The organism is Kitasatospora sp. NBC_00240 (assembly GCF_026342405.1).
In the GTDB taxonomy this organism is placed as follows: Bacteria; Actinomycetota; Actinomycetes; order Streptomycetales; family Streptomycetaceae; genus Kitasatospora.
The window spans coordinates 3,488,763-3,604,105 of sequence record NZ_JAPEMU010000001.1 but is presented as its reverse complement, the minus strand read 5'-3'; the positions used below and the strand labels follow the sequence as shown (position 1 = coordinate 3,604,105).

Sequence of the window (115,343 nt, the reverse complement as noted above, 5' to 3'; positions counted from 1 at the left end):
CACCGGGGCTCCGGCGTCGTCGTGGTCGAAGGCGATCCACCGGTCGGACCGGTCGCGGATCTCGCCGAGCAGCGCCGTGCCCGGGTCGTCCGGCTCGGGGAGGTAGGTGCGGGTCAGCCCGGACAGCGGGTCGGTGGCGCGGTAGCGGCCCTCGGTGTCCAGGACGAGCGGCCAGCGGGAGCTGCCGGAGACCGGCAGGGTGGCGACACCCGGCACGGGGTGCGGGTAGACCAGCATGCCGCCGTCCGGGCGGAGCAGCAGTACGCCCGCCGCGTCGACGACCAGGCGCTCGTCGACCGTGCAGGCCCAGGTCGGGCCCATCCACAGGCCGGACCGGTAGGCGGAGGTGTGCGAGCGCTCGAAGAACAGGGGGAGCGAGCCGGGCAGCCCCAGGTCGTTCTGCCGGAGGAACATCTGCCCGGTCGCCACGTCGACCGGGTCGCCGCAGCCCTCGACCTCGTTCGGCTTCCTGGCTTCCTTCGACGGGTTCTCCGCCGCGTCCCTGGCCGCCTGGCCGGCGTCCTTGCGGGCGGCGTTCTCGGCCGCGTCCTTGGCCGCGTTCTTCGTGGCGTTCTCGCCGACGTCCTTGGCCGCGTTCTCGGCGACGTTCTTGGACGCGTTGAGCGCGACGTCCTCCGCGACCGCGCCCGCCTCGCCGGCGCCGCCGGTGGCCACGCCGAAGGCCACGTTGGTGGTGAGCTTCCCGAAGGCCTCGAAGGGGTCGGAGCTCCAGCCGGACCCGACCACGGCCGAGAGCAGCTCCATCGGGTGGTTGGAGGCGTGCAGCAGCCCGGCGGCCGTGCTGGAGACGTGATCGGCGTACTGGGCGGGGTGGGTCAGGTTGTACGGGTCCGTCGGGTTCAGCCCGCGACCGAACTTGACGATGTCCGCCGCGCCCTTCACCAGGCCGCCGGCCAGGTGAAGCTGTCCGACCATGGCGCCCTGAAAGGTGTCGGACAGGTCGCTGCCCATCCTGGACGTGAAGCTCGGCTCGGCCGGCGCGGTGGCCGTGGCCGCGTCGACGGCCGCCTGGGCGGTGCCGGCGGCGGTGTCCCGCTGCTGGCGCGCACCGCGCAGCTTCTCCTGGGCCTGCTTGAGGCCCGCCACGCCCGGGTCCTGGAACTCGCCCGGATCCGTGGGCCGCGGGCCCGGGTCCCCACCGGCCTGGGAGGTCTTGTTCCAGTCCTTGGCGGCCTGGTTGTACCGGTCGACGTTCTTGTTGTACGAGTCTCGGGCCTGTTCGGAGGCCTTCTTCGCGGCCTTGTACAGGTCGATGGCCTGCTGGGCCTCCTGCTGCGCCCAGTCGACGGTGTGCGCGAAGCCGTCCATCGCGTCGGCCGCCCCCCGGCAGGCGTCCGCGGCGCTCAGCCAGAGCTTCGGCTGCGGGGCGAACTTCGCCCGGAAGGCGTCGCCGGCCGCGCCCTTCCAGTGGTCGGCGTCCAACCGGGACAGTCCCTGTCCGGTCTGCTCGAACGCCACCTGGAACTTCCGCAGGTGCTTGACCGACTCGCCGATTTCCTTGACGTCCCCGTGCACCAGATCCTTCGGGTCGTCGGACTCGCCCAGCTGGTACTCCCCGACCTGCGCGCCCAGCGAGTCGGCCACCGAGTCGCCGAAGGAGTCGACCGCGTGGGCCGCGCCGTGCAGCCCGACCGCGTCCAGCCCGTCGCCCAGCAGGTGCGCCCCGCCGTCGACGGCCGAGCCGACCGTGCTCTTCACCGAGTCGATGCCGTCCTCGAAGGCGTCCCCGACGCCGTCGACGAAATCCCCGAAACCCATCTCAGCCCCCGCTGTCCGGCCGCTGCTGCGGCACCACCTTCGTGCCGAACAGGTCGGTCTGCGCCTGCTCGTACTCGTCCCCGAGGCCCGCCAGGTCGGCGGCCTTGCGCCGCACGCCCATCGGGCCGTCCATCATGTCCCGGCCCTCGGCCTGCCAGGTCTCCTTCATGTGCTCGCCGGCCTTCGCGGCGGACTCCGCCGAGTAGTCGGCGTCGCGGACCTGGGTGTACGGGTTGTCGGAGAGGGTCTTGCCCCAGGACTGCGCCTCGACCTGCTCCTGGGTGAGGTCCGGGTTGCCCATCGCGGCGTTGACCACGTCCTTGAACGTGCCCGACACGTACTGCTCCTGGTCGTGGTACAGCCCGGCCGACAGGCCCAGGCGCATCGCGATCTCGTTGCCGTCCTGGACGACGGTGCGCACGCCCCAGGCCCAGCGCTCGGCGAACGCGGCGAAGGAGCCGTGCAGGCCGGCGTGCCCGATCTGCAGCCCGGAGAGCTCGATGTTGGAGAAACCGCGCCCCACCTCGGCGCTCTCGTCGATGCCGAGCGTCTTCAGCTCCGCGATCGCGCCGTTGATGCCGTCGGCGGCCAGCTTGAGGGCCTGCGGGTCCACCGCGTAGCTGTCAGCCACGGCCGTCCTCCTCGGTGAGGTCCAGGGCGGCCGCGTCCGGCACGATCCCCGCCATCGGCGGCAGGAACGCGGGGGTCGGACCCGCCACGTCCAGCACCACGCCGGTGGGCACGGGGGCGGCCGGGACGGCGACGTCCAGCAGGCGCGCGCCGTAGACGGTGACGTACGACCACTCCCGGCCGGCGCGGCCGTCCCGCTGCTCGGCGAACCGGGCCAGCGCCGCCTCGCCGGTGAAGGCGTGGAGCCAGCGGATCCCGCCGCTGTCGGCCGCCCACCAGCCGCCGTCCGCGGTGACCGGGACGAGTACGGCGCTGCGACGGAACTCCCCGATCAACGCGTCCGGGTCGTAGGCGGCCGTGCCCAGCTCGGCGGCCCTGGCCGCCAGCGCCCCGTTGTGCGGCGCCCCGCCTCCTGGCAAGGAGCGGGGCGGCCCGTCGTCCGGTGCCGCGCTCCCGGCGGGCCCGTCCTTCGACGGCCCGCCGCTCGAATCCCCGCCGCCCGATGCCCCGGCGCTCATGAATGCTCCCCCTGTGACGCAGGCATGACGGCACCGACCGTAGCCAAGCGCGGGCGGGCGCGGAACCTCGCTCGGGTAAAGAAACCGCCCGCCCGGGCAGCTCGTCGGACCGGTCCGCGACCGGGGTGGAGACCGTACCCGGGGCGGCCGGATACCCTGGGGGCGACGACCGTACCCGTACCGATGCCGCAAGGGACCCGCGACCGACGTGTTCGACACTCTTTCCGATCGCCTCGCAGCGACGTTCAAGAACCTCCGGGGCAAGGGCCGCCTCAGTGAGGCGGACATCGACGCCACCGCCCGCGAGATCCGGATCGCGCTGCTCGAAGCGGATGTCGCGCTCCCCGTGGTGCGGGCCTTCATCAAGCAGGTCAAGGACCGGGCGCTCGGCGCCGAGGTCTCGGGCGCGCTGAACCCGGCCCAGCAGATCATCAAGATCGTCAACGAGGAGCTCATCAACATCCTCGGCGGCGAGACCCGAAGGGTCCGGTACGCCAAGACCGGCCCGACGGTGATCATGCTCGCCGGTCTGCAGGGTGCCGGTAAGACCACCCTCGCCGGCAAGCTCGGCCACTGGCTGAAGTCGCAGAAGCACACCCCGCTGCTGGTCGCCTGCGACCTCCAGCGCCCCAACGCCGTGAACCAGCTGACCGTCGTCGCCGAGCGGGCCGGGGTGGCGATCTACGCCCCCGAGCCGGGCAACGGCGTCGGCGACCCGGTCAAGGTCGCCCGCGACTCGATCGAGTACGCCAAGCAGAAGCAGTACGACGTCGTCATCGTCGACACCGCCGGCCGGCTCGGCATCGACGCCGAGCTGATGCAGCAGGCCGCCGACATCCGGGCCGCGGTCGACCCGGACGAGGTCCTCTTCGTCGTCGACGCGATGATCGGCCAGGACGCGGTCACCACCGCCCAGGCCTTCCTCGACGGCGTCGACTTCACCGGTGTGGTGCTCTCCAAGCTCGACGGTGACGCCCGTGGTGGCGCCGCCCTCTCGGTGGCCCACGTCACCGGCCGCCAGATCATGTTCGCCTCGAACGGCGAGAAGGTCGACGAGTTCGACGCCTTCCACCCGGACCGGATGGCCTCGCGCATCCTCGGCATGGGCGACATGCTCTCCCTGATCGAGAAGGCCGAGCAGACCTTCTCGCAGGCCGAGGCCGAGAAGATGGCCTCCAAGCTGCAGGGCGGCGGCAAGGACTTCACGCTCGACGACTTCCTGTCGCAGCTGGAGCAGGTCCAGAAGATGGGCTCGATCTCCAAGCTGCTCGGCATGCTGCCGGGGATGGGCCAGATCCGCGAGCAGATCAACAACATCGACGACAAGGACGTCAACCGCGTCGGCGCGATCATCAAGTCGATGACCCCGGCCGAGCGGACCGACCCCAAGCTCATCAACGGCTCGCGCCGGCTGCGCATCGCCAAGGGGTCGGGCACCGGCGTCGGCGAGGTCAACAACCTGGTCGAGCGGTTCTTCGAGGCCCGCAAGATGATGTCGGCGATGGCCTCCGGCAAGGGGATGCCCGGTATGCCGGGCATCCCGGGCATGGGCGGCGGGGCGAAGAAGTCCGGCAAGAAGGCGCAGCCCGCCAAGGGCCGCAAGAAGTCCGGCAACCCGCTGAAGCGGGCCCAGGAGGAGCAGGCCGCCGCCGAGCGCCGCGCGCTCGGCCCGGGCGCCGGCCAGCAGCCCCCCGCCGAGGGCGGCGCGTTCGGGATCGGCGCGGGCAAGGGCCCGGCCGACTTCGAGCTGCCCAAGGAGTTCAAGGACCTCCTCTGAGCGTCCCGGGGCGCTGAGCCCCCGGCTGCGGCCCGCCACCCGGTAGACCCGGGCGGCGGGCCGCACCCATGACCGAGGGCGTGCCCGATGATGGTGGGGTGCGAGTGACCATCCGGGCGCCGAGGCCCGCAGACGTGGAGCAGTACGCCGACGCCGTCAGGCGGTCCGCCGAGCACATCGGCCGGTGGAATCCGGTGGAGCCGGACGGACTGCCCGAGCTGCTCGCACGCCAGGGTTCGGGCCTGCGGACCTTCCTGATCGTGGATCAGGAGACCGGTGGCCTGGTCGGGAAGTGCAACGTCGCGAACATCGTGATGGGCCGCTTCTGCAACGGCGCCCTCGGCTACGACTCGTACGAGCCCTTCGCCGGCACCGGGCGGATGACCGAGGGCATGCTGCTGGTGGTGGACCGCTGCTTCGCCGACCAGTCCACCGGCGGACTGGGCCTGCACCGGCTGGAGATCAACGTGCAGCCGGAGAACGAGCGCTCCGCCGCGATGGCCCGCCGGCTGGGCTTCCGGCACGAGGGCTTCACCCCCCGGATGCTCTACCTCGGCGGTGCCTGGCGGGACCACGAGCGGTTCGCCATGACGTCCGAGGAATGGCCGGGGCTGGCCGGGCGCTGAGCCGGGTCCGACCGGGCGCCGAGTCGCTTCGGACGGGAGCGCTGGGGGTTCGGTCGGGGACGGCTTCGGCCGGTACGGTGCGTTCGGCCTGCCGAGGCCCCGTGGGCGGGTGGTGTTCCGTCAGGCCTCCCGCGGCCCCGTGGGCGGGTGGTGTTCCGCCACGCCTCCCGTGGCCCAATGGGCACGCGGTGTTCCGTTCCGTCTTCCGTGGCCCGTTGGGGGCGCTCGCCGCTTGGCGTGCGCCCCCGAACGAGTGACCGTGCCGGGAAATCAGCGGATCCGCTCCGCGATCACGTACCGGAAGACGTTGGCCATCCGCACCGCGCCGCCCGGCAGCAGGTACGGGTGCAGCGCCTCCTCCAGCTCCTTCGCCACCAGCGAGCCGCCGGAGAACTCCACCGCGGCGTCGTACAGGCCGGTGGAGAGCAGCCCGCGGACGGCGCTGTCCAGGTCCGCGTACGCGAAGGGGCAGCTCACCCGGCCGCTGCCGGCCGGGCGCAGGCCGGCCCCGGTGAGGAGATCCTCCAGACCTCCGGGGGAGCTCAGTGCGAACGGGTCCCGCGCGGTGGTGCGCCCTGCCCGGCGGCGCGCCACGTCCAGGACGGCGGCGCTCTCGCAGCGCTCCGGCGGCCCCCAGGCCGCCAGCACCACGTGGCCGCCGGCCAGGGTGAGACCGGCCGCCTCGGCGACCAGCAGGCCCGGATCGGCGGCCCCGGGGAGCTGCTCGAAAACCGTGACCAGCGAATAGGCCGTGCGGGGGACGTCGCGGGCCGCCGTACCCGGCCGGTCGGCCGCGCCGACCCGCAGCCGACGGTCCTGCGCGAGCTGCCGGAGCTCGGCCTGCGGCTCCTGCCCGGCCACCTGCGCGCCCCGGGCGGAGGCGAGCAGCAGCGCCAGCCCCGACCGGCATCCGAGGCCGAGCACGCTGGTCGCCGGCCCGACCTCCAACCGGTCGTAGACCGCCTCGTAGAGCGGTACCAGCATCCGTTCCTGGATCTCCGCCCAGTCGCGGGCCCGCCCGGGCCCCGGCCCGTGGGCCGCTGTCCGATCCGCTGCCCGCGGGTGCTGTGCGGTCGTGCCGGTCGCCTGCGCTGAAGCCATCGCGGCCTCCCATCCGGTCCTTCGGTGTCGTGTCCGTGGCCTCCCCCAAAGTCCCGCCCCACTCAAGCGAACAGCGGCTCGGGCGCGCCGTCCAGAGGGGTGCGGGGTGGTATCCGCGCGCCGAGGGCGTGCGCCCCTCCGTCATCACGGCGTGGACGGATTCGGAAGAGGGGCCGCACTCCCCGTACGATTCGCCCCATGGCAAAGGCACCCGTTCTCACCCCCCAGGCGGACGACTTCCCGCGCTGGTACCAGGACCTCATCAACAAGGCCGAGCTGGCCGACAACGGTCCGGTGCGCGGCACCATGGTCATCCGACCGTACGGCTACGGCCTGTGGGAGCGGATGCAGCAGGAGATGGACGCCCGCATCAAGAAGGCAGGCGCCCAGAACGCCTACTTCCCGATGTTCATCCCGCAGTCCTACCTGACCAAGGAAGCCGAGCACGTCGAGGGCTTCGCGCCCGAGCTCGCGGTGGTCACCCACGGCGGCGGCAAGGAACTGGAGGAGCCGGTCGTCGTCCGGCCCACCTCCGAGACCATCATCAACGAGTACTTCTCCAAGTGGGTGCAGAGCCACCGCGACCTGCCCCTGCTGATCAACCAGTGGGCCAACGTGGTCCGCTGGGAGCTGCGTCCGCGCGTCTTCCTCCGCACCACCGAGTTCCTCTGGCAGGAGGGCCACACGGCCCACGCGACCTACGAGGACGCTCGCGCGTACGCCTCGCGCATCCACACCGAGGTCTACGCCGACTTCATGATCAACGTGCTCGGCATCGACGTGGTGCTCGGCCGCAAGACCGCGCGTGAGCGGTTCGCCGGCGCCATCAACACCCTCACCCTCGAGGGCATGATGGGCGACGGCAAGGCGCTGCAGATGGGCACCAGCCACGAGCTGGGCCAGAACTTCGCCAAGGCGTTCAACACCACGTACCAGCTCCAGGGCGCCGAGCGCGAGCACGTCTGGCAGACCTCGTGGGGCGTCTCGACCCGGATGGTCGGCGGCCTGATCATGTCGCACGGCGACGACAACGGCCTGCGTGTCCCGCCGCGCCTGGCGGCCACCCAGGTCGTCGTCCTGGCGATCAAGGGCGACGACGCGGTGCTGGCCAAGGTCCGCGAGATCGGCGCCCAGCTGGATGCCGCCGGCATCCGGGTCCTGGTCGACGACCGCACCGACACCCCGTTCGGCCGCCGCGCCGTGGACTGGGAGCTCAAGGGCGTACCGGTGCGCATCGAGGTCGGCCCGCGCGACCTGGAGGGCGGCACCGCGATGCTGGCCCGCCGGATCCCCGGCGGCAAGGAGCCGGTCTCCATCGACGCCCTGGCGTCGCTGCTGCCCGGCATCCTGGAGGAGGACCAGGCGCTGCTGCTGCGCCAGTCCCGCGAGCGCCGTGAGGCCCGTACGGTCGACGTCTCGACCATCGACGAGGCCGTCGAGGCCGCCACCACCGGCTGGGGCCGGATCTCCTGGGCCGAACTGGGCCCGGAGGGCGAGGCCAAGCTGGCCGAGCAGGGTGTCTCGGTGCGCTGCATCGTCGCCGCCGACGGCTCCGTGCCGCTGGCGGACGACCAGGAAGGCAATATCGCGATCGTCGCGCGTGCCTACTGATTCGATTTCGCCGTAGTTACCGGACGGTTTACTTCCGGCCAAGAGGGCCCGGAACGCCGTGGTGGGGGCAACTGTCTCGCCTGTTGACATGCCTACTGACCGGTCAACTGCCGGTATTAACGGAATAGCGGTACGGTGTACGGCCCGTGGCCCTGTCAACTCGACGAGGGCCTCGGGCCGCACGTCTTGGGGCGACAGCCCGCCCCCGGGCGAAAGTGACGAGCCCGCGAACTCCGACGGGCACATACTTGCAGGGGGTTGGTCTTGCGTCAGATCCATAACGCGCAATTCGCGCGCTGCCACGCATTCCTGAGAGTTTCCTGGGAATTCCCGGGGAACGGGAACATGCGGAACATCGGCTCGCACTCCATCGTTGGTCTAGCGTGAGCACGACACAGCCCCTCGTCCTCGCGGCCGAACTGGCCGCCGCCTGGAGTGACATCCAGGCCCACCACCAGGATCTCCCCGACCTGGCCTCTCCCGAGGCGCTGATCGGCGAGTCCTCCTCGGCCTGTGGCACCCGACTCGGTTTCGAGCGGCTGCTCCACGAGGCTGCCCACGGCCTGGCCGCCGCCCGGGACATCCGGGACACTTCGAGGGCCGGGCGCTACCACAACAGGCGTTTCCTGCTGTTGGCCTCCGAACTCGGCCTGGCGCACCCGGTGGAGCCGCACGCGAGTAGCGGCTTCTCCCAGGTGACCATGCTCAAGGAGACCCAGGAGCGGTACGTCGACACCATAGAGCGGCTCGACCGCGCGCTCGGCGCACACCAGGAGGCCGTGGCCGGCGACGGCGCCAACCGTGCCTTCCGTGGGCCGGCCGCACGGCACGGCTCCTCGGGGGGCGGCGTCAGGGTCAAGGCGATCTGCGGCTGCGGCCGTAACGTCCGGGTCGTGCCGTCGGTGCTCGCGCAGGCGTCGATCGTCTGTGGCGCCTGCCAGCAGCCGTTCAAGATTGCGTAGTCAGGGTCCTGGCCGGTCGGAGCCGCTTTCGGCCGGCCAGGGCTTCGTCCGTGCCGGAGTCGGTGCGGACCAGGCCCGGTAGCCTCCCGGTCGCCCGCCGACCGGGAAGCCTCTCCGAGGCCCGTCCGAGGCCCGTCCCGCGGTGGACGCGTCCAGGCCCGCCGGGATCCACCCCCGCCGGCAGGTGCTCCGGCCGGTACCGCCGATCGGCCCTCGCCCGGGTCGTGACCTTGATCGACCCGGCCCCTGGCAGGCCGACCTGCGCCGGTATGGCACAATTGACAGCTGAGTACTCGGCAGCCGAGCAGGACCCCTCTCTCCTACGGCTGGCGTGTCCCTTGAACGGCCGACCCCCGCAACCCCACGCGGAGTACGCGGCCGCTCACCCACGTCAACTCCAGGAGAATCCACTCCCGTGGCAGTCAAGATCAAGCTCAAGCGTCTCGGCAAGATTCGCGCCCCGCACTACCGCATCGTCGTCGCCGACGCCCGCACCAAGCGTGACGGTCGCGCGATCGAGGAGATCGGCATCTACCAGCCGACCTACGACCCCTCGAAGATCGAGGTCGACAGCGACCGCGCCCAGTACTGGCTGTCCGTCGGCGCCCAGCCGACCGAGCCCGTGCTCGCCATCCTCAAGCTGACCGGCGACTGGCAGAAGTTCAAGGGCCTGCCGGCCCCGGCGCCGCTCAAGGTCGCCGAGCCCAAGGTCGAGGACTTCTCGCACCTCTTCGCGAAGGCCGTCGCCGGCTTCGAGGACAGCACCACCGGTGTTGCCATCACCCCGAAGGCCAAGAAGTCGGACAAGGCCGAGGCTGACGCCGACGCCGCCGCTTCCACCGAGGCCTGATCGTGATCGAGGACGCCCTCGATCACCTGGTGAAGGGCATCGTCGAGCACCCCGACGAGGTACAGGTGCGTTCGCGCAACCTGCGTCGGGGCAACACCATCGAGGTGCGGGTGCACCCTGATGACCTCGGCAAGGTGATCGGCCGTGGCGGCCGGACCGCACGCGCTCTGCGCACCGTGGTCGGCGCGCTCGGCGGTCGCAACGTTCGCGTCGACCTGGTCGACGTGGACAGCATTCGCTGACTCTGCAGGTCTGCGGAGCAGGCAGTCTGCTTGGGGCCGGTCGGGACGCTTGTCGTCCCGACCGGCCTTCTTCTTTTTTGCCGGCCGGGTCGAGTCCCGGTACCCGGCCCGTACCGAACTCAGGAGAGCGATCACCGTGCAGCTCGTCGTCGGCAAGATCGGCCGCGCCCACGGCATCAAGGGGGACGTCAGCGTCGAGGTCCGTACCGACGAGCCGGAGCTCCGGCTCGGCCCAGGGGCCGTGGTGCTCACCGACCCGGCGTCGACCGGGCCGCTGACCGTCGAATCCGGCAAGGTGCACAGCGGCCGGCTGCTGCTGCGCTTCGCCGGGGTCAACGACCGCAACGCGGCCGAGGCGCTGCGCGGGACGGTCCTGATCTCCGAAGTCGACCCGGAGGAGCGTCCGGACGACCCGGAGGAGTTCTACGACCACCAGCTGATCGGCCTGGACGTCGTGCTGCTGGACGGCACGCCGGTCGGCGAGCTCACCGAAGTCGTCCACCTGCCGTACCAGGACCTGCTCACCGTCACGAAGGCCGACGGTACGGAGGTCCTGGTGCCCTTTGTCACCAGGATCGTGCCGACCATCGACCTGGAGAACCAGCGGGCCGTCATCGACCCGCCGCCCGGACTGATCGACGCGGTGGAGGCCGAGGTCGTGCCTGGTGAGTCCGACGGCGCCGAGTTCGGTACCGGGGACGAGACCGGCGCGGGCGACGAGGGTGACGAGGGCGACGCATGAGTCAGCCGGTCGGGACGCCCGAGCCGGTCGGCACCGCCGAGCCGGGTGAGCACGGGATGCGGATCGACGTTGTCACGATCTTCCCCGAGTACCTCGAACCGCTGAACGTCTCGCTGGTCGGCAAGGCGCGCGCCCGCGGTCAGCTGGACGTGCACGTGCACGACCTGCGCAGCTGGACCACCGATGTGCATCGCACCGTCGACGACACCCCGTACGGCGGTGGTCCCGGCATGGTGATGAAGCCGGAGCCCTGGGCGGCCGCCCTGGACGCCGTGGTGGGCCAGGGGCCTGAGGGCGCGGTGCCGACCCTGGTCGTGCCCACGCCGAGCGGGCGCCCGTTCACCCAGGAGCTGGCCCAGGAGCTCGCGGCCCGGCCCTGGCTGGCCTTCGCCCCCGCCCGCTACGAGGGCATCGACCGACGGGTGATCGAGGAAGCGGCGACCCGGATGCCGGTCGTGGAGGCCTCGATCGGTGACTACGTGCTGGCCGGCGGCGAGGTGGCCGTGTTGGTGATGGTGGAAGCCGTCGCCCGGCTGCTGCCCGGCGTCCTCGGCAACGCGGAGTCCCACCGGGACGACTCCTTCGCCCCCGGCGCGATGGCGGACCTCCTGGAGGGCCCCGTCTACACCAAGCCGGCCGAGTGGCGGGGTCGCGTCGTACCGGATGTCCTGCTCAGCGGCAATCACGGCAAGATCGCCCGGTGGCGGCGCGAGCAGGCCTTCGCCCGGACCCTGGCGAACCGTCCCGACCTGGTCGCCCGCTGGCAGCAGGGGGCTTTCGACAAGAAGGACCGGGAGGCTCTCAGCATCCTCGGGCTGGCCTGGGACGAGCGGCTCGGCCGATTTCGGTCCCTGGTCGAAGATGTGGAAGAATAGGCGGCTGTTGTCTGTCGCTGGGTTCCTCCCGTAGGAGCCATGTGGACCGGTGCCCCCGCCACGGGGGGATCACCGCCAGCCGTGCGGCCCGCAACGCACCCCATTGTGACGAACTTCCGTGGGCGGCCCGTGGCGCCTGCGATGGAGAGCAACATGAGCAACAAGCTCGCTGCTGTCGACGCGGCATCGCTGCGTACCGACATCCCCGCGTTCCGCGCCGGTGACACCCTGAAGGTTCACGTCCGGGTCATCGAGGGCAACCGCTCTCGTGTCCAGATCTTCCAGGGCGTCGTCATCCGTCGTCACGGCTCCGGCGTCGGTGAGACCTTCACCGTCCGCAAGGTGAGCTTCAACGTCGGCGTGGAGCGTACCTTCCCGGTGCACACCCCGGTCGTCGAGAAGATCGAGGTCATCACCCGCGGTGCGGTTCGCCGCGCCAAGCTGTACTACCTCCGTGACCTCCGCGGCAAGGCCGCGAAGATCAAGGAGAAGCGCGACCGCTGATCCTTCGGTCCTCCCGCTCCGGCGGAGGGGACCAGGACGCTCGACGGGGCCGACTTGCCGCAAGGTAAGCTCAGCCCCCGATGAGCACGCACGAACCATTCGCGGACCGCGACGGCAGTCCCGCACCTACGGGTGCGGACACGCCGTCGCGGTCCGCGGCTGTTTCTGCTGCGGTGAGAGCCCGTCCCGGCACCGCTGTTCGGGCCGGTTCAGGGGTCGCATCCGATCTCTCCGGGGAACCGCCTGCCGAGTCCGATGTCGAGTCCGATGTCGAGTCCGAGCGGGATTCGGCGGCCGTTCCAGGCCGTGGACCCGGGCTCCTCGCCGGTGCTGCCGGTACCGGTGCTGATGCCGACATGCCTGCGGGAACGGACCAGGGGTCGGAGGCCGACCAGGACGCGTCCGGGGTTGCCGCTGAGGACGAGGCCGAAGGCGGCGGACGGTGGGCCCGTGATCTCCTCCTCCTGGGGGGCATCTGCCTGCTGACCCTGCTGCTCGTGAACGCGTTCGTGGCCCGGCCGTTCGCCGTCCCCTCGGGGTCGATGGAGAACACGTTGATGCCGGGCGACCGGCTGGTGGCCGACAAGCTCGCCTATGCCTTCGGCGGGCATGTCCGACGCGGGGACGTCGTGGTGTTCGACGGCACGGGCTCCTTCCTCCCCGAATCCGCCGGCCCGCGCGGCGTCGGCGGCGCCCTGCGCGCGCTCGGGCAGGACCTGGGCCTCGCACCCGCCGGTGACACCGTCTACGTCAAGCGCGTGATCGGTGTCGGGGGTGACCGGGTCACCAGCCCCGGGCCGGACGGGCCGCTGACCGTGAACGGTGTTCCGCTCGACGAGTCGTCCTACCTCCGTCTCGGCGACGCCCCGTCGGCGGTGGCGTTCGACATCGTGGTGCCTGCCGGGAAGCTGTGGGTGATGGGCGACCACCGCAACGCCTCCCGCGATTCCCGCGATCACCTCGGCGAACCCGGTGGCGGCTTCGTGCCCGAGGACAAGGTGATCGGGAGGGCCGACTGGGTCGTCTTCCCGGTCGGACACTGGACCAGCCTGGACCAGCCGGCGCCGTTCGCCGCGCTAGGGGGGACAGGTGGCCATGGGGACCAGAGGTAAAGGCAGGGTCGCGGACCGCACGCCGAGCGGTACGCCGGGCCGCCGGGGTACGGGCTCCGCATCCGGCGGGTCGAGGCCGGGCCTCGGGGCCGGGGTGGGCACTGCCGACGGCATACGTGGCGCGGTCGTCGCGGGGGATCGGTCGGAGGCCGCCCCCGGCGACTCCGCTGCCGCTCCCGGCCGCGGGCGTGCGGAGCGGCGACGCAGTGCGCGGCGGGCCGCGCGTCGGCGCAGGCGGTCGGTCCTGCGCGAGTTCCCGTTGATCGTGATCGTGGCGCTGCTCGTGGCGCTGGTGATGAAGACCTTCCTGGTCCAGGTCTTCGTGATTCCGTCCGGCTCGATGGAGCAGACCATCCAGATCGGCGACCGAGTGCTGGTGGACAAGCTCACGCCGTGGTTCGGCAGCGAGCCGGCACGTGGCGATGTGGTTGTCTTCAAGGATCCCGGCGGGTGGCTGGAAGGCGATCACAAGCCTTCCACGGACGGGCCGGTCATGCGGGGGGCCAAGTCTGTTCTCACCTACGTCGGCCTGCTGCCCTCGGAGAACGAGCAGGACCTGATCAAGCGGGTGATCGGGGTCGGCGGTGACACGGTCGAGTGCTGTGACGAGCAGGGACGGGTCAGCGTCAACGGCACGCCGATCGACGAGCCGTACCTCGCGCCCGACAATCCCCCGTCGAGGCAGCCCTTCAAGGTGCAGGTGCCGCAGGGACGACTGTGGGTGATGGGGGACCACCGGGACGTCTCCGCCGACTCGCGCTTCCACATGGGCAACCCGGGCCAGGGCACCATCCCGTTGTCGGGCGTGGTGGGCAGGGCCTTCGTTATCGCCTGGCCGCTTCAGCGCTTTCATCAACTGGAGGAGCCCGCTTCACTCTCCTCGTTGCCGCGTGCCACGGCGGCACCCGGGGCCGTCCCGTACTCGATGGGTTCGAAGCCGGTTCCGACGGAACCTCCGCTCGTTATGGGTGTGTTGGGTTTCCTTCCGGTCATCGTCGGTCGCCGACGGGTGAAGTCGGGTTAGGTCTCGCCCAGGGCGGCCGCGGAGCCATGGCGCGTGGGATCACGGGCAGGATGCCTTGGAGTGATAGAGAAGTGCTGGGTTCCCCGGTACGAAGTGCCGGTTTCCCGGCGGCCGGACCGGCGTCAGGCATGCCTTTGACGGGCAGGTCTGAGGTTGGTCGAAGGCCGGATCGTGGTGAGCGTGGTGCCCGCTGTGCGGCACTGGTGAGAGCGGGCGCACGGGCGTCCGCACAGCAGGGAGGAGATGTCGTGGGGGATTTGGTGATCGGCGCCCGTTCAGGCGCCGGAGAGCCCGAGGGCGCCGGCGGCCGGACGGCCCGGTCGGCCGAGTCCGCAGAGCCTTCGGGTTCTGTCGAGGACACCGCGGCACAGTCGGCGGAGGACCAGGGCGGCGGCGCGGACGACGTGCCCGCCGCTGCCGAGGACGATGAGCGATCGGCGGAGACACCGAGCGGGGAGCGCAGGCAGCGGTCCTTCTGGAAGGAACTGCCGATCCTGATCGGGATCGCGCTGATCCTGGCATTGGTGATCAAGACGTTCTTCGTCCAGGCGTTCTCCATCCCGTCCGAGTCGATGCAGAACACTCTGCAGGTCGGCGACCGAGTGCTGGTCGACAAGCTGACCCCGTGGTTCGGGGCCGAACCCGAGCGCGGCGAGGTCGTGGTCTTCCACGACCCGGGCGGCTGGCTGAGTGACGAGCCCGCCCAGCAGAGCAACAACTCCTTCGTGAGAGGACTCCAGGACGTCCTCAGCTTTGTCGGCCTGATGCCGTCGGCGAACGAGAAGGACCTGATCAAGCGGGTCATCGCGGTCGGCGGCGACACCGTCGAGTGCGAGGGCGAAGGGCCGGTCAAGGTCAACGGGATCGCGCTCGACGAGCCCTACATCTTCCCCGGGAACACGCCGTGCGGCACCAAGCAGTTCGGTCCCGTTCACGTTCCCGACGGCCGGATCTGGGTGATGGGTGACCATCGCGCCGACTCGCTGGACTCCCGCTACCACATGGACCAGCCCGGCGGCGGCACCGTGCCCGTGGGTGATGTGGTCGGCCGTGCCTTCGTGGTCGCATGGCCGCTCGACCGCTGGGCGACGCTCCCGGTGCCGTCGACCTTCGACCAGAAGGGCCTGGCGGCCGCCGAGCCGTTCGTCCCCCCGGCGGCCGGCACGCTCGGCGCGGTGGGCCTCTGGCCGCTGGTCCGCCGGATGAGGCGGCGGATCGACTCCTGACAAGGGGCGTCACCCCCTGGGACGTTCTGAACATCCGGAGCAGCTCCTTCCGGGCAGTCGACCGGTGGGTCGGTGGATCCGGGTGATCGAGGTGATACGGGTCTTGCGCGGGCCGTGGTACCGACGAGTAATCTGCTCGGACGTGCCACGGCCCGTCGGCGTCCGCGCCACGGGGTGAGGGTTCACCCACAGGTTCCCCGGTCGGTCAGGTTGGACGGTTTCGATGAGCAGTGTCACGGAGCAGGCGGTCGATCGTCCGGTGGGCGCACCTCGGCCGCGGCGCCGGGTGGGGTCCGTTGTCCAAGGCGCGGCGATCGCGTTGGGACTGGTGCTGATGCTCGGAGGATTCGGGCTGATAGCTGCGGACTACACCCCCTACCGCATCCCCACGGCCTCGATGTCGCCGACGCTGCAGATCGGCGACACCGTCCTGGCCCGCAAGGGTGCCGGCGTCGTCGGCCGCGGTGACGTGGTGGTGTTCCGTGACGGACTCTGGGGCGGGGCGGTCATGGTCAAGCGGGTGGTCGCGATCGGCGGGGACACCGTGGCCTGCTGCGACAACGGCAACCGGCTGACGGTCAACGGCAAGGCGGTCGACGAACCGTACGTCGACGAGCAGCAGCTGCAGGGCGCGGCCTTCAGCGTCGAGGTCCCGGCGGGGAGGTTCTTCCTGCTGGGGGACAACCGCCTGGGTTCGCTGGACTCCCGGACCCACCTGGAGGTGGCGAGCGGTACCGTCCCCGCGGCCGACGTGGTCGCGAGGGTCGAGGCGACCGTCCTGCCTCTGGGCAGGGCCGGGATGTTCGGGCGTACCGTGGCCTTCGACGGCGTCGGCGGACCAGGTACGAGCGGGCGCGGCCCGCTGGAGCCGGCCGCCTACGCCACGGTGGTCGGGGCCGCGCTGATCGTGGTGACGTCGGCCGTGGGCGCGGTGGCGGGTCTCGTGCGCCGGATCCGGCGCACGAGCGCGGCCTGAGGGCAGGCCTGGCCGGCCGGCATCTCGGGGTGGCAGGAGGGACGGGCATGGCGACGCAACGGCGGAAGGCGGCGCGCGTCCTGCTGCTCGACGACCAGGACCGACTGCTGCTCTTCCGAGGGTTCGACCCGTCCGTCCCGGAGCTGACCTGGTGGGTCACCCCGGGCGGCGGCCTGGAACCGGGCGAGGGAGCGCGCGAGGCCGCGCTGCGGGAGCTGGCCGAGGAGACGGGTCTGCGCGAGGTGGCAATGGGCCCGCTGGTGGCGTACGGCACGGTGACTTTCTCCTTCCGGGGGCAGCGGTTCGAGCAGGATCAGTGCTTTCTCCTGGCCCGTACCGCGTGCACGACGGTCGACTCCTCGGGCTCCGGGGCGGAGGAGCACGCCCAGTTGCTGGAGTCACGCTGGTGGACGGTGGCGGAGCTGCGGGACACGGCGGAGACCGTCTACCCGGTCGGACTGGCGGGGTTCCTGGAGCGCCTGCTGGCGGATGGGCCGCCAGTCACTCCAGTACGGCTCTGATGACGGGTGTGGTGGTCCACAATGGGTGGACTGACGAGTTGAGGGGACGCCTGAATGAGTGCCGAGGATCTCGAAAAGTACGAGACCGAGATGGAGCTCAAGCTCTACCGGGAGTACCGGGACGTTGTCGGCCTGTTCAAGTACGTGATCGAGACCGAACGGCGTTTCTATCTCACGAACGACTACGAGCTGCAGGTCCACTCGCTCCAGGGCGAGGTGTTCTTCGAGGTGTCGATGGCCGATGCCTGGGTCTGGGACATGTACCGGCCCGCCCGATTCGTCCGCAAGGTCAGAGTGCTGACGTTCAAGGACGTCAACATCGAAGAGCTGGCGAAGAGCGATCTGGAGCTGCCCTCCGACGACTCGGGCTTCGGCAACTGACGGTGGACCGCCTGCGGGCCGATGTCCAGGGGTGATCCGATTCCTCACTCCTGTGGGTGACAAGAGTTATCCACACCCCCTGGTTGTCCACAGGAAAACCGCATCCTCTGGACCACCTCGGCCGGACCGGGCAGCCTCCGTGGCCGGAGGTGGTCATCATGCAGGACACCCAGCAGGGCACGACCGAGGGCACCCGGCGGACCAAGCCGCCGGTACGTCGGAGCACCACGCGGAGCGAGGGCAGCCGGCCGAGGCGGGCGGCCGCAGCCACCGCACGAAAGCCCGGCACCAGCGGGTCCGGGGAACCGTCGCAGGACGGGGGGCAGGGCGCGCCGCCCGATGCCCGCACGCCGGTCGCCGCCCCTCGATCGGCCGACCGCGGTGCCGAGGTGGACCGAAGTACCAACAACGGGCTGGGCCGCTACGGCGAACAGGTCGCGGCCCGCCGGCTCGTCGCGGACGGGCTGCGCATCCTCGAACGGAACTGGCGCTGCGCCGAGGGCGAGCTGGACATCGTCGCACTGGACGGCGAGACCTTGGCCGTCTGCGAGGTGAAGACCCGCTCCGAACGGAGCTTCCAGCAGCCCACCGAGGCCATCGACGGGGTCAAGGCCGACCGCTTGCGGCGGTTGGCCGAACGCTGGCTCGCCGAGCGTTGGCCCGTCCACTTCGCCGCCTTGGCGGAGGGCGTGAGCATCCCTGGCACGGGCCGTTCCCTCGCCATGGCCGCCGGGGCGCAGGGACCCGATGCGAGCCCCCTGGACGCAGGCGCTTCCGGTACGAGCCCGCCCGGTCGGGAGGAGCGCGGCGGGAACAGCCGTGCGGCGGGGGCTGCTGCCGACGCGCCGTGGCCGGCCCCGCCACCGCCCGGTGGTGTACGGATCGACCTGGTGGCTGTGATCAACCGGATCAGGGGCGCGGCCACCGTGGAACACCTCCGCGGGGTGGTGTGACATGGCCTTCGCACGCACCTGCTCGGTCGCCCTGGTCGGCGTCGACGGCGTCGTGGTCGAGGTCCAGGCCGACCTCGAACCGGGAGTTGCGGCGTTCAGTCTGGTCGGGCTGCCGGACAAGGCGCTGTCGGAGGCCCGGGACCGGGTCCGGGCCGCGGTCGTCAACAGTGGCGAGCCCTGGCCCCAGCGCAAACTGACCGTAGGCCTGAGTCCCGCCTCGGTACCCAAGAGTGGCAGCGGATTCGACCTCGCCGTCGCCTGCGCCGTGCTGGCGGCCGCGGAACGGCTCGATCCCTCCACCATCGCGGAGCTTCTGATCATCGGGGAGCTCGGCCTGGACGGCCGGGTGCGACCCGTACGAGGGGTGCTGCCGTCCGTACTCGCCGCAGCCGAGGCCGGCTACCGGCAGGTCGTGGTGGCGGAGCAGACCGCAGCCGAGGCCGCTCTCGTCCCCGGGGTCTCCGTCATCGGCGTCCGCAGCCTTCGCCAGCTGATCGCCGTCCTCACCAACGCGCCGGTACCGGAGGAGGCCGACGACACCGTGGCCGGGCGCCCCGATCCGATGCTGGCCGGGCTGATGCTGCCCGGCTCGGGGATGCGAGGGCTCGCGGGGCAGGCGAGTGCGCCGGTCGACCTCGCCGATGTCGCCGGCCAGTACGAGGCCCGTCGCGCACTGGAGATCGCGGCCGCCGGAGGCCATCACCTCTACCTCAAAGGGCCGCCGGGAGCAGGCAAGACGATGTTGGCCGAGCGATTGCCGGCCCTGCTCCCACCGCTCACGCAGTCCGAGGCGCTGGAGGTCACAGCGGTCCATTCCGTCGCCGGTCTCCTGCCACCCGGGCGCCCGCTGATCGCCGGCCCGCCGTACTGCGCCCCGCACCACTCCACCACCATGCCCGCCATCGTCGGGGGCGGCAGCGGGCTTCCCAGACCGGGCGCGGTCTCACTGGCCCATCGCGGCGTGCTCTTCCTGGACGAGGCGCCGGAATTTCCCGTCCGGGTGTTGGACGCGCTGCGCCAACCGCTGGAGTCCGGCGAGGTGGTGATCGCCAGATCGGCCGGCTCGCTTCGGTTGCCCGCCAGATTCCTGCTCTGCTTGGCCGCCAACCCCTGCCCGTGCGGCCGGCACTCCTTGCGCGGCGGCGGTTGCGAATGCACATCCGTCATGGTGAACCGCTACCAGGGCAGGTTGTCGGGCCCGCTGTTGGACCGGGTCGACCTGCAGGTACAGGTGGCCCCCGTGACCCGGGCCGAGCTGATGGAGCACGACAGTACGGCGGAGACCACCGCGACGGTCGCGGCCCGGGTGCGGGAGGCCCGGAACCGCGCGGCCGCGCGCCTGGCCGACACCCCGTGGCGGACGAACGCGGAGGTGCCGGGCCACCATCTGCGCACCCGCTGGGAACTGGCGCCGGGCGCGATGACCGAGGCCGCGAGCCAGTTGGAACGAGGTCTGCTCACCGCCCGCGGGCTGGACCGGGTGCTCCGGGTGGCCTGGACGGTGGCCGATCTCGCGGGGCGGCAGCGACCCGACCAACGTGATCTGCGCACCGCACTCGTCCTGCGCACCGGAGTCGATCACGGGCTCCCGCTCGCGGGGCGAACCGCCGGCTCACAGCGTCCGGCCGGCTCTCGGCGGGCCTGACCCGACCCAACTGCCCGCCCGGCGAAGTCCGGGGTCGAGGCCCCACCACCCCTTACTCAGCACTGACCGAAGGTCAACCATGGAGGTGACGGTGAACCGCACTACCCGGACCACCCGTCAGCACGCACCCGACGAAGCGGCATCGGCCCAGTCCACAGCTGTTCAACCGACGGCAGATCGATCCACGCCTGTTCGCCCCACCGCCGTTCAGGCCGGAGCCGCTCGGGCCGGGGCCGCTCGACCCGCGACGGACCAGCCCGGCCCCGGTCGGGCGTCGAGGGCCGGACCGGCATCGGCCGAGCCCGGGACGAAGTCCGGGCCGGAGTGCGGCGCACCCCCGCAGATCGAGCGGGAGCGGCTGGCCAGAGCGGCGCTCAGCAGACTCAGTGAGCCCGGCGACGCCGTCCTCGGCCGATGGCTGGCCCGGGCCGAGGCGGCCACGGTGGTGGCCTGCATCCGCGACAACCGGGCGCCCGACGAACCGGATCTCGACCCGGGGCGGCTGGCCTCCTACCGCGCACGGTTGACCGGGGTGGATCCGTCGGCGGACCTGGAACGGGTACGAACCCGTGGTGGCCGCTTCATCATTCCGGGGGACACGGAATGGCCCAGCCAACTGGACGATCTCGGCTCGGGGAGACCCATCGGGCTCTGGGTTATCGGCACCGGCTCACTGCGGCTGCTGGCCCTGCGTTCGGTCTCGGTGGTCGGCGCCCGCGCCTGCACCGGTTACGGCGCGCACGTGGCTGGGGAGTTGGGAGCGCAGCTCGCCGAGCGCGGGTGGGTGGTGGTGTCCGGCGCGGCGTACGGGATCGACGCCGCCGCGCATCGGGGGGCACTCGCGGTCGGAGGGCTCACCATCGGTGTGCTCGCCTGCGGGGTCGACATGTCCTACCCGCATGGGCATACGGAGCTGATCCGCCGGATCTCCGAGCAGGGGTTGCTGCTCAGCGAACTCCCGCCGGGGGAGCACCCGAACCGCTTTCGCTTCGTCCTGCGCAACCGGGTCATCGCAGCCCTGACCCGGGGCACGGTGGTGGTCGAGGCGGCCATGCGCAGCGGGGCGCTCAGCACGGCGCGGCGCGCCCGCGATCTCAACCGGCACACCATGGGTGTCGCCGGCCCCGTCACCTCCGAGCTCTCGGCCGGTGTGCATGCGCTGATCCGTAGCGGCGCCGCCACCCTGGTCACCGACGCGGCCGAGATCGGTGAGCTGATCGGGGCGATCGGTGACGACCTGGCGCCGCGCCGCGCCGGGCCGGTTCTGCCTCGGGATCTTCTGGAGCCGGCGGTCGCCAGAGTCCTCGAAGCCGTACCGGCGACCGCCGAGGGGGCACCGGTCGAGCGGCTGGCACGGGAGTCCGGGCTGCCGCCGGACGAAGTTCTGCAACGCCTCTACGAACTGGGCTCGTTGGGATTCGTCGAGCGGTCCGGGGCGCACTGGAGGCTGGTCCGCGGGAGGTGATCCGGCGGGGTTGTTCCGCCCGTCGCGAGCGTCGGGGCGCACCGCCCAGGGGTGCGGCCGGGACGCCACCGGATCGGGGGACGACCGAGTGGCGGTAGCGCATTGCAGTGAGTCGGTCACGCTACGCTCGCCATTGGCTTCCCTATCAGCACACGACTCGGCAGAATGGCGCAGACCAACGTATGCCCACACACATTCCCGGACACAGGGTGACCGGCAGCGGTCGGTCCTCGGGAGGGCCGAGGACCGAGACACGTTCCGGGGCCGACCTCCAGCCGAAGACGCTGGGCGCGATGGGGTTGGCCCGGCAGAGCGGGCGAGCCACCGCAGGCGGCACATCGGCCGAAACCGCACCGGCCGCACCGACCCTCCCGCTCGCACCACCCTCGGCCCCGGCGGCAGCGGCCCCTCCCGCCACGGCCGTCGCTCCTGCCGGCGCAGCCGCCACGGCTGACTCGGCCGGCGCCATCGAGATGGCCGTCGGCACCGCGGGCACGCTCGGCGCAGCCGGCGTCGCCGACGCTGCGCCGAGCGACAGCGCCGCGCCGGCCGACACCGCAGCGCCGACGGCGACCGACGTCCTGCCGGCCGAGGGCGGGGCGCGTACGGCAGGTCGTGCGGAGCCGCCGCGTTCGGGCCGGTCGGCGGTCAAGGCCGCGACGTCGCCGCGCACCGCACCCGGATCCGGCCGGGCCCCCGCGGCCCGGCGGGAGACGGGCGGGGTGGACCGCACCGCGCTGGACGCCCTCTGGCGCTCCTACAAGGAGACCGGCGACGCGCGTCTGCGGGAGCAGCTGATCCTTCACTACTCCCCGCTGGTCAAGTACGTGGCCGGCCGGGTGGGCGTGGGCCTGCCCGCCAACGTCGAACAGGCCGACTTCGTCTCCTCCGGAGTCTTCGGGCTGATCGACGCCATCGAGAAGTTCGACATCGACCGCGCGATCAAGTTCGAGACGTACGCCATCAGTCGTATCCGTGGCGCGATCATCGACGAGCTTCGGGCACTGGACTGGATCCCGCGATCGGTGCGGCAGAAGGCCAAAGCCGTCGAACGGACGTACGCGACGCTGGAGGCGAAGCTCCGCCGGACACCCCACGAGCCCGAGGTGGCGGCCGAGATGGGCATCGCCATCGAGGACCTGCACGCCATTTTCAGTCAGCTCTCGCTCGCCAACGTCGTCGCCCTGGACGAGCTGCTGCATCCGGCAGTGGAGGGTGGCGACCGGCTGAGCCTGGTGGACGTCCTGGAGGACCGCGGCGCCGACAACCCGGTCGCGGTCGCCGAGGACCGCGAGCTGCGACGGTTGCTGGCCAATGCGATCAACACGCTCCCGGAGCGGGAGAAGACCGTGGTGACGCTGTACTACTACGAGGGTTTGACGCTCGCGGAGATCGGCCAGGTGCTCGGCGTGACCGAGAGCAGGGTGAGCCAGATCCACACCAAGTCGGTCCTGCAGTTGAGGGCGAAGCTGTCCGACATCCGCTGAGCCCGGCTGCGTTGACGGGCGGGCCGCGACCGGCGTTTCGCCGGCCGTCGCCGCCCTGGGCGGCGCGGGTAGCGCGGCACCGTTCCGGCGGGGCGGCGGGCTCCGTACAGTGGAGCCGTGCCGAAGATCCGAGCAGCCACCTTGGCCGAGCATCGCCACCTGCAGCGGGCAGCCCTTCTCGATGCTGCCCGCAGCCTGCTCACCGAAGGTGGGATGGACGCCCTGACGTTCCCCGCACTCGCGGCGCGCACCGGGCTGGCCCGTAGTTCGGTCTACGAGTACTTCCGTTCCCGCGCCGCCGTGGTCGAGGCGCTGTGCGAGGTGGACTTCCCGCTCTGGGCGGCCGAGATCGAGGCCGGCATGGCCGGGTGCGACCACGCGGCCGACCGCATCGAGGCCTATGTCCGCGGTCAGCTCGCGCTTGCGGGGGACCCCCGGCACCGGGCGGTCGTGGCGATCTCGGCCCTGGAACTGGACGAGGCCGCGCGGGAGCGGATCCGGGCCGCGCACGGCAGACTCGTCGGGCTGGTGGTCCAGGCGCTCGACGATCTCGGGCACGACCGGCCGCGGCTGGCCGCGGCCCTGCTTCAGGGTGTGGTGGAAGCCGCGGTGAAGCGCTGCGAGCGCAGCGCCGCCTCCGGCTCGGGCGAAGAGTCGCAGGAGATCGCGGACGCTGCCGTCGCCCTGGCACTCCACGGGCTCGGGACGCGCACCGTCGCAACGGGCGAGGCCCGGCGCAGCGCCCCGGGTACCGACGCGCGCCCGGCGGCCAGCCCCAAGCCTGGCAGTTCGGAGCCCGGTAGCCCCAAGTCCGGTAGCCCCGAGTCCGGCAGCCCCGGGTCGCTCGCCTAGACAGCGGAGCCCCTGGCAGTCGCACAGGTCCGGCCCTGCTCGTACCCGGCTCGGGAAGCGCTCGCGAGTCTCGCGAGCGGGCCGGCCCCTGGGGACGGATCGCGCGCAGGCTCAGCTGTGGAGCGGGAGCAAGCGGGCCGTCCCGGTGCCGAGCAGCGCCAGCGGATCGAGGTAGCGGTCGCCACGCAGCAGACCCCAGTGGAGGCAACCTTCGGCGCAGTGTCCGAGTCCCGGGGTGAGCAGTCCGACGGGCATGCCCGCGCTCACCTGCGTACCGACCGGGAGGGTTCCGGCAACGGGCAGGTAGGTCGTACGAAGCGGCGGGGTTCCCGAGCCGGGATGGCTCACCGTGACCACGGGACGTCCCGCGACCACGCCGGAGAAGGTCACCACCCCGGGCGCCGCGGACCGTACCTCGCTGCCCGCCACGGCTGCCAGGTCGACCCCGCGATGGCCGGCCGCCCACTTGGTGGCCGGCGCGTCGAACCGGCGGAGCAGGTCGGCGGGGCCGCCCACCGGCCAGGCCCGCTCGGTGGGCAAGGGTGGCGCGGCCGCGTGAACCGGGCCCACTTCCGCGTGAGGCACTCGCGCGGGCAGCGCGTGTGCCAGCGGTCCGGGGAGCGTCAGAAGGAACACTGCCGCGAGCAGCAGGGCGAGCAGCACCGTGTGCCGGGGGCGGTCCGGCCTCGGCGGCAGGGCCGAGCCGGCGCAGCAGGACACGGGAGGGACGAGCTTCAGGTGAGGGGCCATGCGGACGAGGGTCGCGGCGACCGGCCGCGGTCACCAGCCCCCGCCGTGAACCTGTGGACAACCGGCCCCTGTGGACAACCCCGGCACCGACCCGCAACCGCCCCACGCCTACCGCCCCACTCGCCGTCCGCCCGCCTACCGGCCTGCCCAACACCGGCAGGCCGACCCACCTGCTGACCTACCCGCTCGACTCAACGACCGCCCGACCGCCGACCCGACCGCCCGACCACCGACCCGACCGCCCGACCACCGACCCGACCGCCCGACCACCGACCCGACCACCGATCACCGACCCGACCACCGATCACCGACCCGACCACCCGACCCATCGTGTCCGATCGATCCCCGTGTCCGATCAGCCGTCCGAACGGGTGAGGCGAGCCCGGCCCGGGGCCACCGAGGGTGCTCCGACAGTGCGGGATCCGCCCTGTCCCGGGGCCCGCGCAACGCTTCGAGTCGCCGCCCGCTCGGCGCTTCCCGTACACTTCACACGCGACCCGGTCTGCCGGGTCGACTTCGCACGCCCCGCCACCGGTCGAAAGCAGCGGTTTCACCGCCGCCGTCGCCAGGTGCGAGTGCCGCTCGGTCCGCCGAGCCTGACGCGGTTCCGACCGCCCAGGCCGCAGCGGCTCGGCACGTTCGGGGCGTCAGGCGTGGCGGTCACCTGGCCGTCGCGGACAAACCGAGCCCGACCCGGCAACCGCGGAAACGCCAGCGCCGGGCGTAACACCGAGGAGCACGGCCATGGCCGTCGTCACGATGCGGGAGCTGCTGGAGAGCGGCGTCCACTTCGGTCACCAGACCCGTCGTTGGAACCCGAAGATGAAGCGCTTCATCTTCACGGAGCGCAACGGCATCTACATCATCGACCTGCTGCAGTCGCTGAACTACATCGACCGCGCCTTCGAGTTCGTCAAGGAGACGGTTGCCCACGGCGGCAGCGTCCTCTTCGTCGGCACCAAGAAGCAGGCCCAGGAGGCCATCGCCGAGCAGGCCACCCGCGTGGGCATGCCCTACGTGAACCAGCGCTGGCTCGGCGGCATGCTGACCAACTTCCAGACGGTCTACAAGCGCCTTCAGCGGATGAAGGAGCTCGGCGAGATCGACTTCTCGGACGTGGCCGGCTCCGGTCTCACCAAGAAGGAGCTCCTGGTCCTCGAGCGCGAGCACACCAAGCTCGAGAAGACCCTTGGCGGTATCCGTGACATGCAGCGCGTTCCCAGCGCTGTCTGGATCGTCGACACCAAGAAGGAGCACATCGCGGTCGGCGAGGCCCGGAAGCTCAACATCCCGGTCGTCGCCATCCTCGACACCAACTGCGACCCCGACGAGGTCGACTACAAGATCCCGGGCAACGACGACGCGATCCGCTCCGTCACGCTGCTGACCCGCGTGATCGCCGACGCCGTCGCCGAGGGCCTCAAGGCCCGCGCCGGTGTTGCGAAGGGCGACGTCAAGGCCGAGCCGGGCGCCGACCAGCCGCTGGCCGACTGGGAGAAGGACCTCATCGAGGGCGAGAAGAAGGCCGAGGAGGCCCCGGCCGCCGAGGTCGCCGTCGAGGCTGAGGCTCCCGCCGCCGAGGCCGAGGCCCCCGCTGCCGAGGCCCCCGCTGCCGAGGCCCCCGCCGCCGAGGCCCCCGCCGCCGAGGCCACCGAGGCTCCGGCCGCCGAGGCCGAGCAGGCCTGACGTACCCAAGGGCGAGGGGCACCCGCCGGTACGACACCGGTAGGTGCCCCTCTCTCCCGTGCCGGGGCTGAACCACCAGCCCCGGTACAACCCCACGCAGACACGCGAGACGCGAGAAGAGATTCACACCATGGCGAACTACACCGCCGCGGACGTCAAGAAGCTCCGTGAGCTCACCGGCGCCGGCATGCTGGACTGCAAGAACGCTCTCGTCGAGGCCGACGGCGACGTCCAGAAGGCCGTCGAGCAGCTCCGCATCAAGGGTCAGAAGGGCGTCGCCAAGCGCGAGGGCCGTGACGCCTCCAACGGCGCCGTCGCCGCGCTGATCGCCGAGGGCAACAAGTCCGGCGTCCTGGTCGAGCTGAACTGCGAGACCGACTTCGTCGCCAAGGGCGGCAAGTTCGTCGAGGTCGCCAACGCGATCGCCGCACACGTCGCCGCCACCTCCCCGGCCGACATCGAGGCCGCGCTGGCCAGCGAGATCGAGGCCGGCAAGACCGTCCAGCAGTTCGTGGACGAGGCCAACGCCTCCCTGGGCGAGAAGATCGTTTTCCGCCGCTTCGCGCAGTTCGACGCTGACAGCTACGTCGCGGTCTACCTGCACAAGTCGGACCCGGACCTCCCGCCGACCATCGGTGTCCTCGTCGAGCTCGACACCGAGAACGCCGTGGTCGCCAAGGACGTCGCGCAGCACATCGCGGCTTTCGCGCCGAAGTACCTCTCCCGCGAGGACATCCCGGCCGAGGACCTCGAGAACGAGCGTCGCGTCGCCGAGGCCACCGCTCGTGAGGAGGGCAAGCCCGAGGCTGCCCTGCCGAAGATCGTCGAGGGTCGCGTCACCGGCTTCGTCAAGGAGAACTCCGTCCTGGAGCAGGCCTTCGCGAAGGACAGCAAGAAGTCCGTCGCCAAGGTTCTCGAGGAGAACGGCGTCGCCCTCAAGCGTTTCGCGCGCTTCCGCGTCGGCGCCTGAGCCACGTTCCACGGAGGTTCCGGCCCGCATAGGCTAGGAACCACCCCCGTCCACTGACCAGGACGGGAAGGAACGCGCCGATCGGGCTCTCCGCACCCCCAGGGGGCACGTCGGCACCATGAACGACGAGGAGGCCATTGCCGTGCAGGACACCGTACCGGTTCCCGCGGCAGTGGCCTCCTCGCGTGTACGCGCAGGTCGGGGACCCGCACGCCCGGGCCTGTGAATCAGCAGGTGTAGAAGGAGAAGTCCATGCAGGAGACGCAGGAGACCGCGCAGGAAGTCCGGCGCCGCCGGGTTCTGCTCAAGCTGTCCGGTGAGGCGTTCGCCGGTGGCGGCGGCCTCGGCGTCGACCCGGACGTCGTGCACGCGATCGCGCGTGAGATCGCCACGGTGGTCCGCGCCGGTACCGAGGTCGCGGTGGTGATCGGTGGTGGCAACTTCTTCCGCGGCGCCGAACTCCAGGTCCGCGGCATGGACCGGGCCCGTTCCGACTACATGGGCATGCTCGGCACCGTGATGAACTGCCTCGCCCTCCAGGACTTCCTGATCAAGGAAGGCATCGAGACCCGGGTCCAGACCGCCATCACGATGGGCCAGGTCGCCGAGCCCTACCTGCCGCTGCGCGCCGTCCGGCACCTGGAGAAGGGCCGCGTGGTGATCTTCGGCGCGGGTATGGGCATGCCGTACTTCTCCACCGACACCACGGCGGTCCAGCGCGCGCTGGAGATCCACGCCGAGGTGCTGCTGATGGGCAAGAACGGTGTGGACGGTGTCTACGACGCCGACCCGCGGACCAACCCGGAGGCGGTCAAGTTCGACGCCCTGGAGTACTCCGAGGTCATCGCACGCGACCTCAAGGTCGCCGACCTCACCGCGATCACGCTGTGCAAGGACAACAACCTGCCGATGCTGGTCTTCGAGCTGCTGGCCGAGGGCAATATCGCCCGCGCCGTGAAGAGTGAGAAGATCGGCACGCTCATCAGCCAGGATTCCGTCCGGGCCTGAGCAGCCTGCACGTCGGCCGCAGCAGCAAGCCGTCGGCCCGGAGCGTGACGGGCCCGACGGGACATCAGTACGGCATCAAGGCACACCGGACAGGGAGCAGACCGTGATCGAAGAGACCCTCCTCGAAGCTGAGGAGAAGATGGAGAAGGCCGTCGCCGTCGCCAAGGACGACTTCGGCGCCATCCGCACCGGCCGGGCCCACCCGGCGATGTTCGCCAAGATCGTGGCGGACTACTACGGCGCCCTGACGCCGATCAACCAGCTCGCCTCGTTCGCCGTGCCGGAGCCGCGGATGGCGATCATCACGCCGTTCGACAAGACCGCCCTGCGCAACATCGAGACCGCGATCCGCGACTCCGACCTGGGCGTCAACCCGTCGAACGACGGCTCCATCATCCGGGTGTCGTTCCCGCAGCTGACCGAGGAACGCCGCAAGGAGTACATCAAGGTCGCGCGCGGCAAGGGAGAGGACGCCAAGGTCTCCATCCGTTCCGTGCGCCGCAAGGCCAAGGACACCATCGACAAGCTGGTGAAGGACGGCGAGCACGGCGAGGACGAGGGCCGCCGCGCCGAGAAGGAGCTGGACGACCTCACCGCGCGTTTCGTCGCGCAGGTCGACGAGCTGCTGAAGCACAAGGAAGCCGAGCTGCTCGAAGTCTGATGAACGACGCCCCTGACGCCCCTGGCTACTGGGGCTCATCCGACCAGCAGTACCTGCCGCCGTACCCCGCCGCGCCGTCGTCTGCTGCGGGTGACCAGCACCAAATGGGTCACTCGCAGCAGCCCCCGGTGTACTGGGGCGACGATGCGGCGCAGACTCAGTTCATGCGCCCAGTCCAGGACGGCTCCGGCCAGGAGAACCCCCGGGTGACTCCGCCCGAGCCGTACCGGCCGGCCGGCGCCCCCGACCGCCCCGTCCAGGGGCACGGGCAGCACCAGGACCAGCAGCAGACGCGCGTGCCGGGCCGCCTCAGCGGCCCGCTGTTCCGTGACGAGCAGCCGGCGTCCGGTCTGCCCTCGGTGGAGGAGACGGTGGTCCTGCCACCGATCACCGGCCTGCTCGACGGGCCGGCGCAGCCGTCCGCGCCGCGGCACTCCGGGCCGCAGCGGGCGGCGCATCGCAGGCCGGAGGCCGCGCAGCCGTCCGACGGCGGGTTCGGCGCGGGCGGTTCGTACCCCGGGCCGCAACAGCCGGACCAGCCGCACCAGTCGCAGCACCAGCAACTGCAGCCGCCGCCACAGCCGCAGCAACCGCCGCAGGGCGGCCCGTCGCAGTACCCGCAGCACCCGCAGCAGGGTCAGCCCTCGCCGCAGCAGTACCCGGGGCAGGAGCACACCGCACAGCACCACCCGGCGCAGCACCATTCCGCGCAGCACCACCCCGTGCCGTCCTACCCAGGGCAGGAGACACCAGTGGCCCAGCCCGACCCGCAGCCTCGCAAGCAGCGCGGCGGCCGTAACCTCCAGGCCGCGATAGGCGTCGGGGTCGGCCTCGGCGCGGTGATCATCGCCTCGCTGTTCGTCGTGAAGGCGCTCTTCCTGTTCGTCGTGATGGCAGCCGTCGTGGTGGGCGTCTGGGAGCTGTCCAGCCGGCTGACCGAGCGCAAGGAGATCAAGGCTCCGCTGATCCCGCTGGTCGCGGGCAGCGTCGCGATGCTCTCGACGGGCTACTGGGCCGGGGTGGAGTGGGCGGCCGCCTCGCTCGCGCTGACCGGTCTCGCGGTGATGGTCTGGCGGATGTCCGCACCGCCGGAGAACTACCTCCGCGACGTCACGGCCGGTATCTTCACCGCCTTCTACGTGCCCTTCCTGGCGACTTTCGTCGCGATGATGCTGGCGGCGGACGACGGCCCGCAGCGGATCGTGCTCTTCCTGATCGTCACCGTCTGCAGTGACACCGGGGCGTACGCGGTCGGGTACAAGTTCGGCCGGACCAAGCTCGCGCCGACGATCAGTCCCGGCAAGACACGTGAGGGTCTGGCCGGCGGCGTGGCGCTGTCGATGCTGGCGGGCGCGCTGCTGATGCAGCTGATCATCGACGACGGCAGCTGGTGGCAGGGCCTGGTCCTGGGCGGCTGCGCGGCCGTGACCGCGACGCTCGGGGACCTGGGCGAGTCCATGATCAAGCGCGATCTGGGCATCAAGGACATGGGCACGCTGCTGCCCGGCCACGGCGGCATCATGGACCGGCTGGACTCGCTCCTGCCGACCGCGCCGGTGGTCTGGCTGCTGCTGGCGGCCTTCGTCGGCAGCTGACCGGCGTACACGTCCTGTCATGGGCCTCGGGCGCCGGCCGCCCGGGGCCCGAGGCATGTCCGGGGCGGGGCCCGGCGGCCCGTACCCGAGGGGCGCAGGCTGTCGGCGGAGGGCACTCACTGCCATCTGCGACACTTGAACAACCATGCCTAAGCCCGGAGAACTGACCTTTGTCGCGCCGCGTGGCGCCAAGCCCCCGCGACACCTTGCCGACCTCAGCCCCGCCGAGCGCAAGGAGGCCGTCGCCGAGCTGGGCGAGCAGCCGTTCCGCGCCAAGCAGCTGTCCAACCACTACTTCGGCCGGATGTCCAACGACCCGGGCGAGTGGACGGACATCCCCGCGGCCAGCCGCGAGAAGCTGACCGAGGCGCTGATGCCGGAGCTGATGTCGGTCGTGCGCCACGTCTCGTGCGACGACGACACCACGCGCAAGACGCTGTGGAAGCTCTTCGACGGCACCCTCGTCGAGTCGGTGCTGATGCGCTACCCGGACCGGGTCACCATGTGCATCAGCTCGCAGGCCGGCTGCGGTATGAACTGCCCGTTCTGCGCGACCGGCCAGGCGGGCCTGACCCGCAACCTGTCGACCGCCGAGATCGTCGAGCAGATCGCCGCCGGCATGCGCGCGCTGAAGGCCGGGGAGATCCCGGGCGGCGAGGCGCGGCTGTCCAACGTGGTGTTCATGGGCATGGGTGAGCCGCTCGCCAACTTCAACCGGGTCCTGAAGTCGATCCGTCGCCTCACCGACCCCGCGCCGGACGGCTTCGGGATGTCGCAGCGCGGCATCACGGTCTCGACGGTCGGCCTGGTCCCCGCCATGAACCGGTTGGCGGACGAGGAGCTGAGCGTGCGTCTGGCGCTCTCGCTGCACGCCCCGGACGACGAGCTGCGCGACGAGCTCGTCCCGGTGAACACCCGCTGGAAGGTCGCCGAGGTGCTGGACGCGGCATGGAATTACGCCGAGAGGTCGGGCCGCCGGATCTCCATCGAGTACGCGCTGATCAAGGACATCAACGACCAGGCCTGGCGTGCCGACCTGCTGGGCCGGCTGATCAAGAAGCACCGGGTGCACGTCAATCTAATTCCGCTGAACCCGACGCCGGGCTCGAAGTGGACGGCCTCCCGCCCGGAGGACGAGCGCGAGTTCGTCCGGGTCCTGCAGTCGCACGGGGTGCCGACCACGGTTCGTGACACCCGGGGCCAGGAGATCGACGGCGCCTGCGGCCAGCTCGCGGCGGCCGGCTGACCCGGCTCGACAGGCGAACGCCCGGGTGGACCTTCACGGTCCGCCCGGGCGTTCGTGTGTTCGGATGGCTGCCGCCTCAGGTCAGGACGGCGGCGGCCAGCAGGGCGGTCAGCCCGCCGGTGAGCAGCAGGACCGTCCCCGCGGTGAGGGTGCGTATGGCGACGGCGCCGTACAGCAGCCGGGGCGGGGTGCCGAGGTCGAGCAGGGCGTCGGTGATCTCTCGGCGGGCGGTCCGGATCTCGGCCAGCCTGGTGAGCACGGCCGCGACCGCGCAGCCGACCAGCAGTCCGCCCTCGACGGCGGGCAGGACGTCGGCGCTGCCCGGCGCCTGCACCCAGTACCGGACCACGGTCAGGACGACGGCGAGGGTCAGCGCGAGTACGGCGAGCGGCGGGCCCAGCCGGCGGGCCTCGGCGGTCAGGCCGCGTCCGGCGAGCAGCCGCAGCGGGGTCGGCCGGGCGATCGCCAGCAGGCGCCCCGCCCAGGCGAGCAGCGGCCCGGTGAACAGTGCCAGGCCGAGCGCGGTGAGGGCCCAGCCGCCGACCGCGGCGAGGCTGCTGGTGCCGAGACCGGCCGGGAGCCGCACGGGGCGGCCGTCCTCGGCGGCGCCGGGGCGCAGGCCGTACAGCTCCAGGGCGATGCCGGTGACGGTCAGGCCGGTGGGCAGGGCGAGGCGCAGCGGGTGGAAGCCGCGGGGGCCCGGCCGGGGGCTGCTGCCGGGCAGGGTGTCCGGGACGGGGACGGCGGCCGCGGCCGCCAGGCCGGCGACCAGCGGGACCAGGACGAGCAGGGTGACGGGGGCGGCGGCCGGCAGTTCCACGCCCATGCCGAGTTCGGGGGCCAGCGAGGCCCCGGCGATGTCGTTGCGCAGGATCAGGAAGAGCAGCAGGGTCACGGCGCTGCCGATGGCGCCGGCCAGGGCGGTCTCCCCGGCGATCAGGGTGCGGATCCGGGCCGGTCCGGCGCCGGCGGCGATCAGGCCGGTGATCCGTTCGGGGCGCTGGCCGGGTACGGCGCGGGCGGCGACGGCCGCGAACCAGGCGACCGCGGCGAGCGGCGGCAGGCACCAGAGCAGCCGGGTGACGGCGCCGCCGCTGCCGAGCGGCTCGCTCATGGCCCGGCCGAGGGCGCGCAGCAGGAAGGCCGCGACCACGGCGCCGGTGACGGCGGTGAGCAGCCAGCGGCCGAGGTCCGGTGCCCGGTAGCCCCGGGCGAGGCGGAGATAGAACACGAGGACTCTTTCAGCGCTACCGGGGTGTGGCCGGGACGGCGGACGAGCCGGTGCCGGCGGCGACCGTGACGGGCCCGGTGCCGGGCGCCGGTGTGGGCGCGGCCGGTGCGGTCAGACGCCCGTCGGCCAGGGCGACGGAGCGGTCCGCGTACCGGGCGAGTTCGGGGTCGTGGGTGGCCAGGACGAGGGTGAGCCGGTGCGAGCGGGCGGCGCTGGACAGTATCCGCAGGACCTGGTCGGCGGCCTCGCGGTGCAGCGGCGCGGTGGGGTCGTCGGCGAAGACGACCGGCGGCAGCGGGGCGAGGGCGCGGGCCACCGCGATCCGCTGGCGCTGGCTCTGCACCAGGCGTTCGGGCCGCAGCCGGCGGGTGTCGGCGATGTCGAGCCGCTCCAGCCATTCGTCGGCGGCCGTGTAGGCGGCCTTGTTGCCGGCGCCGGCCAGCAACAGGGGCAGGGCGACGTTCTCCCGGGCCGTCAGTTCCGGTACCAGGTGCGGCTGCGAGCCGACGAAGCCGAAGCGGTCGCGGCGCAGCCGGGCCCGGCCGGTGCGGCCGAGGGTGTGCACGGGGGAGCTGTTGAACCAGACCTCCCCCTCGTCGACCGGCAGGAGGGCGGAGAGGCAGCCGAGCAGGGTGCTCTTGCCGGATCCCCGCGGGCCGGTGACGGCGAGCACCTCGCCGACCTGGACGCCGAGTGAGACGCCGCGCAGGGCGGGAGTGCCGTGGTGGGACTTGACGATCCCTCGGGCCCACAGCACGTCGTTGTCAGGCGGGGCCGCTGACATGAAACTCCTCCGCCGGTCCAGAACGTGATTCATCGCGATATGACAGTCGTCAGATTAGAACGACAAGGACACGAAGAGGTTGCGGCACACGGATCCGAACGGGTCGAAATACGGACGAACACGGCGTGTCCGCCCTCAGGGAAACGCCGCAGGGCGGCCCGGCGAGGTGCCGGGCCGCCCTGCGGCGGAGGGTGGGGAAGGAGGTACTAGATCTTGGCCCACGCGTCGGTGAGGCTGACCCGCAGGATCTGCTCGATCTCGTCGAAGGTCGACTGGTCGGAGATCAGCGGCGGGGCCAGCTGGATGACCGGGTCGCCACGGTCGTCGGCGCGGCAGTACAGGCCGTTGTCGTAGAGCGCCTTCGAGAGGAAGCCGTAGAGCACGCGCTCGACCTCGTCGTCGTTGAACGACTCCTTGGTGACCTTGTCCTTCACGAGCTCGATGCCGTAGAAGAACCCGTTGCCGCGCACGTCGCCGACGATCGGGAGGTCGCGCAGCTTGTCCAGGGTGCCGAGGAAGTTCGCCTCGTTGTCCAGGACGTGCTGGTTCAGGCCCTCGCGCTCGAAGATGTCGAGGTTGGCCAGCGCCACCGCGGAGGAGACCGGGTGGCCGCCGAAGGTGTAGCCGTGCAGGAAGGTGTTGTCACCCTTGTAGAACGGCTCGGCGAGACGGTCCGAGATGATCGTGGCGCCGATCGGGGAGTAGCCCGAGGTCATGCCCTTGGCGCAGGTGATCATGTCGGGCTGGTAGCCGAACTTGTCGGCGCCGAACATGGTGCCGAGGCGGCCGAAGGCGCAGATGACCTCGTCCGAGACGAGCAGCACGTCGTGGCGGTCGCAGATCTCGCGCAGGCGGGCGAAGTACCCGGGCGGCGGCGGGAAGCAGCCGCCGGCGTTCTGCACGGGCTCGACGAAGACGGCGGCGACGGTCTCGGCGCCCTCGTTGAGGATCGCGACCTCGATCTCGTCGGCGCACCAGCGGCCGTAGGCCTCGGGGTCGATCACACCGTCGCGCTCCAGGAAGGCGGGGGCGCGGTAGATGTTGGTGTTGGGGGCCTTGTGGGTGCCCGGCACCAGCGGCTCGAAGGGGGCCTTCAGGCCCGGCAGGCCGGTGATGGACAGCGCGCCCTGCGGGGTGCCGTGGTAGGCGACGGCGCGCGAGATGACCTTGTACTTGGTCGGCTTGCCGGTCAGCTTGAAGTACTGCTTGGCCAGCTTCCAGGCGGTCTCGACGGCCTCGCCGCCACCGGTGGAGAAGAAGACCTTGTTGAGGTCGCCCGGGGCGTAGTTGGCCAGGCGCTCGGCGAGCTCCACGGCCTTCGGGTGGGCGTAGCTCCATACCGGGAAGAAGGCCAGTTCCTTGGCCTGCTTGGCGGCGGCCTCGGCCAGCTCCTCGCGGCCGTGGCCGGCCTGGACGACGAACAGGCCGGCGAGCCCGTCCAGGTACTTCTTGCCCTTGTCGTCCCAGACGTAGGTGCCCTTGCCCTTGACGATCGTCGGCACGGGGGAGTTCTCGTACGACGACATGCGGGTGAAGTGCATCCACAGGTGGTCGTAGGCGGTCTTCGAAAGGTCCTTCTGTGCCGGGTCGGCGCTCATCGGGTGCCCCAGGTGTAGGTCTGTTTCCGGAGCTTCAGATAAACGAAGCTCTCGGTGCTCCGCACGCCGGGAAGCGAGCGGATGCGCTTGTTGATCAGTTCGAGCAGGTGCTCGTCGTCCTCGCAGACCAGTTCGGCCAGCAGGTCGAACGAGCCCGCGGTGCAGACCACGTAGTCGACCTCGTCGAGGGCGGCCAGCGCGTCCGCGACGGGCTCGATGTCCCCCTCGACGTTGATCCCGACCATGGCCTGCCGGGTGAAGCCGACGGTGAGGGGATCGGTGACGGCGACGATCTGCATCACGCCTTGGTCGAGCAGCTTCTGGACGCGCTGGCGCACGGCCGCCTCCGACAGGCCTACGGCCTTGCCGATGGCGGCGTACGGGCGCCGCCCGTCCTCCTGCAGCTGCTCGATGATCGCCTTGGAGGCGGAGTCGAGTGGAACGCTGGCGTTCCGGTCGCGGTTGGCCACGTCGCCACTGTGCCTGATGGGCTGCGCAATCGCAAGCGAGTGAGCTGCTGATTTCGTCGTCGTCCTGGAAAACACATGCGGATTTCATCGCTGTTTCGGTGTGAGCCTGTCGAGAACGACAGTCCAGCGGTTAGCCTGGTACCTGTACACGCGCCGCTGCGCGGAGGCGTGCGCACCCTTCGAGTGGACCGCGCCGAACCCGACCCGGCCACTCGACGCCGACGTACCATTGCGCCGGATTCTGCAACGCCGCAGGCCCAGACCGAGGAGAGACCCGTGAGCGACCTTCGTACGCTGCGCAACTACATCAACGGTGAGTTCGTCGATGCGGCGGACGGCCGCACGCTGGAGATCGTCGACCCCACCACGGGCGAGGTCTACGCCACCTCCCCGCTGTCCGGTGCGGCCGACGTGGACGCCGCGATGGCCTCCGCCGCCGCGGCCTTCCCGATCTGGCGCGACGCCACCCCGAGCACCCGGCAGAAGCTGCTGCTGAAGATCGCCGACGCGGTCGAGGACCGCGCCGACGAGCTGGTGGACACCGAGTGTCGCAACACCGGCAAGCCCCGCGGGCTGACCAGGTCCGAGGAGATCGGCCCGATGGCCGACCAGATCCGCTTCTTCGCCGGCGCCGCCCGCCTGCTGGAGGGCAAGGCCGCGGGCGAGTACATGGACGGCATGACCTCGATCGTGCGCCGCGAGCCGGTCGGCGTCTGCGCCCAGGTCGCGCCGTGGAACTACCCGATGATGATGGCCGTCTGGAAGTTCGCGCCGGCCATCGCCGCGGGCAACACCGTCGTCCTGAAGCCCTCCGACACCACGCCGGCCTCCACCGTGCTGCTCGCCGAGATCATCGGCGGCATCCTGAAGGACCTGGAGCTCCCGGCCGGCATCTTCAACGTGATCTGCGGCGACCGTGAGTCCGGCCGCCTGATGGTCGAGCACCGCACCCCGGCGATGGCCTCCATCACCGGCTCCGTGCGCGCCGGCATCCAGGTCGCCGAGTCCGCCTCCAAGGACGTCAAGCGCGTCCACCTGGAGCTGGGCGGCAAGGCCCCGGTCGTGGTCTTCGAGGACGCCGACATCCCGGAGGCCGTCGAGGGCATCTCGGTGGCGGGCTTCTTCAACGCCGGCCAGGACTGCACCGCCGCCACCCGCGTGTTGGTGCACGAGTCCATCCACGACGCCTTCGTGGAGGCCCTCGCCAAGGCCGCCGCCGAGACCAAGACCGGCGGCGTCGACGACGAGGACGTGCTCTACGGCCCGCTGAACAACGCCAACCAGCTGAAGCAGGTGTCCGGCTTCATCGAGCGGCTGCCCGCCCACGCCAAGGTCGAGTCCGGTGGCCACCGGGTCGGCGAGGCCGGCTACTTCTACGCCCCGACCGTGGTCTCCGGCCTGAACCAGGACGACGAGATCATCCAGAACGAGGTCTTCGGCCCGGTCATCACCGTGCAGAAGTTCACCGACGAGGACCAGGCCGTCGACTACGCCAACGGGGTGGAGTTCGCGCTCGCCTCCTCGGTCTGGACGAAGGACCACGCCCGCGCGATGCGGATGTCGCGCCGGCTGGACTTCGGCTGCGTCTGGATCAACACCCACATCCCGCTGGTCGCCGAGATGCCGCACGGCGGCTTCAAGAAGTCCGGCTACGGCAAGGACCTCTCCTCCTACGGCTTCGAGGACTACACCCGCGTCAAGCACGTCATGACCGCGATCTGACGCAGCCGCACCGCGTGGAGCGCCGCGTCCGGTCCTGTCGGGACCGGGCGCGGCTCCCTGCCGTCCGGCCCCCGGCACGACCGGACCCGGCGCGGCCGCCTCGCCGTCCGCCCGACCGCGGTCCGGGCCTGCGGCCTGTCAGCCTGTCGGCCGACGCGCCGACCGCCTGACAAGATGCAGCTGCACGTCAGGCGGCTGCTTCCCTACGCTTGCGCCATGAGCATCCCCACCGCTGACTCAGCCGCCGGGCAGGCAGTCAAGGCCGCCGACCGCGCGCACGTCTTCCACTCGTGGTCCGCCCAGGCACTGATCGACCCCCTCGCGGTGGCCGGGGCCGAGGGCTCGTACTTCTGGGACTACGAGGGCAACCGCTACCTCGACTTCTCCTCCCAGCTGGTGAACACCAACATCGGGCACCAGCACCCCAAGGTGGTCGCCGCGATCCAGGAGCAGGCCGCCAAGCTCTGCACCATCGCGCCGGGCTTCGCCGTCGAGGCGCGCAGCGAGGCCGCCCGGCTGATCGCCGAGCGCACCCCCGGCGACCTGGACAAGATCTTCTTCACCAACGGCGGCGCCGAGGCCGTCGAGAACGCCATCCGGATGGCCCGGCTGCACACCGGCCGGCAGAAGATCATGTCGACCTACCGCTCGTACCACGGCGCCACCGCCAACGCGATCGCCCTCACCGGCGACCCGCGCCGCTGGGCCAACGAGACCGGCGTCTCCGGCATCGTGCACTTCTGGGGCCCGTACGCCTACCGTTCCCCGTTCCACTCCGAGAACGAGGCGCAGGAGTGCGAGCGCGCGCTGGCGCACCTCGAGGAGACGATCGCCTTCGAGGGCCCGCACACCGTCGCGGCGGTCATCCTGGAGACGGTGGTCGGCACCGCCGGCGTCCTCGTCCCGCCGGCCGGCTACCTGGCGGGTGTCCGCGAGATCTGCGACCGCTACGGGATCGTCTTCATCCTGGACGAGGTGATGGCCGGCTTCGGCCGCACCGGCGAGTGGTTCGCCGCCGACAACTGGGGCGTCGTCCCCGACCTGCTGACCTTCGCCAAGGGCGTCAACTCCGGCTACGTGCCGCTCGGCGGCGTGGCGATCAGCCCCGCCATCGCGGCCACCTTCGCCGAGCGGCCCTTCCCCGGCGGGCTCACCTACTCCGGCCACCCGCTGGCCTGCGCCTCCGCCGTCGCGACGATCAACGCGATGGCCGAGGAGGGCATCGTGGAGAACGCCAAGCGGATCGGCGAGGACGTCCTCGGCCCCGGCCTGCGGGAGCTGGCCGAGCGCCATCCCTCGATCGGCGAGGTCCGCGGCCTCGGTGTGTTCTGGGCGCTCGACCTGGTGAAGAACCGCGAGACCCGCGAGCCGCTGGTGCCCTACAACGCGGCCGGCGCTGCCAACGCGCCGATGGCCGAGCTGGCCGCCGCCTGCAAGCAGCGCGGCCTGTGGCCCTTCGTCAACATGAACCGCTTCCACGTCGTTCCGCCGTGCACCGTCACCGAGGAGGAGGCCAAGACCGGCCTCGCCGTCCTCGACGAGGTGCTGTCGCTGACGGACGCGCACACCGTCTGACCCGCCGACCCCGCCGACCCACCTCGCACCAGGAACGCCGCAAGCAACGATCAGGACCCATCGGTACGGCCCCGGGCAACGCCCTGCCCGGGGCCGACTCATGTCCGGGAGACCCTCACATGCGCTCCACGCTCACCCGCCGCGCCGTCCTGGGCAGCGCCGGACTGCTCGGTGCCGGCGCCCTGGCCGGCTGCGGGATCCCCGCCGCGTACGTGCCCGAGGCGCGACGCTCCGGCGACGACCGCTCCGCGCAGGACCAGGCGCTCGCCTTCTCCAACTGGACGCAGTACATCGATGTCGACGAGGACACCGGTGGCCGGCCCACGCTCGACTCGTTCAGCGAGGAGACCGGCATCTCGGTGACGTACACCGAGGACATCAACGACAACGACGAGTTCTTCGGCAAGATGGGCCCGGTGCTCACCCAGGGCAGCGACCCCGGCCGCGACCTGATGGTGGTCAGCGACTGGATGGCCGGGCGCTACGTCTCGCTCGGCTGGGTGCAGGCCCTGGACCGGACGGCGATGCCGAACGTCGCCGAGCACCTCGACCCGCAGCTGGCCCACCCCGCCTTCGACCCCGGGCGGGCGCACAGCGTGCCCTGGCAGTCCGGGATCACCGGCATCGCGTACAACCGCAAGGAACTCGGCCGGGAGATCAGGACCACCGCCGACCTCTGGGCGCCCGACCTCAAGGGCCGGGTGACCCTCTTCGCCGGGCTGGACGAGGCGATCGGCCTGCTGATGCTCGCCGACGGCGCGGACATCGCCGCGTTCGGGGCGGACGACGCGCACCGGGCGATGGACCGGGTGCAGCGGCTCGTCGACAGCCGGCACATCCGCCGCTTCACCGGCAACGACTACACCAGTGACCTGGCCTCCGGCGCGGCCCTCGCCTGCCAGGCCTACTCCGGCGACGCGATCCAGTTGAAGGCCGACAACCCCGACATCGAGTTCGTCGTGCCCGAGGAGGGCGGCGAGCTGTGGGCGGAGAGCCTGCTGGTGCCCAACCGGGCGCGGCACAAGCGCAACGCGGAGCTGCTGGTCGACTACTACTACCGGCCCGAGGTCGCCGCCGAACTCGCTGCCGCCGTCCAGTACATCTGCCCGGTGCCGGCCGCCCGGGACGTCCTGGCCGACAGCGGGGACGCGGAGCGGGTCGCGCTCGCGGAGGAGCCGCTGATCTTCCCCACCGAGGAGATGCGCGCCCGGCTGCGGACGATGCGGGACGTCACCGCGGCCGAGCGGCCGGACCTGCACCGCGTCTGGGGCCGGATCACCGGCGTCTGACGGGGTGTCGGCGACGGGCCGGGCCGGGTCCGCCGACAGCGGCGGTCGGCCGGCCGGTTCAGCGGCGGACGGCGTCCAGCGCCAGCAGGGCCACGTGCAGGGACAGGCAGGACTCCACCTGGTCCAGGTCGACGGCCAGGATCCGCTCGACCTTGTGCAGCCGGTCGTAGAACGACGGCCTGGACAGGTGCGCCGCGTCCGCCGCGGCCGACTTGTTGCGCCCCTGCTCCAGGTAGATCCGCAGCATCTGGACCAGTTGGCCGCCGTGCTCCGCGTCGTGGGCCAGCAGCGGGCCCAGCTCGCGCTCGACGTAGGTCTGCAGCCGGGCGTCGTCGCGCAGCAGGTGCAGCAGGCCCCGCAGCCGGACGTCCGGCAGCCGGTAGTACGCGGCCGCCCGCCCGCCCGGCGCGTCGTGCAGGGCGGCGTCGGCGACCTGGGTGGCCTCCAGCAGGGTGCGCCGGGCGTCCCGCACCGAGCCGACCGAGGAACCGACGGCCACCACCGGCTGGATCGCCTGCGCGGCCTGCCGCCCCTCGCCGCCGCCCGCCTCCCGGCCGCTGTCGGCGGCCAGCTTGCGCAGCGCCGCCGCGAACGCGTCCAGCGCGGCGTGCTCGTCCTGCTGCGAGCCGAGTGCGATCAGCACCCCGACGCCCTCGTCGTCGAGCGCGCCGACCAGGGCGGGCAGCCGGCAGGTGCGGACCGCGGCGGCCGCCAGTTCGGTGAAGTCCCGTAGCCGTGCCTGTGCCTCCAGCGCGGCCGGGCTCGGCCCGCGCCGCTGCCGCAGCACCACACCGACCAGCCGCCGGCCCTCCAGCGGCACACCGAGTGCCTGGGCCCGCAGCGCCACCTCGGAGACGGTCAGGGCGTGGGTGAGGATGCCCGACAGCAGGGTGCGGTGGGTCTGTCGCTCCAGGCTCTCCCGGTCGCGCAGCACCAGGCGGTTGAGCGCCAGGGTGGCGGCGCCGCGCTCCAGCAGCATCGCGTGCGGGTGCGCGGTGCCGTCCGGCAGCGGGCCGGGGTCGTCGACCAGGATCAGCCGTCCCCAGTCCTGCCCGCGGGCGCCGACCGCCGTCACCAGCCAGCCGCTGCGCGGGTCGTGCCCGGTGCGCCCGGGCGGGCGGACCCCGCGCGAGCGGCGCTCCCAGCCCTCCAGCAGTTCGGTCTCGGGGCGGCCGGCGGTGTCGTGGGCCAGCACCTGGTGGGCGAGGTTCTCCAGCACCACGGGGGCGCCGGCCATCCGGGCCACCTGGCGGACCACCTCGCCGGGCTCGGCGCCCTCCACCGCGAGCTCGTTGAAGACCTGGTGCACCGCCTCGGAGGTGCGCAGTTGCTCCAGCTGGGCGTTGACCACCAGGGCGTGCACGGCCTCGGTGACGGCGACGAAGCGCAGCTCCCGGCGGAGGGCGATCAGCGGCAGGCCGCGTTGTTCGGCGGCGTGCACCAGGGCGCGCGGCAGGGTGTCGAAGTAGCGCCGCCCGAACTCGATGACCAGCCCGGCGACCCCGACCTCGTCCAGCTCGCGGACGTACCGGGCCAGGCCGTCGCGGTCCTCGGGCAGGGCGATACCGGTGGTGAGCACCAGCTCGCCGCCCTGCAGCATGCCGGCGACGTCCGGCAGTTCGCTGACGTGGACCCAACGGACCGGTCGTTCCAGGTGGGCCGCACCGGCCACCACCTGGGGCAGGCCGCGTCGCATCACCTCCAGGTCGAGTACGCGGGCGACGGTGGGGAGCACGTCGGTCCTCCGGGGGCTGGGCGGTTCGCGCGGCGGGTGGGGCACGCTTCGGGCACGAGGCGGCGTGGGGGCCGGTCCCGTGCACTGTGTCAGGTGAATCATCCCCGCGACGACCTGTTGCCCAAATCGAGCCTTTGCACCCTGTAAGGCCCTTTGTGCGGAGGCTGCCGGAGTGGTCCTTGTCACCCCGCCCCGGCAGAGGGCATCGTCAGCGAGTCGGCAGTGGCGACCCGCTGTGGCGATTGCGGGACATCGGCACGGAATCCGTCGCGTAACCAGAAAGCAACGGCGGAATCCTTGTAGCGGCAGCACCGTGATGTCAGGATCACGCACCTCGGTGATCAATCGGGCCGCCCGCGACCACAGCGGGGGCTCCCGTACTGCCAGGCGGCGACTCGACCAGCCGCTCCGCCACCGGCTACGGGCCCGCGCCGAGCGTCGCGGGCAGCATGACGTGCAGCAATCGCGCTGCCCGTCAGGGCGGCAGCCGAAAAACCGGGCACATGGAGGAACCACGATGGACCTGACCGACTTCAGCGCGGGCGCGCAGTACATCGCCGGCAGGCAGACCCAGGGCACCGGTAACCGGCCTTTCCAGGTCGTCAACCCGGCCGACGGCAGCGTCGTCCAGCAGGTCACCCTGGCCTCCACCGGGGACGTCGACGCCGCCGTCGCCGCCGCCCGGGGCGCTCTGCCCGAGTGGGCCGGCGCCACCCCCGGCGCCCGCTCCGAGGCGCTGCTGAAGCTCTCCGCCGTGCTCGCCGGCGCGGCCGACGACCTGGCCCGGGTCGAGACCGCGCAGACCGGCAAGCCGATCAAGCTCTCCACCGAGTTCGACGTCCCCGGGACGGTCGACAACACCGCGTTCTTCGCCGGCGCCGCCCGCAACCTGGAGGGCAAGGCGGCCGGCGAGTACTCCGGCGACCACACCTCGTACGTCCGCCGCGAGGCGATCGGCGTGGTCGGGTCGATCTCGCCGTGGAACTACCCCCTGCAGATGGCCGCCTGGAAGATCCTCCCGGCGATCGCGGCCGGCAACACCATCGTGCTCAAGCCCGCCGAGCTGACCCCGCTCACCTCGCTGATGTTCGCCCGCGCCTGCACCGAGGCCGGCATCCCGGACGGCGTCGTCAACGTCGTCACCGGGGCGGGCCTCGGCGCCGGCGAGCACCTGGTCGCCCACCCCGGCGTCGCCATGGTCTCCTTCACCGGCTCCACCCCGGTCGGCAGGCGGGTCGCCGAGCTGGCCAGCGCGACCGCCAAGCGCACCCACCTGGAGCTGGGCGGCAAGGCACCCTTCGTGGTCTTCGACGACGCCGACCTGGAGGCCGCGATCCACGGCGCCGTCGCCGGATCGCTGATCAACAGCGGCCAGGACTGCACCGCCGCCACCCGCGCCTACGTCCAGCGCCCGCTCCACGACGCCTTCGTGGCCGGCGTCGCCGAACTCTTCGAGTCCGTCCGCCTCGGCGACCCGCTCAACCCGCGGACCGACCTCGGCCCGCTGGTCTCCTTCACCCACCGCGACCGGGTGGCCGGCTTCGTCGAGCGCGCCCGCGGCTACGGCGCCGTCGTCGCGGCCGGCGGCCACGCCCCCACCAAGGGCCACGACGGCACCGACCTCGGCCGCGGTGCCTACTACCGGCCGACGCTGATCACCGGCGTCGCCCAGGACAGCGAGGTCGTCCAGGGCGAGATCTTCGGCCCGGTCCTCGTCGTGCTGCCCTTCGACAGCGACGAGGAGGGCCTGCGCCTCGCCAACGACACCCCGTACGGCCTGGCCGCCTCCGTCTGGACCCGCGACATCCACCGCTCCCTGCGCGCCACCCGCGAGATCGCGGCCGGCTGCGTCTGGGTCAACGACCACATCCCGATCATCAGCGAGATGCCGCACGGCGGCTACAAGTCCTCCGGCTACGGCAAGGACATGTCGCAGTACTCGCTGGACGAGTACACGCAGGTCAAGCACGTCATGTACGACACCACCGCGGTGGTCCGCAAGGACTGGCACCGCACCGTCTTCGGAGACAGATAACCCCTCGTGGACGGCCCGCCACCCCCACGGTCACCGGCGGGCCGTCCCCCTCACTTCCCCCGGGAGGGCGTTCCAGCATGGAGCTCAACGAGATCACCGACGGCCTGCCAGAGCCCGTCCGCAAGGCCTGGGAACGCAGCCTGGCGAGCGGCCGTGCCGCGCTGACCCGGCGCACGATGCTGCGCGCCGCCGCCCTCACCGCCGGCGCGGGCACCCTCGCGGCCTGTGGCATCCCGCCGGCGGCCCGCACCACCGGCACCGGTGACTCCGTCGCGAACGCCGCCGAGGACCGCTCGGAGAGCGACAAGGAGGTCAACTTCTCCAACTGGCCGCTCTACGTCGACACCGACGAGAACGACACCGAGAAGCACGGCACCGTCGAGGCCTTCACCGAGGCCACCGGGATCAAGGTCAAGTACACCGAGGACGTCAACGACAACGTCGAGTTCTTCGGCAAGGTCAAGCCCCAGCTCGCCGCCGGCCAGGACACCGGCCGCGACGTGATGGTGCTCACCGACTGGATGGTCGCCCGGCTGATCCGGCTCGGCTGGGTGCAGAAGCTCAACCAGTCCAACATCACCACGGCCATCACCAACATCGAGTCGCGCTTCCGCGCACCCGACTGGGACCCGGGCCGCCTGTACAGCTACCCCTGGGCCGGCATCCAGGTCGTCATCGCGTACAACTCCAAGGCCACCAAGGGCAAGCCGGTCACCAGCGTCAGCCAGCTGCTCGACGACCCCGAGCTCAAGGGCCGGGTGACCTTCCTGTCCGAGATGCGCGACACCATCGGGATGACCCTGCTGGACATGGACAAGGACCCGGCGAAGTTCACCGCCGACGACTACGCGGCCGCCGTCGCCCGCCTGCAGAAGGGCGTCGACTCCAAGCAGATCCGCAAGTTCACCGGCAACGACTACGGCCAGGAGCTCTCCTCCGGCGACATCGCGGCCTGCCTCGCCTGGGGCGGCGACCTGATCCAGCTGAAGGCCGACAACCCCGACATCGAGTTCGTGATCCCGGAGAAGGGCTACGTCTCCTCCACCGACAACATGGTGATCCCGGCCCGGGCGCAGCACAAGGCGAACGCCGAGCGCCTGATCGACTTCTACTACCGGCCCGAGATCGCGGCCCGGCTCACGGCCGGCATCGGGTTCGTCTCCGCCGTCACCGGCATGCAGGAGGCACTCGCCGCCCTCGACCCGGAGACCGCGGCGAACCCCCTGGTCGTCCCCACCCCCGAGATGGCCGCCAAGGTCCACGTCTTCCGCTCCCTGAACGAGGCCGAGGAGAGCGACTTCGAGGAGAAGTTCTCCAAACTGATCGGCGCCTGACCCCACCTGACGGCATCAGCACCCACGGCAGCAGACAGAGAGAGACCATGACAGACCAGCTGCGCGACTCGGCCGCCGGCGGCGACGTCCGCCTCACCGGTATCGGCAAGACCTACGGCGCCTTCACCGCCGTCCACCCGCTCGACCTGACGGTGCCCCAGGGGTCCTTCTTCGCCCTGCTCGGCGCCTCGGGCTGCGGAAAGACCACCACCCTGCGCATGATCGCCGGCCTGGAGGAGCCCACCAGCGGCACCGTGGTGATCGGCGGCCAGGACGTCACCGCGCTGCCGCCCTACCGCCGGCCGGTGAACACCGTCTTCCAGAGCTACGCGCTCTTCCCGCACCTCGACATCTTCGAGAACGTCGCGTTCGGCCTGCGCCGCCGCGGCCGCAAGGACGTCAAGAAGCAGGTCGAGGACATGCTGGAGCTGGTCGAGCTCGGCCAGTTCGCCCGCCGCAAGCCGCACCAGCTGTCCGGCGGCCAGCAGCAGCGCGTCGCGGTCGCCCGGGCACTGATCAACCACCCGCAGGTACTGCTCCTCGACGAGCCGCTCGGCGCCCTCGACCTCAAGCTGCGCCGGCAGATGCAACTGGAACTCAAGCGGATCCAGACCGAGGTCGGCATCACCTTCGTGCACGTCACCCACGACCAGGAGGAGGCCATGACCATGGCCGACACCATCGCGGTGATGAACGGCGGCCGGGTCGAGCAGCTCGGCGCCCCCGCCGACCTGTACGAGAACCCCGCCAGCACCTTCGTGGCCAACTTCCTCGGCCAGTCCAACCTGATCACCGCCCAGGTCACCGGCGCCGAGGGCACCGACCTGCTGCTCTCGGCGGGCGGCGTGCGACTGGCCGTGCCGAAGGCCCGCTGCGCCACCGCGGCCAAGGAGATCTACCTGGGCGTGCGCCCCGAGAAGATCACCATCGCGCACGTCTCGGCCGAGGTCGCCGAGGGCCGCAACCGGCTCGGCGGCACCGTCGTCGACTCCAGTTTCATCGGCGTCTCCACCCAGTACGTGGTGCGCACCGATGCCGGTCAGGAGGTCGCGGTCTTCGAGCAGAACATGGAGCGCGACGCCCGGATCGTCCCCGGCGCGCCGGTCGTCCTGCACTGGAACCCGGCCCACTCCTTCGGCATGGACGCCGCCCAGGCGATCGACGCCGGCACCGGGGAGGCGGCGGCATGACGTCCACCACCGCGCCCGCGCCGGCCCGGGCGATACCCCCCGACGACGCCTCGCCGTCGCCCGCCCGCCGCCCGCGCCGCAAGCTCACCGCGTACTGGCTGCTGCTGCCGGGCATCGCCTGGCTGGTGGTCTTCTTCGCGGTGCCGATGGTCTACCAGGGCTCCACCTCGCTGCAGACCGGCTCGCTGGAGCAGGGCTTCAAGCTCACCTGGCACGTCGCGACCTACTGGGACGCGCTGGGCGAGTACAAGTGGCACTTCGTCCGCTCGTTCTCCTACGCGGCCATCGCCACCGTGCTCTGCCTGGCGATCGGCTACCCGCTCGCGTACACGATCGCCTTCAAGGCGAGCAAGCGCTGGCGCAACGTCATCCTGATCCTGGTGATCGCGCCGTTCTTCACCAGCTTCCTGATCCGCACGCTGGCCTGGAAGACCATCCTGTCGGACGGCGGCCCGGTGGTCGGCGCGCTGAACGCCCTGCACGTCCTGGACCTGACCGGCGCCGTCGGCCTCACCTCCGGCGACCGCGTGCTGGCCACGCCCCTCGCGGTGGTCTGCGGCCTGACGTACAACTTCCTGCCGTTCATGATCCTGCCGCTGTACACCTCGCTGGAGCGGATCGACCCGCGGCTGCACGAGGCGGCGGGCGACCTGTACGCGCGCCCGTTCACGACCTTCCGCAAGGTCACCTTCCCGATCTCGCTGCCCGGCGTGGTGGCGGGCACGCTGCTCACCTTCATCCCGGCCTCGGGCGACTACATCAACGCCCAGCTGCTGGGGTCGCCGAGCGAGCAGATGGTCGGCAACGGCATCCAGAAGCAGTTCCTGAACGTCCTCGACTACCCGACGGCAGCCGCTCTGAGCTTCATCCTGATGGCCCTGATCCTGGGCATGGTGACGGTCTACATGCGCAAGGCCGGGACGGAGGAACTGGTCTGATGTCCCGAATCTTCACGTGGATCCGGTCCCACCTGGTGGTGCTGGCGGGCGTGCTCGCCCTCGCCTACCTGGTGCTGCCCAACCTGGTCGTGCTGGCCTTCTCGTTCAACAAGCCGCAGGGCAAGTTCAACTACGAGTGGTCCGAGTTCTCCACCGACGCCTGGACCAACCCCTGCGGCGTCGCCGACATGTGCCAGTCGCTGTCGTTGAGCCTGCAGGTCGCCGTGCTCGCCACGATCGGCGCCACGGTGCTCGGCACCATGGTGGCCTTCGCGCTCGCCCGCTACCGCTTCCGCGGCCGGGGCGCCACCAGCGCGATGATCTTCCTGCCGATGGCGATGCCCGAGGTCGTCATGGCGGCCTCGCTGGGCACGCTCTTCCTCAACATGCGCATCCCGTTCGGCTTCGTCACCATCCTGATCGCCCACATCATGTTCTGCCTCAGCTTCGTGGTGACGGCGGTCAAGGCCCGCGTGATGAGCATGGACCCCCGGCTGGAACAGGCCGCCCAGGACCTCTACGCCACCCCGGTGCAGACCTTCCTGCGGGTCACCCTGCCGCTCGCCGCCCCCGGCATCGCGGCCGGCGCGCTGCTCAGCTTCGCGCTCTCCTTCGACGACTTCATCATCACCCAGTTCAACTCCGGCCCGACCACCGTGACCTTCCCGATGTTCGTCTGGGGAGCCTCGCAGCGCGGCATCCCCGTCCAGGTGAACGTCATCGGCACCGCGATGTTCATCGCGGCGGTCGCCCTGACCGTGGGCGGCCAGTGGCTCGGGAACCGGCGCAAGGCCGTCGCCTGACCACCGGTCCGGTACGGGCGGCCCGGGTCTGGGTAGGCTCCGCAGTGTTGCACCGAAATCACCCTCAATGTCCAGAAAGTGGCTGATAATGCATGGACTCCGCCCGCGCGCTCAGTGACGCCAGGCCCACCCCCTTCTGGCTGGAGGATCCGGGTCGGCCGCAGGCGCTGCCCGCCCTCGTCGGCGACACCACCTGCGACCTGCTGGTCGTCGGCGGTGGCTACTCCGGCCTGTGGACGGCGCTGATCGCCAAGGAGCGGGACCCGTCCCTCGACGTGGTCCTGGTCGAGGGCAACGAGGTCGGCTGGGCCGCGTCCGGTCGCAACGGCGGGTTCTGCGCCGCCAGCCTCACCCACGGCTTCGGCAACGGCCTGCAGCGCTGGCCGGGCGAGCTGGCGGAGCTGGAGCGCCAGGGCGCGGCCAACCTGCAGGCCATCGAGGACACCCTCAAGCGCTACGGCATCGACGCCGAGTGGGAGCGGACCGGCGAGATCGACGTCGCCACCCAGCCGCACCAGCTGGAGGAGCTGCACGAGATCGCCGAGGCCGTCGCCGAGCACGGCCTGGAGCTCACCGTCCTGGACGCCGACGCCCTGCGGGCCGAGGTCGACTCGCCCACCTTCCTGGGCGGCGTCTGGGACAAGGAGGGCGTGGCGATGGTCCACCCGGCCAAGCTGGCCTGGGGCCTCAAGCAGGCCTGCCTCGGCCAGGGCGTGCGGATCTTCGAGCGCACCAAGGCCACCGCGCTCGCCGAGCACGGCAGCGGCATGGCCGTCCGCACCCCGTACGGCCGGGTCTTCGCCCGGCGGGTGGCCCTCGGCACCAACGTCTTCCCGTCACTGGTGAAGCGGGTCCGCCCGTTCGTGGTGCCGGTGTACGACTACGCGCTGATGACCGAGCCGCTGAGCACCGAGCAGCTCGCCGCGATCGGCTGGCGCGGCCGGCAGGGCCTCGGGGACAGCGCCAACAAGTTCCACTACTTCCGGCTCTCCGCCGACAACCGCATCCTGTGGGGCGGCTACGACGCCGTCTACCAGTACGGCGGCAAGGTGCGGGACGAGTACGACCAGCGGCCGGAGACCTTCCGGACGCTGTCGGCCAACTTCTTCCGCTGCTTCCCGCAGCTGGAGGGGGTGCGGTTCACCCACGCCTGGGGCGGGGCGATCGACACCTGCACCCGCTTCTCCGCCTTCTTCGACACCGCCTACCGGGGCCGGGTCGCGTACGCGGCCGGGTACACCGGCCTTGGTGTCGGGGCCACCCGCTACGGCGCCGAGGTGATGCTCGACCTGCTGGCGGGCGAGCGGACCGAGCGGACCTCGCTGGAGATGGTGCGCAGCAAGCCGCTGCCGTTCCCGCCGGAGCCGGTGCGGTGGGCCGGGATCGAGATGACCAAGTGGTCGCTGGACCGCGCCGACCGCAACGGCGGCCACCGCAACCTCTGGCTGCGGACGCTGGACCGGCTCGGACTCGGCTTCGACAGCTGACGTCCGCCCGGACGGCTCCCGTACGGCATGGGCCCTCGGGGGTCCGGGGCGCATCCCTGTCATCAGGGGTGCGCCCCGCCGTGCTGTCCGGCCGCCGTCCGTCCGTCCGTCAGTGTTCGGTCCGGTCGGTCCCGTCGGTCCGCCGGGGCGCGGCGCGAACTGTGCAGAACCCGTGCAGCCTGCCGGACCCGTGTAAGAAAGCGCGGCCGGGCCCCTCTCCACGGTGACGGCGGGCAGCGGACCCCGCCGTGCCGAACGAGCGGAGGACGGGCCATGGAGAGCAAGGGATCGGCCGGGGGACGGTCCGGCGGCCAGGGCGAGCCCCCGTCCGCCGGACCGTCCCCCGGGCTGGACTGGCTCGCCGAGGCCGCCCCGGACCCGGACGCCTGCCGGCGGGAGTGGCACCGCGGCGGCGCGGGTCTGCTGCTGCTGCCGGCCGGCCGGCGCTGGGACGTCCTGCTGGTGGCCGGCCCGCTCGGGCGGCCGGCCCTCGCCGCCCTGGCCCGCTGCCCGGGGGGACCCGGTCCGGTGTACGCGGACTTCGGCGGCGAGCACCTGGGCTTCCTGGTCCCCGTGGGCACCGCCGCCCGCTGGCTCGGCACGGGGGTACGGACGGCGGGCACCGGCTGCTGGATCGTCCTCCCGCACCCGGCCCGGCGGGGCAGCGGCGTGCGCTGGCTGGTCCCACCGGACGGCTCCGGGCGGCTCACCGACCCGGCGCTGCTGGAGCTGGCGCTGCACGAGGCGGCCGCCGATCTTGTCCACCCCTGCCACTGACGGCCCTGACGGCTCTCCCGGGGCGCGCCGCCGCCGGCCGTCGTGCGCCGCTGCTGCCCCGAGCGACCGCTGGGCCGTTCGGCGTACGCCGCCGACGACCTGTAAGGCTGAATCCCGGATACCCGTCAGCCTGCTCGTTGAGGCGGGCCGCGGTGCGGACCAGACTGGAGAACGAGCGCGGTAGCCCCGTGATCCCGTCGCCCGGCCGATTCCCGGGCGGCGCCGCACAAAGGGACCGGCGGAGTGCCGCCCGGGACTTCGGAGGCAGACGATCTTGAGCAAGCCCAACGTGACCAAGCACCTCATCCACTGGATCGGCGGCGCGCCCGTTGCCACCGCCGGCTCCGCGCCGCGCCGCGGCGACATCTTCGACCCGGCCACCGGCCAGGTGGCGGGTCACGTCGACTTCGCGGGCATCGCCGAGGTCGACCAGGCGGTCGCGGCCGCGGCCTCCGCCTTCGCCGAGTGGCGCCACGCCTCGGTGGCCAAGCGCACCACCGTGCTCTTCAACTTCCGCGAGCTGCTCAACGCCCGCAAGGACGAGCTGGCCGCGATCATCGTCGCCGAGCACGGCAAGGTGCACTCGGACGCCCTCGGCGAGATCGCCCGCGGCCAGGAGGTCGTCGAGTACGCCTGCGGCATCCCCCAGCTGATCAAGGGCGGCTTCACCGAGCAGGCCTCCACCGGCATCGACGTCTACTCGATCCGCCAGCCGCTCGGCCCGGTCGCCGTCATCTCGCCCTTCAACTTCCCGGCCATGGTGCCGATGTGGTTCTTCCCGATCGCCATCGCGGCCGGCAACACCGTGGTGCTCAAGCCCTCGGAGAAGGACCCGTCCGCCGCCAACTTCATCGCCGAGCTGTGGAAGGAGGCCGGGCTGCCCGACGGTGTCTTCAACGTCGTGCACGGTGACAAGGTCGCCGTCGACCGCCTGCTGGAGCACCCGGACGTCAAGTCCGTCAGCTTCGTCGGCTCCACCCCGATCGCCCGCTACGTCTACGAGACCGGCACCCGTTACGGCAAGCGTGTGCAGGCGCTCGGCGGGGCGAAGAACCACATGCTGGTCCTGCCCGACGCGGACCTCGACCTCAGCGCCGACGCGGCCATCAACGCCGGGTTCGGCGCGGCCGGCGAGCGCTGCATGGCCGTCTCCGTCCTGGTGGCGGTGGACCCGATCGGCGACGAGCTGGTCGAGAAGATCAAGCAGCGGATGGCCACCCTCAAGGTCGGCCCGGGCTGCAACGGCGACTCCGACATGGGCCCGCTGGTCACCGGCCAGCACCGTGACAAGGTCACGTCCTACGTGGAGTCGGGCGTGGCGGACGGCGCCGAGCTGGCCGTGGACGGCCGCAAGCACCCGATCGCCGGCGAGGACGTCAACGGCGCACCGACCACGGACGGCTTCTGGCTCGGCCCCACCCTCTTCGACCACGTGAAGCCGGGCATGTCCGTCTACAACGACGAGATCTTCGGCCCGGTGCTCTCGGTGGTGCGGGTCGCCTCGTACGACGAGGGCCTGGAGCTGATCAACGCCAACCCGTACGGCAACGGCACGGCCATCTTCACCAACGACGGCGGCGCCGCCCGGCGCTTCCAGCACGAGGTGGAGGTCGGCATGGTCGGCATCAACGTGCCGATCCCGGTGCCGGTCGCCTACTACTCCTTCGGCGGCTGGAAGGCCTCCCTCTTCGGCGACAGCCACGCGTACGGGCCGGACGGCGTCCAGTTCTTCACCCGGGGCAAGGCCGTCACCCAGCGCTGGCTGGACCCGTCCCACGGCGGCATCAACCTGGGCTTCCCCACCAACAGCTGAGCCCGCCCGCACCTTGCCCTCAGGGCCTGCCGGCTGCGTACGACGCGGCCGGCAGGCCCTGTTTGCTTCGGTGACGGGAACGGCGTAGTGTTCCCTAGTCGCTCGGCAGGGAGCACCGGACACGCAGTCAGCGCGGACGGTCCCGGGGCGGCCACTCCACGAACCACCTTCCATCGCATCGTCATGGGTTTTTTCGCTTCGGCGTATTCCTGTGCGGTTAATTGGCATGTGTGTGTTTAGCGGATTGGCTTGGATTCGCCTTTCGGGGCGGGGCTGGGCTAGAGTTTGAGCCGTCGGACGGACCGTCAGGTCCGGTCGGCGAAAGCCTCCTGAAGGCCGGGACGCACGAAAGACTCTGGTAGAGTCTGGGAGTGCCGAAAGGCCGAAGGAAAGCAAGGCAGGGAAGCGAAACTCCGGAAAACGGAGCGGAAAACATCTGCTAAGCTGGAAACACGAAAGAACGAAGCGCCCGGAGAGTTCACGAGAGTGGCTCGAAGGAAGTGTCCGTTCCTTGAGAACTCAACAGCGTGCCAAAAGTCAACGCCAGATATGTTGACATCCCCGGCCTGGATCACTTGATCCGGGTTGGAGATTCCTTTAGTAACAAAACACTAGCGAGGACGCAGTGCGCGGGACCGCCCTATTCCGGTGGTTGCCGTGCCGCTCAACGCGAGTGGCTCGCCGGATTACCGGCAGACATTCACGGAGAGTTTGATCCTGGCTCAGGACGAACGCTGGCGGCGTGCTTAACACATGCAAGTCGAACGGTGAAGCCCTTCGGGGTGGATCAGTGGCGAACGGGTGAGTAACACGTGGGCAATCTGCCCTGCACTCTGGGACAAGCCCTGGAAACGGGGTCTAATACCGGATATGACCTTCCTCCGCATGGGGGTTGGTGTAAAGCTCCGGCGGTGCAGGATGAGCCCGCGGCCTATCAGCTTGTTGGTGGGGTAATGGCCTACCAAGGCGACGACGGGTAGCCGGCCTGAGAGGGCGACCGGCCACACTGGGACTGAGACACGGCCCAGACTCCTACGGGAGGCAGCAGTGGGGAATATTGCACAATGGGCGAAAGCCTGATGCAGCGACGCCGCGTGAGGGATGACGGCCTTCGGGTTGTAAACCTCTTTCAGCAGGGAAGAAGCGCAAGTGACGGTACCTGCAGAAGAAGCACCGGCTAACTACGTGCCAGCAGCCGCGGTAATACGTAGGGTGCGAGCGTTGTCCGGAATTATTGGGCGTAAAGAGCTCGTAGGCGGCCTGTCGCGTCGGATGTGAAAGCCCGGGGCTTAACCCCGGGTCTGCATTCGATACGGGCAGGCTAGAGTGTGGTAGGGGAGATCGGAATTCCTGGTGTAGCGGTGAAATGCGCAGATATCAGGAGGAACACCGGTGGCGAAGGCGGATCTCTGGGCCATTACTGACGCTGAGGAGCGAAAGCGTGGGGAGCGAACAGGATTAGATACCCTGGTAGTCCACGCCGTAAACGTTGGGAACTAGGTGTTGGCGACATTCCACGTCGTCGGTGCCGCAGCTAACGCATTAAGTTCCCCGCCTGGGGAGTACGGCCGCAAGGCTAAAACTCAAAGGAATTGACGGGGGCCCGCACAAGCAGCGGAGCATGTGGCTTAATTCGACGCAACGCGAAGAACCTTACCAAGGCTTGACATATACCGGAAACGGCCAGAGATGGTCGCCCCCTTGTGGTCGGTATACAGGTGGTGCATGGTTGTCGTCAGCTCGTGTCGTGAGATGTTGGGTTAAGTCCCGCAACGAGCGCAACCCTTGTTCTGTGTTGCCAGCATGCCTTTCGGGGTGATGGGGACTCACAGGAGACTGCCGGGGTCAACTCGGAGGAAGGTGGGGACGACGTCAAATCATCATGCCCCTTATGTCTTGGGCTGCACACGTGCTACAATGGTCGGTACAAAGGGCTGCGATGCCGCGAGGCGGAGCGAATCCCAAAAAGCCGGCCTCAGTTCGGATTGGGGTCTGCAACTCGACCCCATGAAGTTGGAGTTGCTAGTAATCGCAGATCAGCATGCTGCGGTGAATACGTTCCCGGGCCTTGTACACACCGCCCGTCACGTCACGAAAGTCGGTAACACCCGAAGCCGGTGGCCTAACCCGTAAGGGGAGGAGCCGTCGAAGGTGGGACCAGCGATTGGGACGAAGTCGTAACAAGGTAGCCGTACCGGAAGGTGCGGCTGGATCACCTCCTTTCTAAGGAGCACATGGCAGCTTCGGGCGAATGTCCTGAAGTGCTAGCTCATGGGTGGAACGTTGACTATTCGGCACGGTTCGGTCTCATCGACCGCGAGTACTGCGCTTCGGCGCGTGGAAAGCATCTGGTGGGGTTGGGTCGTGTCGGGCACGTTGTTGGGTCCTGAGGGAACGGCCGTATGGTCGTTGCTTCAGTGCCGGTCCTACTTGATGATCTCCGTTTCGGGGGTTTGATGGTGGGTGACTGGTCGTTGTTTGAGAACTGCACAGTGGACGCGAGCATCTGTGGCCAAGTTTTTAAGGGCGCACGGTGGATGCCTTGGCACCAGGAACCGATGAAGGACGTGGGAGGCCACGATAGTCCCCGGGGAGCCGTCAACCAGGCTTTGATCCGGGGGTTTCCGAATGGGGAAACCCGGCAGTCGTCATGGGCTGTCACCCATACCTGAACACATAGGGTATGTGGAGGGAACGCGGGGAAGTGAAACATCTCAGTACCCGCAGGAAGAGAAAACAACCGTGATTCCGGGAGTAGTGGCGAGCGAAACCGGATGAGGCTAAACCTGATACGTGTGATACCCGGCAGGGGTTGCGTATGAGGGGTCGTGGGAAAGTTCTTCAGTCGTCTGCCGGCGGCTGGGTGAGTCAGAAACCGTTGGTGTAGTCGAAGGACATGCGAAAGGTCCGGCGTAGAGGGTAAGACCCCCGTAGACGAAACATCAGCGGCTCACTTGAGCTTCTCCCAAGTAGCACGGAGCCCGAGAAATTCCGTGTGAATCTGGCGGGACCACCCGCTAAGCCTAAATATTCCCTGGTGACCGATAGCGGATAGTACCGTGAGGGAATGGTGAAAAGTACCGCGGGAGCGGAGTGAAATAGTACCTGAAACCGTGTGCCTACAAGCCGTGGGAGCGTCGGACAGTGGGCTTGCCTATCTGTCTCGTGACTGCGTGCCTTTTGAAGAATGAGCCTGCGAGTTTGCGGTGTGTAGCGAGGTTAACCCGTGTGGGGTAGCCGTAGCGAAAGCGAGTCCGAATAGGGCGATCGAGTTGCATGCCCAAGACCCGAAGCGGAGTGATCTAGCCATGGGCAGGTTGAAGCGGAGGTAAGACTTCGTGGAGGACCGAACCCACCAGGGTTGAAAACCTGGGGGATGACCTGTGGTTAGGGGTGAAAGGCCAATCAAACTCCGTGATAGCTGGTTCTCCCCGAAATGCATTTAGGTGCAGCGTCACGTGTTTCTTGCCGGAGGTAGAGCACTGGATAGGCGATGGGCCTCACCGGGTTACTGACCTTAGCCAAACTCCGAATGCCGGTAAGTGAGAGCGTGGCAGTGAGACTGTGGGGGATAAGCTCCATGGTCGAGAGGGAAACAGCCCAGAACACCGACTAAGGTCCCTAAGCGTGTGCTAAGTGGGAAAGGATGTGGAGTCGCAGAGACAACCAGGAGGTTGGCTTAGAAGCAGCCACCCTTGAAAGAGTGCGTAATAGCTCACTGGTCAAGTGATTCCGCGCCGACAATGTAGCGGGGCTCAAGCACACCACCGAAGTCGTGTCATTGCAGCAACAGGGCCAACGCCTGCTGTGATGGGTAGGGGAGCGTCGTGTTCCGGGTGAAGCAGCGGAGGAATCCAGTTGTGGACGGGACACGAGTGAGAATGCAGGCATGAGTAGCGATACAAGAGTGAGAAACTCTTGCGCCGATTGACCAAGGGTTCCTGGGTCAAGCTGATCTGCCCAGGGTAAGTCGGGACCTAAGGCGAGGCCGACAGGCGTAGTCGATGGACAACGGGTTGATATTCCCGTACCCGCTTTGAAGCGCCAACGTCGAACCTCTGAATGCTAAAGCCGCGAAGCCGGCCTGGAGTCTTCGGACGAAGGGACGTGGTGGAGCCGCTGACCCAACAGGGTAGTAGGTGAGCGATGGGGTGACGCAGGAAGGTAGTCCAGCCCGGGCGGTGGTTGTCCCGGGGTAAGGGTGTAGGCCGAGTGATAGGCAAATCCGTCACTCATTAAGGCTGAGACCTGATGCCGAGCCGATTGTGGTGAAGTGGATGATCCTATGCTGTCGAGAAAAGCCTCTAGCGAGTTTCATGGCGGCCCGTACCCCAAACCGACTCAGGTGGTCAGGTAGAGAATACCGAGGCGTTCGGGTGAACTATGGTTAAGGAACTCGGCAAAATGCCCCCGTAACTTCGGGAGAAGGGGGCCGGAACTGGTGATGAGTCTTGCACTCTGAGCTGGGGCCGGCCGCAGAGACCAGCGAGAAGCGACTGTTTACTAAAAACACAGGTCCGTGCGAAGCCGTAAGGCGATGTATACGGACTGACGCCTGCCCGGTGCTGGAACGTTAAGGGGACCGGTTAGTCGAGATTCGTCTCGGCGAAGCTGAGAACTTAAGCGCCAGTAAACGGCGGTGGTAACTATAACCATCCTAAGGTAGCGAAATTCCTTGTCGGGTAAGTTCCGACCTGCACGAATGGCGTAACGACTTCTCGACTGTCTCAACCATAGGCCCGGTGAAATTGCATTACGAGTAAAGATGCTCGTTTCGCGCAGCAGGACGGAAAGACCCCGGGACCTTTACTATAGCTTGATATTGGTGTTCGGTTCGGCTTGTGTAGGATAGGTGGGAGACTTTGAAGCAGCCACGCCAGTGGTTGTGGAGTCGACGTTGAAATACCACTCTGGTCGTGCTGGATGTCTAACCTGGGTCCGTGATCCGGATCAGGGACAGTGTCTGGTGGGTAGTTTAACTGGGGCGGTTGCCTCCTAAAGAGTAACGGAGGCGCCCAAAGGTTCCCTCAGCCTGGTTGGCAATCAGGTGTTGAGTGTAAGTGCACAAGGGAGCTTGACTGTGAGACCGACGGGTCGAGCAGGTGCGAAAGCAGGGACTAGTGATCCGGCGGTGGCTTGTGGAAGCGCCGTCGCTCAACGGATAAAAGGTACCCCGGGGATAACAGGCTGATCTTCCCCAAGAGTCCATATCGACGGGATGGTTTGGCACCTCGATGTCGGCTCGTCGCATCCTGGGGCTGGAGTAGGTCCCAAGGGTTGGGCTGTTCGCCCATTAAAGCGGTACGCGAGCTGGGTTTAGAACGTCGTGAGACAGTTCGGTCCCTATCCGCTGTGCGCGTAGGAATATTGAGAAGGGCTGTCCCTAGTACGAGAGGACCGGGACGGACGAACCTCTGGTGTGCCAGTTGTCCTGCCAAGGGCATGGCTGGTTGGCTACGTTCGGGAGGGATAACCGCTGAAAGCATCTAAGCGGGAAGCCTGCTTCGAGATGAGTATTCCCACCTCCTTGAGAGGGTAAGGCTCCCAGTAGACGACTGGGTTGATAGGCCGGATGTGGAAGCCCTGTAAGGGGTGGAGCTGACCGGTACTAATAGGCCGAGGGCTTGTCCTCAGTTGCTCGCGTCCACTGTGTTGTTCTGAAACAACGACCCCACTTGCCCTGGTCACGGGTGGGTGGTGCGGTGACAGTTTCATAGTGTTTCGGTGGTCATAGCATGAGGGAAACGCCCGGTTACATTCCGAACCCGGAAGCTAAGCCTCATTGCGCCGATGGTACTGCAGGGGGGACCCTGTGGGAGAGTAGGACGCCGCCGAACAATCATTCCAAAAAAGCCCCCTCCCGTTCGGGAGGGGGCTTTTTTGCGTTAACGTCTCCCCAGCACAACCCAAGCTCGGTGGAGGCGCGTCCAGTGCAGAACCTGACCCTTACGTGGCAGACAGCCGGCGGAGCCTCGGTCGCCCTCCTCGCGGCGGGGTACGCGGCCAAGCGGCTGCGGCGGCCCTCGTTGGGCAGCATGCTGCGGGAGGCCGGGATCCTACTGGCGCTCTTCGCGCTCTGGCAGCTGGTCGGCCGGCTCTCGTTGATGAGTGCCGAGCACGCGTTGGACCGGGCGGCCTGGATCCATCGCACCGAACTGACCCTGGGGCTGCCCGACGAGGCCGGCTGGCAGGCAGCCGTCACGCCGTACCCGGTGGTGGTGAAGGCCGCCAACTACTACTACGCGTCCATGCACTTCGCTGTCATGATCGCGGTGCTGCTCTGGGTCTTCGTCCGCCATCGCGCCCGGTACGCCTGGGTGCGGACCACGGTGGTGCTTACCACGGCCGTGTGCCTGGCCGTCCAGTTCATCCCGGTCGCGCCGCCCCGGATGTTGCCGGAGAGCGGATTCGTCGACGTGGCGGCCGAGTACGGGCAGTCGGTCTACGGCGGCGCGGTCGGCGGGGTGGTGGTGGCAGCGCAGCTGTCGGCGATGCCGTCGGTGCATGTCGCCTGGTGCGTCCTGGCGGCCATCACGGTGATCGTGGTGTCCCGCAGCGCGCTTCGCTGGCTGATCGTCCTGCATCCGCTGCTCACGGTCTGGGTGGTGGTGGTCACCGCGAACCACTTCTGGGCGGACGGGCTGGTCGCACTGGTGATCCTGGCGCTGGCCTACACGGCGCAGTGGGCGGTGCGGAGGTTCCGCGCGGGCCGCCGGAAGGCCGAGGGGCCCGCCGAGCCGCGTACGGCACCGCGACGGGCGCCCGTGCGGCACTGAGCGGCCTGGACGGGCCGGTACTGCCCTGGGGGGCAGGCAGGCCCGCGCCGAGCGGGCACACCCGTGGTGCCGCACGGGCACATCCGTGGGGCTGGGAGCGCAGACGTGTGGGCCGGGCCTCTTCACGAGGCCCGGCCCACGGTTCGTTGGGCTGCTGCCGCGGCCGGCACGGGGGTGGCCGTGCCGGCCGCGGTGTCCGCTCCGGCGGGGCGACCCGTCGTCGCGGCGCCCACCGGCCGGGCGCGCTACTTGACCGGCAGTGCCGCCCGGCCCCACCCGCTGTTGGTCAGCGCGGCGGTGGCCCAGTACCAGGCGACCAGGCCGGACAGGGCGGCGAGCCACCCACCGACCTTGGCGAGCCCGCCGGAGCTGCCGAAGACGGCGATCGCCGAGACCACCAGGGACACCGTGAGCAGGCCGTACACGGCGCGGCTGAACAGGCCGGAGTTCCAGCTGGCGGCGGTCAGGGTGAGCGCCAGCAGCGCCCACAGCAGCAGGAACAGACCGGCGGCGTTCTTGCCCGCCCCGCCCGCTGCCGACCAGGTGGCCCAGAAGGCACCGAGGCTGGTGAAGGCGGTGCCGGTGAAGCCCTCGCCGGAGCGGAGCTGCCAGAGGCCGGCGACGAACAGGGTCAGCCCGCCGACCAGGTGGGCGAGGGTGGCCGCGTCCTTGGCACCGGTGCCGCTGAAGATGCCGGTGGAGAGCAGGCCGTAGGCGAGGAGGGTCAGGCCGAGTGCGAGATATCCGAGGGAACCGGCGTCGGCTCCTGAGGACCGGGCGTTCTGCGCCCCGGTAGCTTCGTTGCTCACCGGAGGCTCCTTTCACTCTGGGCGCGCCTGAGGCGCTGTCAATGCGAGCGATGAGGTGGCTGCGCGTGGCCGGCCGAGGGCGCACGGAAAATCGACGTGCGAACGGCTGCGGTCAGTGAAGTGCCAGCGGCTGAGCTGCTGGTCAGTGTCCCCTCCGGGGGATTCCCCGGTGAATCCGGTGTACCCGGCCGGTAGCCGCTTGTACCCTTGTGAATGGCACAATTTGTACTGTCCGCCGTTGTGGACCGCGCACGATTGGCCACTTGGTGAACGGGATCGACCGTCCGGGTGAACCGTCGCCCGGGTGTTACGAGTTGGACTCGACTGACGCCGGGTCAGCCGGCCCGTTGGGCGGGCACCCGCAGGGTCAGGATCGCCATGTCGTCCGACGGCGGTTCGGGGGCGAAGCGCTCCACGGCCCGCTGGACGCGGGCGGCCACCGCTCCGGCGGTCAGTCCGGTGCAGCCGGTGAGCACCTGGGCCAGGCCGTCGTCCCCCAGCATCCGCAGGCCCTCCCGGCGTTCGGTGACCCCGTCGGTGACGCAGAGCAGGACCTCGCCAGGGTGCAGCACCAGGTGCTCGGCGGTCAGCTCCAGCTCCTCCATCACGCCGAGCAGGGGCTGCGGGGTGGCGGCCTGGTCGACCTGTCCGTCCACGCGCAGCCGCAGCGGCAACGGGTGGCCGGCGCAGACCAGCGACAGTTCGGTGCAGCCGTCCGCCCTCGGAGTCAGCTCGCCGTACAGCAGGGTCAGGAAGCGGCTGCGCGAACCCTCGTCCAGGATGGCCGCGTTGAGCCGTCGCAGGACCTGCGGGGCGTCCAGTCCCTCGCGGGCGAGGAGCCGCAGCGAGTGGCGGGCCAGGCCGGTCACCGAGGCGGCCTCGGGGCCGGTGCCGCACACGTCGCCGATCGCGAAGCCGTAGGTGCCCTCGCGGATCGGGAAGAGATCGTAGAAGTCGCCGCCGACCTCGTTGCCCTCGCCGGCGGCCTGGTAGAACACGTCCACCTCGACACCGGGGATCTCGGGCAACTCCGGTGGCAGCAGGCTGCGCTGCAGTGCCTGGCTGGTGGCGGTGCGCTCGGAGTAGAGCCGGGAGTTGTCCAGCGCGAGGGCGGCGCGGCGGGAGAGGTCCTCGGCGAGTTCGAGCATCTCCTGGCGGAACCGGACACCGGCCGGGGCGCCCAGCACGAGCAGGCCGATGACCCGGTTGCGGGCGGCCAGCGGCAGCACCACCGTCTCACCGAGCAGGCCGGCGAGTTCGGGGCTGTCGGCGAGGCCGCCGGTGCGGGCCGCCTCGGCGGGTGCCGTCCAGAAACGGGTGCCGGGGGCCGGGTCGGCCTCCGGGGCGGGGATCTTGTCGAGGACGTAGCGCAGCGGATCGATCCGGTCCTCGTCCTGGTGCAGGACGAAGGCGAGCGTGGCCGGGCCGCCCTGTTCGCCGGTGGTGTAGACCGCGCACCAGGAGGACAGCGTGGGCACGGCCATCTGCGCCATCAGGGCGAGCGTCTGCTCGTGCTCCAGGGTGCCGGCCAGCAGTTCGGAGGCCTCGACCAGGAAGGACAGCGAGCCGCGGCGCAGCCGTTCCAGTTCGGCCAGCCGGGCGCTCTCCAGGGCGAGCGCGACCCGGTCGGCGGCGAACTGCAGGCGCAGCGCGTCCTCGTTGTCGTAGCGGCCCGGCGCGGCGGCGGCGACACCGAGGGAGCCGATCAGCCGGCCGTCCACCTTCAGCGGGACGGTGATCAGCGAGCGCAGTCCGCTGCCCTGGAGCAGCGGGACGGGCGCGGGCCGGGTGGCGAGGTCCTCGTGGACGGTGGGCAGCCGGGAGGCGTCGAAGCGGCTGCGGTTGGGGTCGACCGGGAAGCGGTCGTAGCGGCGGCGGCCGGCGGTCAGCCCGGTGGCGGCGCGGACCTCGAACTCGCTCTCGTCGTCGGTGACCAGCAGCAGGTAAGCGGCGTCGGCGTCCAGGAGGTCCCGGGCGCGTTCCACGGTGCGCTGGAGCAGCGCGCCGAGGTCGTCCGGCGCGGCCGCCCCGGCCAGCAGGTCCAGCGGCGCGTCGGAGGCGCCGGCCGGCTCGGCGCCGTGGGTGCGGGCGGGGGAGCGCAGGACGGCGCGGTCGACCTCGCGCACCAGCAGGCAGAGGGTGGTCGGGACGCCCTCGGCGTCGCGGACCCGGATCTGCACGCCGTACACCTCGACGGTGAGGCCGTCGCCGCGGCGCAGGCCGAAGCTGCCCTCCCAGCGGGCCAGCCGGAGGGTCTCGTCGAGGCCGAGGCCGATGCCGGCCGACTGCGGCCAGGCGGCGAACTCGGCCCAGGGACGGCCGAGTACGTCCTCGGCGCGGTGCCGGAACAGCGCCTCGGCGTCGGGGTTCCAGGCCAGCACCCGGGCGTGCTCGTCGACCTGGACGACGGCGACGTGCACGGGCCCGTCGGTGCTGGGCAGTTCGTCGCCGGGGGCGGCCGGTTCGGCGTACCGGGTGCCGATGACGTGGTCGGGCAGCTGGAGACGGAACCACACGGTCTTGCGGCCGGCCGCGTACTCGACCCCCCAGCAGGAGGACAGCGCCGAGCACATCAGCAGGCCGCGGCCACCCTCGTCGTCCGGGTCGGCGTAGCGTTCGACGCTCGCGTCGGGGACGTCGGCGAAGGCCGGCAGGCCGCGTTCGGGGTGGTGGTCGGTGACCTCGACCCGCACGGTCTCGTCCTCGCGCAGGCAGCAGACCTCGGCGGCGGTGCCGGCGTGCACGACGGCGTTGGTGACGAGTTCGCTCACCAGGACGACGGCGTCGTCGACGACCTCGGGCAGCCCCCAGCTCAGCAGGGCGTCCCGGACGAAGCCGCGCGCGGCCGCGGCCGACCGGCCCACTGGTCCGAAGGTGGCGGCTGCGCGCGCGGTGACCACGTTGCCACTTCTCCTCTGCTCTGGTCCGGCTGCCCGCCGCACACGGTGGACGGTCCCGGGGGCGAATCACCTGCTGCGCCTGCCGGGTGGTGGCGCGGCCGGGACGACTCGTGGCCCGGTGCAGCGCTCCACCCTACTTTCCGGTTGGTTCCCCGTGGGTACAGGGAGCCAAAACAGGCTCCGGAGGGTGATTCTGGGCACGTGTTTGGCCGGGAGTCGTACCAACCGAGCGCAACCGGCCGTACACCCGGTGCCAGTACTGCCAGACTGGGGGGTCCGCAACGACCTGATCGCGCAGTACGGTCGAGGCGGTGCCGGTGGGCCGGACGGTCCCCGCAGCGGTTTTCGGCCGCACCGGTGCCTGTGCCCGAGCGGTTCCGGGCGTACTGGACAGTTCACGATGTGGGAGGGTCCCGTTGAGTTCGGCCACCAAGGACGCGACCGGCACGACTCCGTCCGCCGCACGCGGCGGACGGTCCGGGGCGGCGCCTCGGGGCACCGCCGGACGGCGCCCGAACCACGCCAGGGGCGCCGAGCCCGCCGACCTGCGCAAGCTGCTGGCGGCGTTGACGGCGATGCGCGACGGCAACTTCAAGCGGCGGCTGACCGTGCCGGGGGACGGTCCGCTGGCGGAGATCGCCGCGGTCTTCAACGAGGTCGCCGAGCGGAACCAGCATCTGACGGGTGAACTGGCTCGGGTGCGCCGGGCGGTGGGCCGCGAGGGCCGGCTGTCCGAGCGGCTGGAGACCGGCGCGGGCGAGGGCGCCTGGATGGCCGCGGTCGACAACTGCAACGCGCTGATCGACGATCTGGCGCGTCCGATGGCCGAGGTCGGCCGGGTGCTGACGTCGATCGCCGACGGCGACCTCGAACAGAAGATGGAACTGCGTTCGGTCCACACCAACGGGGTGAGCCACCCGCTGCGCGGCGAGTACCTGCGGATCGGCCGCACGGTCAACGGACTGGTCGACCAGCTCTCCGAGTTCACCGACGAGGTGACCCGGGTCGCGATCGAGGTGGGTACCGAGGGCAAGCTCGGCGGCCAGGCCCGGGTGCGCAGCGTCTCGGGCAGCTGGAAGGACCTGGCGGACTCGGTCAACACGATGGCCGGCCGGCTGACCGCGCAGGTGCGCAACATCGCCGAGGTGACCACGGCGGTGGCCAAGGGGGATCTCTCCCGGAAGGTCACGGTCGAGGTCGACGGCGAGATGCTGCAGCTGAAGAACACCGTCAACACGATGGTGGACCAGCTCAACTCCTTTGCCGCGCAGGTCACCAGGGTCGCCCGGGACGTGGGTACGGAGGGGCGGCTCGGTGGTCAGGCGCAGGTGCCGGGGGTGGCCGGGGTCTGGCGCGACCTGACCGACTCGGTCAACTTCATGGCGAACAACCTGACCGGGCAGGTGCGCAACATCGCGCAGGTGACCACGGCGGTGGCCCGCGGCGACCTGTCGCAGAAGATCGAGGTCGACGCCCGGGGCGAGATCCTGGAGTTGAAGAACACCATCAACACGATGGTGGACCAGCTCTCGGGCTTCGCCGAGCAGGTGACCCGGGTGGCCCGCCAGGTCGGTACCGAGGGGCGGCTCGGCGGTCAGGCGCAGGTGCCGGGCGCGGCCGGCGTGTGGCGCGACCTCACCGACAACGTCAACTTCATGGCCAACAATCTCACCGACCAGGTGCGCAACATCGCGCAGGTGACCACGGCGGTGGCCAAGGGCGACCTGTCGCAGAAGATCCAGGTCGACGCCCGGGGCGAGATCCTGGAGCTGAAGAACACCATCAACACGATGGTCGACCAGCTGGGCGCCTTCGCGGACGAGGTGACCAGGGTCGCCCGGGACGTCGGGACGGAGGGCATCCTCGGTGGCCAGGCGAGCGTGCCCGGGGTGGCCGGCATCTGGAAGGACCTCACCAACAGCGTCAACCTGATGGCGAACAACCTGACCAGCCAGGTCCGCAACATCGCCGAGGTGACCACCGCGGTGGCCCGCGGCGACGTGTCGAAGAAGATCACCGTGGACGCCCGCGGGGAGATCCTGGAACTGGTCACCACCGTCAACACGATGGTGGACCAGCTGTCGGCGTTCGCGGACGAGGTGACCCGGGTGGCCCGCGAGGTGGGCACCGAGGGGATCCTGGGCGGCCAGGCCCGGGTGCGCGGGGTGTCGGGCATCTGGAAGGACCTGACCGACAACGTCAACTTCATGGCCTCCAACCTGACCAGCCAGGTCCGTAACATCGCGGAGGTCGCCACCGCGGTGGCCCGCGGCGACCTGTCCAAGAAGATCACCATCGAGGCGCAGGGCGAGGTCGCGGCCCTGGCGGGCACCCTGAACACGATGGTGGACCAGCTGTCCGCGTTCGCCGTCGAGGTGACCCGGGTGGCCCGCGAGGTGGGCACCGACGGCATCCTGGGCGGCCAGGCCGGGGTACCGGGCGTCGCCGGCATCTGGAAGGACCTGACCGACAACGTCAACCTGATGGCGAACAACCTGACCGGGCAGGTCCGCAACATCGCCCTGGTGATCACGGCGGTGGCCCGCGGCGACCTGTCGCAGAAGATCGACGTGGACGCCCGGGGCGAGATCCTGGAGCTCAAGACCAGCATCAACACCATGGTCGACCAGCTCGGCTCGTTCGCGGCCGAGGTCACCCGGGTGGCCCGCGAGGTGGGCACCGACGGGCGGCTGGGCGGCCAGGCCCGGGTGCCGGGCGTGGACGGCACCTGGCAGGACCTCACCGAGTCGGTGAACGAGCTCGCCAACAACCTGACCCGTCAGGTGCGCGCGATCGCCCAGGTCGCCACCGCCGTGACCAGGGGCGATCTGTCGCTGCGGATCGACGTGGACGCCTCGGGCGAGCTCGACGAGCTCAAGGACAACATCAACCAGATGATCGCCAACCTGCGGGAGACCACCCGGACCAACCAGGAGCAGGACTGGCTGAAGACCAACCTGGCCAGGGTCACCGGCCTGCTGCAGGGCCGCCGTGACCTGGAGGCCGTCGCCTCGCTGATCATGACCGAGCTGACGCCGGTGGTCTCCGCCCAGCACGGCGCCTTCTTCCTCGCCCAGCCGGCCGGCCGGACCGCCGAACTGATCACCGAGGACGACGACGAGAACGACACCGTGCTGCGCCTGATCGGCAGCTACGGCTACCAGCGGCGGGCGATGCCGACCACCTTCCGGCCCGGGGAGTCGCTGGTCGGCCAGGCGGCGGTGGAGAAGCGCTCGATCATCCTGAAGGAGGCGCCGCCCGGATACCTCAAGATCGCCTCCGGGCTCGGCGAGGCCTCGCCGGCGCACGTGGTGGTGCTGCCGGTGCTGTTCGAGGGCCGGCTGCTCGGCGTCATCGAACTGGCCACCTTCAGCTCCTTCACCACCGTGGCGCTCGACTTCCTCAACCAGATCGCCGACCTGATCGGCGTGACGGTCAACACCATCAGCGTCAACACCAAGACCGAGGGCCTGCTGCTGGAGTCGCAGCGGCTCACCGCCGAGCTCTCGATGCGCTCCGCCGAGCTGGAGGCCCGCCAGGAGGAGCTGGAGCGCACCAACGAGGAACTGCAGGAGAAGGCCGAGCAGCTCGCCCAGCAGAACCGCGACATCGAGATCAAGAACAGCGAGATCGAGGAGGCCCGGCAGGTCCTGGAGGAGCGCGCCGAGCAGCTGGCGCTGGCCTCCCGGTACAAGAGCGAGTTCCTGGCGAACATGTCGCACGAGCTGCGTACCCCGCTGAACTCGCTGCTGATCCTGGCCAAGCTGCTGTCCGACAACAACGAGGGCAACCTGTCGCCCAAGCAGGTCGAGTTCGCCGACACCATCCACGGCGCCGGGTCCGACCTGCTCCAGCTGATCAACGACATCCTCGACCTCTCCAAGGTGGAGGCGGGCAAGATGGACGTCCGCCCGGCGAAGATCGCGCTGGTCCAGCTGGTCGACTACGTCGAGGCGGCGTTCCGGCCGCTCACCGTGGACAAGAGCCTGGACTTCGCCGTCCGGGTCTCCCCGGAGCTGCCGGTCACCCTGCACACCGACGAGCAGCGGCTCCAGCAGGTGCTGCGCAACCTGCTCTCCAACGCGGTGAAGTTCACCGACTCCGGCGCCGTCGACCTGTACATCCGCCCGGCCGGCGCCGATGTGCCCCAGCACGTGCGTGAGCAGCTGCTGGAGGCCGGCGCGATCGGCGACCCGGACGAGGAGCTGGTCGCCTTCTCGGTCTCCGACACCGGGATCGGCATCCCCGGCAACAAGCTGCGGGAGATCTTCGAGGCGTTCAAGCAGGCCGACGGCGGCACCAGCCGCAAGTACGGCGGCACCGGCCTCGGGCTCTCCATCAGCCGGGAGATCGCCCGGCTGCTCGGCGGCGAGATCCACGCCGAGAGCGAGCTGGGTCGCGGCTCCACCTTCACCCTGTACCTGCCGCTGCGCAGCGAGGCCCCCGACCCGTCCGTCCACGAGCGCCCGGCCGCCGCGATGGTCCGCGCCTCGGTCGGTGTGACGCCGGTGGGTACGCCGGTGCCGGTGGGGGAGAACCCGGCCGAGCACTGGGCCCAGGAGGTGCGGGAACTCGCCGAGGAGCGCCGTCGGGGCGCCGTCGAGCGCCGCCGGGCGGCCGCCGCCGAGGAGAGCGTCCCGCGCCAGCAGACCGAGCCGGCGGCCCGCCCGGGCGCCGTGGCACGGCCCGACGGGCGCTTCGACGGCCGGTTCGACGGTGAGCAGGTGCTGATCGTGGACGACGACATCCGCAACGTCTTCGCCCTGACCAGCGTCCTGGAGCAGCACGGTCTGACGGTGCTGTACGCCGAGAACGGGCGGGAGGGCATCGAGGTGCTGGAGCAGCACGAGGACGTGGCGCTGGTGCTGATGGACATCATGATGCCGGAGATGGACGGCTACGCGACCACCGAGGCGATCCGCCGGATGCCGCAGTTCTCGGGCCTGCCGATCATCGCGCTGACGGCGAAGGCGATGAAGGGGGACCGGGAGAAGAGCATCGAGGCCGGCGCCACCGATCACATCACCAAGCCGGTCGAGACCGACCATCTGCTGACCGTGATGCACCACTGGCTGGAGCAGAAGTGAGCGCGGCCGCGGGGGCACCCCGGTCGGCCGGGGCGTGGAGGGGGGAGCCCGGGCGCCGGCCCGCGCCGGTGGCCGCGCCCGTTCGCTGGCGGGGACGGCCGGGAACCCGGTAGGGTCACCGATCGTTGCGAACAGTGACGGAACCGCGACTCAGCGCAGAGGTGCGCCGGAGTACTGTCCGCCCGGTCGGCGACGCGGCTCCGCACAGATCGGCGGACCGCATTCCACCGGGGCGATGTGGCGGGCGAGGGGGTCGGGCTAGCATGACCGGGGTAATGGTGGGCAGTACCAAGGTGCCGTCCCCTGGGCGGCAGGCGGCAGGAGGGCGGGTCGTGGTGCAGAAAGCGAAGATCCTCCTGGTCGACGACCGACCGGAGAACCTGTTGGCCCTGGAGGCCATCCTCTCCGCGCTCGACCAGACGCTGGTGCGCGCCGCGTCCGGCGAGGAAGCGCTCAAGGCGCTGCTGACCGACGACTTCGCGGTGATCCTGCTCGATGTCCAGATGCCGGGGATGGACGGCTTCGAGACGGCCTCCCACATCAAGCGCCGTGAGCGCACCCGGGACATCCCGATCATCTTCCTCACCGCGATCAACCACGGGCCGCACCACACCTTCCGCGGCTACGCGGCCGGTGCGGTGGACTACATCTCCAAGCCCTTCGACCCGTGGGTGCTGCGCGCGAAGGTGTCGGTCTTCGTCGACCTCTACATGAAGAACTGCCAGCTCAAGGAGCAGGCGGCGCTGTTGCGGCTGCAGTTGGAGGCGGGCGACGCGCAGCCGGCTCTGGGCAGTGCCCTGCTGAGCGAGCTGTCCGCCCGGCTGGCCTCGGTCGAGGAGCAGGCGGAGGCCCTGACGAAGCAGCTGGACGGCGCGGACGACAGCGGCGCCGCCGCCACGGCCGCCCATCTGGAGCGCAAGCTGACCGGCCTGCGCCGGGCGCTGGAGGCGCTGCGCCCCGGCTCGGACTGAGCCCGGCCGCCCCTGGGCCCGGCCCTCGGCGGCCGGTCCCGCCGGTCGTGCGGGCCCGTCCGGTCGGGGTGCCGCGCCGCGGTTACGGCGCTCCGGGCCGGCCGTCCGGTCGGGGTGGCCCGGCAGGCCGGATCGGCCGGGCGGGTGAAGCGCGGTCAGCGTGACGGTGTGTCTGCGACACGCGTGCGACCCGGCGCCCGGGCGCGTGTCCACAGCCGCGCGCCGCCGGTAGGCTGCTGGACCATGGCCACTCGTACGCCCGGCAGCGACACTAGCGGCGTGCGCCGCGGGGACATCAGCGGCTCGCGCGGCGGGGCCGCGCGCGGCTCCGGTGCGGGCTCGGCCAAGAAGGCGGCGGCGAAGCCCCCGGCCAAGGCACCGGCCGGGAAGGCGGCGGCGAAGAGGACCGCGCCGGCGAAGAAGGCGGCTGCCAAGCCCGCCGCGGCGCCCGCACCGGCTCCGCCCAGGCCGATACTCTTCCGCGCCGTACGGGCCGTCTGGCTCGGTCTGGCGCACAGTGTCGGGGCGCTCTTCCGGGGCTTCGGGGACGGTGCCAAGGGCCTGCACCCGGACCACCGCAAGGACGGCGTGGGGCTGCTGCTGCTGGCCCTGGCCCTGGTCACCGCGGCCGGGACGTGGTTCAGCCCGCAGGGCTGGCTCGGCGAGGCCGCGACCAACGTGGTGTCCGGGCTGTTTGGCCGGCTCGACGTCCTGGTCCCGTTCCTGCTGGCGGCCGTCGGGGTGCGGCTGATGCGACACCCCGAGGTGCCGGAGGCGAACGGACGGATCGTCATCGGGCTGAGCGCGCTGGTGGTCGGCGTGCTCGGGCTGGTGCACATCGGCTGCGGCGCGCCGGCGATGGCCGGTGGCGCGACCAGGATCCGGCTGGCCGGCGGTCTGGCCGGTTGGGCCGCCTCGACGCCGATGATGGCGGCCGCCGGGCCCCCGCTGGCTGTTCCGCTGCTGTTGCTGCTGGCCTTCTTCGGCCTGCTGGTGGTGACCGCGACCCCGGTGAACCGGATCCCCGAGCGGCTGCGGATGCTCGGCGTGCGCCTGGGCGTGGTCGAACCGACCGAGGAGGAGGCGGCCGCCGGGGGTGGTGCGCCGGCGCGCGAGTACTCCACCGATCCGCCGGAGGACGCGGACCCGAACGCGCTGCCCTTCACGGTGGACACCGACGGTGACGGTCCGGCGGACGGCGCCCGGCGGCGGCGCCGGCGGCGCAAGCAGGTGGACGAGCCGGATCTCGGCCCGGCCGTGCCGGACATGTTCGCCAAGCACCCGCAGAACGGCCCCGGGGAGGACGGGGACGACCCGTACGCGACCCGGGACATCGCGGCCGGGGTGGCCGCCGACCTGGACGGCGCCCTGCTGTACGGGGTGCCCGCCTCGCCCGCCGTGGCGGACATGATGCACCAGGTCCAGGACCGCACCGCCGTGCCGGAGGAGCCGGCCGTCCCGGCGGCCCGTACGGCCGGCCAGGCGGCCCCGGAGGAGCACGGCCCGGCGCGCGTCCGGATGGAGCAGTTGCAGCTCTCCGGCGACATCACCTACGCGCTGCCCTCGCTGGACCTGCTGGAGCGCGGCGGGCCGGGCAAGACCCGCAGCAAGCTCAACGACGACGTGGTGGCCCAGCTGACCGCGGTGTTCGGCGAGTTCAAGGTGGACGCCAGGGTCACCGGCTTCACCCGCGGCCCGACGGTCACCCGCTACGAGGTCGAGCTGGGCCCGGCGGTCAAGGTGGAGCGGATCACCGCGCTCGCCAAGAACATCGCGTACGCGGTGGCGAGCGCGGACGTCCGGATCATCAGCCCGATCCCCGGCAAGTCCGCGGTCGGCATCGAGATCCCCAACCTCGACCGCGAGATGGTCAACCTCGGCGACCTGCTGCGCTCGCGGGTGGCCGCCGACGACCCGCACCCGATGCTGGTCGGGATGGGCAAGGACGTCGAGGGCCACACCGTGATGGCCAACCTCGCCAAGATGCCGCACATCCTGGTCGCCGGCGCCACCGGCGCCGGCAAGTCGTCCTGCATCAACTGCCTGATCACCTCGGTGCTGGCACGGGCCACCCCGGACGAGGTCCGGATGGTGCTGGTGGACCCCAAGCGGGTCGAGCTGACGGCGTACGAGGGTATCCCGCACCTGATCACACCGATCATCACCAACCCGAAGAAGGCCGCCGAGGCGCTGCAGTGGGTGGTCCGCGAGATGGACCTGCGCTACGACGACCTCGCCGCGTTCGGGTTCCGCCACGTGGACGACTTCAACGCCGCGGTGCGGGCCGGGAAGATCACCCCGCCGCTGGGCAGCGAGCGGGAGCTGACGCCGTACCCGTACCTGCTGGTGATCGTCGACGAGCTGGCCGACCTGATGATGGTCGCGCCGCGCGACGTCGAGGACTCGGTCGTCCGGATCACCCAGCTCGCCCGGGCGGCCGGCATCCACCTGGTGCTGGCGACCCAGCGGCCCTCGGTGGACGTGGTCACCGGCCTGATCAAGGCCAACGTGCCCTCCCGACTGGCCTTCGCCACCTCCGCGATGATGGACTCCCGGGTCATCCTCGACCAGCCGGGCGCCGAGAAGCTGATCGGCAAGGGCGACGCGCTCTTCCTGCCGATGGGCTCCAGCAAACCCGTCCGGATGCAGGGCGCGTTCGTCACCGAGGCGGAGATCGCCGCTGTGGTCCAGCACTGCAAGGACCAGCTGACGGCGGTCTACCGCGACGACGTGACGGTCGGCGGCGGGCCGCGCAAGGAGATCGACGAGGAGATCGGCGACGACCTCGATCTGCTCATCCAGGCGACCGAGCTGGTGGTCTCCACCCAGTTCGGTTCGACCTCGATGCTCCAGCGCAAACTGCGGGTCGGCTTCGCGAAGGCGGGCCGGTTGATGGACCTGATGGAGTCCCGTGGGATCGTTGGCCCCAGCGAGGGTTCCAAGGCCCGGGATGTGCTCGTCAAACCTGACGAGTTGGACGGTGTGATCATCAGCATCCGGGGGTAGCCGTGCCCCGCGCGAGCAGTGACCTCCGGACGTGTCCACTCGTTCGGAGGACAGAGGGCGCGGTGGGAACCGACCGGGTTGCCGTCGCGTCACAGGGCCGGGGGAGCACGACCGACCCGCCGGGCTGACCTGCCGTCATCCGACGGCGGCCGGCCCGCGGACCCCGGCCGGGATGGGCGCGCACGTTCGGGCCTATTCCGCTTGAGAATCGTTCCGACCCCGCCCCTAGACTGTTTCTCCAGCAGGTGGCCATCCGCTCGAAAGGCGCACCCCGTGACCATCGGCAAGTCCCCGGACCGTGACAACCGCCGATCCTCCGCCGGCAAGACCGGAGCCGTGCCGGGCCGGGACGGCTCCGACGGGACCCCTGCGGCGCCGGATCCGGTCGCCGACGGCCCGAGCATCGGACGGGTGCTGTCCGGCGCCCGGATCGAGGCGGGCCTCACGGTCGACCAGGTGAGTACGAGCACCCGCGTCCGGGTTCCCATAGTCCACGCCATCGAGGAGGACGACTTCGGCCGCTGCGGCGGCGATTTCTACGCCCGTGGCCACATCCGCTCGATCGCCAAGGCGGTCGGCATCGACAGTGACGAACTGATCGCCCGGTACGACGCCGCGCACGGCGGCGCACCGGAGACCAAGCGTCCCAGCCAGTTGCTCGACACCGGGCCGATCAAGGTCACCGACCGTCGCCGTCCGAACTGGACGGCGGCCATGGTCGCCGCGATCTTCGCGGTGGTCGCGCTGATCGGCTTCAACCTGGTGAACGGCAGGACCGGTGTCTCCGGCACCGGCTCGGCCAGCGCACCCCTCCCCAGCGGCTCGGGCACCGGGTCCGTCGCCGCCGCCTCCCCCAGCGTCCAGCCGCCCGCCCCGGCGCCCAGCGTCGCGGCGATCGCGGCCGCCCCGGCCGACAAGGTGACCGTGAAGCTGGTCGCCGAGAAGGACGCCAGCTGGGTGTCCGCGGTCGACGGCAACGGCAAGTCCCTCTACCAGAACAACGTCGAACCCGGCCAGGACCAGACCTTCACCGACGCCAAGCAGATCAAGTTGGTGATCGGCAACGCCGGTGCCGTGCACGTGTACGTCAACGGCAAGGACCTCGGTCCGGCAGGCAAGGACGGCCAGGTGGTGCACGTCACGTACACCCCCGGAGACCCGCAGGCAGGCTGAACCGGCGGGGCGAAGATCTGCTAATCCGAGGCGCGCGGCCTCCGGGGCGAACGGCACCGGGGGCCGCGCGTTAATCTTGGCCCTATGCCTGAACGCCGTACTGTCGCCCTTGTCACGCTCGGATGCGCCCGCAACGAGGTGGACTCCGAGGAACTCGCCGGGCGCCTGGAGGCCGACGGCTGGCAGCTGGTCGACGACGCCGCCGACGCCGACGTCGCCGTCGTCAACACCTGCGGGTTCGTCGAAGCCGCCAAGAAGGACTCCGTCGACGCCCTGCTGGAGGCCAACGACCTCAAGGGTCACGGCCGCACGCAGGCCGTCGTCGCCGTCGGCTGCATGGCCGAGCGCTACGGCAAGGAGCTCGCCGACGCGCTGCCCGAGGCCGACGCGGTGCTCGGTTTCGACGACTACGCCAACATCACCGAACGCCTGCAGACCATCCTCTCCGGCGGCCACCACGCCGCGCACCTCCCGCGCGACCGCCGCAAGCTGCTGCCGCTGACCCCGGTCGAGCGGCAGGCCGCGGCCGCCGCGGTCGCCCTGCCGGGCCACGGCGCCCCCGAGAACGTGCCCGCCGACCTCCCCGACGGCCTGGCCCCCGCCTCCGGGCCGCGCACCCTGCGCAAGCGGCTGGACGACAACCCGGTGGCCTCGATCAAGCTGGCCTCGGGCTGCGACCGCCGATGTTCCTTCTGCGCGATCCCGGCCTTCCGCGGCTCGTTCATCTCCCGCCGCCCCTCGGACGTGCTCAACGAGGCCGTCTGGCTGGCCGGGCAGGGCGTCCGTGAGGTCGTCCTGGTCAGCGAGAACAACACCTCGTACGGCAAGGACCTCGGCGACATCCGCCTGCTGGAGACGCTGCTCAGCGAGATCGCGGCCGTGCCCGGCATCGAGCGGGTACGGGTCAGCTACCTGCAGCCCGCCGAGATGCGCCCCGGCCTGATCGACGTGATGACCGGCACCGGCGGCGTCCTGCCGTACTTCGATCTGTCGTTCCAGCACTCGGCGCCCGCCGTGCTGCGCCGGATGCGGCGTTTCGGCAACACCGACCAGTTCCTGGAACTGCTCGGGACCATCCGCGGCAAGGCCCCGCAGGCCGGCGCCCGCTCGAACTTCATCGTCGGCTTCCCCGGGGAGACCGAGGAGGACTTCGCCGAGCTGGAGCGCTTCGTCACCAACGCCGGCCTGGACGCGATCGGCGTCTTCGGCTACTCGGACGAGGACGGCACCGAGGCCGCGACCTTCGAGGGCAAGCTGCCGGAGGACGTGGTGGCCGAGCGCCTCGCCAAGCTCTCCCGGCTGGCCGAGGAGCTGACCGCCCAGCGGGCCGAGCAGCGGATCGGCACCGAGATCGAGGTCATGGTCGAGTCCGTCGAGGGTGACCTGGTCGAGGGCCGCGCCGAGCACCAGGCGCCGGAGACCGACGGCCTCACCACCCTGACCGGGGTGGAGAACCCGGTGGTCGGCCGGTTCTACCGGGCCAGGGTCGTCGCCAGCGAGGGCGTCGACCTGGTGGCCGAGGCGCTGGAGCAGGTGCGGATCACCGCCGCCGCCCCGGCGCCGGCCGTGGCGGCGCCCGCCGGAGCCGGGGCATGACCAAGGGGCCCGGCGCCCCGGCTGCGGCCGCCCCCGGCCGGTCGGGGGCGGCGCTGCCCCCGCCGCCGCGCATCTGGAACATCGCGAACATGCTGACGATGCTCCGGCTCCTGCTGGTGCCGGTGTTCGTGCTGCTGCTCTTCGCGGACGGCGGCCACGACCCGAAGTGGCGCTCGGTGGCGTGGGCCTCCTTCGCCATCGCGATGATCACCGACCTCTTCGACGGCGAGATCGCCCGGCGCAAGGGGCTGGTGACCGACTTCGGCAAGATCGCCGACCCGATCGCCGACAAGGCGATCATGGGCTCCGCGCTGATCGGCCTGTCCGTCCTCGGCGACCTGCCCTGGTGGGTCACGATCGTGATCCTCGCCCGCGAGCTGGGCATCACCCTGATGCGCTTCTGGGTGATCCGCTACGGCGTGATCCCGGCCAGCCGCGGCGGCAAGCTGAAGACCCTCACCCAGGGCATCGCCGTCGGCATGTACGTCCTGGTGCTCGACGGCTGGCTCGCCACCGCCCGGGCCGTGCTGATGGGCCTCGCCGTGCTGCTCACCCTGGGCACCGCGCTGGACTACATCAGCCAGGCGGTGCGGATGCGCCGCCAGGGCCTGGCGCAGGAGCGCGAAGGCCGATGAGCGGGGCCAGGGGGGCCGCCGGAGCGGCCGGGGGCACCGGAGCGCGTCCGGAGGCCGCTGCGGGCGCGCAGCACGGTCTCACGGCGCGCGCGCACGCGGCGCTGCGGGCGGCCGGCGGCACGCTGGCCGTCGCGGAGTCGCTCACCGGCGGGCTGCTCGCCGCCACGCTGGTCGACGTCCCCGGCGCATCGGCGACCTTCCGGGGATCCGTCACCGCGTACGCGACCGAGCTGAAGGCCTCGGTGCTCGGCGTCGACGAGGGCCTGCTGGACGTCCACGGCCCCGTCCACCCGGTGGTGGCCCGCCAGATGGCCGAGGGCGTACGGCGGCTGCTCGGCGCCACGTACGGGCTCGCGACCACCGGGGTGGCCGGCCCGGATCCGCAGGACGGACACCCGGTGGGGACGGTGTACCTGGCTTTTGCAAGTCCTGCGGGAAGTCTGGTCACTTCGCCACGGTTGTCCGGGGAGCGTGCCACAATCCGTCGCAAGGCGGTGACGGCCGCGCTCGAGCTGCTCCTGCGGCAGCTGCCGGCCGACCCGCGACCCCGCCGGGATCCGCGACCGGCCCAGGGCCTCGGCCCGGGCTGGAACTGACGAACCGGCGGAACCGGTCGCCGTACTTGGAGGATCGTGTTACATCGAAGGGCCTGGTTGGGCAGATACCAGGTGGGAGACGAGTGCGTGGCGGTCGCCGCGCTCCCGGAGCGGGCACAGCGAGGGGCCCGACGGGCCGGGTGGGACAACGGAAACAGGGGAGGGGGCAGCCTTGCAGCCCAGAGTGAACACGACCACGGTCCCCGCACGCGACGCGAGCGAGGCGGTACGGTGGGGACGTGACATCTCGATCCGCAGTCCGAGGAGGGAGGCACCGATGATCCTGCTCCGTCGCCTACTGGGCGATGTACTGCGTCGGCAGCGCCAGCGCCAGGGCCGCACACTTCGCGAGGTGTCGGCGGCAGCCAGGGTTTCGCTCGGTTACCTCTCCGAGGTGGAGCGAGGACAGAAGGAGGCCTCCTCGGAGCTGCTCTCCGCCATCTGCGACGCGCTCGACGTCCGGATGTCCGAGGTCATGCGCGAGGTCAGCGACGAACTGTCGCTCGCCGAACTTGCGGCGATGGCCACCCTCTCCGAAGGTGAACTGCTGAGGCCGGTTCTCGAACCCGTGCCGTTGCCGGCTCCCGGCGTCGACCGGATGAGTTCCATCTCGCCCAAGGCCGCGGCCGTGGACGTGGTCGCGGCCTGACCCGACCGGATCCCGCCCTCCCCGGGCCCGACCCGGGGACGAGCGAAGGAGGCGGCGGTGCGCAGAGTCGAGGCGGCGGGTACCGATGCCCGAATACGCCCGAGCCGGGTGTTTCCGCGCCCGGTCCGATGGGCCCTGGTGGCGCTGCTGGGCCCGTTCTGCTGGTGGCTCCTGCTGACCAGGGGGCCGGGCGCCGACGGTGTCGTCCTCGGGGCGCTGGCCGCCGGCGGCTGGGGCCTCGGGCTGCTGCCGATTCACGCCGACCCCCGGTTGACCGGGCCGGCCCGCCGATCGGGTGAATCCCCCGCGCCGGAGGATTCGGTGGCCCCGGCGGACTGACCGGCGACACCCCGCGGACATCTGTGCGACGGCCGTGGGGAGGCACCCGTAGCCTCCGGGCCCCGGGTGCCTCCCCACCGCCGTCGCGCTTCTCCCGGCCCGCCAGGCCCCCTCCAGAGGCCCGCTCCGGCCGTGCTCCCGGGGCCGCCCCGGCCCGCCGCGCCCCGTGCGGCCGGCCGCACGGGGCTCAGGGCCGCAGCCGAAGGCCCCGCGGGGTCGGGTGGAAGCCCGCGGCCTCCAGCGCCGCACCCAGCTCCGAGGTCAGCGCCGGCTCCCCGTTGGCCCGCTCCACCGTCACACTGCCGAGCGCACCGGCGCGGACGGCGCCGGCCAGCGCCTCGGCGGCCAGCGCACGGGTGGCGGTGTCCTCGGGCCAGGCGAGCAGGGACTTGCCGCCCCGCTCCACGTACAGCGCCAGTTCACCGTCGACCAGCACCACCAGGGCGCCGGCCTTCCGCCCGGGGCGATGGGCGGTGGCCGCCTTGGAGGGAGCCTCGCTCCTGGCGGTGTCCGCGCCGGGGGCGTTCTTCCCGGCGGGCGGGCCGGTCGGGGGCTCGGGCCAGGGCAGGGCGGCGCCGTAGGCGTTGGCAGGATCGGCGGCGGCCAGCACCAGCACCTTCGGGGGCTCGGCGCCCGCGCCGCCCGACCAGTCGCTGCCACGGGTGCGCTCCAGGCGGGTGTTGACGGCGCGCAGCCGGTCGGCCGCGCCCTCCATGGCGAACTGCGCCCCGCCCAGCCCCTCCACGAAGTAGCCCCGCCGGGCCCGGCCGCGCTCCTCCATCGCCGACAGCACCCGGTAGACGCCCGCGAAACCGCCCGGGACCCGTTCGGCGGCCACCGTCCCCCGGGTGAGCAGGCCGTGCCGGTCCAGCAGGCTCTGCGCCTGGGCGGTGGAGCGCACGGTCGGATCCGGGGTGAGGGCCGGCAGCAGCGACCACCGGCCGGCGACCGTCGGCGGCCCGGACCGCACCCCGCCCGGCGCGAGCCGGCCCAGGCCCCGCCCCGCGCCGCCGTACCGGCCGCGTGGGGTACCCCGGGGCGCCCGGTGCGCGGTGGCGCCCGCCGTCCGGCCCGAGCCCAGCAGCGCGCGCAGCGGGGCGAGGGTGTCGTTGGTGACGTACCCGGCCCAGAGGAGGTCCCAGAGCGCCTCGACGATCTCGCTGTCGCCGGCCGGCTGCCCGCCGCCCGCCTGCCCGGTGCCCGCCTGCCCGCCCGCCGGCTGCCCGGTGAACGGCGGCCCGCCCGTCGGGGGCTGCCCGCCGACCGCCTGGACCCGCTCGACCAGCTGGCGGAAGAACAGCCCGTACCCGCCGGCCAGCGCGTCCAGCAGGGCGCCGTGCACCGGCGTCAGGGCTGGCGGCAGCGGCTCGGGGCGCAGCAGGTGTGCGTTCTCGGCGAGGTGCAGGCTGATCCAGCCGTCCTTGCCCGGCAGGGCGCCCGCGCCGGACCAGCCGACCTCGCCCGCCGCGGTGAGCTCGTCCAGCATGGCCGGGTGGTAGTCCGTCAGCCGGGCGGGCAGCACCAGCTTCTCCAGCGCGGAGGCCGGCAGGGCCGTCCCCTGCAGCTGTTCCACCACCCGGACCAGGCCGTCGAGGCCGCGCAGGCGGTGGCCGGCCAGGTGCTGCCACTGCGGGAGGAAGGCGGCCAGCGCCCGTGGGGGCACCGCCTCCACCTCCTGGCGCAGGGCGGCCAGCGAGCGGCGGCGCAGGCGGCGCAGCACCTCCGCGTCGCACCACTCGACGGTGGCGGTGTGGCCCTCGACCGGGCGGAACTCGCCCTGGACCAGCCGGCCGCCGGCGGTCAGCCGTTGCAGGGCGCCGGTGACGACGGCGGTGCCGAGGCCGAAGCGGCCGGCGGCCTCGGCGGCGGTGAACGGTCCGTGGGTGCGGGCGTAGCGGGCCAGCAGGTCGCCCAGCGGGTCCTTGACCGGCTCGGTGAAGGCCTCCGGGACGCCGACCGGCAGAGGTGTGCCCAGGGCGTCACGCAGCCGCCCGGCGTCCTCGACGGCGGCCCAGCGCTGTTCGCCGGCGATCCGGACCTGGATGACCCGGCGGGCGGCTTCGAGCTCCAGGGCCTGGAGCGGTTCGGCGCCGCGGGCGGTCAGTTCGGCCTCGCCGAGCGGGCCGAGCAGGCGCAGGGCGTCGGCGACGCCCTCGGCGTCCTTGATCCGTCGCTCGGGGGTGAGCCGCTGGAGCTCCGCCTCCAGGTCGGCGAGCACGGCCGGGTCGAGCAGTTCGCGCAGCTCGGCCTGGCCGAGCAGTTCGGACAGCAGGCGGGAGTCAAGCGAGAGGGCGGCGGCGCGGCGCTCGGCGAGCGGGGAGTCCCCCTCGTAGAGGAACTGGGCGACGTACCCGAAGAGCAGCGAGCGGGCGAAGGGGGACGGCTCGGGGGTGGTGACCTCGACCAGGCGGACGGCCCGGGACTCCAGATCGCCCATCAGCTCGACCAGGCCGGGCACGTCGAAGACGTCCTGCAGGCACTCGCGGACGGCCTCCAGCACGATCGGGAACGAGCCGTACTCGGAGGCCACCTCCAGCAGCTGGGAGGCACGCTGGCGCTGCTGCCAGAGCGGGGTGCGCCGGCCGGGGCTGCGCCGGGGCAGCAGCAGGGCGCGGCCCGCGCACTCGCGGAACCGGGAGGCGAACAGGGCGGAGCCGCCGACCTGGTCGGTGACCAGCTGCTCGATCTCGCCGGGGTCGAACAGGGCGGCGTCGGCGCCGACCGGGGCCTCGTCGGAGGCGCCGGTGCCGCCGGTGCCGCCGGTGCCGCCGGAGGGGCTGGGGAAGTCGAAGTCGGGGGCGAGCAGGTCGGCGTCCGGCAGCCGCAGCACGATGCCGTCGTCGGCGTGCATGACCTGCGGGTCCAGGCCGTGCTTCTCGCGCAGCCGGGCGCCCAGTGCCAGTGCCCACGGCGCGTGCACCTGGGCCCCGAAGGGCGAGTGGATGACGATCCGCCAGTCGCCCAGCTCGTCGCGGAACCGCTCGACCACGATGGTGCGGTCGTCGGGCAGGTGGCCGCAGGCCGCGCGCTGCTCGGCGAGGTAGTCGAGCAGGTTGCCGCAGGCCCAGTCGTCCAGGCCGGCGGCCCGCAGCCGCTCGGTGGCCCGCTCCGGGTCGAGCGTGCCGAGCTCGCGGACGAAGGCGCCGAGCGCCCGGCCCAGCTCCAGCGGCCGGCCGAGGGTGTCGCCCTTCCAGAACGGCAGCCGGCCCGGGACGCCGGGGGCGGGGGTGACCAGCACCTGGTCGTGGGTGATCTCCTCGATCCGCCAGGAGGTGGTGCCGAGGGTGAAGACGTCGCCGACCCGGGACTCGTAGACCATCTCCTCGTCGAGCTCGCCGACCCGGCCGCCGCCCCGCCGGCCGCCCTTCGGGTCGGAGGCCTTGCTGCCGGCGATGAAGACGCCGAACAGGCCGCGGTCGGGGATCGTCCCGCCGGAGGTGACGGCGAGCCGCTGGGCGCCGGGGCGGCCGGTGACGGTGCCGGCCACCCGGTCCCAGACCAGCCGGGGGCGCAGTTCGGCGAAGGCGTCGGAGGGGTAGCGGCCGGCCAGCATGTCCAGCACCGCGTCGAAGGCGGACTGCGGGAGGGTGGCGAACGGCGCGGCCCGGCGGACCAGGGCGAGCAGGTCGTCCACCGCCCAGGTGTCCAGTGCGGTGATCGCGACCAGTTGCTGGGCGAGCACGTCCAGCGGGTTGCGGGGGATCCGCAGGGCCTCGATCCGCCCGGCCCGCATCCGCTCGGTGACCACGGCGGACTGGACCAGGTCGCCGCGGTACTTGGGGAAGAAGACGCCGGTGGAGACCGCGCCGACCTGGTGCCCGGCCCGGCCGACCCGCTGCAGCCCGGAGGCGACCGAGGGCGGCGACTCGACCTGGACGACCAGCTCCACCGCGCCCATGTCGATGCCCAGCTCCAGGCTGGAGGTGGCGACCACGGCCGGCAGCCGGCCGGCCTTGAGCTCCTCCTCGACCAGGGCCCGCTGCTCCTTGGAGACCGAGCCGTGGTGGGCCCGGGCGAGGACGGGCGGCGCGCCCTTGGCGGCGCCGGAACCGCCCATCAGCTCGGCCGGCGCGTGGGCCTCGGCGAGCGCCCCGGCGCCGGCCCGTTCGAGGGCGATCTCGTTGAGGCGGTTGCAGAGCCGCTCGGCGAGCCGTCGCGAGTTGGCGAAGACGATCGTCGAACGGTGGGCCTGGACGAGGTCGACGATCCGCTCCTCGACGTGCGGCCAGATCGAGGCCTTGCGGCCGGGGTCGTCGGCGGCCGCCGAGCCCGGGCCGGCCGGTGCGGCGGGCAGATCGTCGAGGTCGGGGACGGGGACGACGACCTTGAGGTCGAAGCGCTTGCCGGCCGGCGGCTGGACGATCGCCGCGCCGCGCTGCGGACTCAGGTAGCGGGCGACCTCCTCGACCGGCCGGACGGTGGCCGAGAGGCCGATCCGGCGGGCGGGGCGCTCCAGCAGTTCGTCCAGCCGTTCCAGGCTGAGGGCGAGGTGGGCGCCGCGCTTCGTCCCGGCGACGGCGTGCACCTCGTCGAGGATCACCGTGTCGATGCCGCGCAGGGCGTCCCGGGCGGCGGAGGTGAGCAGCAGGAAGAGCGACTCGGGGGTGGTGATCAGGATGTCCGGCGGGTGGGTGGCGAAGCGGCGCCGGTCGGCGGCGGGGGTGTCGCCCGAGCGGATGCCGACCTGGACGTCCGGCTCGGGCAGGCCGAGCCGGACGGAGGCCTGGCGCAGGCCGGCCAGCGGGGCGCGCAGGTTGCGCTCGACGTCGACCGCGAGGGCCTTCAGGGGGGAGATGTAGAGCACCCGGCAGCGCCGCTTGGGGTCGGCCGGGGCCGGGGTGCTGCTGAGGTGGTCGAGGGCGGAGAGGAAGGCAGCGAGGGTCTTGCCCGAGCCGGTGGGGGCGACCACCAGTACGTCCGTCCGCTTCCGGATGGCGCGCCAGGCCTCGCTCTGGGCGTCGGTGGGTGCGCTGAAGGCGCCGGTGAACCAGGCCCGGGTCGCGGGCGCGAAGCCCGCCAGCGGGTCGTCCGGTCCGGCGGGCTGGGCGGGGGTGCGAGGCGCCATGCCCCCATGGTGCCGGGTGCCACTGACAACCGGGGAGCGGCGGGCGGCGGGTCGGCGGTCTCGGGGGCGGCGCCCGTGCGAAGCGGCCGGAGCGCGCGGGCGGCGCCCGGCGCGACGGGGCGGGATGTGTGTGTGTGTCGGGCCGTCGGCGGACCGCGGGGATGCCGTCTGCCGTAGCCGAAAGGGACAAAAGTGATAATCAGCTTCTATCGTTAGGAATTAGACCCGTGACACCCGGCGGGACCGATGAGCGGAGGCCGGCGCGATGGAGCAGGTCCACCTGGCCGGCAGCGGCACCCCCGGGTCGCGCAAGGGCCCGCTCCGGATGCTGCTCGTCATGCTGCTCACCGCCCTGGTGCTCGGCGGCGCCGTCCCCTACGTCGCCGGTCCCGGCCGCTCCTACCTCAGCTACCTGGTGCTCGCCCAGCAGATCGGCGCCGGCGGCTCCGCGCTGGCCGCCCAGGAGGCCCGGGCGGCCGGCGGCGACGTCGTCCAGGACTACCCGCAGATCGGCGCCGTCCTCGCCTACGCCACCGGCGGCTTCGCCGAGACCGTCCGGGCCCGGCCCGGCATCGCCGCCGTCGGCGCCACCCGGACCGCCCCCGTCCCCAGCCCGCCGCGCCCGCTCACCGGCGCCGGCGGCTTCGGCGGCGGCGCCGGCTCGGACTCCCTGGACGGGCCCGAGGGCGGCGACGACGAGGGCACCGCGACGCTGCCCGACCCGGGCGAGCAGGACAACTGGAACATCGCGATGCTCGGTGCGGGCGTACGCCCTGGTGTGGAGACCTCCGCCGCGCTGCTGCGCACACCGGCGGCCGAGCGGGGGGTGCCCACCCCCGAGGCGCTGCACAAAGTGATGGTGGCGGTCCTCGACTCCGGGGTCGACGACACCCACCCCGACCTGCGCGGCGCCGTCGACCCGAAGAGCTCGGCCTCCTGCGCGGACGGCCGCCCCGACGCCCGGGCCGGCGCCTGGCGGCCCGACGACGGTGTCAGCGAGAGCGGCCACGGCACCCACGTCGCCGGGATCGTCGGCGCCGTCCGCGACGGCCACGGCGTCATGGGGGTCGCCCCCGGGGTGCGGATCGGCGCCGTCCGGCTGCTCGGACCGCTCGGCCAGTACTACCCCGAGAACATCGTCTGCGGCATGATCTGGGCCGCCGACCACGGCGCGAAGGCGATCAACAACAGCTACTTCGCCGACCCGTGGAAGTACAACTGCCCGCAGGACCCGGACCAGGCCGCCGTGGTCGCCGCCGTGTCCCGGGCGGTCGAGTACGCGCGCGGCAAGGGCGCCGTGGTGGTCGCCTCGGCCGGCAACGACGGGCAGGACCTCGGCGCCCCCCGCCGCGACGAGCGCAGCCCCAACGACCGGGTCTCCGGACCGCCGCAGAGCCGCGAGCTGGGCACCGAGTGCATCCGGCTGCCGGGCGAACTGCCGGGCGTGGTCACCGTCACCTCGGTGAACCGCGACGGGCAGCCCTCCGCCTACACCAACTACGGGCGCGGGAAGGTCTCGCTGGCCGCGCCCGGCGGCGACCCGGACTCCGGCGTCCAGGGCGCGGTGGTCTCCGACTGGCCCGGCGGCCAGTACACCGCGCTGGCCGGCACCTCGATGGCGGCGGCGCACGTGACCGGTGCGGTCGCCGTCGCGGCGGTGCTGCACCCCGACTGGGACTCCGAGCAGCTCGCCGCGCTGCTGGCGAGCACCGCGGCCGCCGCCTGCCCGCCGGTCGCCCAGGCCTGCGGGGACCGCGCGTACTACGGCGCCGGGATCGTCACCCTCCCGCGCTGAACCCCGGGCCGGGGCACGGATCCGGGCGGTCCGGCAGCCTCGGCGGCCCCGAAAGGGGATGACAAGGGCTCGGGCCCGGGGCCAGCATCGGAGGCGTGACGGCATCTCTCATCACGGACCGCCTGGTGCTGCGCGGCCTCACCCCGGACGACGCCGGCCACCTGACGGCCCTGGACGCCGACCCGCGGGTGATGCGCCACCTCACCGGCGGGCGCGCCACCCCCAGGGAGGTGGTCGAGCGCGAGGTGCTGCCCCGGATGCTCGGCCACCAGGGCCTGCACGCCTCGCTCGGGTACTTCGCCGCCGAGGAGCGGGCCGGCGGGGCCTTCGTCGGCTGGTTCGAGTTCCGGCCGGTGGACGAGCGGCACCCGCTGGACGAGGTCGAGCTCGGCTACCGGCTGCGTCACTCGGCCTGGGGCCGCGGCTACGCCACCGAGGGGGCGCTGGCCCTGCTGCGCCGCGGCTTCACCGAACTCGGCGTGCGACGGGTGACGGCGACCACCATGGCGGTCAACACGGGCTCGCGCCGGGTGATGGAGAAGGTCGGGCTGCGCCACGTCCGGACCTTCCATCAGAGCTGGCCCGACCCGATCGAGGGGGCCGAGCACGGCGACGTCGAGTACGCCCTGGAGGCGTCCGACCGGATCCGGGCGCAGGCATCCTCCCGCGGCCCGTCCGGGATACTGGGCGCATGAGGCTGACCGAGTTCTGGCGACGGATGTACGAGCACTTCGGCGAGGTGTACGCGGAGTCCTTCGCGTCCGACCACGTGATGAGCGAGCTCGGCGGCCGGACGGTGCACCAGGCGCTGGACGCGGGTTGGGAGGCCAAGGACGTCTGGCGGGTGATCTGCGACACCCAGGGCGTGTCGGCGCTGCTGCGCTGAGCCCGGCCCGACCTGCCCGGCCGCCCGTCGCGGCGGGCGGCGCACCCGGGCCGGGGGCGCCCGCCCGCGCCGGCGGATGCGTGAGACTGTGCGAGTGGTAAGCAGCCCGGAAACCCCGAATCAGGACACAGCACCCACGACCGCGCCGGCGGACGCCGGACCACCGGCGGCACCCCGCGCCGAGTCCGCGCAGAACCGGGCGCCCCGCGCCGAGGGCTCCCGCGCCGAAGGCTCGCGGGCCTCGGGCGACGGGCGGACCGGCTCGATGCCCCGCTGGCTCCCCAGAGCCATGGTGCTCGCCCTGGTCCTGGTCGGGCTGTTCCAACTGGCCGACTGGGCCTTCCACCAGCTGATCGACCTCTTCGTGATGCTGCTGGTCTCCTTCTTCCTCTCGCTGGCACTGGAGCCCGCCGTCGACCGGATGGCCGCCCGCGGGATACGGCGCGGGCTGGGCACCTTCCTGGTGTTCGTCGCGGTGGTGGTGGCCATCGTCGGTTTCCTGACCGCGCTCGGGACCCTGCTGGTGGACCAGGTGGCGAAGATCGCCGGAGATCTTCCGCACCTGCTCGACAACCTGATCGGCTGGGTCAACCGGACCTTCCACCAGAACCTCTCGCTGGACCAGCTGCAGGAGAAGCTCCTCAAGGACTCGGGCAGCATCGAGACCTACGCGCAGCAGGCCGCGGACAACGCCTGGGGGGTGTCCAGCACCCTGATCGGCGGGCTCTTCAAGGCCTTCACGGTGGGCCTGTTCACCTTCTACTTCACCGCCGACGGGCCCCGGGTGCGCCGGACCGTCTGCTCGCTGCTGCCGCCCGCGATGCAGGGCGAGGTGCTGCGGGCCTGGGAGATCGCGCTGGCCAAGACCGGCGGCTACCTCTACTCGCGGGCGCTGCTCGCGGTCGTCTCGGCCGCCGCGCACTGGATCATGTTCACGGTGCTGGGCCTGCCGTACGCGGCCGCGCTGGCGGTCTGGGTCGGGGTGATGTCGCAGTTCGTGCCCACCATCGGCACCTATCTCGCGGGCGCCCTGCCGGTGCTGGTCGCACTGACCGGGCGGCCGGTGGACGCCCTCTGGGTGCTGGTCTTCGTGGTGGTGTATCAGCAGATCGAGAACTACCTGCTGCACCCGAGGATCACCGCGCGGACGGTGGACGTTCACCCGGCGGTGGCCTTCGGTTCGGTGATCGCCGGCGCCGCGCTGCTGGGGGCTGTGGGCGCGCTGATCGCCATCCCGGCGGCGGCCACCCTGCAGGGGTTCGTGGGGACGTACGTGCGCCGGTACGAGGTGGCCACCGATCCCCGGATCGACCGGGGCGAGGACCGGCGCGCGGCCCGCCGCGAGCGCCGTCGGCAGACGGCGCGCCGGTTGCGGCGGATGGTCGGCGGCGGCCAGGACCGGGACGACTCCGCAGGTGGCGGCCCGGGTGGCGGTGGCCGGAGGGGCTAGCGCCTTGCCTTCCGGCTTGAATCGAACATATGTTCTTTGTACTCTCCGGCGATGAGTTCTCCACAGGCGGAGCCAGGTCGGGGCCGTTTGTCAGTGGGACGCGCTAGCGTCGAGGACGATGAAGCGCACAGCACAGAACCCGAGGGTGGAAGCCATGGCAGGTACGGACCGCGAGAAGGCCCTTGAGAACGCACTCGCGCAGATTGAGCGGCAGTTCGGCAAGGGCTCGGTGATGCGCCTCGGCGACCAGTCCCGCGCCCCGATCGACGTGATCCCGACCGGCTCCACGGCGCTGGACGTGGCGCTCGGCGTCGGCGGCCTGCCGCGTGGCCGGGTGATCGAGATCTACGGTCCGGAGTCCTCCGGCAAGACCACGCTGACCCTGCACGCCGCGGCCAGCGCCCAGAAGCTCGGCGGCACGGTCGCCTTCGTGGACGCCGAGCACGCCCTCGACCCGGAGTACGCCCGGAAGCTCGGCGTGGACACCGACTCGCTGCTGGTCAGCCAGCCGGACACCGGTGAGCAGGCGCTGGAGATCACCGACATGCTGATCCGCTCCGGCGCGGTCGACCTGATCATCATCGACTCCGTCGCGGCGCTCGTCCCGCGTGCGGAGATCGAGGGTGAGATGGGCGACTCGCACGTCGGTCTGCAGGCCCGCCTGATGAGCCAGGCGCTGCGGAAGATCGCCGGTGCGCTCAACCAGTCGAACACCACCGCGATCTTCATCAACCAGCTGCGCGAGAAGATCGGCGTCATGTTCGGCTCGCCCGAGACCACCACCGGTGGCCGCGCGCTGAAGTTCTACGCCTCGGTGCGCCTGGACATCCGCCGGATCGAGACCCTGAAGGACGGCACCGAGGCGGTCGGCAACCGTACCCGCGTCAAGGTCGTCAAGAACAAGGTCGCCGCGCCGTTCAAGCAGGCCGAGTTCGACATCCTCTACGGCCACGGCATCAGCTGGGAGGGTGGCCTGATCGACATGGGTGTCGAGCACGGCTTCATCCGCAAGGCCGGCGCCTGGTACACGTACGAGGGCGACCAGCTCGGCCAGGGCAAGGAGAACGCCCGTAACTTCCTGCGGGACAACCCGCAGCTGGCCGAGGAGATCGAGAAGAAGATCAAGCAGAAGCTGGGCATCGGCCCGAAGTCGGAGACCCCGGCCGAGGGTGCGGAGGTCGCCGAGGCCGCCGACGCTGCCAAGCCGATCACCGCGACCGCCGCCAAGACGGCCGCGGCGAAGAAGACGGCGGCGGCCGCCAAGGCCTGATCGCCCGATGCACGACACCGAGGAGTACCAGCCCCGTCCCGGGTCCGGCGGCCGTCTGCCGGGCCCGGGGGAGCCTGATGCCGAGATCGGACCCACTGGCGACTGGGGTCCGGCCGACTGGTGCGCGAGCGGCGTCGGCGCGAACGCCGTGGACGGCCCGGCGGCCGAGGACGCGCCCGCCGCTGACGGGCATGCCGCCCGCCCGATCCCGGCCGGATCCGCGCTGCGGTCCCTGGGCGCCGTCCTCGCGCCGGCGTCCGAGCTGCCCGGTGGGCGGCGCCGGCGCCGCTCCGCGCTGGAGGAGGAGACCGGGCCGGCCGGTGCGGGCGGGCAGGACACCGCCCGGGGCGCGGCCGCCAAGGGCAGGGCCTCGTCGGCCCCGGGCTTCGGGGGTTCGCCGTCCGGACGCCCGGCCTTCGGACGCCGGGCTCCCGGTGCGGCCGAGGCCGATCACGGCCAGGAGGAGTACCCCGAGCAGCACGCCGACGAGCCCGACCGGGAGTACGGTCGGCGCGCCGACGGCCGACGGCCCGGCGGACGCCGGCAGAAAGGCCGCTCGCAGGGCGAGCGCGAGCCCGCGACCGCCCGGCCCCAGGAGTCGGCCGACCCGGCGGCCCGGGCCCGGGACATCTGCCTGCGCCTGCTCACCGGCACGGCCAAGACCCGCAAGCAGCTCGCGGACGCGCTGCGCAAGCGCGAGATCCCGGACGAGGTCGCCGACGAGGTACTCACCCGGCTCGAAGAGGTCGGACTGATCGACGACGCGGCCTACGCCGACGCCTGGGTCGAGTCGCGGCACGCCGCCCGCGGGCTGGCCCGGCGCGCGCTGGCGCAGGAGCTGCGGACCAGGGGCGTGGCCGGCGAGCTGGTCGAGCAGGCGATGGCCCAGCTGGGCCCCGACGAGGAGGCCGAGGCGGCCCGCGCCCTGGTCGAGCGGAAGCTGCGCGCCACGAAGGGCCTGGAACAGCAGGCCCGAACCCGACGGCTGGTCGGCATGCTCGCCCGGCGGGGCTACTCGGAGGGGCTGGCCTACCGGGTCGTCCGCGAGGCGCTGGGCGAGGAGGACGACGGCCAGGAGCCCGACGGCTGGTGATGTCGCGTCAGGGAGAACCGAAGTCAACTCTCGATCGCATCTTGACCGTTTCGTAACCTGCGCCTAGCCTCGCAAGCAGTGAGGGAGCACTTCGACCACGTAGCGGGCGGGCATGCGCGGGTACGGCCGGAGTCGGCCCCGGGCGGCTTGCTCCACTTGCCGAATGCCCCGCAACCGAGGCCAGTGAGCCTCACCGGCCGGCGCCACGAGCCCGGCAGGCCCCTCACCGCCGTGACAGCTGAGCGCGCAGGGACGGGGAGTGGGCTGGATGAAGATCGCGGTGGGTGCCGGATCGGTCGCTTCCCTGGTGCTGGCGGGGGTCCTGGTGGCCGTCCTGGGGGCGACCTGGCTGATGATCCGCCGCCTCCAGGCGGCCCAGCGCCGGGCCGCCGCCGAGAGCACGCAGGCCAGGGAGTGGGCCCAGGCCCAGACCGCGCAGCTGCGCGGCGAACTGGACCGGCGCGAGGAACGGCTGGCCGAGGAGCTGCGCCGGGTGCGCGCCCTGGAGGAGGAGACCGCCGGGCGGGCGGCCGAGCTGGCCCTGGAGAGGGCCGCCGTCCGTGAGCTGGAGACCGGGCGCCGGGCCGCGCTGGAGCGGGTCGCCGGGCTGAGCGCGGAGAGCGCCCGGGCCGAACTGGTCCGCGAGGCCGAGGCGGAGGCCCGGCGTGAGGCGGCCGTCTCCGTCCGGGAGATCGAGCGGACGGCCAAGGCGGAGGCCGACGGCCGGGCCCGCGAGATCATCGCCGGCGCGATCCAGCGGCTGGCCAGCGAGCAGACCGCCGAGACGGTGGTGTCCGTGTTCCGGCTGCCCAGCGAGGACATGAAGGGCCGGATCATCGGTCGGGAGGGCCGCAACATCCGGGCCTTCGAGGCCGTCACCGGGGTCAACCTGATCGTCGACGACACCCCGGAGTCGGTGCAGCTGTCCTGCTTCGACCCCGTCCGGCGGGAGACCGCCCGGCTGACCCTGGAGACCCTGGTCGAGGACGGGCGGATCCACCCGGTGCGGATCGAGGAGGTCCACGAGCGCAGCCGGGCGGAGGTCGAGCGACTCTGCCTGCGGGCCGGGGAGGACGCGCTGCTGGCGGCCCGGGTCGGCGAGATGGCACCGGAGCTGGTCCGGTTGCTCGGTACCCTGCGGTACCGGACGTCGTACGGCCAGAACGTGCTCGGGCACCTGGTGGAGTCGGCGCACATCGGCGGGATGATGGCGGACGAGCTGGGGGTGGACGCGGCCCTGGTGCGACGGGCGGCGCTGCTGCACGACATCGGGAAGGCGCTCACCCACGAGGTCGAGGGCAGCCACGCGGCGATCGGGGCCGAGCTGGCCCGGCGGCACGGGGAGTCGACGGAGGTCGTGCACGCCATCGAGGCGCACCACGGCGAGGTGGACCCGAAGACGGTGGAGGCGGTGCTGACCCAGGCGGCCGACGCCTGCTCGGGCGGCCGGCCGGGGGCGCGTCGCGAGGCGGTGGAGACGTACGTGCGCCGGCTGGAGCGGCTGGAGGAGATCGCCGCCGCCCATGACGGGGTCTCGAAGGTCTTCGCGATGCAGGCGGGGCGCGAGGTGCGGGTGATGGTCCAGCCGGAGGTGGTGGACGACCTGCGGGCCCAGGTGATCGCCCGGGAGGTGGCCAAGCGGGTCGCGCAGGAGCTGACCTACCCGGGGCAGATACGGATCACGGTGGTGCGGGAGAGCCGGGTCACCGCCGTCGCCCGGTGACCTGGGCGCGGCCCCCCGGGCGGGCGTCCGGGCCCGGCGTCAGGCGGCCGGCTCCGGGGTGCCGGGCAGGGGCGCGGGGCCGCCACGGGCGTCGTCGGCCAGTGCCAGCAGGCCCTCGGCGTGGCAGCCCTGGGTGGTGCCGACCAGGTGTCCGTCGGGCCGGATCAGCAGCACGGTGTGCGGGGCGGCGCCGGGGTAGTCCTCGGTGACCAGCACTTCGGCGGGCACCGGGAGCGCGGCGGCGACCTCGGCCAGTCGGGGCATCAGGCCGGCGCCCAACCAGTGCTGGGCGGACCAGACGGCGGTGCCGGGGGCGACCAGCAGGAGCAGGAAGGTCCCGCCGAGCCGGGCGTGCAGCTGGTCGGCGGCGCCGTCCATGGCGAGCACCGGCAGGTCGGGGACGAGGACGCCGGGCGCGGTGGCCGGCAGCAGTTCGGACAGGGAGGTGCCGCGGCCGGCGCCGCGCTGCACGGGCACCCGGCCGGGGACGCCGGAGGGCGCCGCCGGGTAGGCGGGTGCGCCGCCGAAGCGTCCGCTGCCGAGCTGGCCGTCGGCGAGCAGCGGGGCGTGCTTGCGGAAGGAGCCGCTGAGCAGCGAGCGGCGGGTCTGCTGCCAGCCGCGCAGCGGGCGCAGCAGCGGCATGGTCTGGTCGACCGCGCGCAGCCGGGCGCCGACGGCTCCCCGGCGTTCGGCCTCGTACCCGTCGAGCAGGGATCCGCCGGGCTGCGGGCCGCCGGCGTGCGGCGGGAGGTGCCAGGCCAGGGCGAGCCGCCAGGCCAGGTTGTCGGCGTCGCGCAGGCCGTCGGCGAGGTTCTGCATGCCGAGTGCCCCGTGCAGGTGGGCGGCGTCGCCGGCGAGGAAGCAGCGGCCGCTGCGGAAGCGGGCGGCCAGGCGCTGCTGGGCGGTGTGGTCGGCGGCGGCGAGCAGGTCGTAGCGGGGGAGTTCGCCGCACCAGCCGGTGAGGGTGGCCTTCACCCGGGCGAGCAGGGTGTCGCCGGTGACGATGCCGGGCCAGGTGGCGTGCGGGTCGACCGGTTCGGTGGGGGCGGGCCGGCCGGGGGGCAGGCGCCAGTCCAGCCGCCAGAGGCCGTCCGGGAGCGGGCGGGCGGAGGCCTCGCGGTCGCCGCGCCAGGGGGGCTCGCGGTGCAGTCTGGCCTCGCCGGGAAAGGGCAGGTCGACCCGGACGGTGGCGACGGCGTGCCGGTCGACGGCCGGGCGGCCGGGAAAGCGGATCTTGAGCAGCTTGCGGACGGCCGAGCGGGCGCCGTCGCAGCCGACCAGGTGGCTGCCGCGCCACCAGGTCTCGGTGCCGTCCTGCGGGTTGCGGGTGCGGACGCTGACGCCGTCGCGGTCCTGCTCGAGTTCGACCACCCGGCTGAGCGGGGCGAGCTGGACGAGCGGGGTGGCGGTCAGGGCGTCCCGCAGGCCGCGCTGGAGGCGGTGCTGCGGCAGGTGGAGGGCGGGGGTGCGGGCGAGGTCCACCCGGAGGACCTCCTGCCGTCGGCGCCAGATGGCGAAACTGTCCCAGCGGGCGGCGTCGGAGGCGGCACGGGCGTAGCCGAGGCGGGTCAGCAGGGCGGTGGTGTCGCCGCCGAGGACGACGCTGCGCGGCCCTTCGGGGCACAGGCCGGTGCCCTCGTCCAGGACGACGGTCGGAACCTCGTGCCGGGCGAGGGCGAGGGCCAGGGCCAGGCCGACCGGCCCGGCCCCGACCACGATCACCGGGTCCACGGGGGGACCTCCGGCCCGGCCGGGCGGCGGCAGGCCGACGCTCGGGTGGAGGGGGCGTCATATGCCGCGAGGATGGTCCCGGGTGGTGTCACGAAGAGCAATGCAACAGATCACCTGCGTGTCCGTCAAGCAGGGACCGGTGTACGCCGGTTCGCGCCGCGGCGTCCGCGCGCCTCGATCCAGCGGGCGAGCGCGGTCAGCAGGAGGCACATCGTGATGTAGATCGGAGTGGCCACCAGGACGGTCGGGACGTAGGGGTAGCCGGTGCTGTTGCTGGCGATGATCTTGATGGCGTAGAGCAGCTCGGGGTAGGTGATGACGAACCCGAGCGAGGTGTCCTTGAGGGTGACGACCATCTGGCTGATGATCGCGGGCAGCATCGAGCGGACCGCCTGCGGCACCAGGATGCTCAGCATCACCTGGCTCTTGCGCATCCCGAGGGCGTACGCGGCCTCGCCCTGCCCGCGGGGCACCGCCTCGACGCCGGAGCGGATGATCTCCGCCTGGACCGAGCCGTTGTACAGCGTCAGCCCGGTGACCAGGGCCCAGAACGGGTCGCCGGCGAACAGGCCGCGGTACAGCGCGAAGATCATGATGAGCAGCGGCATCGCGCGGAAGAACTGCACGACGGCGGTGGAGACCGCGCGGACCGGCTTGTGGTCCGACAGCCGGCCGGCCGCCAGCAGCGCGCCCAGCAGCAGCGACAGGACGGCGGCCAGGGCGAAGGCCTTGAGGGTGGCCAGCAGTCCGTCGAGGATGCGCTGCTGCACGGCCGTGTACTGGAACGGCTCCCACAGCTCGGGGGCGAACTGGCCGGTGCTGTCCAGCTTGTCGTAGGCGTACCAGAGCAGGCCGGCGATACCGAGCACGGCGAGGACGCCGAGGGCCCGGTAGCGGACCCGGGCGCGCGGGCCGGGCGCGTCGTAGAGGACGCTGGCCGAGGCGGAGCGGGAGGAACTCACTGGTTCGCCTCCACGGTTTCGGTCCGTACGGGGGTGCCGCGCTCGGACAGGCCGCGGACCAGCCGGCCGGCGGCCAGGGCGATCTGCGGGAGGTAGTGGAACAGCACGCCGACCGAGGCGCTGATCGCCAGGTACGGCAGGGCGACCCAGAAGAAGATCAGCACGATCGGGTAGCCGAGGTCGGTCAGCGAGGCCTGGGCCTGGAACAGCTCGGCCACGCTGAAGGCGCCCGCGATCGCGGAGTTCCTGGGCAGGGCGATGAAGACGCTGCTCATCGGGCCCATCACGGTCTTCGCGGCCTGCGGCAGGATCACCAGGCGCAGGGTCTGCCCGAAGGTCATGCCCAGGCTGCGGGCGGCCTCAGCCTGCCCGAGCGGGACGGTGTTGATGCCGGAGCGCAGCACCTCGCAGACGAAGGCGGCGGTGTAGAAGCCGAGCGCCAGCACCGCGAAGGTGAAGGGGCTGAACCGGACGTCCAGCCGGGGCAGGGTGAACACCGCGGCCAGGAACAGCAGGGTCAGCGGCGTGTTGCGGAACACCGTCACCCAGACGGCGCCGAACGCGCGCAGGACCGGTACCGGCGAGACCCGGAAGGCCGCCAGCAGGGTGCCCAGCAGCAGGGCGAGCAGCGCGGCCAGTGCGCTCAGCTCGACCGTCTGCAGGAAGCCGTCGCGAAGCAGCGCGAAGTTGCCGTGCTCGAACAGGATGTCCATGCCGGCGGCCCTCCTCTCGATCGGGAGATGGTCGGAAAAAGGATCAGTAGCGGTTCAGGGCCGGGATCTCGGCGGGGGAGCCGGAGAGGCCGAGGGTGGCGTCGTAGGCCTTCTTCCAGTCGCCGTTGTCCTCGTGCGCCTTCAGCGCGTCGCTGATCGCGTCGCGCAGCGCCTTGTCGTCCTTGCCCAGGCCGACGCCGTAGTTCTCCTTGGTGAACGGCTTGCCGACGAGCTTGAACTTGCCGGCGTTCTTGGCCGCGTAGCCCTTGAGGATCGAGTCGTCGGTGGTGACCGCGTCGACCTCCTTGGTCAGCAGCTTGTCGACGCACTGGGAGTAGGTCTCGTACTGGGTGATCTTGGCGCCGTAGGGCTCGATCTGCTTGATCGAGGTGGAGCCGGTGACCGTGCAGACGTTCTTGCCCTTGACCGACTCGGGGCCGGTGATCTCGGTGTTGTCCTTGTTCACCAGCAGGTCCTGGCCGGCGATGTAGTACGGGCCGGCGAAGGACACCGAGGTCTTGCGGGTGTCGGTGATGCTGTAGGTACCGACGTAGTAGTCGATGCCGCCGCCCTTGATCTCGGTCTCGCGGTTCGCCGAGGCGATGGTCTTCCACTCGATCTTGTCGGCGGAGAAGCCGAGGTCGGCGGCGATCATCTTGGCGATCTCGATGTCGAAACCGTTGCGGGTGTTGGTGCTGAGGTCCTCGAAGCCGAGGAAGGGCTGGTCGGCCTTGGCGCCGATGATCAGCTTGCCGCGGCTCTTGGCGGCGTCGAAGGTCTTCGAGCCCTCCACCTTGGCGTCGGCCTTCACCTGGTAGGTCGGCAGCTTCGGGGCGGCGGAGGCGCCCGCGGCACTGTCGCCCGGGGTGCCGCTCTTGCCGCAGGCGGCGGTGGTGGCGGTCAGCGCGACGACACAGAGCGTGGCGGCGATGATGTGACGAGTCCTCATGAGGGTTGTTCTCCTCGGGGCAGGGCCGCGGTCAACCGGGCGCTGGGATCGGGAAGGTCCGTGCGTGGCGGGGGTGGTGCGGCCTCGGGGCCGGCCACCACCGGCACACCGATACTGGATCAACTCCGCGGTCAGTGGTGCAGGATCTTCGAAAGGAAGTCCTTGGCGCGGTCGCTGCGCGGGGCGGTGAAGAAGGCTTCGGGGGTGTTCTCCTCGACGATCCGGCCGTCGGCCATGAAGAGGACGCGGTTGGCGGCGGAGCGCGCGAAGCCCATCTCGTGGGTGACGACGACCATCGTCATGCCGTCGGCGGCGAGCCTGCGCATCACCTCCAGCACCTCGTTGATCATCTCCGGGTCGAGGGCCGAGGTCGGCTCGTCGAACAGCATGACCTTGGGGTTCATCGCGAGGGCGCGGGCGATCGCCACCCGCTGCTGCTGCCCGCCGGACAGCTGGGCCGGGAGCTTGTCGGCCTGCGCGGCCACGCCGACCCGCTCCAGCAGCTCCCGGGCGGTCTCCTCGGCCCGGGCGCGGGGCACCTTGCGCACCTTGACCTGGCCGAGCATCACGTTCTCCAGCACCGTCTTGTGCGCGAACAGGTTGAAGCTCTGGAACACCATGCCGACCTCGGCGCGCAGCTGCGCCAGCTCGCGGCCCTCGGCGGGCAGCGGCCGGCCGTCGATGGTGATGGTGCCGGAGTCGACCGTCTCCAGGCGGTTGATGGTGCGGCACAGCGTCGACTTGCCGGAGCCGGACGGGCCGATCAGCACCACCACCTCGCCCTGCGCGATCTCCAGGTTGATGTCCTGCAGCACGTGCAGGGCGCCGAAGTGCTTGTTCACGCCGTCCAGGACGACCAGCGGGGCCGCACCGGGGGCGAGGTCCTTGACGATGCTCGTGCTCATCGCGACGTGCTCCCTCGTGTCGGCCCTGGGGGAACTCCCTTGGGCGGAAGTACTGATGATGCGCTGACTGGTGAAGTGGTGTCAGTGGTACAAGAAGGGCGCCGAGTACGGCGGCCCGGTACCGGGGGCCGGAAGCCGGCGGAGCTCGCGGCCCCCGGTGGGGCGACCATAGAAGTGGTGACGATGCCACGTCAGCCGATCTGAGCGGAACTTGAGGATCACGATCCGGCCACACCACCGCCACAGCGCCCCCGCCGAGTGCCCGGTGCGCCCGTGGCGGCCCGCCCGCGCCCGGTGATCGCACGGGTACGGACGGTCGGCCCGGGTGTCCGCTCCGTGGCCGAGCGTGACCGAGCCTGGCGTCCGGCCGCCCTGCTGGCCCATACTGCGCAGGACCGGGGTCCGTCCGGCCGACCGCCGGGCCGGCGGGAAGCCCGCCGGGTGGGACCGGAGAACCGAGCGGGACGGCCGAGGGCCAGCCGGCGGGAAGGAGGAACACCATGCGACTGCTCCTCGTCGAGGACGACGAACGGGTCGCGGCCGCGCTGGTCGCGGTACTGGGCCGGCACGGCTTCCAGGTCAGGCATGCCCGGAGCGGGCACGAGGCCCTCGACGCGCTGGTGCCCGACGGCAACGAGCCCTACCGGGTGGTGCTGCTCGACCTCGGGCTGCCCGACCGCGACGGCTTCGAGGTCTGCAGCCGGATCCGGGCCGGCAGCGGCGTCCCGGTGATCATGGTGACCGCGCGCGCCGACATCCGCTCCCGGATCCACGGCCTCAACCTCGGCGCCGACGACTACGTCACCAAGCCGTACGACATGGGGGAGCTGCTCGCCCGCATCCACGCCGTGGCCCGCCGCGGCGCCGCACCCGCCGCGGCCGCCGTCCCGGTGGACGACGACGCCCTGCCCGCGCCCCGCGGACCGCTGGAGTCGCGCGGCATCCGGATCGACCGCGAACGCCGCCGGGTCAGTGTCGACGGGCGCGACGTCCCCCTCACCCGCAAGGAGTTCGACCTGCTGGCCCTGCTCGCGCAGAGCCCCGGCGTGGTCTACCGGCGGGAGCAGATCTTCAGCGAGGTCTGGCGCAGCGGCTGGGAGGGCAACGGCCGCACCCTGGAGGTGCACATCGGTTCGCTGCGCACCAAGCTCGCGCTGCCCGGCCTGGTCGAGGCCGTCCGGGGCGTCGGCTACCGCCTGATCCCGGAGTCCCCGGCCGCCGCCCCGGCGGACCGGCAGCCCCCGGCGCCCGCCGCCGGGACCTCCCCGAACGCCCCGGAGCACTGACAGCCCGTGCGCACCCGCCTGCTGGGCATCCTGCTCTCCCTGATGGCCTGCGTGCTGGCCGCCCTCGGCCTGCCGCTCGGGGCCGCCGTCGCCGCCGCCGAGCAGAGCCGGGTGGTGGTCGACCGGCTCGACGACGCGGCCCGGTTCGCCCAGGACCTGCCCGACCCGGCGCCGGCCGCCGCGGCCGCCGGCACCCAGCAGACGGCCACCGCCCAGGCCACCGGCGACACCAGCCGCCGCCACGCGCTGCGGGCCGAGGTCGCCCGCTACCACGAGCTGTACGGGGCCCGGATCGGCCTCTTCGCCCGGGACGGCAGCGCCATCGCGATCGCCCCGGGGGACTGGCAGGCGCCGACCACGGGGTGGGGCGCGCAGGCCTTCCAGGAGGCCCTGGACGGCCGGCGCAGCCACAACCCGCCGCAGGTCTGGCCGTGGACCCCGGACCGTACCCTCGCCGTCGCCGCCCCGGTGGTCCGCGACGGCGACGTGGTCGCGGTCGTACTCACCGAGTCCCCGACCGGCCCACTGCGCTCCCGGGTGCTGAACCGCTGGCTGTTCATCGGGGCCGGCGAGGCCGCCGCGATGATCGTCGCGGTGCTGCTGGCGATCCGGCTCACCGAGTGGGTGCTGCGCCCGGTGCGCACCCTGGACCGGGCCACCCATGACATCGCCACCGGGCGGATGAACGCCCGGGTCGCTCCCGGCGGCGGCCCGCCCGAGCTCCAGCGCCTGGCCGGCTCCTTCAACGAGATGGCCGACCACGTGGTGCTCGCCCTCGACCAGCAGAAGGCCTTCGTGGCGGACGCCTCGCACCAGCTGCGCAACCCGCTGGCGGCGCTGCTGCTGCGGGTCGAGCTGCTCGGGCTGGAGCTGCCGGACGGCCACGAGGAGGAGCTCGGCGGGGTCCGCGAGGAGGGGGTGCGCCTCGCCCGGGTGCTGGACGACCTGCTGGGGCTGGCCACCGCCGAGCACGCCCGCCCGGAACCGGAGCCGACCGACCTCACCGCGCTGGTGCTCGCCAGGATCGACGCCTGGCGGCCGGTCGCCGCCCAGCGCGGCGTCGAGCTGGTCTGGGACGGTCCGCCGCTGGCCCTGGGCATGGCAGATCCGATCGGCTTCGGCAGCGCGCTGGACGCGGTGCTGGACAACGCGCTGAAGTTCTCGCCGCGCGGAGCCCCGGTGCGGCTGCTGGTCGCGGTGCGCCGCCGGGAGGTCGCGGTGACCGTGTACGACGCGGGCCCCGGGCTGACCGAGGAGGAGCTGGCCCGGGTCGGCGACCGCTTCTGGCGCAGCCCCCGCCACCAGAACGTGGACGGTTCGGGGCTGGGCCTGTCGATCGCCCGCACCCTGCTGCTGGCCGGCGGCGGCTCGCTCTCCTTCGCGCCGGTCGAGCCGGCCGGCCTGGCGGTGACGCTGGCCGTCCCGCGCCGCCCCGGGGACTGAACCGGCCGGGGGCGGAGCGCCTCGCGGGGACCGGGCAGGTCGTCGGGGGCCGCCCGGAGCCAGGCCCGGCAGCGCCCGTGGCTCCGGCTTCGGCTACGGCTTGACCGAGCGGTAGTACCGCCGGGCGCCCTCGTGCAGCGGCAGCGGATCCGTGTAGACGGCGGTGCGCAGGTCCACCAGCTGGGCCGCGTGCACCTGGGAGCCGATCCGGTCGCGGCTGTCTATCACCGCCCGGGTCATGCCCTGCACCAGGGCGGTGTCGACGTCGTCCCGGGTGACCAGCAGGTTGGGCACCGCGACGGTGGACACCGGCTCGGTGGGCCCGGCCTTCGGGTAGGTGTTGCTGGGGATGGTGGCGGCCCGGTAGGCGTCCGTCCCGCCGCCCTCCACCTGGTGGACGATCTCCGCCAGGTCGCCGAGCGGTACGAACTTGATCCGGAAATGCTCGGACAGGTCGGTCAGTGCGCTGGTGGGCAGTCCGCCGGACCAGAAGAACGCGTCCAGGCGGCCGGCCTGCAGCTGGTCGGCGGCGTCCCCCACACCGAGCATCGACGGCCGGATGTCCTGGTCCGGGTCCAGCGAGGCCGCCGCGAGCAGCCGCCGGGTCACCAGGTTGACCCCGGAGAGCGACTGGCCGACCCCCACCCGCAGGCCCTTGAGGTCGGCCGTCCGCTGCACCGGCGAGTCCGCGGGGACGACCAGCTGAAGGTAGTCGTCGTAGAGCCGGGCGATCGCCCGCAGCCGGTCCTTGCCCGGCCCCGAGTACTTCGCCACCGAGTCGGCGGTGGCGATCGCGAAGTCGTCCCGCCCCGAGGTCACCCGCTCCAGGTTGTCCAGCGAACCCTGCGAGTTGTCCAGCCGCAGCCGGACGCCGGGCATCGCGCCGGCCACGTGTTCCTGCAGCAGCTGGCCGTAGCGGTCGTAGACCCCGCGCTGGACGCCGGTCGCGAAGCCCGTCTCCCCGCGCGGGTAGCCGGGGGAGCCCGTGGCCGAAAGCCACCAGCCGCCCAGCGCCGCCAGCACCAGCACCAGGGCCAGCACGACGCGGCACAGCCGGCTGCGGGCGGCCGCGCGGGCGGCGGCGCCGAGGCGGGCGGTGGCGGAGGCGGTCATGGGGGGATACTGCCAGCCCGGCGCGGAGAACGGGAGGGGTCGCCCCGGTGAAGGGACCGAGTTGTGATGCCGCGCGGCCCCCGGACCGAGGTCCCGTGCCCGGGTGCGCGGGCCCCGCTCCGCACCGGTCAGGAAGGGGCCGCACGCCATGCCCTTACCCTGGTCTGTGTGAGCGGTGACAGCGGATTGAAGAGCTACAAGGTCGTCACGTACGGCTGCCAGATGAACGTCCACGACTCCGAGCGCCTGTCCGGGCTGCTGGAGGACGCGGGGTACGTCAAGGCCACCTCGGACGGGGATCCCGACCTGGTGGTCTTCAACACGTGCGCGGTGCGCGAGAACGCCGACAACAAGCTGTACGGCAACCTCGGCCAGCTGGCGCCCGCGAAGACCCGCCACAAGGGGATGCAGATCGCCGTCGGCGGCTGCCTCGCCCAGAAGGACCGCGACACCATCGTGCGCAAGGCGCCCTGGGTCGACGTGGTCTTCGGCACCCACAACATCGGGCACCTGCCGGCGCTGCTGGAGCGGGCCCGGATCGAGCAGCAGGCCCAGGTGGAGATCCTGGAGTCGCTGGAGACCTTCCCCTCCACGCTGCCCACCCGCCGGGAGTCCGCCTACGCCGCGTGGGTCGCCATCTCGGTCGGCTGCAACAACACCTGCACCTTCTGCATCGTGCCCGCGCTGCGCGGCAAGGAGGAGGACCGCCGGCCCGGCGACGTCCTCGCCGAGATCGAGGCACTGGTCGGCGAGGGTGTCATCGAGGTCACCCTGCTGGGCCAGAACGTCAACTCCTACGGCTCCGACCTGGGCGACCGCGAGGCGTTCTCCAAGCTGCTGCGCGCCGCCGGGCAGATCGAGGGCCTGGAGCGGATCCGCTTCACCTCGCCGCACCCGCGCGACTTCACCGACGACGTGATCGCCGCGATGGCCGAGACCCCGAACGTGATGCACCAGCTGCACATGCCGCTGCAGTCCGGCTCGGACACCGTGCTGAAGGCGATGCGCCGCTCGTACCGGCAGGAGCGGTTCCTCGGGATCATCCGCAAGGTGCGCGAGGCGATGCCGGACGCGGCCATCTCCACCGACATCATCGTGGGCTTCCCCGGCGAGACCGAGGAGGACTTCGAGCAGACCATGCACACGGTCCGCGAGGCCCGCTTCGCCAACGCCTTCACCTTCCAGTACTCCAAGCGCCCCGGGACCCCGGCCGCCGACATGGCGGACCAGGTCCCCAAGGCCGTGGTGCAGGAGCGCTACAACCGGCTGATCGCCCTCCAGGAGGAGATCTCCTGGGAGGAGAACAAGAAGCAGGTCGGGCGCACCCTGGAGATCCTGGTCGCCGAGGGCGAGGGCAAGAAGGACGACCGCACCGACCGGCTCTCCGGCCGGGCCCCCGACAACCGGCTGGTGCACTTCACCCGGCCCACGTCGCCGGTGCGCCCCGGTGACGTGGTGACCGTCGAGATCACCTATGCCGCCCCGCACCACCTGCTGGCCGAGGGCCCGACCCTGGCGGTGCGCCGCACCCGGGCGGGCGACGCCTGGGAGAGGCGCCAGGCCGCCCCGGCCGCCAAGCCCGCCGGCGTGATGCTGGGCCTGCCCGGCATCGGCGCGCCCCAGCCGTCGGCCGCCGCCCCGGCGGGCGCCTGCTGCGGGGACTGAGCGGACGGCTCCTGCGCGGAGCACCGCACCGGCGGCCCGGCGGGTTCTCCCGCCGGGCCGCCGGCGTACGCGGGTCCACCCGGCCGGGAGCCGTGGGCGGGACCTGCCCCGCCCCGGGTGCCCGCCCCGATAGAGTGATCGCCATGCTCGTAGCCGCCGCCGTGTGCCCCAGTCCGCCGCTGCTCGTGCCGGAGGTCGCCGCCGGTGCGGCGGCCGAGCTGGAGCCGCTGCGCGCGGCCTGCGCCGAGGCGGTCGCGGAGCTGGTGGCGGCCCGGCCCGAGCTGGTCGTCGTGGTCGGCACCGGGCCCGAGCCCGAGGTCTGGACCGAGGGCGGGGCCGGCTCGTTCCGCCGCTACGGGGTCGGGCTGGCCGTCCGGCTGCCGTCCGGCGGTGTCGACGGCCCGGAGCTCACGCCCTCGCTCACGGTCGGTGCCTGGCTGCTGGACCGGGCGGGCGTGGCCCTGCCGACGCATGCCTGCGCCGTCCCGGCCGACTCGCCCGCCGACCGGATGACCGGCCTGGGCAAGGGCCTGGCCGGCCTCGCCGACCGGGTCGGCCTGCTGGTGATGGGTGACGGCAGCGCCTGCCGCTCGGTGAAGGCACCGGGCTACTTCGACGAGCGCGCCGAGGACTACGACGCGGCGGTGGCGCGGGCCCTCGGCTCCGCCGACCCGGCGGCGCTGGCCGCGCTGGACAGCCGGCTCGGCGCCGAGCTGCAGGCCGACGGCCGGGCACCCTGGCAGGTGCTGGCGGGCGCCGCCGAGGGCACGGACCTGCGGGCCCGCCTCACCTACCAGGACGCGCCGTACGGCGTCGGGTACTTCGTGGCCTCCTGGCGCTGACGCCGCAGCGCCGTCGCCGGGCGGGCCGGGCCTGCCGATCCGACCCGCTGGGTGGGTGGCGCCGTGGCCGCCGGCTCAGGCGGTCGGACCCTGGCCGTTGCCGGCCTGGCCGCCGTCCGGGTGGGGGCCGGGACCGCCGTCCGGGTGGGGCCGGTGGGCGAAGCCGTCCACCGCGTCCTTCGCCTTCGCGGTGCCGTGCTCGATCTTCTCGCTGTACTTGCCCTTGGTGACCTTGTCGATCGCGTCGCCGGCCTTGTCGACCGCGTGGTCGATCTGCTCGTTGTGCTTGCCGGTGAGTTCGCTGGCCTTCTCCTTGAGCTCCTCGGCCTTGCCCTTGAGGTTGTCCATCATGCCCATGGTGACGTCTCCCGTGTCGCGTCCGGCCGCTGCGGCCCGGAGGCCGATCGTCCTTCTTCTTCACCCAACGCTGGTGCGCGCCGAGTCGTTCTCCGGTGCCCGCCGGTGCGGGTCCGGACCTGGATCGGCTCTCTAATCACCCGATACCGGTCATATCGTCTCGCGCTCCGCCCGCTTCGGCAGCGGGCGGACCGGCGCGGCGGCGCTTTTGCGAGACTTGCCGTGTGAGCAGCTCCCTCCCCACCCCGCCCCGCGTCGTCTCGGTGGTCGGCGCGACCGCCGCCGGCAAGTCCGACCTGGCCGTCGCCCTCGCCCGCAGTCTCGGCGGCGAGGTGATCAACACCGACTCGATGCAGCTCTACCGGGGCATGGACATCGGCACCGCCAAGCTCACCGTCGAGGAGCGGGGCGGTGTCCCGCACCACCTGCTGGACGTCTGGGACGTCACCGAGGCCGCCAGCGTCGCCGAGTACCAGCGGCTGGCCCGCGCCGAGATCGACCGGCTGCTCGCGGACGGCCGCACCCCCGTGCTGGTCGGCGGCTCCGGGCTGTACGTCCGGGCGGCCGTCGACGAGATGGAGTTCCCCGGCACCGACCCGGAGGTCCGGGCCCGGCTGGAGCTGGAGCTGGTCGAGCTGGGCTCCGGCGCGCTGCACCTGCGGCTGGCCGGCCTCGACCCGGCCGCGGCCGTCGCGATCCTGCCGAGCAACGGGCGGCGGATCGTCCGCGCCCTGGAGGTCATCGAGATCACCGGCCTGCCGTTCACCGCCAACCTGCCGAGCAACACGGCCGTCTACGACGTGGTGCAGATCGGCGTCGCCGTGCCGCGCCCCGAACTGGACGAGCGGATCGCCCTGCGGGTGGACCGGATGTGGCAGGCCGGCCTGCTGGACGAGGTCCGCGCGCTGGAGAAGGCCGGCCTGCGCGAGGGCCGCACCGCCGCCCGGGCGCTGGGCTACCAGCAGGTCCTGGACCACTTCGCCGGCGGCTGCACCGAGGACGAGGCGCGGGCCGAGACCGTCCGCGCGACCAAGCGCTTCGCCCGCCGCCAGGAGTCCTGGTTCCGGCGCGACGATCGGATCCACTGGCTCGCCCGGCCGGCCGGCGCCGACCCGGTCGAGCTCCTCCGGCGCTCGCTGGACCTGATCGGACATCAGATCTGAGCCGTCCGGCGGCGGTATCCGGCCACTCGGTGGTGCACCTGCGCGCGCAGGTTCCCGTGCAGGACGAACCGGCGGTTACAGGCGGATCACGTCATGGCCACGGATCACCCGAAGACCCCTCGGGACGCGCTGTCGGCCACCCGGGACATGCCATCATCAAAGCATTGGAGACCGGCCGCGCGGGCCGGTCGCACCGGCCGTGAGTCCGGACTCGTGTCGAACTGTCAGGGGAGGCCGCGTGTCGACGGGTACCGGCCCCGAAACCGAGCAGCGGATGAGCGCCACCACCGAAGCGGTCGAGAAGCACGCACCGGCCCTGGCCGAGTTCTCCGACCTGCCGCCCCTCGACGGGCCCACCTCGTACGCGCTGGCGCTGCCGACGCTCGACGACCTCGGTCCGGGCGGTGTCGTGCACGAGCGTGAGATCCGCCCGCGCCGAAGACTCCGCTGGTGGCAGACGCTGCCGATCGCCCTGCTCGCCGCCGTCGGCTCGCTGATGTTCGGGTTCCCGCTGGCCTTCGGCTCCGGCGGGGCGATGGTCGGGATGCTCGGCCTGCTGCTCACCGCGGCCTCGGTCGGCTGGGGCGCGATGGCCGCCCGGCACGCCGGCTACAAGTGGCCCGGACTGCCCCGCCGGGGATCCGGTCAGCGAGCCGGCTGGCGGGCCATCGTGATCTACACGCTGATCGCCCTGGTCTCCTGCGCGCTCGCCGTCTGGCGCGTCGTCCACCTGCACAGCTGACGTCCGGCCGGAGCTGTGGACGCCGCGTCCGCCGGGGCCCGGTCGGTACCATCGTCCGTGTGAGCGAATCCCCGTTGCAGCCGGCCGGTCTCCCCTTCCTCAAGGGGCACGGCACCCAGAACGACTTCGTCATCCTGCCCGACCCGGACGGGCGGCTGGTGATCGGCCCCGAGGCCGTCGCGGCGCTCTGCGACCGGCGGGCCGGCATCGGTGGCGACGGCCTGCTGCGGGTGGTGCGCGCCGCGGCCGACCCGGTCTCCGCGCCGCTGGCCGACCGCGCCGAATGGTTCATGGACTACCGCAACTCCGACGGCAGCATCGCCGAGATGTGCGGCAACGGCCTGCGCGTCTTCGCCCGCTACCTGGTGCACGCGGGCCTGGCGAAGCCCGGACCGCTGGCCGTCGCCACCCGGGCGGGCGTGCTGCAGGCGCGGATCGCCGAGGACGCCCCCGACGGCACCCCCGGCGACATCACCGTGGACATGGGCGTGGCCCGGCTGCCCGGCCCGGACGGGATCGAGGTGACGGTCGGCAGCCGGCGCTGGCCGGCCCGCAACGTCAACATGGGCAACCCGCACGCGGTCGCCTTCGTCGACGACCTCGACCACGCCGGTGACCTGCTGGGCGCGCCGCTGACCAGCCCGGCGGGGGCCTACCCCGAGGGCGTCAACGTCGAGTTCGTGGTGGACCGGGGGCCCCGGCACGTCGCCATGCGGGTGCACGAGCGCGGCTCCGGCGAGACCAGGTCCTGCGGCACCGGCGCCTGCGCGGTGGCGGTCGCGACCGCCCGCCGGGACGGCGCCGACCCCGCGGTCACGGGGGAGAGCGTCAGCTACGTGGTGGACCTTCCGGGCGGGCGGCTGGTCATCGCCGAGCACCCGGACGGCCGGGTGGAGATGACCGGCCCGGCCGTGATCGTCGGCAGCGGCGTCCTGGAGCCCGGCTGGCTGGCCGCGCTCCCGCACTGACCGCACGCCGCCCGCCGGCGGCCCTGACCACGTCCTGATCCTGCCCGGACCGTGCCCGTCGCGCCCCGGACCGGCCCCGCCCTCCGGCCGGCCCGGCCCGGGGCCGCGTCGCCTGCGGGCCGCTCCCGGGCCCTGTCCGGGCTGATCCCGGGCTGATCTTGGGTCGTCGTTTCCGGGCCGTTTCCGGGTCGTTTTCGCGGGCCGAGCGGGTGGCCGGCGGGTGGTTTTGCCCATTTCGTACCGACGCGAATCCCCCCGATCGGGTGATCCCGATGACGGAAGGGAAGCGAGGCATCGCGGAACGTGCTGTCCTCGGTAGCATGGACCACCGGGTCGGCAGTCGCTCCGGTGCTAGCTGCCGGAGGTGCCGATGACCGTCGAAGCCGGGCAGCCCGAGACCGGGCAGCTCAGTGTCGCAGGGCTCGGTGCCCTGCAGCCGAGTACGCTCCCGCCCGCCGCTCCGCGGCCGAATCCCCCGCAGCCGCCGGCCCCGCAGCCCGCCGCGCCGCCCGCGGCTCCGCCGGCCGCCACCCCCCGATCCGCCGACGACCCCCGCGCCGCCCGACCCGGCTCCGTCAGACGCCCGCTCGGCGGGCTCGGCCGGGGCGCCCTGGGCCGCGCCGGCCGAGCCGCGCTGCTGGCCACCGGCCGCCAGCCGGCGCCGGACGCCATCGAGCCGATCGTCCAGGCGCACCGCCGGCACCATCCGCAGGCCGACATCGGCCTGCTCGGCCGGGCCTACCGGACGGCGGAGGCCAGCCACCGCGGGCAGACCCGCAAGAGCGGCGAGCCGTTCATCACCCACCCGCTCGCGGTCACCATGATCCTGGCCCAGCTCGGCGCCGGCACCACCACCCTGGTCGCCTCGCTGCTCCACGACACCGTGGAGGACACCGAGGTGACGCTCGACCAGGTCAGCGCCGACTTCGGCCCCGAGGTGGCCTATCTGGTCGACGGGGTCACCAAGCTGGAGAAGGTCGACTTCGGCGCGGCCGCCGAGGCCGAGACCTTCCGCAAGATGCTGGTCGCGACCGGCGACGACGTCCGGGTGATGGTGATCAAGCTCGCCGACCGGCTGCACAACATGCGGACGATCCGTCACATGAAGCCGGCCAGCCAGGCACGGATCGCCAAGGTCACCCGGGACGTGCTGATCCCGCTCGCCGAGCGGCTCGGCATCCAGGTGGTGAAGGCGGAGCTGGAGGACATCGTCTTCGCCACCCTGCACCCGGAGGAGCACGCCCGGACCAGGGCGCTGGTCGCCGCCCACGAGGCCGATCCCGACACGCTGCTGCAGCCGTTCGCGGAGGCGCTGGGCCGGCAGCTGGCCGAGGCCGGGGTGTCGGCCGGGGTCACCGTCCGGCCCCGGCACGGCGTCTCGGTGCACCGGGTGATGGTGAAGCGCTCCGGAGCGGCCGGGCGGGACGGGCTGCCGCAGGGTCTGCACCCGGCCGACTTCGGGCGGGTGCTGGTGGTGGTCGAGGAGAACGCCGACTGCTACGCCGTGCTCGGCGAGCTGCACACCTGCTGGACCCCGCTGCCGGGTGAGTTCAAGGACTTCGTGGCGGCCCCCAAGTTCAACCTCTACCAGTCCCTGCACACCGCCGTGGCGGTCGACGGCGAGGTGGTGGAGGTGCTGGTCCGCACCCGGCAGATGCACCTGGTCGCCGAGACCGGCGTGGTCGCGCTGGGCGACCCGCACCAGCCCGGCGGGCAGTCGGCGGGCCAGCCGGGCGGGCAGCCCGGTGGACAGGGCCCGCGCGACGAGCTGGACCGCACGGACCCGGCCCGGCCCGGCTGGCTGAGCCGGCTGCTGGAGTGGCAGCAGGAGACACCCGACCCGGACGCCTTCTGGTCCACCCTTACCGCCGAGCTGGCCGGCGACCGCGAGATCACCGTCGTGACGGAGAGCGGCGAAACGCTTCAGCTCCGGGCCGGGGCCAGCTGTGTGGACGCCGCGTACCTGATCGGCGAGGAGACCGGCCACCGATGTATCGGCGCCCGGGTCAACGGCCGGCTCACCGCGCTCTCCACCGCGCTGGAGGACGGCGACGTGCTGGGCATCCTCACCGAGGGCGGCGGCGGCCCGGACCAGCTCGGTGCGGCGGGGGGCTCGGAGCCGTCCGGCCCGGCGCCCGAGTGGCTGGCGTACGCCCGTACTCCCGGCGCGCGGCTGGCCATCGAGCGCTGGCTGGCCGACCACCCCGCCGGCGCGCCGGTGGTGCGGACCGGCCCCTCCGCCGAGCAGCCCGCCCCGCCCGGGCCGCCGTCCGCCGGCCGGGGCGCCGCGCCGGTGGCGGTCGCCGGGCGGCCCGGGGCACCGGTCCGGCTGGCCCGCTGCTGCACCCCGGTGCCGCCGGACGAGGTGACCGGCTACGCGACCAAGGGCGGCTCGGTGACCGTGCACCGCACGGGCTGCCCGGCGGGGGAGCGGATGCGGGCGGCCGGGCGCGGCCCGCTCATGATCACCTGGGTGCCGGACGCGGTACCGCCCTCGGGCTACCGGGTCACCCTGAGGGCCGAGGCGCTGAACCGGCCCCGGCTGCTGGCCGACCTCACCGCCGTGATGTCCGCCGAGGGGATCGGCATCGTCTCCGCGGAGGTCGAGCCGCCGCAGGAGCTCCGGGTCCGCCACACCTACACCATCGAATTGCCCACGGCCGGCACGCTGCCGCTGGTGATGCGGGCGATGCTGCGGGTCTCCGGGGTGTACGACGTGTGCCGGCCGCAGCCGGAGGGCGCGGGAAATGCGGATGACCCGCCCGGTCCGGGCGTGCGACCATCATGGGGAATTCACGGCCGGTCCGCGGCGTTCCCAGAGGTGTAGAAGCGTTACTGGCACCTGCGGTCCTGAGGGGTTGCTCCGATCCGCCCGGACGGTACGAGGTACAAGGGGGCGGCGGCGGGCACACTCCCTGTGCGACCGTTCCGCACGGTCACGCACGGCCACCCGCAACCGCTGAACAAAGGACAGAATGACCTCCACGTTCGAAACCCGCGACCAATCCGATGACTCCTCCCGTCGCCTCGGCGACCTCCGGGCCGAGGCCCTGATGGACGAGGACCTCGCGGCCATCGACGAGGACCTCGACCGCCACTACGACGGCGACCAGTACGACCGTAGCGACCGCGCCGCCCTGCGCCGCGTCGGCGGCCTCTCCACCGAACTCCAGGACGTCACCGAGGTCGAGTACCGCCAGCTCCGCCTGGAGCGCGTGGTACTCGTCGGTGTCTGGACGAACGGCACCGTCGAGGAGGCGGAGAACTCGCTCGCCGAGCTCGCCGCCCTCGCCGAGACCGCCGGCTCCGAGGTGCTGGACGGTGTGATCCAGCGCCGTGACAAGCCCGACGCCGCGACCTACATCGGCTCCGGCAAGGCCCGCGAGCTGCGCGACATCGTCGCCGCGACCGGCGCCGACACCGTGGTCTGCGACGGTGAGCTCACCCCCGGCCAGCTGATCCAGCTGGAGGACGTCGTCAAGGTCAAGGTCGTCGACCGGACCGCCCTGATCCTCGACATCTTCGCCCAGCACGCCAAGTCCCGTGAGGGCAAGGCGCAGGTCTCGCTCGCGCAGATGCAGTACATGCTGCCGCGGCTGCGAGGCTGGGGTCAGTCGCTCTCCCGGCAGATGGGTGGTGGCGGCTCCGGCTCCTCCGGCGGCGGCATGGCGACCCGTGGTCCCGGTGAGACCAAGATCGAGACGGACCGGCGACGGATCCGCGAGAAGATGGCGAAGCTCCGCAAGGAGATCGCCGACATGAAGAAGGGCCGCGACACCAAGCGCCAGGAGCGCAAGCGCCACCAGGTGCCGTCCGTGGCCATCGCCGGCTACACCAACGCCGGCAAGTCCTCGCTGCTCAACCGGCTCACCGGCGCCGGCGTCCTGGTGGAGAACGCCCTGTTCGCCACCCTGGACCCGACCGTCCGCCGGGCGCAGACCCCGAGCGGCCGGGTGTACACGCTGGCCGACACCGTCGGCTTCGTCCGGCACCTGCCGCACCACCTGGTCGAGGCCTTCCGCTCCACCATGGAGGAGGTCGCCGACGCCGACCTCATCCTGCACGTGGTGGACGGCTCGCACCCGGAGCCGGAGACGCAGCTGGCGGCCGTCCGCGAGGTGATCGTCTCGGTCGACGCGCAGAACGTGCCGGAGATCGTCGTGATCAACAAGGCGGACGCCGCCGACCCGCACGTCCTGCAGCGCCTGCTGCGCCGCGAGCCGCACGCCATCGTGGTGTCGGCCCGCAGCGGCCAGGGCATCGAGGAGCTGCTGCGCCTCATCGACGACGAGCTGCCGAGGCCCGCGATCGAGGTCCAGGCGTTGGTCCCGTACACCCGGGGCGACCTGGTCTCCCGGGTGCACGCCGAGGGCGAGCTGCTCGCCACCGAGCACACCGGCGAGGGCACCCTGATCAAGGCCAAGGTGGCCGCCGAGCTGGCGGCCGAGCTGGAGCGCTACACCGTGGTGACGCAGGGCTGAGCCCGGCCCACCCGAACGCCGAGGGCCCGATCTCCCCAGGAGATCGGGCCCTCGGCGTTCGTCGTGGCGCGGGTCAGCGCTTCTTCTTGCTCACGTAGTCGAACATGTTCTTCGCCTGGGCCTGCAGCGAGGGGCCGGCCATCCAGGCGGCGGGCTTCGGGCCGATCGAGTTGACGCTGATCAGGGCCGGCTTGCCGTCCTTGGTGACGAACCAGCCGCCGCCGCTGGAGCCCGGGGTCATGGTGCAGCCGATCACGTACATGGTCGGCCGGGCCGCCTCGAAGGAGAGCTTGGCCGGCTTGACGGTGGAGTCGCAGTGCTCCAGCTCACGGCCGTCGAACGGTGCCGCCGACGGGTAGCCGTACGCGAAGGCCGAGGTGACCTGGTCGCGCGGGGCGTTGAACCAGACCGGCACGGAGCTGCCGACGGTCTCCTCCAGCGACTTCCCGTCCCCGTTCATGTTGTGGACGTGGATCATGCCGAAGTCGTACTGGCTGACCGGGCCGCCGTCGTGGCCGCCCTCGGCCGCCCACTGCGGGCTCACGTAGGCCTCGTCGGCCGCCCACCAGCCGTACGGGGCCACCTCGGCCTCGCTTGCCTTCTTGCCGTTGCTGTACGCGCCGCTCTTGTTGAAGGACGGGACGAAGGTCATCTTCTGGAAGAACTTGCCACCCTTGCCCTCGTGCAGGCAGTGCGAGGCGGTGTACACCAGGTTGCTCCGGCCCGGGTTCGCCGGGTCGCTGACCACGGTGGCCGAGCAGTAGCCGCCGCCGCCCTTGCCGTCCTCCAGGAACAGCTTGCCGAGCACGGCGGTCGCGGCGTTGTACGGGTGGGCCTGGGGCTTGGCCGGTATCGGGCTCGGCAGCTGCGGGTCGGTCTCGTTCTGGGCGGTGGCGCTCTGGGTGCTGAACTCGGGGGTGTCCCGGCCCGCGGCGGCCTCCATCTTCGTCATGTCCCAGAAGCCCTTGACGACATCGTTCTTGAGGATGTTGTCGTTGGCGAACTTCGCCCAGTCGTCCAGGCTCCAGTTGGCGAGGTCGGCGAGGCTGGTGGGCAGCCCCAGGCCAGGCTTGCCGGACGCGGCGCCGGTGGCCGCGACGGTCGGGGCGGTGGTAGCGCCCGCGTCGGCGCTCTGGTCGCTGTTCTCGGGCCCGCAGGCGGTCGCGGTGAGCGAGAGAACGGCCAGGACGGAGGCGGACGCCAGGGCGGCCCTGCGCCGGACCGGGCTCGTGCGGACGGTGTTCGACATGGTGTGTGGTTCCCCGTGGTGGTCGTGAGCGGTGGTGAGGGTGGTGGTGAGTGCCGCCGGGCGGCGGTGCCCCGGCAGCAGGGGGCCGGTGGGCCGGCCTACTTCTTGGAGATGTAGTCCAGGGCCTGCTTGGCGACGGTCTCCAGATAGGGGCCGCTCAGCGAGGTGTGTTCCTGGGTGCCGATCGAGGTGTTGCTGACCAGGGCGGTCCTTCCGTCCGGCATCTTGGCGAACCAGCCGCCGCCGCTGGAGCCCTGGGTCATGTCGCAGCCGATGGTGAGCATCGAGGGCCGCTTGGCGTCGAACGAGAGCCGGGACGGCTTGCCGCCGTCGCACTTGTACAGCTCCTGGCCGTCGAAGGGCTTGGAGAGCGGGTAGCCCCAGGCCGCCACCGAGAGTGCGTCGCGCGGGGCGTCGAACCAGACCGGGACGGCCGAACCGACCGTCTCCTCCAGCGACTTGCCGCCGCCGTTCTGGTTGTGCACCCGCATGACGGCGAAATCGTACTGGCTCGCCGAGTCACCCGTGCCGCCGCCCTCGGCCGTCCACTGCGGCGAGGGCACGACCTTGTCGGCCCACCAGGTGCCCAGCGGCGCGAGCTGGTCCAGCGGCGCCTTCTTCCCGCCGCTGGAGGCACCGGAGTTGTTGTACGCGGGGACGAAGACGAGGTCCTTGTAGAAGCCGCCGCCCTTGCCCTGGTGGACGCAGTGGCCCGCGGTCCACACCAGGTTGCTCCTGCCCGGGTGGGCCGGGTCGGCGATCACGGTGGCCGAGCAGTTGCCGCGCCCGCCCTCGGCGCTGAAGAACACCTTCCCCGAGGGCTGCTTGGTGTACGGGCGGGCCACCGGGGAGGCCTTCACCACGGGCGGCTCGGGGTCGCTGGCCCCGCTGTCGCCGGCCGGCGGCGTGGTCGGCGGGGCCGGGTCGGCGGGCTTGGAGTCGCCCATCTTGTCCGGGTTCCAGAAGTCCTTGACCACCGGGTTGTTGAAGACGTGCTGGTTGGCCCAGTTGTCCCAGTCCTCGAACTTCCACTTCTTCAGGTCGTCCCAGGTCTTCGGCAGCCCGTCGAGCAGGCCGGACGGCAGTCCCGAGGGCAGCGTCAGCCCGCCGATCACCCCGCCGCCGCCCGCTGCCGGGCCGGTGGCGGCCGCCTGGCCGGCCGGCGGCGGGGCTGCCTTGCCGCTGTCGTCCGGGCCGCAGGCGGCGCTGCCGAGGAGGGCCGCCACGACGAGGGCCGCGCCGACGGAGCTGCGGCGCGCGCGGGCCGGCCGGGCGGCCGTACCGGGCGCGCGGTCGGCGGATCGGCGGATCGGTGACATGGGCTTCGCTCCCCCTGTGGTCCACTGCCCGACGCCGACGACCGGTCGCCGGGGGTGACGTGCCGCAGGGCTGCGGCCGCGTCGCGGGCATGGTGGAGTCTTCCACCGGCCATCAGGACGGCCGTGGCCACCCCCCGGTTGCAGGCGATGATGGACGGTCACCGATCCGTGACACGGCGCTCGGAGCGTGTCCTCGGCCGGTTGCCGCGCAGCGTTGCCACCCCTTCGGCGTCGTGTCAGGGAAGCAGCTGCTCCCCCCTGAGGGTGAGTAACTCGCGATCTTCACTCCAACGAGTGATCCGTTCTTGTGATCACCCCTCAGGGATAGGTAACCCTTACCTGACGCACGGTGAGAGGTGCCCGCCAGACATCCCCCGACAATGCCGCGTCCGGAGTCCCCCGCGCCCCAAGGAGCAGCCTTGAGCACCGCCCTCACCGGAGCCCCGACCGCACTTCCGTACCTGCCCCATCAGGCAGCGGCGGAAGAGGCCGGGGTGGAAGCGGCCCATCCGGACGGGAGCGGTCCGCAGCGGGCGGCGCCCGAGCGGGCGGGCACGGAGCGGGCCGGCGCCGAAGCCCGTGCACGCGCAAGAGGGGCGGCGCAGCCGGACCGGCTGCTGCACCAGGACCCGGCCGTCGCCGCCGAGCAGGCCGCGCTGGAGGCCCTGCTGCGCTGCTGGACCCGGGAGACCGGCGCCCGCCCCGGCCCCGACGGCCTGCTGCGGATCGACGTCCTCGGCGGCGCCGCCCGGCTGACCGTCCCGGTCCGGCACTGGTCGGCCTGCGGCTGGCACCGGTTCGACGCCGCGACCCTCGCCGGTGCGGGCGCCGCCGAGGCCGCCGCGGCCGGACCGGAAAGCCCCGCCGCTGCCGGGGAGCCCGGCCGGCCCGTCCCGGACGGGGCCCCCGTCGACGCCGTCACGGCCGCCGCGCTGCTCGCCGCGGCCGCCGCCGACCGCCCCGACCCCGGCCGGATCGCCGACCTCGCCGCCCGGGTCGCCGACTCGGTGACCCGCACCGCCGACATCCTGGCCCACCGCCGGCAGGCCGCCGACCCCGCCGCCCGGCCCGCTTCGCCCTTCCTGGCCGCCGAGCAGGACCTGCTGCTCGGCCACCCGCTGCACCCGACCCCGAAGAGCCGCGACGGACTCGGCCCGGCCCAGAGCGCCGCCTACTCGCCGGAGCTGCGCGGCTCCTTCCAACTGCACTGGTACGCCGTCGACCGCGAGCTGCTCGCCGCCGGCTCCGCGCTGACCAGCACCGCCGAACAGCTCACCGAGAGCCTGCTGGCCACCCCCGGGCTGCTCCCGCCCGGCACCGCCGCCCTCCCGCTGCACCCCTGGCAGGCCCGCGAGCTGGCCCTGCGCCCGGCGGTCGCCGCGCTCCTCGCCGACGGCCGGCTGCACGACCTCGGCCCGCACGGCGCTCCCTGGTACCCGACCTCCTCGGTCCGTACCGTCTGCCGCCCCGGCACCCCCTGGATGCTCAAGCTCTCGCTCGGCCTGCGGATCACCAACTCCCGCCGGGAGAACCTCCGCAAGGAGCTCCACCGCGGCCTGGAGGTGCACCGGTTGTTGGAGAGCGGCCTCGGCGAGGAGTGGCGCGCCGCCCACCCGGGCTTCGACATCGTCCGGGACCCGGCCTGGATCGGGGTGGACCTGCCCGCCGCCGGGGGCCGGAGCGGCCCCGCCGACCCCAGCGGTCTGGACACCGTGCTGCGGCAGCAGCCCTTCGGCCCGGAGCAGCGCGCCCTCTGCGTGGCCGGTCTGGTGGCCGAGCAGCCGCTCGGCGGTGACGGGCCGGTCCGCAGCCGGCTGGGCGACGTGCTGCGGGCCCTGTCCGCGCGCTGCGGCCGTCCGCTCCGGACGGTGGCCACCGAGTGGTTCCTGCGCTACCTGGACGCCGTCGTGCTGCCGGTGCTCTGGCTGGACGGCCGGGCCGGCATCGCCCTGGAGGCCCACCAGCAGAACAGCCTCGTCCTGCTGGACGCCGCCGGCTGGCCGGTCGGCGGCCGCTACCGGGACAACCAGGGCTACTACTTCCGCGACTCGTACGCCGAGCGGCTGCACGCCCGGCTGCCCGGCCTCGGCGAGGCCAGCGACACCTTCGTCGCGGACGCCACCGCCGACGAGCGCTTCGCCTACTACCTGGGCATCAACCACGTGCTGGGCCTGATCGGCGCGCTCGGCTCCCAGCGGCTCGCCGACGAGCAGGTCCTGCTGGCCGCCCTGCGGCGCTTCCTGGCCGGTCCCCGGGCCGCCGCCACCGGCTCCGCGCTGCCCGCCCACCTGCTGGAGGCAGCCACCCTGCGCTGCAAGGCGAACCTGCTCACCAGGCTGAACGGCCTGGACGAACTGGTCGGCCCGGTCGAGACCCAGTCGGTGTACGTGGACATCGCCAACCCGGTGGCCGCCGCGTGACGGCCGGCTCCCGGGCGGGGGCGCCGGTACGGTTCGCGCCGCCGGCGCCGCGCGCCCCCGCCGACCTGCTCGACGGCATCGCCCGCTGGGGCACCATGCCCACCGACGCGGGTGACTTCCGGCTGCGGCCCGTCCGGCTCGCCCCCGACCTCGACCTGCTCACCGGCTGGATGAACGACCCCGAGGTGGCCGCCTTCTGGGAGCTCGACGGGCCGCCCGCCACCACCGAGCACCACTTGCGCGGACAACTGGAGGGCGACGGCCGCAGCGTGCCCTGCATGGGCCTGCTGGACGGCACCCCGATGAGTTACTGGGAGGTCTACCGGGCCGACCTCGACCCGCTCGCCCGGTACTACCCGGCCCGCCCGCACGACACCGGGGTCCATCTGCTGCTCGGCCCCTCCCGGGCCCGCGGCCGGGGCCTGGGCACGATGCTGCTGGCCGCACTCGCGACCCGGATCCTGCAGGTTCGCCCGCGCTGCACCCGGGTGGTCGCCGAACCCGACGTACGCAACCTGCCGTCCGTCCGGGCCTTCGAGCGGGCCGGGTTCCGGGTCACCGCCGAACTCGACCTGCCCACCAAGCGCGCCGCCCTGATGATCCGCCAACGCCCGCCCGGCCGCCCGGCCCAGGCGCCGCCGTCCCTCCCCTAGGAATCCC

The 115,343-nt window shown here is 71.9% G+C and carries 85 protein-coding genes, 3 rRNA genes and 2 pseudogenes (1 of these 90 only partly in view); 68 read left to right on the top strand and 22 right to left on the bottom strand.

The genetic code is table 11. From position 1 onward, the window contains the following. The 3 genes in view from OG689_RS15195 to OG689_RS15185 are tightly spaced (at most 1 nt apart) and all read right to left on the bottom strand, a layout consistent with a single transcriptional unit that may run on beyond the window. Positions 1 to 1,779, bottom strand: partial view of a putative T7SS-secreted protein gene (locus OG689_RS15195; protein WP_266320841.1) — the 5' portion only. It extends 3,033 nt beyond the left edge of the window; 1,779 of the gene's 4,812 nt are visible here — the first part of the coding sequence; its start codon is at positions 1,777 to 1,779; its stop codon lies off the left edge, out of view. A gap of 1 nt (position 1,780) precedes the next feature. Then, a complete protein-coding gene (locus OG689_RS15190; RefSeq protein WP_266320839.1) occupies positions 1,781 to 2,410 on the bottom strand; it encodes a hypothetical protein in 630 nt (209 codons plus the stop codon). Continuing rightward, positions 2,403 to 2,927 (bottom strand): SseB family protein, encoded by a 525-nt coding sequence (locus tag OG689_RS15185; protein ID WP_323189294.1) that lies wholly within the window; start codon positions 2,925 to 2,927, stop codon positions 2,403 to 2,405. Before OG689_RS15185 ends, OG689_RS15190 begins: the two co-directional genes overlap by 8 nt. 208 nt (positions 2,928 to 3,135) lie before the next feature. Here OG689_RS15185 and ffh point away from each other — a divergent pair, with 208 nt between their 5' ends. Both ffh and OG689_RS15175 read left to right on the top strand, forming a co-directional pair. After that, positions 3,136 to 4,704, top strand: a complete 1,569-nt coding sequence (gene ffh, locus OG689_RS15180) for a signal recognition particle protein (protein WP_266320837.1) — start codon at positions 3,136 to 3,138, stop codon at positions 4,702 to 4,704. A gap of 68 nt (positions 4,705 to 4,772) precedes the next feature. After that, complete coding sequence (locus tag OG689_RS15175; protein WP_266320835.1) at positions 4,773 to 5,330, top strand: GNAT family N-acetyltransferase; 558 nt, start codon at positions 4,773 to 4,775, stop codon at positions 5,328 to 5,330. A gap of 270 nt (positions 5,331 to 5,600) precedes the next feature. Here OG689_RS15175 and OG689_RS15170 read toward each other — a convergent pair whose 3' ends face one another. Then, on the bottom strand, positions 5,601 to 6,314 hold the full coding sequence (locus OG689_RS15170; RefSeq protein ID WP_266327153.1) for an SAM-dependent methyltransferase: 714 nt from the start codon (positions 6,312 to 6,314) through the stop codon (positions 5,601 to 5,603). 315 nt (positions 6,315 to 6,629) lie between these two features. On the opposite strand from OG689_RS15170, the gene proS reads away from it, so the two are divergent. The 18 genes and pseudogenes from proS to OG689_RS15080 form a co-directional block, all read left to right on the top strand. Then, complete coding sequence (proS, locus tag OG689_RS15165) at positions 6,630 to 8,042, top strand: proline--tRNA ligase (RefSeq protein WP_266320834.1); 1,413 nt, start codon at positions 6,630 to 6,632, stop codon at positions 8,040 to 8,042. Between the two features lie 383 nt (positions 8,043 to 8,425). Continuing rightward, on the top strand, positions 8,426 to 9,004 hold the full coding sequence (locus OG689_RS15160) for a hypothetical protein (RefSeq protein WP_266320833.1): 579 nt from the start codon (positions 8,426 to 8,428) through the stop codon (positions 9,002 to 9,004). A 415-nt stretch (positions 9,005 to 9,419) separates the two neighbouring features. After that, positions 9,420 to 9,854 carry a 30S ribosomal protein S16 gene (gene rpsP, locus OG689_RS15155; protein WP_266320832.1) on the top strand — a complete coding sequence of 145 codons (435 nt, stop codon included), beginning with the start codon at positions 9,420 to 9,422 and terminating at the stop codon, positions 9,852 to 9,854. A gap of 2 nt (positions 9,855 to 9,856) precedes the next feature. Then, entirely contained in the window at positions 9,857 to 10,096 is a 240-nt protein-coding gene (locus tag OG689_RS15150) for an RNA-binding protein (RefSeq protein WP_030306741.1), read from the top strand. A gap of 136 nt (positions 10,097 to 10,232) precedes the next feature. Continuing rightward, positions 10,233 to 10,838 carry a ribosome maturation factor RimM gene (gene rimM, locus OG689_RS15145; RefSeq protein WP_266320823.1) on the top strand — a complete coding sequence of 202 codons (606 nt, stop codon included), beginning with the start codon at positions 10,233 to 10,235 and terminating at the stop codon, positions 10,836 to 10,838. A gap of 56 nt (positions 10,839 to 10,894) precedes the next feature. Further along, a complete protein-coding gene (gene trmD / locus OG689_RS15140) occupies positions 10,895 to 11,713 on the top strand; it encodes a tRNA (guanosine(37)-N1)-methyltransferase TrmD (protein WP_266327151.1) in 819 nt (272 codons plus the stop codon). Positions 11,714 to 11,866: 153 nt separating this feature from the next. Next, positions 11,867 to 12,217, top strand: coding sequence for a 50S ribosomal protein L19 (gene rplS / locus OG689_RS15135; protein ID WP_266320821.1), 351 nt, complete (start codon positions 11,867 to 11,869; stop codon positions 12,215 to 12,217). A 356-nt stretch (positions 12,218 to 12,573) separates the two neighbouring features. Next, the gene (lepB, locus tag OG689_RS15130; protein ID WP_266320820.1) at positions 12,574 to 13,329 is read left to right on the top strand and encodes a signal peptidase I; all 756 of its coding nucleotides are present in this window, start codon (positions 12,574 to 12,576) and stop codon (positions 13,327 to 13,329) included. Further along, the gene (lepB, locus tag OG689_RS15125; protein ID WP_266327149.1) at positions 13,313 to 14,353 is read left to right on the top strand and encodes a signal peptidase I; all 1,041 of its coding nucleotides are present in this window, start codon (positions 13,313 to 13,315) and stop codon (positions 14,351 to 14,353) included. Before lepB (OG689_RS15130) ends, lepB (OG689_RS15125) begins: the two co-directional genes overlap by 17 nt. 248 nt (positions 14,354 to 14,601) lie before the next feature. Beyond that, the gene (lepB, locus tag OG689_RS15120) at positions 14,602 to 15,579 is read left to right on the top strand and encodes a signal peptidase I (protein WP_266320819.1); all 978 of its coding nucleotides are present in this window, start codon (positions 14,602 to 14,604) and stop codon (positions 15,577 to 15,579) included. A gap of 223 nt (positions 15,580 to 15,802) precedes the next feature. Further along, positions 15,803 to 16,555 carry a signal peptidase I gene (gene lepB, locus OG689_RS15115; RefSeq protein WP_266320817.1) on the top strand — a complete coding sequence of 251 codons (753 nt, stop codon included), beginning with the start codon at positions 15,803 to 15,805 and terminating at the stop codon, positions 16,553 to 16,555. 47 nt (positions 16,556 to 16,602) lie between these two features. Beyond that, on the top strand, positions 16,603 to 17,076 hold the full coding sequence (locus tag OG689_RS15110; protein WP_266320816.1) for an NUDIX domain-containing protein: 474 nt from the start codon (positions 16,603 to 16,605) through the stop codon (positions 17,074 to 17,076). Between the two features lie 54 nt (positions 17,077 to 17,130). Beyond that, positions 17,131 to 17,457: a DUF2469 domain-containing protein gene (locus tag OG689_RS15105; RefSeq protein WP_190213000.1), complete on the top strand. Its 327-nt coding sequence runs from the start codon at positions 17,131 to 17,133 to the stop codon at positions 17,455 to 17,457. A gap of 389 nt (positions 17,458 to 17,846) precedes the next feature. Next, positions 17,847 to 18,107 (top strand): annotated as a pseudogene (locus tag OG689_RS15100) (YraN family protein); the annotation flags it as partial. Between the two features lie 304 nt (positions 18,108 to 18,411). Further along, positions 18,412 to 20,055: a YifB family Mg chelatase-like AAA ATPase gene (locus OG689_RS15095; RefSeq protein ID WP_266320813.1), complete on the top strand. Its 1,644-nt coding sequence runs from the start codon at positions 18,412 to 18,414 to the stop codon at positions 20,053 to 20,055. A gap of 343 nt (positions 20,056 to 20,398) precedes the next feature. Next, the gene (gene dprA / locus OG689_RS15090; protein ID WP_266327147.1) at positions 20,399 to 21,520 is read left to right on the top strand and encodes a DNA-processing protein DprA; all 1,122 of its coding nucleotides are present in this window, start codon (positions 20,399 to 20,401) and stop codon (positions 21,518 to 21,520) included. Positions 21,521 to 21,993: 473 nt separating this feature from the next. Next, entirely contained in the window at positions 21,994 to 23,007 is a 1,014-nt protein-coding gene (whiG, locus tag OG689_RS15085; protein ID WP_266320812.1) for an RNA polymerase sigma factor WhiG, read from the top strand. 141 nt (positions 23,008 to 23,148) lie between these two features. Next, positions 23,149 to 23,709 (top strand): annotated as a pseudogene (locus OG689_RS15080) (TetR/AcrR family transcriptional regulator); the annotation flags it as partial. A 261-nt stretch (positions 23,710 to 23,970) separates the two neighbouring features. Here OG689_RS15080 and OG689_RS15075 read toward each other — a convergent pair. After that, positions 23,971 to 24,609 (bottom strand): M23 family metallopeptidase, encoded by a 639-nt coding sequence (locus OG689_RS15075; protein ID WP_266320811.1) that lies wholly within the window; start codon positions 24,607 to 24,609, stop codon positions 23,971 to 23,973. Positions 24,610 to 25,353: 744 nt separating this feature from the next. On the opposite strand from OG689_RS15075, the gene rpsB reads away from it, so the two are divergent. The 6 genes from rpsB (at position 25,354) to rlmN (ending at position 31,775) form a co-directional block, all read left to right on the top strand. Then, on the top strand, positions 25,354 to 26,295 hold the full coding sequence (gene rpsB, locus OG689_RS15070) for a 30S ribosomal protein S2 (protein ID WP_266320810.1): 942 nt from the start codon (positions 25,354 to 25,356) through the stop codon (positions 26,293 to 26,295). A 130-nt stretch (positions 26,296 to 26,425) separates the two neighbouring features. Beyond that, the gene (tsf, locus tag OG689_RS15065; protein WP_266320808.1) at positions 26,426 to 27,265 is read left to right on the top strand and encodes a translation elongation factor Ts; all 840 of its coding nucleotides are present in this window, start codon (positions 26,426 to 26,428) and stop codon (positions 27,263 to 27,265) included. Positions 27,266 to 27,517: 252 nt separating this feature from the next. Continuing rightward, positions 27,518 to 28,273 (top strand): UMP kinase, encoded by a 756-nt coding sequence (gene pyrH / locus OG689_RS15060; RefSeq protein WP_073925897.1) that lies wholly within the window; start codon positions 27,518 to 27,520, stop codon positions 28,271 to 28,273. A gap of 103 nt (positions 28,274 to 28,376) precedes the next feature. After that, positions 28,377 to 28,934 carry a ribosome recycling factor gene (gene frr, locus OG689_RS15055; RefSeq protein ID WP_073925896.1) on the top strand — a complete coding sequence of 186 codons (558 nt, stop codon included), beginning with the start codon at positions 28,377 to 28,379 and terminating at the stop codon, positions 28,932 to 28,934. A 563-nt stretch (positions 28,935 to 29,497) separates the two neighbouring features. Next, positions 29,498 to 30,529: a phosphatidate cytidylyltransferase gene (locus tag OG689_RS15050; protein WP_266327146.1), complete on the top strand. Its 1,032-nt coding sequence runs from the start codon at positions 29,498 to 29,500 to the stop codon at positions 30,527 to 30,529. A gap of 145 nt (positions 30,530 to 30,674) precedes the next feature. Beyond that, positions 30,675 to 31,775 carry a 23S rRNA (adenine(2503)-C(2))-methyltransferase RlmN gene (gene rlmN / locus OG689_RS15045; protein ID WP_266320807.1) on the top strand — a complete coding sequence of 367 codons (1,101 nt, stop codon included), beginning with the start codon at positions 30,675 to 30,677 and terminating at the stop codon, positions 31,773 to 31,775. A gap of 76 nt (positions 31,776 to 31,851) precedes the next feature. On the opposite strand, the gene OG689_RS15040 is transcribed toward rlmN, so the two are convergent. The 4 genes from OG689_RS15040 to OG689_RS15025 form a co-directional block, all read right to left on the bottom strand. Further along, complete coding sequence (locus OG689_RS15040) at positions 31,852 to 33,006, bottom strand: hypothetical protein (RefSeq protein ID WP_266320805.1); 1,155 nt, start codon at positions 33,004 to 33,006, stop codon at positions 31,852 to 31,854. Positions 33,007 to 33,022: 16 nt separating this feature from the next. After that, positions 33,023 to 33,790 carry an ABC transporter ATP-binding protein gene (locus OG689_RS15035; protein WP_266320803.1) on the bottom strand — a complete coding sequence of 256 codons (768 nt, stop codon included), beginning with the start codon at positions 33,788 to 33,790 and terminating at the stop codon, positions 33,023 to 33,025. 206 nt (positions 33,791 to 33,996) lie between these two features. Beyond that, positions 33,997 to 35,388, bottom strand: coding sequence for an aspartate aminotransferase family protein (locus OG689_RS15030; RefSeq protein ID WP_266320802.1), 1,392 nt, complete (start codon positions 35,386 to 35,388; stop codon positions 33,997 to 33,999). Further along, positions 35,385 to 35,858, bottom strand: a complete 474-nt coding sequence (locus OG689_RS15025) for an Lrp/AsnC family transcriptional regulator (RefSeq protein ID WP_190212991.1) — start codon at positions 35,856 to 35,858, stop codon at positions 35,385 to 35,387. The genes OG689_RS15030 and OG689_RS15025 overlap by 4 nt, the downstream gene beginning before the upstream one ends. Positions 35,859 to 36,134: 276 nt before the next feature. On the opposite strand from OG689_RS15025, the gene OG689_RS15020 reads away from it, so the two are divergent. From OG689_RS15020 to OG689_RS15010, 3 genes are all read left to right on the top strand, one after another. Beyond that, positions 36,135 to 37,580 carry a gamma-aminobutyraldehyde dehydrogenase gene (locus tag OG689_RS15020; protein ID WP_266320798.1) on the top strand — a complete coding sequence of 482 codons (1,446 nt, stop codon included), beginning with the start codon at positions 36,135 to 36,137 and terminating at the stop codon, positions 37,578 to 37,580. 216 nt (positions 37,581 to 37,796) lie between these two features. Further along, the gene (locus OG689_RS15015; protein WP_266320796.1) at positions 37,797 to 39,155 is read left to right on the top strand and encodes an aspartate aminotransferase family protein; all 1,359 of its coding nucleotides are present in this window, start codon (positions 37,797 to 37,799) and stop codon (positions 39,153 to 39,155) included. A gap of 119 nt (positions 39,156 to 39,274) precedes the next feature. Continuing rightward, entirely contained in the window at positions 39,275 to 40,444 is a 1,170-nt protein-coding gene (locus OG689_RS15010) for a spermidine/putrescine ABC transporter substrate-binding protein (RefSeq protein WP_266320795.1), read from the top strand. 58 nt (positions 40,445 to 40,502) lie between these two features. Here OG689_RS15010 and OG689_RS15005 read toward each other — a convergent pair whose 3' ends face one another. Further along, positions 40,503 to 42,179 carry a PucR family transcriptional regulator gene (locus OG689_RS15005; protein WP_073927412.1) on the bottom strand — a complete coding sequence of 559 codons (1,677 nt, stop codon included), beginning with the start codon at positions 42,177 to 42,179 and terminating at the stop codon, positions 40,503 to 40,505. Between the two features lie 517 nt (positions 42,180 to 42,696). On the opposite strand from OG689_RS15005, the gene OG689_RS15000 reads away from it, so the two are divergent. From OG689_RS15000 to OG689_RS14945, 12 genes are all read left to right on the top strand, one after another. After that, the gene (locus OG689_RS15000) at positions 42,697 to 44,214 is read left to right on the top strand and encodes a gamma-aminobutyraldehyde dehydrogenase (RefSeq protein WP_266320794.1); all 1,518 of its coding nucleotides are present in this window, start codon (positions 42,697 to 42,699) and stop codon (positions 44,212 to 44,214) included. A 77-nt stretch (positions 44,215 to 44,291) separates the two neighbouring features. Further along, on the top strand, positions 44,292 to 45,548 hold the full coding sequence (locus tag OG689_RS14995; RefSeq protein ID WP_266320792.1) for a spermidine/putrescine ABC transporter substrate-binding protein: 1,257 nt from the start codon (positions 44,292 to 44,294) through the stop codon (positions 45,546 to 45,548). Positions 45,549 to 45,595: 47 nt separating this feature from the next. Then, a complete protein-coding gene (locus OG689_RS14990) occupies positions 45,596 to 46,738 on the top strand; it encodes an ABC transporter ATP-binding protein (protein WP_266320790.1) in 1,143 nt (380 codons plus the stop codon). Then, the gene (locus OG689_RS14985; protein ID WP_266320789.1) at positions 46,735 to 47,676 is read left to right on the top strand and encodes an ABC transporter permease; all 942 of its coding nucleotides are present in this window, start codon (positions 46,735 to 46,737) and stop codon (positions 47,674 to 47,676) included. Before OG689_RS14990 ends, OG689_RS14985 begins: the two co-directional genes overlap by 4 nt. After that, positions 47,676 to 48,479, top strand: a complete 804-nt coding sequence (locus OG689_RS14980; RefSeq protein WP_073927417.1) for an ABC transporter permease — start codon at positions 47,676 to 47,678, stop codon at positions 48,477 to 48,479. The genes OG689_RS14985 and OG689_RS14980 overlap by 1 nt, the downstream gene beginning before the upstream one ends. A gap of 92 nt (positions 48,480 to 48,571) precedes the next feature. Beyond that, positions 48,572 to 49,966 (top strand): FAD-dependent oxidoreductase, encoded by a 1,395-nt coding sequence (locus OG689_RS14975; RefSeq protein ID WP_266320787.1) that lies wholly within the window; start codon positions 48,572 to 48,574, stop codon positions 49,964 to 49,966. Positions 49,967 to 50,239: 273 nt separating this feature from the next. Then, positions 50,240 to 50,743, top strand: a complete 504-nt coding sequence (locus OG689_RS14970; protein ID WP_323189293.1) for a bifunctional DNA primase/polymerase — start codon at positions 50,240 to 50,242, stop codon at positions 50,741 to 50,743. Between the two features lie 289 nt (positions 50,744 to 51,032). Beyond that, a complete protein-coding gene (locus tag OG689_RS14965) occupies positions 51,033 to 52,556 on the top strand; it encodes a CoA-acylating methylmalonate-semialdehyde dehydrogenase (protein WP_266327143.1) in 1,524 nt (507 codons plus the stop codon). A 699-nt stretch (positions 52,557 to 53,255) separates the two neighbouring features. Next, positions 53,256 to 54,779 (top strand): 16S ribosomal RNA (locus OG689_RS14960). 287 nt (positions 54,780 to 55,066) lie between these two features. Further along, positions 55,067 to 58,188 (top strand): 23S ribosomal RNA (locus OG689_RS14955). An 88-nt stretch (positions 58,189 to 58,276) separates the two neighbouring features. Then, positions 58,277 to 58,393: ribosomal RNA gene (gene rrf / locus OG689_RS14950) — 5S ribosomal RNA — on the top strand. The 16S, 23S and 5S rRNA genes sit together here, the layout of an rRNA operon. A 93-nt stretch (positions 58,394 to 58,486) precedes the next feature. Continuing rightward, a complete protein-coding gene (locus OG689_RS14945) occupies positions 58,487 to 59,332 on the top strand; it encodes a phosphatase PAP2 family protein (protein ID WP_266320786.1) in 846 nt (281 codons plus the stop codon). Between the two features lie 245 nt (positions 59,333 to 59,577). On the opposite strand, the gene OG689_RS14940 is transcribed toward OG689_RS14945, so the two are convergent. After that, positions 59,578 to 60,141: an acetate uptake transporter gene (locus OG689_RS14940; RefSeq protein ID WP_266320785.1), complete on the bottom strand. Its 564-nt coding sequence runs from the start codon at positions 60,139 to 60,141 to the stop codon at positions 59,578 to 59,580. Between the two features lie 335 nt (positions 60,142 to 60,476). Further along, positions 60,477 to 63,041 (bottom strand): SpoIIE family protein phosphatase, encoded by a 2,565-nt coding sequence (locus tag OG689_RS14935; protein ID WP_266320784.1) that lies wholly within the window; start codon positions 63,039 to 63,041, stop codon positions 60,477 to 60,479. A 545-nt stretch (positions 63,042 to 63,586) separates the two neighbouring features. Here OG689_RS14935 and OG689_RS14930 point away from each other — a divergent pair. The 9 genes from OG689_RS14930 (at position 63,587) to OG689_RS14890 (ending at position 77,093) form a co-directional block, all read left to right on the top strand. Beyond that, positions 63,587 to 68,128, top strand: a complete 4,542-nt coding sequence (locus OG689_RS14930) for a HAMP domain-containing protein (RefSeq protein WP_266327141.1) — start codon at positions 63,587 to 63,589, stop codon at positions 68,126 to 68,128. 332 nt (positions 68,129 to 68,460) lie between these two features. Beyond that, positions 68,461 to 69,099 carry a response regulator gene (locus OG689_RS14925; RefSeq protein ID WP_266320783.1) on the top strand — a complete coding sequence of 213 codons (639 nt, stop codon included), beginning with the start codon at positions 68,461 to 68,463 and terminating at the stop codon, positions 69,097 to 69,099. 243 nt (positions 69,100 to 69,342) lie between these two features. Then, a complete protein-coding gene (locus tag OG689_RS14920) occupies positions 69,343 to 72,105 on the top strand; it encodes a DNA translocase FtsK (protein WP_266320781.1) in 2,763 nt (920 codons plus the stop codon). 273 nt (positions 72,106 to 72,378) lie between these two features. After that, positions 72,379 to 73,278: a RodZ domain-containing protein gene (locus OG689_RS14915; RefSeq protein WP_266320779.1), complete on the top strand. Its 900-nt coding sequence runs from the start codon at positions 72,379 to 72,381 to the stop codon at positions 73,276 to 73,278. Between the two features lie 84 nt (positions 73,279 to 73,362). Beyond that, positions 73,363 to 74,874, top strand: a complete 1,512-nt coding sequence (rimO, locus tag OG689_RS14910) for a 30S ribosomal protein S12 methylthiotransferase RimO (RefSeq protein WP_266320777.1) — start codon at positions 73,363 to 73,365, stop codon at positions 74,872 to 74,874. Continuing rightward, entirely contained in the window at positions 74,871 to 75,509 is a 639-nt protein-coding gene (gene pgsA / locus OG689_RS14905; RefSeq protein WP_266320776.1) for a CDP-diacylglycerol--glycerol-3-phosphate 3-phosphatidyltransferase, read from the top strand. The genes rimO and pgsA overlap by 4 nt, the downstream gene beginning before the upstream one ends. Next, the gene (locus tag OG689_RS14900; protein WP_266320774.1) at positions 75,506 to 76,105 is read left to right on the top strand and encodes a CinA family protein; all 600 of its coding nucleotides are present in this window, start codon (positions 75,506 to 75,508) and stop codon (positions 76,103 to 76,105) included. Before pgsA ends, OG689_RS14900 begins: the two co-directional genes overlap by 4 nt. 277 nt (positions 76,106 to 76,382) lie before the next feature. After that, positions 76,383 to 76,754, top strand: coding sequence for a helix-turn-helix domain-containing protein (locus OG689_RS14895; protein WP_266320773.1), 372 nt, complete (start codon positions 76,383 to 76,385; stop codon positions 76,752 to 76,754). A gap of 57 nt (positions 76,755 to 76,811) precedes the next feature. Then, a complete protein-coding gene (locus OG689_RS14890; protein ID WP_266320771.1) occupies positions 76,812 to 77,093 on the top strand; it encodes a hypothetical protein in 282 nt (93 codons plus the stop codon). A gap of 187 nt (positions 77,094 to 77,280) precedes the next feature. Here the strand turns inward: OG689_RS14890 and OG689_RS14885 are convergent, their stop codons facing one another. Further along, positions 77,281 to 82,158 carry a DEAD/DEAH box helicase gene (locus tag OG689_RS14885; RefSeq protein WP_266320770.1) on the bottom strand — a complete coding sequence of 1,626 codons (4,878 nt, stop codon included), beginning with the start codon at positions 82,156 to 82,158 and terminating at the stop codon, positions 77,281 to 77,283. A 265-nt stretch (positions 82,159 to 82,423) separates the two neighbouring features. On the opposite strand from OG689_RS14885, the gene OG689_RS14880 reads away from it, so the two are divergent. From OG689_RS14880 to rny, 7 genes are all read left to right on the top strand, one after another. Further along, positions 82,424 to 83,953, top strand: coding sequence for a S8 family serine peptidase (locus tag OG689_RS14880; protein ID WP_266320769.1), 1,530 nt, complete (start codon positions 82,424 to 82,426; stop codon positions 83,951 to 83,953). Between the two features lie 95 nt (positions 83,954 to 84,048). Beyond that, on the top strand, positions 84,049 to 84,648 hold the full coding sequence (locus OG689_RS14875; RefSeq protein ID WP_266320768.1) for a GNAT family N-acetyltransferase: 600 nt from the start codon (positions 84,049 to 84,051) through the stop codon (positions 84,646 to 84,648). Continuing rightward, positions 84,645 to 84,839 carry a DUF3046 domain-containing protein gene (locus OG689_RS14870; RefSeq protein ID WP_266320767.1) on the top strand — a complete coding sequence of 65 codons (195 nt, stop codon included), beginning with the start codon at positions 84,645 to 84,647 and terminating at the stop codon, positions 84,837 to 84,839. Before OG689_RS14875 ends, OG689_RS14870 begins: the two co-directional genes overlap by 4 nt. Positions 84,840 to 84,933: 94 nt before the next feature. After that, positions 84,934 to 86,289, top strand: coding sequence for an AI-2E family transporter (locus OG689_RS14865; RefSeq protein ID WP_323189292.1), 1,356 nt, complete (start codon positions 84,934 to 84,936; stop codon positions 86,287 to 86,289). A gap of 154 nt (positions 86,290 to 86,443) precedes the next feature. After that, the gene (recA, locus tag OG689_RS14860; RefSeq protein WP_266327139.1) at positions 86,444 to 87,559 is read left to right on the top strand and encodes a recombinase RecA; all 1,116 of its coding nucleotides are present in this window, start codon (positions 86,444 to 86,446) and stop codon (positions 87,557 to 87,559) included. Positions 87,560 to 87,854: 295 nt separating this feature from the next. Next, complete coding sequence (locus tag OG689_RS14855) at positions 87,855 to 88,652, top strand: regulatory protein RecX (protein ID WP_266327137.1); 798 nt, start codon at positions 87,855 to 87,857, stop codon at positions 88,650 to 88,652. Positions 88,653 to 88,920: 268 nt separating this feature from the next. Next, complete coding sequence (gene rny / locus OG689_RS14850) at positions 88,921 to 90,375, top strand: ribonuclease Y (RefSeq protein WP_266320763.1); 1,455 nt, start codon at positions 88,921 to 88,923, stop codon at positions 90,373 to 90,375. Positions 90,376 to 90,414: 39 nt separating this feature from the next. On the opposite strand, the gene OG689_RS14845 is transcribed toward rny, so the two are convergent. The 5 genes from OG689_RS14845 to OG689_RS14825 form a co-directional block, all read right to left on the bottom strand. Beyond that, the gene (locus OG689_RS14845) at positions 90,415 to 92,106 is read right to left on the bottom strand and encodes an FAD-dependent monooxygenase (protein ID WP_266320762.1); all 1,692 of its coding nucleotides are present in this window, start codon (positions 92,104 to 92,106) and stop codon (positions 90,415 to 90,417) included. A 125-nt stretch (positions 92,107 to 92,231) separates the two neighbouring features. Next, complete coding sequence (locus OG689_RS14840) at positions 92,232 to 93,068, bottom strand: amino acid ABC transporter permease (RefSeq protein ID WP_266320760.1); 837 nt, start codon at positions 93,066 to 93,068, stop codon at positions 92,232 to 92,234. Next, positions 93,065 to 93,781, bottom strand: a complete 717-nt coding sequence (locus tag OG689_RS14835; protein ID WP_266320759.1) for an amino acid ABC transporter permease — start codon at positions 93,779 to 93,781, stop codon at positions 93,065 to 93,067. The genes OG689_RS14840 and OG689_RS14835 overlap by 4 nt, the downstream gene beginning before the upstream one ends. A gap of 43 nt (positions 93,782 to 93,824) precedes the next feature. Next, a complete protein-coding gene (locus OG689_RS14830) occupies positions 93,825 to 94,730 on the bottom strand; it encodes a glutamate ABC transporter substrate-binding protein (RefSeq protein ID WP_073924819.1) in 906 nt (301 codons plus the stop codon). A gap of 131 nt (positions 94,731 to 94,861) precedes the next feature. Further along, the gene (locus tag OG689_RS14825) at positions 94,862 to 95,635 is read right to left on the bottom strand and encodes an amino acid ABC transporter ATP-binding protein (RefSeq protein WP_323189291.1); all 774 of its coding nucleotides are present in this window, start codon (positions 95,633 to 95,635) and stop codon (positions 94,862 to 94,864) included. A 500-nt stretch (positions 95,636 to 96,135) separates the two neighbouring features. Between OG689_RS14825 and OG689_RS14820 the strand changes: the two genes are divergently transcribed. Together OG689_RS14820 and OG689_RS14815 are read left to right on the top strand one after the other, a co-directional pair. Further along, a complete protein-coding gene (locus OG689_RS14820; protein ID WP_266320756.1) occupies positions 96,136 to 96,921 on the top strand; it encodes a response regulator transcription factor in 786 nt (261 codons plus the stop codon). 6 nt (positions 96,922 to 96,927) lie between these two features. Next, a complete protein-coding gene (locus OG689_RS14815) occupies positions 96,928 to 98,364 on the top strand; it encodes a HAMP domain-containing sensor histidine kinase (protein ID WP_266320754.1) in 1,437 nt (478 codons plus the stop codon). A 93-nt stretch (positions 98,365 to 98,457) separates the two neighbouring features. On the opposite strand, the gene OG689_RS14810 is transcribed toward OG689_RS14815, so the two are convergent. Further along, positions 98,458 to 99,477, bottom strand: coding sequence for a TAXI family TRAP transporter solute-binding subunit (locus tag OG689_RS14810; RefSeq protein WP_266320752.1), 1,020 nt, complete (start codon positions 99,475 to 99,477; stop codon positions 98,458 to 98,460). A 168-nt stretch (positions 99,478 to 99,645) separates the two neighbouring features. On the opposite strand from OG689_RS14810, the gene miaB reads away from it, so the two are divergent. Beyond that, positions 99,646 to 101,142 carry a tRNA (N6-isopentenyl adenosine(37)-C2)-methylthiotransferase MiaB gene (gene miaB / locus OG689_RS14805; protein WP_266320750.1) on the top strand — a complete coding sequence of 499 codons (1,497 nt, stop codon included), beginning with the start codon at positions 99,646 to 99,648 and terminating at the stop codon, positions 101,140 to 101,142. A gap of 143 nt (positions 101,143 to 101,285) precedes the next feature. Next, entirely contained in the window at positions 101,286 to 101,984 is a 699-nt protein-coding gene (locus OG689_RS14800; RefSeq protein WP_266320748.1) for a class III extradiol dioxygenase subunit B-like domain-containing protein, read from the top strand. Positions 101,985 to 102,059: 75 nt separating this feature from the next. On the opposite strand, the gene OG689_RS14795 is transcribed toward OG689_RS14800, so the two are convergent. Then, the gene (locus OG689_RS14795; protein ID WP_266320746.1) at positions 102,060 to 102,341 is read right to left on the bottom strand and encodes an antitoxin; all 282 of its coding nucleotides are present in this window, start codon (positions 102,339 to 102,341) and stop codon (positions 102,060 to 102,062) included. Between the two features lie 224 nt (positions 102,342 to 102,565). Here OG689_RS14795 and miaA point away from each other — a divergent pair, with 224 nt between their 5' ends. From miaA to hflX, 5 genes are all read left to right on the top strand, one after another. Continuing rightward, positions 102,566 to 103,504, top strand: a complete 939-nt coding sequence (gene miaA / locus OG689_RS14790; protein WP_266320744.1) for a tRNA (adenosine(37)-N6)-dimethylallyltransferase MiaA — start codon at positions 102,566 to 102,568, stop codon at positions 103,502 to 103,504. Between the two features lie 238 nt (positions 103,505 to 103,742). Beyond that, positions 103,743 to 104,246, top strand: coding sequence for a hypothetical protein (locus OG689_RS14785; protein ID WP_266320742.1), 504 nt, complete (start codon positions 103,743 to 103,745; stop codon positions 104,244 to 104,246). Between the two features lie 59 nt (positions 104,247 to 104,305). Beyond that, a complete protein-coding gene (dapF, locus tag OG689_RS14780; RefSeq protein ID WP_266320740.1) occupies positions 104,306 to 105,214 on the top strand; it encodes a diaminopimelate epimerase in 909 nt (302 codons plus the stop codon). A gap of 370 nt (positions 105,215 to 105,584) precedes the next feature. Further along, positions 105,585 to 108,041 (top strand): HD domain-containing protein, encoded by a 2,457-nt coding sequence (locus tag OG689_RS14775; RefSeq protein ID WP_266320738.1) that lies wholly within the window; start codon positions 105,585 to 105,587, stop codon positions 108,039 to 108,041. A 148-nt stretch (positions 108,042 to 108,189) separates the two neighbouring features. Next, on the top strand, positions 108,190 to 109,695 hold the full coding sequence (gene hflX / locus OG689_RS14770; RefSeq protein ID WP_266320737.1) for a GTPase HflX: 1,506 nt from the start codon (positions 108,190 to 108,192) through the stop codon (positions 109,693 to 109,695). Between the two features lie 73 nt (positions 109,696 to 109,768). On the opposite strand, the gene OG689_RS14765 is transcribed toward hflX, so the two are convergent. Beyond that, a complete protein-coding gene (locus tag OG689_RS14765; RefSeq protein ID WP_266320736.1) occupies positions 109,769 to 110,944 on the bottom strand; it encodes a hypothetical protein in 1,176 nt (391 codons plus the stop codon). Positions 110,945 to 111,042: 98 nt separating this feature from the next. Further along, positions 111,043 to 112,263, bottom strand: a complete 1,221-nt coding sequence (locus tag OG689_RS14760; RefSeq protein ID WP_266320735.1) for a trypsin-like peptidase domain-containing protein — start codon at positions 112,261 to 112,263, stop codon at positions 111,043 to 111,045. Positions 112,264 to 112,643: 380 nt separating this feature from the next. On the opposite strand from OG689_RS14760, the gene OG689_RS14755 reads away from it, so the two are divergent. Further along, positions 112,644 to 114,683 (top strand): IucA/IucC family protein, encoded by a 2,040-nt coding sequence (locus tag OG689_RS14755; protein ID WP_266320733.1) that lies wholly within the window; start codon positions 112,644 to 112,646, stop codon positions 114,681 to 114,683. Next, positions 114,680 to 115,336 carry a GNAT family N-acetyltransferase gene (locus OG689_RS14750; RefSeq protein WP_323189290.1) on the top strand — a complete coding sequence of 219 codons (657 nt, stop codon included), beginning with the start codon at positions 114,680 to 114,682 and terminating at the stop codon, positions 115,334 to 115,336. Before OG689_RS14755 ends, OG689_RS14750 begins: the two co-directional genes overlap by 4 nt. Positions 115,337 to 115,343: the final 7 nt, after the last annotated feature.

What these genes read in the sequence shown, in the direction of transcription:
- OG689_RS15185 (WP_323189294.1), bottom strand. Translation starts at nt 2,927, where the DNA reads ATGAGCGCCGGGGCATCGGGCGGCGGGGATTCGAGCGGCGGGCCGTCG.
- OG689_RS15175 (WP_266320835.1), top strand. Translation starts at nt 4,773, where the DNA reads ATGACCGAGGGCGTGCCCGATGATGGTGGGGTGCGAGTGACCATCCGG.
- OG689_RS15170 (WP_266327153.1), bottom strand. Translation starts at nt 6,314, where the DNA reads ATGCTGGTACCGCTCTACGAGGCGGTCTACGACCGGTTGGAGGTCGGG.
- proS (WP_266320834.1), top strand. Translation starts at nt 6,630, where the DNA reads ATGGCAAAGGCACCCGTTCTCACCCCCCAGGCGGACGACTTCCCGCGC.
- trmD (WP_266327151.1), top strand. Translation starts at nt 10,895, where the DNA reads ATGCGGATCGACGTTGTCACGATCTTCCCCGAGTACCTCGAACCGCTG.
- rplS (WP_266320821.1), top strand. Translation starts at nt 11,867, where the DNA reads ATGAGCAACAAGCTCGCTGCTGTCGACGCGGCATCGCTGCGTACCGAC.
- lepB (WP_266320820.1), top strand. Translation starts at nt 12,574, where the DNA reads ATGCCTGCGGGAACGGACCAGGGGTCGGAGGCCGACCAGGACGCGTCC.
- lepB (WP_266327149.1), top strand. Translation starts at nt 13,313, where the DNA reads ATGGGGACCAGAGGTAAAGGCAGGGTCGCGGACCGCACGCCGAGCGGT.
- lepB (WP_266320817.1), top strand. Translation starts at nt 15,803, where the DNA reads ATGAGCAGTGTCACGGAGCAGGCGGTCGATCGTCCGGTGGGCGCACCT.
- OG689_RS15110 (WP_266320816.1), top strand. Translation starts at nt 16,603, where the DNA reads ATGGCGACGCAACGGCGGAAGGCGGCGCGCGTCCTGCTGCTCGACGAC.
- OG689_RS15105 (WP_190213000.1), top strand. Translation starts at nt 17,131, where the DNA reads ATGAGTGCCGAGGATCTCGAAAAGTACGAGACCGAGATGGAGCTCAAG.
- OG689_RS15095 (WP_266320813.1), top strand. Translation starts at nt 18,412, where the DNA reads ATGGCCTTCGCACGCACCTGCTCGGTCGCCCTGGTCGGCGTCGACGGC.
- whiG (WP_266320812.1), top strand. Translation starts at nt 21,994, where the DNA reads ATGGCCGTCGGCACCGCGGGCACGCTCGGCGCAGCCGGCGTCGCCGAC.
- OG689_RS15075 (WP_266320811.1), bottom strand. Translation starts at nt 24,609, where the DNA reads ATGGCCCCTCACCTGAAGCTCGTCCCTCCCGTGTCCTGCTGCGCCGGC.
- rpsB (WP_266320810.1), top strand. Translation starts at nt 25,354, where the DNA reads ATGGCCGTCGTCACGATGCGGGAGCTGCTGGAGAGCGGCGTCCACTTC.
- tsf (WP_266320808.1), top strand. Translation starts at nt 26,426, where the DNA reads ATGGCGAACTACACCGCCGCGGACGTCAAGAAGCTCCGTGAGCTCACC.
- pyrH (WP_073925897.1), top strand. Translation starts at nt 27,518, where the DNA reads ATGCAGGAGACGCAGGAGACCGCGCAGGAAGTCCGGCGCCGCCGGGTT.
- rlmN (WP_266320807.1), top strand. Translation starts at nt 30,675, where the DNA reads ATGCCTAAGCCCGGAGAACTGACCTTTGTCGCGCCGCGTGGCGCCAAG.
- OG689_RS15035 (WP_266320803.1), bottom strand. Translation starts at nt 33,790, where the DNA reads ATGTCAGCGGCCCCGCCTGACAACGACGTGCTGTGGGCCCGAGGGATC.
- OG689_RS15030 (WP_266320802.1), bottom strand. Translation starts at nt 35,388, where the DNA reads ATGAGCGCCGACCCGGCACAGAAGGACCTTTCGAAGACCGCCTACGAC.
- OG689_RS15015 (WP_266320796.1), top strand. Translation starts at nt 37,797, where the DNA reads ATGAGCATCCCCACCGCTGACTCAGCCGCCGGGCAGGCAGTCAAGGCC.
- OG689_RS15010 (WP_266320795.1), top strand. Translation starts at nt 39,275, where the DNA reads ATGCGCTCCACGCTCACCCGCCGCGCCGTCCTGGGCAGCGCCGGACTG.
- OG689_RS15000 (WP_266320794.1), top strand. Translation starts at nt 42,697, where the DNA reads ATGGACCTGACCGACTTCAGCGCGGGCGCGCAGTACATCGCCGGCAGG.
- OG689_RS14995 (WP_266320792.1), top strand. Translation starts at nt 44,292, where the DNA reads ATGGAGCTCAACGAGATCACCGACGGCCTGCCAGAGCCCGTCCGCAAG.
- OG689_RS14990 (WP_266320790.1), top strand. Translation starts at nt 45,596, where the DNA reads ATGACAGACCAGCTGCGCGACTCGGCCGCCGGCGGCGACGTCCGCCTC.
- OG689_RS14985 (WP_266320789.1), top strand. Translation starts at nt 46,735, where the DNA reads ATGACGTCCACCACCGCGCCCGCGCCGGCCCGGGCGATACCCCCCGAC.
- OG689_RS14980 (WP_073927417.1), top strand. Translation starts at nt 47,676, where the DNA reads ATGTCCCGAATCTTCACGTGGATCCGGTCCCACCTGGTGGTGCTGGCG.
- OG689_RS14975 (WP_266320787.1), top strand. Translation starts at nt 48,572, where the DNA reads ATGGACTCCGCCCGCGCGCTCAGTGACGCCAGGCCCACCCCCTTCTGG.
- OG689_RS14970 (WP_323189293.1), top strand. Translation starts at nt 50,240, where the DNA reads ATGGAGAGCAAGGGATCGGCCGGGGGACGGTCCGGCGGCCAGGGCGAG.
- OG689_RS14920 (WP_266320781.1), top strand. Translation starts at nt 69,343, where the DNA reads ATGGCCACTCGTACGCCCGGCAGCGACACTAGCGGCGTGCGCCGCGGG.
- rimO (WP_266320777.1), top strand. Translation starts at nt 73,363, where the DNA reads ATGCCTGAACGCCGTACTGTCGCCCTTGTCACGCTCGGATGCGCCCGC.
- pgsA (WP_266320776.1), top strand. Translation starts at nt 74,871, where the DNA reads ATGACCAAGGGGCCCGGCGCCCCGGCTGCGGCCGCCCCCGGCCGGTCG.
- OG689_RS14900 (WP_266320774.1), top strand. Translation starts at nt 75,506, where the DNA reads ATGAGCGGGGCCAGGGGGGCCGCCGGAGCGGCCGGGGGCACCGGAGCG.
- OG689_RS14895 (WP_266320773.1), top strand. Translation starts at nt 76,383, where the DNA reads ATGATCCTGCTCCGTCGCCTACTGGGCGATGTACTGCGTCGGCAGCGC.
- OG689_RS14885 (WP_266320770.1), bottom strand. Translation starts at nt 82,158, where the DNA reads ATGGCGCCTCGCACCCCCGCCCAGCCCGCCGGACCGGACGACCCGCTG.
- OG689_RS14880 (WP_266320769.1), top strand. Translation starts at nt 82,424, where the DNA reads ATGGAGCAGGTCCACCTGGCCGGCAGCGGCACCCCCGGGTCGCGCAAG.
- OG689_RS14870 (WP_266320767.1), top strand. Translation starts at nt 84,645, where the DNA reads ATGAGGCTGACCGAGTTCTGGCGACGGATGTACGAGCACTTCGGCGAG.
- recA (WP_266327139.1), top strand. Translation starts at nt 86,444, where the DNA reads ATGGCAGGTACGGACCGCGAGAAGGCCCTTGAGAACGCACTCGCGCAG.
- rny (WP_266320763.1), top strand. Translation starts at nt 88,921, where the DNA reads ATGAAGATCGCGGTGGGTGCCGGATCGGTCGCTTCCCTGGTGCTGGCG.
- OG689_RS14835 (WP_266320759.1), bottom strand. Translation starts at nt 93,781, where the DNA reads ATGGACATCCTGTTCGAGCACGGCAACTTCGCGCTGCTTCGCGACGGC.
- OG689_RS14830 (WP_073924819.1), bottom strand. Translation starts at nt 94,730, where the DNA reads ATGAGGACTCGTCACATCATCGCCGCCACGCTCTGTGTCGTCGCGCTG.
- OG689_RS14825 (WP_323189291.1), bottom strand. Translation starts at nt 95,635, where the DNA reads ATGAGCACGAGCATCGTCAAGGACCTCGCCCCCGGTGCGGCCCCGCTG.
- OG689_RS14820 (WP_266320756.1), top strand. Translation starts at nt 96,136, where the DNA reads ATGCGACTGCTCCTCGTCGAGGACGACGAACGGGTCGCGGCCGCGCTG.
- OG689_RS14810 (WP_266320752.1), bottom strand. Translation starts at nt 99,477, where the DNA reads ATGACCGCCTCCGCCACCGCCCGCCTCGGCGCCGCCGCCCGCGCGGCC.
- OG689_RS14800 (WP_266320748.1), top strand. Translation starts at nt 101,286, where the DNA reads ATGCTCGTAGCCGCCGCCGTGTGCCCCAGTCCGCCGCTGCTCGTGCCG.
- OG689_RS14795 (WP_266320746.1), bottom strand. Translation starts at nt 102,341, where the DNA reads ATGGGCATGATGGACAACCTCAAGGGCAAGGCCGAGGAGCTCAAGGAG.
- OG689_RS14775 (WP_266320738.1), top strand. Translation starts at nt 105,585, where the DNA reads ATGACCGTCGAAGCCGGGCAGCCCGAGACCGGGCAGCTCAGTGTCGCA.
- hflX (WP_266320737.1), top strand. Translation starts at nt 108,190, where the DNA reads ATGACCTCCACGTTCGAAACCCGCGACCAATCCGATGACTCCTCCCGT.
- OG689_RS14765 (WP_266320736.1), bottom strand. Translation starts at nt 110,944, where the DNA reads ATGTCGAACACCGTCCGCACGAGCCCGGTCCGGCGCAGGGCCGCCCTG.
- OG689_RS14760 (WP_266320735.1), bottom strand. Translation starts at nt 112,263, where the DNA reads ATGTCACCGATCCGCCGATCCGCCGACCGCGCGCCCGGTACGGCCGCC.
- OG689_RS14755 (WP_266320733.1), top strand. Translation starts at nt 112,644, where the DNA reads ATGCCGCGTCCGGAGTCCCCCGCGCCCCAAGGAGCAGCCTTGAGCACC.